General features: G+C 63.8%; 103 protein-coding genes (1 of these 103 only partly in view). 60 read left to right on the top strand and 43 right to left on the bottom strand.

Features of this window, described 5'->3' with window-relative positions; translation table 11 throughout:
- From HHL26_RS17230 to HHL26_RS17210, 5 genes are all read right to left on the bottom strand, one after another.
- Positions 1 to 323, bottom strand: the 5' portion of a protein-coding gene (locus HHL26_RS17230; RefSeq protein ID WP_066561098.1) for an outer membrane beta-barrel protein. It extends 898 nt beyond the left edge of the window; only the first 323 of its 1,221 coding nucleotides appear in the window; its start codon is at positions 321 to 323; the stop codon falls past the left edge of the window.
- Positions 323 to 898, bottom strand: a complete 576-nt coding sequence (locus HHL26_RS17225; RefSeq protein WP_066561101.1) for a polysaccharide biosynthesis/export family protein — start codon at positions 896 to 898, stop codon at positions 323 to 325. The genes HHL26_RS17230 and HHL26_RS17225 overlap by 1 nt, the downstream gene beginning before the upstream one ends.
- Before the next feature lie 150 nt (positions 899 to 1,048).
- On the bottom strand, positions 1,049 to 1,894 hold the full coding sequence (locus tag HHL26_RS17220) for a sulfotransferase (protein ID WP_237229856.1): 846 nt from the start codon (positions 1,892 to 1,894) through the stop codon (positions 1,049 to 1,051).
- Between the two features lie 11 nt (positions 1,895 to 1,905).
- On the bottom strand, positions 1,906 to 3,129 hold the full coding sequence (locus tag HHL26_RS17215) for a DegT/DnrJ/EryC1/StrS family aminotransferase (protein WP_066561104.1): 1,224 nt from the start codon (positions 3,127 to 3,129) through the stop codon (positions 1,906 to 1,908).
- 16 nt (positions 3,130 to 3,145) lie between these two features.
- Positions 3,146 to 5,269 (bottom strand): polysaccharide biosynthesis protein, encoded by a 2,124-nt coding sequence (locus HHL26_RS17210; RefSeq protein WP_066561111.1) that lies wholly within the window; start codon positions 5,267 to 5,269, stop codon positions 3,146 to 3,148.
- Between the two features lie 372 nt (positions 5,270 to 5,641).
- Between HHL26_RS17210 and HHL26_RS17205 the strand changes: the two genes are divergently transcribed.
- The 6 genes from HHL26_RS17205 (at position 5,642) to HHL26_RS17180 (ending at position 11,487) form a co-directional block, all read left to right on the top strand.
- Positions 5,642 to 6,826, top strand: coding sequence for a glycosyltransferase family 4 protein (locus HHL26_RS17205; RefSeq protein ID WP_066561113.1), 1,185 nt, complete (start codon positions 5,642 to 5,644; stop codon positions 6,824 to 6,826).
- Positions 6,823 to 7,419, top strand: a complete 597-nt coding sequence (locus tag HHL26_RS17200; RefSeq protein WP_066561115.1) for a sugar transferase — start codon at positions 6,823 to 6,825, stop codon at positions 7,417 to 7,419. The genes HHL26_RS17205 and HHL26_RS17200 overlap by 4 nt, the downstream gene beginning before the upstream one ends.
- Positions 7,382 to 8,296, top strand: coding sequence for a formyltransferase family protein (locus HHL26_RS17195; protein WP_066561116.1), 915 nt, complete (start codon positions 7,382 to 7,384; stop codon positions 8,294 to 8,296). The genes HHL26_RS17200 and HHL26_RS17195 overlap by 38 nt, the downstream gene beginning before the upstream one ends.
- A 4-nt stretch (positions 8,297 to 8,300) precedes the next feature.
- A complete protein-coding gene (locus HHL26_RS17190) occupies positions 8,301 to 8,984 on the top strand; it encodes a PIG-L deacetylase family protein (RefSeq protein ID WP_066561117.1) in 684 nt (227 codons plus the stop codon).
- A gap of 344 nt (positions 8,985 to 9,328) precedes the next feature.
- A complete protein-coding gene (locus tag HHL26_RS17185) occupies positions 9,329 to 10,081 on the top strand; it encodes a response regulator transcription factor (RefSeq protein WP_066561118.1) in 753 nt (250 codons plus the stop codon).
- Positions 10,082 to 10,107: 26 nt separating this feature from the next.
- Positions 10,108 to 11,487 (top strand): lipopolysaccharide biosynthesis protein, encoded by a 1,380-nt coding sequence (locus tag HHL26_RS17180; protein ID WP_066561120.1) that lies wholly within the window; start codon positions 10,108 to 10,110, stop codon positions 11,485 to 11,487.
- Positions 11,488 to 11,546: 59 nt separating this feature from the next.
- On the opposite strand, the gene HHL26_RS17175 is transcribed toward HHL26_RS17180, so the two are convergent.
- Positions 11,547 to 12,218, bottom strand: coding sequence for a response regulator transcription factor (locus tag HHL26_RS17175; protein WP_066562097.1), 672 nt, complete (start codon positions 12,216 to 12,218; stop codon positions 11,547 to 11,549).
- 56 nt (positions 12,219 to 12,274) lie between these two features.
- Positions 12,275 to 14,548, bottom strand: coding sequence for a polysaccharide biosynthesis tyrosine autokinase (locus HHL26_RS17170; protein ID WP_066562095.1), 2,274 nt, complete (start codon positions 14,546 to 14,548; stop codon positions 12,275 to 12,277).
- Positions 14,549 to 14,814: 266 nt separating this feature from the next.
- Between HHL26_RS17170 and HHL26_RS17165 the strand changes: the two genes are divergently transcribed.
- Positions 14,815 to 15,795, top strand: coding sequence for a 2OG-Fe(II) oxygenase family protein (locus tag HHL26_RS17165; protein WP_066561122.1), 981 nt, complete (start codon positions 14,815 to 14,817; stop codon positions 15,793 to 15,795).
- A 21-nt stretch (positions 15,796 to 15,816) separates the two neighbouring features.
- On the opposite strand, the gene HHL26_RS24615 is transcribed toward HHL26_RS17165, so the two are convergent.
- Positions 15,817 to 17,145: an O-antigen ligase family protein gene (locus HHL26_RS24615; RefSeq protein WP_066561125.1), complete on the bottom strand. Its 1,329-nt coding sequence runs from the start codon at positions 17,143 to 17,145 to the stop codon at positions 15,817 to 15,819.
- 202 nt (positions 17,146 to 17,347) lie between these two features.
- On the opposite strand from HHL26_RS24615, the gene HHL26_RS17155 reads away from it, so the two are divergent.
- The 4 genes from HHL26_RS17155 to HHL26_RS24525 all read left to right on the top strand — a co-directional run bounded on the left by HHL26_RS17155 (position 17,348) and on the right by HHL26_RS24525 (position 24,774).
- The gene (locus HHL26_RS17155; protein ID WP_066562099.1) at positions 17,348 to 18,352 is read left to right on the top strand and encodes a sulfotransferase; all 1,005 of its coding nucleotides are present in this window, start codon (positions 17,348 to 17,350) and stop codon (positions 18,350 to 18,352) included.
- On the top strand, positions 18,349 to 19,683 hold the full coding sequence (locus tag HHL26_RS17150; protein ID WP_066561126.1) for a pectate lyase: 1,335 nt from the start codon (positions 18,349 to 18,351) through the stop codon (positions 19,681 to 19,683). Before HHL26_RS17155 ends, HHL26_RS17150 begins: the two co-directional genes overlap by 4 nt.
- Positions 19,680 to 20,861: a glycosyltransferase family 4 protein gene (locus HHL26_RS17145; protein WP_066561128.1), complete on the top strand. Its 1,182-nt coding sequence runs from the start codon at positions 19,680 to 19,682 to the stop codon at positions 20,859 to 20,861. Before HHL26_RS17150 ends, HHL26_RS17145 begins: the two co-directional genes overlap by 4 nt.
- 175 nt (positions 20,862 to 21,036) lie before the next feature.
- Positions 21,037 to 24,774 carry a calcium-binding protein gene (locus tag HHL26_RS24525; protein ID WP_169576246.1) on the top strand — a complete coding sequence of 1,246 codons (3,738 nt, stop codon included), beginning with the start codon at positions 21,037 to 21,039 and terminating at the stop codon, positions 24,772 to 24,774.
- Positions 24,775 to 24,777: 3 nt separating this feature from the next.
- Here the strand turns inward: HHL26_RS24525 and HHL26_RS17135 are convergent, their stop codons facing one another.
- Positions 24,778 to 25,278, bottom strand: a complete 501-nt coding sequence (locus HHL26_RS17135; protein ID WP_066561136.1) for a flavin reductase family protein — start codon at positions 25,276 to 25,278, stop codon at positions 24,778 to 24,780.
- 166 nt (positions 25,279 to 25,444) lie between these two features.
- Here HHL26_RS17135 and cofE point away from each other — a divergent pair, with 166 nt between their 5' ends.
- The 3 genes from cofE to cofC are packed head-to-tail and all read left to right on the top strand — an operon-like array spanning position 25,445 to position 27,719.
- Positions 25,445 to 26,203, top strand: a complete 759-nt coding sequence (cofE, locus tag HHL26_RS17130) for a coenzyme F420-0:L-glutamate ligase (RefSeq protein WP_066561138.1) — start codon at positions 25,445 to 25,447, stop codon at positions 26,201 to 26,203.
- Complete coding sequence (cofD, locus tag HHL26_RS17125) at positions 26,200 to 27,135, top strand: 2-phospho-L-lactate transferase (RefSeq protein WP_066561140.1); 936 nt, start codon at positions 26,200 to 26,202, stop codon at positions 27,133 to 27,135. Before cofE ends, cofD begins: the two co-directional genes overlap by 4 nt.
- A gap of 5 nt (positions 27,136 to 27,140) precedes the next feature.
- On the top strand, positions 27,141 to 27,719 hold the full coding sequence (gene cofC, locus HHL26_RS17120; protein WP_066562100.1) for a 2-phospho-L-lactate guanylyltransferase: 579 nt from the start codon (positions 27,141 to 27,143) through the stop codon (positions 27,717 to 27,719).
- A 115-nt stretch (positions 27,720 to 27,834) separates the two neighbouring features.
- On the opposite strand, the gene HHL26_RS17115 is transcribed toward cofC, so the two are convergent.
- Positions 27,835 to 30,096 (bottom strand): NADP-dependent malic enzyme, encoded by a 2,262-nt coding sequence (locus tag HHL26_RS17115; protein WP_066561142.1) that lies wholly within the window; start codon positions 30,094 to 30,096, stop codon positions 27,835 to 27,837.
- 283 nt (positions 30,097 to 30,379) lie between these two features.
- On the opposite strand from HHL26_RS17115, the gene mutS reads away from it, so the two are divergent.
- Positions 30,380 to 33,031 carry a DNA mismatch repair protein MutS gene (mutS, locus tag HHL26_RS17110; protein WP_169576245.1) on the top strand — a complete coding sequence of 884 codons (2,652 nt, stop codon included), beginning with the start codon at positions 30,380 to 30,382 and terminating at the stop codon, positions 33,029 to 33,031.
- Between the two features lie 9 nt (positions 33,032 to 33,040).
- Positions 33,041 to 35,800, top strand: coding sequence for a [protein-PII] uridylyltransferase (locus HHL26_RS17105; protein ID WP_066561147.1), 2,760 nt, complete (start codon positions 33,041 to 33,043; stop codon positions 35,798 to 35,800).
- A gap of 42 nt (positions 35,801 to 35,842) precedes the next feature.
- Here HHL26_RS17105 and HHL26_RS17100 read toward each other — a convergent pair whose 3' ends face one another.
- From HHL26_RS17100 to HHL26_RS17045, 12 genes are all read right to left on the bottom strand, one after another.
- Positions 35,843 to 36,343: a L,D-transpeptidase family protein gene (locus HHL26_RS17100; RefSeq protein ID WP_066561149.1), complete on the bottom strand. Its 501-nt coding sequence runs from the start codon at positions 36,341 to 36,343 to the stop codon at positions 35,843 to 35,845.
- Entirely contained in the window at positions 36,340 to 37,398 is a 1,059-nt protein-coding gene (gene ribA / locus HHL26_RS17095) for a GTP cyclohydrolase II (RefSeq protein WP_066561151.1), read from the bottom strand. The genes HHL26_RS17100 and ribA overlap by 4 nt, the downstream gene beginning before the upstream one ends.
- Positions 37,398 to 38,195, bottom strand: coding sequence for an exodeoxyribonuclease III (xth, locus tag HHL26_RS17090; protein WP_066561153.1), 798 nt, complete (start codon positions 38,193 to 38,195; stop codon positions 37,398 to 37,400). Before xth ends, ribA begins: the two co-directional genes overlap by 1 nt.
- 396 nt (positions 38,196 to 38,591) lie before the next feature.
- Positions 38,592 to 39,245: an outer membrane lipoprotein carrier protein LolA gene (locus HHL26_RS17085; protein ID WP_066561156.1), complete on the bottom strand. Its 654-nt coding sequence runs from the start codon at positions 39,243 to 39,245 to the stop codon at positions 38,592 to 38,594.
- Between the two features lie 522 nt (positions 39,246 to 39,767).
- Entirely contained in the window at positions 39,768 to 42,092 is a 2,325-nt protein-coding gene (locus HHL26_RS17080) for a DNA translocase FtsK 4TM domain-containing protein (protein WP_066561159.1), read from the bottom strand.
- 232 nt (positions 42,093 to 42,324) lie between these two features.
- The gene (locus HHL26_RS17075) at positions 42,325 to 42,816 is read right to left on the bottom strand and encodes a GNAT family N-acetyltransferase (protein WP_066561162.1); all 492 of its coding nucleotides are present in this window, start codon (positions 42,814 to 42,816) and stop codon (positions 42,325 to 42,327) included.
- A gap of 10 nt (positions 42,817 to 42,826) precedes the next feature.
- Entirely contained in the window at positions 42,827 to 43,735 is a 909-nt protein-coding gene (locus HHL26_RS17070) for a DMT family transporter (protein WP_066561163.1), read from the bottom strand.
- A gap of 14 nt (positions 43,736 to 43,749) precedes the next feature.
- Positions 43,750 to 44,895: a flavodoxin-dependent (E)-4-hydroxy-3-methylbut-2-enyl-diphosphate synthase gene (gene ispG / locus HHL26_RS17065; protein WP_066561168.1), complete on the bottom strand. Its 1,146-nt coding sequence runs from the start codon at positions 44,893 to 44,895 to the stop codon at positions 43,750 to 43,752.
- A gap of 51 nt (positions 44,896 to 44,946) precedes the next feature.
- Positions 44,947 to 46,251, bottom strand: coding sequence for an outer membrane protein transport protein (locus HHL26_RS17060; protein WP_169576244.1), 1,305 nt, complete (start codon positions 46,249 to 46,251; stop codon positions 44,947 to 44,949).
- Positions 46,252 to 46,665: 414 nt separating this feature from the next.
- Complete coding sequence (locus HHL26_RS17055) at positions 46,666 to 48,045, bottom strand: phosphomannomutase/phosphoglucomutase (protein ID WP_066561177.1); 1,380 nt, start codon at positions 48,043 to 48,045, stop codon at positions 46,666 to 46,668.
- A gap of 19 nt (positions 48,046 to 48,064) precedes the next feature.
- Positions 48,065 to 48,493 (bottom strand): DnaJ domain-containing protein, encoded by a 429-nt coding sequence (locus HHL26_RS17050; protein ID WP_066561179.1) that lies wholly within the window; start codon positions 48,491 to 48,493, stop codon positions 48,065 to 48,067.
- Entirely contained in the window at positions 48,493 to 49,299 is an 807-nt protein-coding gene (locus HHL26_RS17045; RefSeq protein ID WP_066561181.1) for a division plane positioning ATPase MipZ, read from the bottom strand. The genes HHL26_RS17050 and HHL26_RS17045 overlap by 1 nt, the downstream gene beginning before the upstream one ends.
- Before the next feature lie 109 nt (positions 49,300 to 49,408).
- Here HHL26_RS17045 and panC point away from each other — a divergent pair, with 109 nt between their 5' ends.
- Positions 49,409 to 50,254, top strand: coding sequence for a pantoate--beta-alanine ligase (gene panC, locus HHL26_RS17040; protein WP_066561184.1), 846 nt, complete (start codon positions 49,409 to 49,411; stop codon positions 50,252 to 50,254).
- A 91-nt stretch (positions 50,255 to 50,345) separates the two neighbouring features.
- Here the strand turns inward: panC and HHL26_RS17035 are convergent, their stop codons facing one another.
- A complete protein-coding gene (locus tag HHL26_RS17035) occupies positions 50,346 to 50,786 on the bottom strand; it encodes a CopD family protein (RefSeq protein WP_066562102.1) in 441 nt (146 codons plus the stop codon).
- Positions 50,786 to 51,862, bottom strand: a complete 1,077-nt coding sequence (gene hemE / locus HHL26_RS17030) for a uroporphyrinogen decarboxylase (RefSeq protein ID WP_066561187.1) — start codon at positions 51,860 to 51,862, stop codon at positions 50,786 to 50,788. The genes HHL26_RS17035 and hemE overlap by 1 nt, the downstream gene beginning before the upstream one ends.
- Positions 51,863 to 52,169: 307 nt before the next feature.
- Here hemE and HHL26_RS17025 point away from each other — a divergent pair, with 307 nt between their 5' ends.
- From HHL26_RS17025 to HHL26_RS16975, 11 genes are all read left to right on the top strand, one after another.
- Entirely contained in the window at positions 52,170 to 52,991 is an 822-nt protein-coding gene (locus HHL26_RS17025) for a pyruvate, water dikinase regulatory protein (protein WP_066552696.1), read from the top strand.
- Positions 52,992 to 52,995: 4 nt separating this feature from the next.
- Positions 52,996 to 53,589, top strand: coding sequence for a nucleoside triphosphate pyrophosphatase (locus HHL26_RS17020; RefSeq protein WP_066552700.1), 594 nt, complete (start codon positions 52,996 to 52,998; stop codon positions 53,587 to 53,589).
- Positions 53,586 to 54,407: a shikimate dehydrogenase gene (gene aroE, locus HHL26_RS17015; protein ID WP_066552702.1), complete on the top strand. Its 822-nt coding sequence runs from the start codon at positions 53,586 to 53,588 to the stop codon at positions 54,405 to 54,407. Before HHL26_RS17020 ends, aroE begins: the two co-directional genes overlap by 4 nt.
- Positions 54,408 to 54,412: 5 nt before the next feature.
- Positions 54,413 to 55,006, top strand: a complete 594-nt coding sequence (gene coaE, locus HHL26_RS17010; protein WP_066552704.1) for a dephospho-CoA kinase — start codon at positions 54,413 to 54,415, stop codon at positions 55,004 to 55,006.
- Between the two features lie 45 nt (positions 55,007 to 55,051).
- Positions 55,052 to 55,744, top strand: coding sequence for a DNA polymerase III subunit epsilon (gene dnaQ, locus HHL26_RS17005; RefSeq protein ID WP_066552707.1), 693 nt, complete (start codon positions 55,052 to 55,054; stop codon positions 55,742 to 55,744).
- Positions 55,745 to 55,840: 96 nt separating this feature from the next.
- Positions 55,841 to 56,437 (top strand): ribosome-associated translation inhibitor RaiA, encoded by a 597-nt coding sequence (gene raiA / locus HHL26_RS17000; protein WP_066552710.1) that lies wholly within the window; start codon positions 55,841 to 55,843, stop codon positions 56,435 to 56,437.
- Positions 56,438 to 56,556: 119 nt separating this feature from the next.
- Positions 56,557 to 57,024 (top strand): PTS sugar transporter subunit IIA, encoded by a 468-nt coding sequence (locus HHL26_RS16995; protein ID WP_066552713.1) that lies wholly within the window; start codon positions 56,557 to 56,559, stop codon positions 57,022 to 57,024.
- A complete protein-coding gene (locus tag HHL26_RS16990; protein WP_066552715.1) occupies positions 56,984 to 57,493 on the top strand; it encodes a PaaI family thioesterase in 510 nt (169 codons plus the stop codon). Before HHL26_RS16995 ends, HHL26_RS16990 begins: the two co-directional genes overlap by 41 nt.
- Before the next feature lie 31 nt (positions 57,494 to 57,524).
- A complete protein-coding gene (locus HHL26_RS16985) occupies positions 57,525 to 57,836 on the top strand; it encodes a DUF1491 family protein (protein WP_087575998.1) in 312 nt (103 codons plus the stop codon).
- Between the two features lie 173 nt (positions 57,837 to 58,009).
- Positions 58,010 to 58,657, top strand: a complete 648-nt coding sequence (locus tag HHL26_RS16980; protein WP_066552725.1) for a cell wall hydrolase — start codon at positions 58,010 to 58,012, stop codon at positions 58,655 to 58,657.
- A gap of 101 nt (positions 58,658 to 58,758) precedes the next feature.
- Positions 58,759 to 59,253, top strand: coding sequence for an MmcB family DNA repair protein (locus HHL26_RS16975; RefSeq protein ID WP_066552727.1), 495 nt, complete (start codon positions 58,759 to 58,761; stop codon positions 59,251 to 59,253).
- Between the two features lie 152 nt (positions 59,254 to 59,405).
- Here the strand turns inward: HHL26_RS16975 and HHL26_RS16970 are convergent, their stop codons facing one another.
- Entirely contained in the window at positions 59,406 to 60,029 is a 624-nt protein-coding gene (locus HHL26_RS16970; RefSeq protein WP_237229858.1) for an ankyrin repeat domain-containing protein, read from the bottom strand.
- 47 nt (positions 60,030 to 60,076) lie between these two features.
- Here HHL26_RS16970 and HHL26_RS16965 point away from each other — a divergent pair, with 47 nt between their 5' ends.
- The 4 genes from HHL26_RS16965 to HHL26_RS16950 are packed head-to-tail and all read left to right on the top strand — an operon-like array spanning position 60,077 to position 62,121.
- On the top strand, positions 60,077 to 60,733 hold the full coding sequence (locus HHL26_RS16965; protein ID WP_197672735.1) for an SCO family protein: 657 nt from the start codon (positions 60,077 to 60,079) through the stop codon (positions 60,731 to 60,733).
- A gap of 3 nt (positions 60,734 to 60,736) precedes the next feature.
- Positions 60,737 to 61,162: a YcgN family cysteine cluster protein gene (locus HHL26_RS16960; RefSeq protein WP_066552733.1), complete on the top strand. Its 426-nt coding sequence runs from the start codon at positions 60,737 to 60,739 to the stop codon at positions 61,160 to 61,162.
- Positions 61,143 to 61,853 (top strand): SprT family zinc-dependent metalloprotease, encoded by a 711-nt coding sequence (locus tag HHL26_RS16955; RefSeq protein ID WP_066552736.1) that lies wholly within the window; start codon positions 61,143 to 61,145, stop codon positions 61,851 to 61,853. The genes HHL26_RS16960 and HHL26_RS16955 overlap by 20 nt, the downstream gene beginning before the upstream one ends.
- Before the next feature lie 7 nt (positions 61,854 to 61,860).
- Positions 61,861 to 62,121, top strand: coding sequence for a hypothetical protein (locus HHL26_RS16950; RefSeq protein ID WP_066552739.1), 261 nt, complete (start codon positions 61,861 to 61,863; stop codon positions 62,119 to 62,121).
- Here the strand turns inward: HHL26_RS16950 and HHL26_RS16945 are convergent.
- The gene (locus HHL26_RS16945; protein ID WP_066552748.1) at positions 62,118 to 62,966 is read right to left on the bottom strand and encodes a rhodanese-related sulfurtransferase; all 849 of its coding nucleotides are present in this window, start codon (positions 62,964 to 62,966) and stop codon (positions 62,118 to 62,120) included. The genes HHL26_RS16950 and HHL26_RS16945 overlap by 4 nt on opposite strands.
- Before the next feature lie 53 nt (positions 62,967 to 63,019).
- Here HHL26_RS16945 and pdeM point away from each other — a divergent pair, with 53 nt between their 5' ends.
- Entirely contained in the window at positions 63,020 to 63,679 is a 660-nt protein-coding gene (pdeM, locus tag HHL26_RS16940) for a ligase-associated DNA damage response endonuclease PdeM (protein ID WP_066552751.1), read from the top strand.
- Between the two features lie 190 nt (positions 63,680 to 63,869).
- Positions 63,870 to 66,626: a TonB-dependent receptor gene (locus HHL26_RS16935; RefSeq protein ID WP_066552754.1), complete on the top strand. Its 2,757-nt coding sequence runs from the start codon at positions 63,870 to 63,872 to the stop codon at positions 66,624 to 66,626.
- Here the strand turns inward: HHL26_RS16935 and HHL26_RS16930 are convergent.
- Positions 66,604 to 67,350 (bottom strand): YggS family pyridoxal phosphate-dependent enzyme, encoded by a 747-nt coding sequence (locus HHL26_RS16930; RefSeq protein WP_066552757.1) that lies wholly within the window; start codon positions 67,348 to 67,350, stop codon positions 66,604 to 66,606. The two genes, HHL26_RS16935 and HHL26_RS16930, sit on opposite strands and share 23 nt — an antisense overlap.
- Before the next feature lie 23 nt (positions 67,351 to 67,373).
- Here HHL26_RS16930 and HHL26_RS16925 point away from each other — a divergent pair, with 23 nt between their 5' ends.
- Positions 67,374 to 67,928, top strand: a complete 555-nt coding sequence (locus tag HHL26_RS16925) for a thiamine phosphate synthase (RefSeq protein WP_066552760.1) — start codon at positions 67,374 to 67,376, stop codon at positions 67,926 to 67,928.
- A gap of 188 nt (positions 67,929 to 68,116) precedes the next feature.
- On the opposite strand, the gene HHL26_RS16920 is transcribed toward HHL26_RS16925, so the two are convergent.
- The gene (locus tag HHL26_RS16920; RefSeq protein WP_066552762.1) at positions 68,117 to 68,848 is read right to left on the bottom strand and encodes a hypothetical protein; all 732 of its coding nucleotides are present in this window, start codon (positions 68,846 to 68,848) and stop codon (positions 68,117 to 68,119) included.
- Positions 68,849 to 69,078: 230 nt separating this feature from the next.
- Here HHL26_RS16920 and HHL26_RS16915 point away from each other — a divergent pair, with 230 nt between their 5' ends.
- From HHL26_RS16915 to HHL26_RS16890, 6 genes are all read left to right on the top strand, one after another.
- Positions 69,079 to 69,528, top strand: a complete 450-nt coding sequence (locus HHL26_RS16915; RefSeq protein ID WP_066561195.1) for a DUF3576 domain-containing protein — start codon at positions 69,079 to 69,081, stop codon at positions 69,526 to 69,528.
- An 80-nt stretch (positions 69,529 to 69,608) separates the two neighbouring features.
- Positions 69,609 to 72,125 carry a leucine--tRNA ligase gene (gene leuS / locus HHL26_RS16910; protein ID WP_066552765.1) on the top strand — a complete coding sequence of 839 codons (2,517 nt, stop codon included), beginning with the start codon at positions 69,609 to 69,611 and terminating at the stop codon, positions 72,123 to 72,125.
- Positions 72,126 to 72,248: 123 nt separating this feature from the next.
- A complete protein-coding gene (lptE, locus tag HHL26_RS16905; protein WP_066552767.1) occupies positions 72,249 to 72,755 on the top strand; it encodes an LPS assembly lipoprotein LptE in 507 nt (168 codons plus the stop codon).
- Positions 72,752 to 73,777, top strand: a complete 1,026-nt coding sequence (holA, locus tag HHL26_RS16900) for a DNA polymerase III subunit delta (RefSeq protein ID WP_066552769.1) — start codon at positions 72,752 to 72,754, stop codon at positions 73,775 to 73,777. The genes lptE and holA overlap by 4 nt, the downstream gene beginning before the upstream one ends.
- Before the next feature lie 76 nt (positions 73,778 to 73,853).
- Positions 73,854 to 74,258: a peptide-methionine (R)-S-oxide reductase MsrB gene (gene msrB, locus HHL26_RS16895; RefSeq protein WP_066561197.1), complete on the top strand. Its 405-nt coding sequence runs from the start codon at positions 73,854 to 73,856 to the stop codon at positions 74,256 to 74,258.
- Between the two features lie 110 nt (positions 74,259 to 74,368).
- Positions 74,369 to 76,444 carry a PBP1A family penicillin-binding protein gene (locus tag HHL26_RS16890; RefSeq protein ID WP_066552771.1) on the top strand — a complete coding sequence of 692 codons (2,076 nt, stop codon included), beginning with the start codon at positions 74,369 to 74,371 and terminating at the stop codon, positions 76,442 to 76,444.
- A gap of 46 nt (positions 76,445 to 76,490) precedes the next feature.
- On the opposite strand, the gene HHL26_RS16885 is transcribed toward HHL26_RS16890, so the two are convergent.
- Entirely contained in the window at positions 76,491 to 77,447 is a 957-nt protein-coding gene (locus HHL26_RS16885; RefSeq protein ID WP_066552774.1) for a retroviral-like aspartic protease family protein, read from the bottom strand.
- 260 nt (positions 77,448 to 77,707) lie between these two features.
- On the opposite strand from HHL26_RS16885, the gene rho reads away from it, so the two are divergent.
- Both rho and HHL26_RS16875 read left to right on the top strand, forming a co-directional pair.
- Entirely contained in the window at positions 77,708 to 78,964 is a 1,257-nt protein-coding gene (gene rho / locus HHL26_RS16880; RefSeq protein ID WP_066552776.1) for a transcription termination factor Rho, read from the top strand.
- 157 nt (positions 78,965 to 79,121) lie between these two features.
- Entirely contained in the window at positions 79,122 to 79,841 is a 720-nt protein-coding gene (locus HHL26_RS16875) for a YjbE family putative metal transport protein (protein WP_066552778.1), read from the top strand.
- Positions 79,842 to 80,064: 223 nt separating this feature from the next.
- On the opposite strand, the gene HHL26_RS16870 is transcribed toward HHL26_RS16875, so the two are convergent.
- Together HHL26_RS16870 and HHL26_RS16865 are read right to left on the bottom strand one after the other, a co-directional pair.
- Positions 80,065 to 81,015, bottom strand: coding sequence for a quinone oxidoreductase (locus HHL26_RS16870; RefSeq protein ID WP_066552782.1), 951 nt, complete (start codon positions 81,013 to 81,015; stop codon positions 80,065 to 80,067).
- Positions 81,016 to 81,049: 34 nt separating this feature from the next.
- Positions 81,050 to 81,748 (bottom strand): dienelactone hydrolase family protein, encoded by a 699-nt coding sequence (locus HHL26_RS16865; RefSeq protein ID WP_066552788.1) that lies wholly within the window; start codon positions 81,746 to 81,748, stop codon positions 81,050 to 81,052.
- A gap of 148 nt (positions 81,749 to 81,896) precedes the next feature.
- Here HHL26_RS16865 and HHL26_RS16860 point away from each other — a divergent pair, with 148 nt between their 5' ends.
- From HHL26_RS16860 to pepN, 7 genes are all read left to right on the top strand, one after another.
- Positions 81,897 to 82,151 (top strand): DUF6489 family protein, encoded by a 255-nt coding sequence (locus HHL26_RS16860; protein ID WP_066552790.1) that lies wholly within the window; start codon positions 81,897 to 81,899, stop codon positions 82,149 to 82,151.
- A 27-nt stretch (positions 82,152 to 82,178) separates the two neighbouring features.
- A complete protein-coding gene (gene mnmE / locus HHL26_RS16855; protein ID WP_066552791.1) occupies positions 82,179 to 83,462 on the top strand; it encodes a tRNA uridine-5-carboxymethylaminomethyl(34) synthesis GTPase MnmE in 1,284 nt (427 codons plus the stop codon).
- 58 nt (positions 83,463 to 83,520) lie between these two features.
- A complete protein-coding gene (gene mnmG, locus HHL26_RS16850) occupies positions 83,521 to 85,371 on the top strand; it encodes a tRNA uridine-5-carboxymethylaminomethyl(34) synthesis enzyme MnmG (protein ID WP_066552795.1) in 1,851 nt (616 codons plus the stop codon).
- Positions 85,368 to 86,009 (top strand): 16S rRNA (guanine(527)-N(7))-methyltransferase RsmG, encoded by a 642-nt coding sequence (gene rsmG, locus HHL26_RS16845; protein WP_169576242.1) that lies wholly within the window; start codon positions 85,368 to 85,370, stop codon positions 86,007 to 86,009. Before mnmG ends, rsmG begins: the two co-directional genes overlap by 4 nt.
- Positions 86,006 to 86,788: a ParA family protein gene (locus HHL26_RS16840; protein WP_066552800.1), complete on the top strand. Its 783-nt coding sequence runs from the start codon at positions 86,006 to 86,008 to the stop codon at positions 86,786 to 86,788. Before rsmG ends, HHL26_RS16840 begins: the two co-directional genes overlap by 4 nt.
- A 14-nt stretch (positions 86,789 to 86,802) precedes the next feature.
- On the top strand, positions 86,803 to 87,705 hold the full coding sequence (locus tag HHL26_RS16835) for a ParB/RepB/Spo0J family partition protein (RefSeq protein WP_066552807.1): 903 nt from the start codon (positions 86,803 to 86,805) through the stop codon (positions 87,703 to 87,705).
- 82 nt (positions 87,706 to 87,787) lie between these two features.
- Positions 87,788 to 90,385, top strand: coding sequence for an aminopeptidase N (gene pepN, locus HHL26_RS16830; protein ID WP_066552809.1), 2,598 nt, complete (start codon positions 87,788 to 87,790; stop codon positions 90,383 to 90,385).
- A gap of 88 nt (positions 90,386 to 90,473) precedes the next feature.
- Here the strand turns inward: pepN and HHL26_RS16825 are convergent, their stop codons facing one another.
- Genes HHL26_RS16825 through HHL26_RS16810 form a run of 4 tightly spaced genes read right to left on the bottom strand, consistent with a single transcriptional unit; the run spans position 90,474 to position 94,019 of the window.
- Positions 90,474 to 91,088 (bottom strand): ABC-type transport auxiliary lipoprotein family protein, encoded by a 615-nt coding sequence (locus HHL26_RS16825; RefSeq protein ID WP_082748333.1) that lies wholly within the window; start codon positions 91,086 to 91,088, stop codon positions 90,474 to 90,476.
- Between the two features lie 7 nt (positions 91,089 to 91,095).
- Complete coding sequence (locus HHL26_RS16820) at positions 91,096 to 92,058, bottom strand: MlaD family protein (protein ID WP_066552811.1); 963 nt, start codon at positions 92,056 to 92,058, stop codon at positions 91,096 to 91,098.
- Positions 92,059 to 92,061: 3 nt separating this feature from the next.
- Complete coding sequence (locus tag HHL26_RS16815) at positions 92,062 to 92,910, bottom strand: ABC transporter ATP-binding protein (protein ID WP_066552813.1); 849 nt, start codon at positions 92,908 to 92,910, stop codon at positions 92,062 to 92,064.
- A complete protein-coding gene (locus HHL26_RS16810; RefSeq protein ID WP_066561201.1) occupies positions 92,910 to 94,019 on the bottom strand; it encodes an MlaE family lipid ABC transporter permease subunit in 1,110 nt (369 codons plus the stop codon). Before HHL26_RS16810 ends, HHL26_RS16815 begins: the two co-directional genes overlap by 1 nt.
- Before the next feature lie 99 nt (positions 94,020 to 94,118).
- Here HHL26_RS16810 and HHL26_RS16805 point away from each other — a divergent pair, with 99 nt between their 5' ends.
- Entirely contained in the window at positions 94,119 to 94,793 is a 675-nt protein-coding gene (locus HHL26_RS16805) for an HAD-IB family hydrolase (RefSeq protein WP_066552821.1), read from the top strand.
- A 24-nt stretch (positions 94,794 to 94,817) separates the two neighbouring features.
- Here HHL26_RS16805 and HHL26_RS16800 read toward each other — a convergent pair whose 3' ends face one another.
- Together HHL26_RS16800 and HHL26_RS16795 are read right to left on the bottom strand one after the other, a co-directional pair.
- Positions 94,818 to 95,747: a 2-hydroxyacid dehydrogenase gene (locus HHL26_RS16800; protein ID WP_066552823.1), complete on the bottom strand. Its 930-nt coding sequence runs from the start codon at positions 95,745 to 95,747 to the stop codon at positions 94,818 to 94,820.
- The gene (locus tag HHL26_RS16795) at positions 95,744 to 97,069 is read right to left on the bottom strand and encodes a cystathionine gamma-synthase family protein (protein WP_066552825.1); all 1,326 of its coding nucleotides are present in this window, start codon (positions 97,067 to 97,069) and stop codon (positions 95,744 to 95,746) included. Before HHL26_RS16795 ends, HHL26_RS16800 begins: the two co-directional genes overlap by 4 nt.
- A gap of 197 nt (positions 97,070 to 97,266) precedes the next feature.
- On the opposite strand from HHL26_RS16795, the gene HHL26_RS16790 reads away from it, so the two are divergent.
- The gene (locus HHL26_RS16790) at positions 97,267 to 99,678 is read left to right on the top strand and encodes a ligase-associated DNA damage response DEXH box helicase (protein ID WP_066552827.1); all 2,412 of its coding nucleotides are present in this window, start codon (positions 97,267 to 97,269) and stop codon (positions 99,676 to 99,678) included.
- A 24-nt stretch (positions 99,679 to 99,702) separates the two neighbouring features.
- Here the strand turns inward: HHL26_RS16790 and HHL26_RS16785 are convergent, their stop codons facing one another.
- Positions 99,703 to 100,185 (bottom strand): hypothetical protein, encoded by a 483-nt coding sequence (locus HHL26_RS16785; RefSeq protein ID WP_066561204.1) that lies wholly within the window; start codon positions 100,183 to 100,185, stop codon positions 99,703 to 99,705.
- An 85-nt stretch (positions 100,186 to 100,270) separates the two neighbouring features.
- Between HHL26_RS16785 and gyrB the strand changes: the two genes are divergently transcribed.
- Genes gyrB through HHL26_RS16770 form a run of 3 tightly spaced genes read left to right on the top strand, consistent with a single transcriptional unit; the run spans position 100,271 to position 103,846 of the window.
- Positions 100,271 to 102,778, top strand: a complete 2,508-nt coding sequence (gene gyrB, locus HHL26_RS16780; RefSeq protein WP_087574014.1) for a DNA topoisomerase (ATP-hydrolyzing) subunit B — start codon at positions 100,271 to 100,273, stop codon at positions 102,776 to 102,778.
- A gap of 4 nt (positions 102,779 to 102,782) precedes the next feature.
- Entirely contained in the window at positions 102,783 to 103,346 is a 564-nt protein-coding gene (locus HHL26_RS16775; RefSeq protein WP_066552833.1) for a DNA-3-methyladenine glycosylase I, read from the top strand.
- Between the two features lie 29 nt (positions 103,347 to 103,375).
- A complete protein-coding gene (locus HHL26_RS16770) occupies positions 103,376 to 103,846 on the top strand; it encodes a membrane-like protein (RefSeq protein WP_145907450.1) in 471 nt (156 codons plus the stop codon).
- Positions 103,847 to 104,173: 327 nt separating this feature from the next.
- On the opposite strand, the gene ppa is transcribed toward HHL26_RS16770, so the two are convergent.
- Complete coding sequence (ppa, locus tag HHL26_RS16765; RefSeq protein ID WP_066552837.1) at positions 104,174 to 104,716, bottom strand: inorganic diphosphatase; 543 nt, start codon at positions 104,714 to 104,716, stop codon at positions 104,174 to 104,176.
- A gap of 40 nt (positions 104,717 to 104,756) precedes the next feature.
- Entirely contained in the window at positions 104,757 to 106,676 is a 1,920-nt protein-coding gene (locus HHL26_RS16760) for a M61 family metallopeptidase (RefSeq protein WP_066561207.1), read from the bottom strand.
- Between the two features lie 152 nt (positions 106,677 to 106,828).
- On the opposite strand from HHL26_RS16760, the gene hisS reads away from it, so the two are divergent.
- The 4 genes from hisS to HHL26_RS16740 all read left to right on the top strand — a co-directional run bounded on the left by hisS (position 106,829) and on the right by HHL26_RS16740 (position 111,136).
- Positions 106,829 to 108,091 carry a histidine--tRNA ligase gene (gene hisS / locus HHL26_RS16755; protein WP_066552847.1) on the top strand — a complete coding sequence of 421 codons (1,263 nt, stop codon included), beginning with the start codon at positions 106,829 to 106,831 and terminating at the stop codon, positions 108,089 to 108,091.
- Positions 108,088 to 109,182 carry a peptide chain release factor 1 gene (gene prfA / locus HHL26_RS16750; protein ID WP_206377505.1) on the top strand — a complete coding sequence of 365 codons (1,095 nt, stop codon included), beginning with the start codon at positions 108,088 to 108,090 and terminating at the stop codon, positions 109,180 to 109,182. Before hisS ends, prfA begins: the two co-directional genes overlap by 4 nt.
- Before the next feature lie 20 nt (positions 109,183 to 109,202).
- Complete coding sequence (gene prmC / locus HHL26_RS16745) at positions 109,203 to 110,024, top strand: peptide chain release factor N(5)-glutamine methyltransferase (RefSeq protein ID WP_066561210.1); 822 nt, start codon at positions 109,203 to 109,205, stop codon at positions 110,022 to 110,024.
- A 317-nt stretch (positions 110,025 to 110,341) separates the two neighbouring features.
- A complete protein-coding gene (locus tag HHL26_RS16740) occupies positions 110,342 to 111,136 on the top strand; it encodes a DUF4167 domain-containing protein (protein WP_066552860.1) in 795 nt (264 codons plus the stop codon).
- A gap of 97 nt (positions 111,137 to 111,233) precedes the next feature.
- Here HHL26_RS16740 and HHL26_RS16735 read toward each other — a convergent pair whose 3' ends face one another.
- A complete protein-coding gene (locus tag HHL26_RS16735; protein WP_066552866.1) occupies positions 111,234 to 111,611 on the bottom strand; it encodes an acyl-CoA thioesterase in 378 nt (125 codons plus the stop codon).
- Positions 111,604 to 111,903, bottom strand: a complete 300-nt coding sequence (locus HHL26_RS16730) for a hypothetical protein (protein WP_066552868.1) — start codon at positions 111,901 to 111,903, stop codon at positions 111,604 to 111,606. The genes HHL26_RS16735 and HHL26_RS16730 overlap by 8 nt, the downstream gene beginning before the upstream one ends.
- A 74-nt stretch (positions 111,904 to 111,977) precedes the next feature.
- Here HHL26_RS16730 and HHL26_RS16725 point away from each other — a divergent pair, with 74 nt between their 5' ends.
- The gene (locus tag HHL26_RS16725) at positions 111,978 to 112,406 is read left to right on the top strand and encodes a CBS domain-containing protein (protein ID WP_066552870.1); all 429 of its coding nucleotides are present in this window, start codon (positions 111,978 to 111,980) and stop codon (positions 112,404 to 112,406) included.
- 6 nt (positions 112,407 to 112,412) lie between these two features.
- On the opposite strand, the gene HHL26_RS16720 is transcribed toward HHL26_RS16725, so the two are convergent.
- Entirely contained in the window at positions 112,413 to 113,900 is a 1,488-nt protein-coding gene (locus tag HHL26_RS16720) for a lipopolysaccharide biosynthesis protein (protein WP_197672737.1), read from the bottom strand.
- Positions 113,901 to 114,363 lie beyond the last annotated feature (463 nt).

Below are 114,363 nucleotides of genomic sequence, written 5' to 3'. Positions count from 1 at the left end.
TATTGGAAATATTTGCGGAAATCCCCTTCGGCTCGGGCGTTGAGTTCGATCGCGCCGCCCTTGCGGTTGATCTCCACATAAGGGCGGAAGACGGCGCGGACATCATCCTTCTCGCCAAAGGCCTGGGCATAGATATTGCTGTCATATTCGATCCGCGCCGTGCCGCCGATCTCCACCGTCGCGCTGCCCAGCGTCAGGGGGGTGGGTATGAACAGCGCCTCGGGCGCATCGAGCGCCGTCGTGGGGGATTGCAGTTCCTGCGCCGAGACAGGCATGGCGAGGCCAAGCGCGAGAGCCGCGCCGCTCGAAACCAGACCGCGCATCAGAACCACTTCTCGTAGATGCGCACCGTGTCGCCCGGCTGGATCATGTCCCGCTCGCCCGCGCGGCCGACGACTTGTCGGCCATCGACCATGCGGGTGATGGCGACGCTGCCCTGCTCCGCCCGGAAGGTATAACCGCCCGCGACGGACACAGCCGCCAGCACCGACATGCCCGCGCGATATTGATATTCGCCGGGGCTCTTCACTTCGCCCAGCACATAGAAGGGGCGCAGCTTCACCGGCTGGACGCTGACCGTGGGCGCGTTGAGCAACTGGCGTTGCGTCAGTTGCTGAGCGATATTGGCCTGCAATTCCGGCACCGTCTTGCCGCCCGCGTCAACATCGCCCAGCACCGGCAGGGAAATCTGGCCGCGATCGTTGATCACATAGCTGCTGTTGCCCGGATCGGTGGCGCTGAGGCCCGGTATCGCCACCCGCACCTCATCGCCCGCGCCCAGCCGATAGGCGACGGTCGGTGCCGGCGGCAGGTTGGCGAGCCCGGAAAGCCCGCCCGAACAGGCCGTGGTCAGAGCAAAAAGGCCGAGGAAAAGACCATGATAAAGCCGTTTGCGCATCTGCGTCCCCTCTCAATTGGATGAGCGGAAGTTTAAGCCCCTCGGCTGATTCAGGGGTGGGCAATAACGGGTCGGCGCCAGGCAAAAAGGGCGAGCGAGGCGACGCTTTGGGAGTGGTTCAAAGGAGGCGTCCGAGAGATTTCGGTGCCGTTAAGCCGCCAGCTGATGATCCTGTTTCCAATGGCCGAGATCCCGCCCGATCAGATTCTCCAGATCGGCAATGTCCCGCGCATAATAGTCGACCATGCGCTGGCGCAATTCGGGGGGCAGCGGCGGATAGGCGATCTGCCGGGCGAACACCCCACGCACCCGTTCGAAAACCGCATGACCGCGCAGGGGACGAACCGCTTCCTTCAGCGGAGCGAGCGCGGTGCGCACCGGCAAGGGCAGGAAACGTTCGCTGCTGTCGTTTCGCGGATCGGACCCCACCTGCGTCGAATAATGGCAGGGCGCGCCGATATGGTCGCTGACGATGGCGACGGTGGCTTCGGGCGCGGCCTTCACATCCTCGAACAGAATCACCTTGATCTGTTCCGCGTTGAAATGGTCGAGCCAGCGGCGCAAATGCTTCGCATAAAGGCCGTCTTCCAGAAAGCGCGGCTGGCCGCTCGGGCGACCGTCCAGATAATGCTCCGGCCCCCTGGTCACGGTGCCCCGGCGAAACAACATCTTGTAATCGGAATAGGCGCGGTCGACCGGGTTGCGCACCTGCACAACCAGCCGCGCCTTGGGCAAGGCAACGGCAAGACGCTCCGCAGCGTCCGGATGGGCGAGATAGTCGGCGGACTTTTCCCCCAGCATCTGATCGGGCCGCGCCCCATCGAAGAAGCGCCGATAATGATCGAGGCCGAGATGATGATCCTGGCTGAAGAAATGCGGTTCCGGCGCGGGCAGGTAGATGGCGGGATTGTCCTGAAGCTGGTTGTGAATCCAGGTCGTCGCGCCCTTGACGGCGCCGATGATGACGAAGTGCGGCAGGCGGTCGTTGGTCATCATGGCTTGTCCCTTCACGATTCCAGCTCAACCATCGCGATTTCAAGGCAGTTGGCGAGGCGGTGCATGTCCTCATCGTCGAGCAGATGGTCTACGGGGAAGGCGATGCTGCGGCGCCCCAAATCCTGCGCCACGGGCAGCGAGCCGTCGCGGCGCACATCAAGTCCCACAAAGGCCGCCTCCCGCGTCATGTCGGAGCAGGAGCCGCTGCCGACCGGCATGCCCATACGCACCATCCGGTCGATGATCGGCGCTGCCTCGCTTTCGCCCAGCCGATCGGCGGCGATCGTGACATAGAGCCGGTAGAAGGCGTGGCCGACATGATCCGGAATCACCGGCACCTCCACGGCTGGATCGGCTTGCAGCAACCGCATCAGCAGTTCCGCATTGCGGCGACGGCGGGCCAGCCAACCGGGCAGCTTGGCGAGCTGCGCCCGGCCGATCGCGGCCTGCATTTCGGTCATCCGTCCGTTGCTGCCAAAGCTGTCGTGCAGATAGCGGAAGCCGCCGGTTGTGGCGGGGGCGAAGAATTTGTCCGGATTTTTGCCATGATCCTTATAGGCCCAGGCCCGCTTCCAATGCGCCTCATCGCGCAGCAGGAGCATGCCCCCTTCCCCGCCCGTCGACATGATCTTGTCGGTGCAGAAGGAAAAGGCGGCAGCATCACCGAAGCTGCCGGCCGGGCGGCCATGGAAGGTCGCCCCATGCGCCTGCGCGCAATCCTCGACCAGCCAAAGCCCTTTTTCGTCAGCCAAATCCCGCAACGCATGCAGTTCGCAGGGCCATCCCGCGAGATGCACACACAGAATCGCGCGAGTGCGGCTAGTGAGCATCCGGCGGACAGATTCCGGCGCGATCGTGTTGCTGACGGGATCGATGTCGGCAAAGACCGGCGTTGCGCCGACTGCCACGATGCAGGCCGCACTGGCGAAGAAACTGCGCGAGGGCAGGATCACTTCATCCCCCGGCCCGATGCCCAAGGCCCGCAGCGCCAGTTCCAGCGCGACCGTGCCATTGCTGACGGCGACGCCATGAGGCATGCCGCAGAAAGCAGCGAATTCCGCCTCGAACTGGCGGTTCTGTTCGCCATGGACCATCGAATTGACCCGGCCACTCTCCAGCACGTGCATGACCGCCGCAATCTCATCCGCCTCATGCTGCGGCCAGCGCAGCGCGGGATGGTCGAGCGGGCTGAGGCGCGGAGGGAGGGCGGCTGGGGCAGGTACGGCTTGCATCATGATTCCCTCAAAAAAGTCAGGCGACGTCGCGCGGCAAATGGGTCTGCAAGGCAGCGGGAATCTCGGCGGGGTGCGGCATCATGAACAGCGTGTCGGCGCTTTCGGCCGCCAGACGCCGCAATATCTCCGCCCAGCGTGAGCTGGCCGAGGCAGCAACCATCTCATGGGCCAGCCGGATCAGCTCGTCCGAATCGCCCGCCGCGATCAGCCGGGCGAGCTGACCGAAGCCCTCCACCAGCATTTCCAGCGGAATGGGCGAGGGCATGGCCTCGAAAATGCCGGGAATGGCGCTTTCGATCTTGTCCTCACTGCTGTCGAACAGCTCCTCGAACAGCTTTTCGCCGGGGCGCAGGCCGATGAACCTGATCGGCACGTCGATGTCCGGGCGCAGCCCCGCCATGCGGATGACCCGGCGGGCGATCTCCACGATCTTCACCGGCTCGCCCATGTCGAGGACGAAGATGGTGCCGCGTTCCGAATCCGTCTCCAGCGCGCGGGCGCTGCTTTGGAGGATCAGCAGCACCGCCTCCTGCACCGTCATGAAGAAGCGTTCGATATCCGGATGGGTGACGGTCAGCGGTTTGCCGTTCGCCAGTTGCTGCTGGAACAGCGGGATCAGCGATCCGCTCGACCCCAGCACATTGCCGAAGCGCACGGTCAAGAAACGCGGGCTGTCCGGATCGCAACTGCCGATCAGGTCGAGCGCCTGACAATAGAGTTCGCCCAGCCGCTTGGTCGCGCCCATCAGGCCAACGGGGTTCACCGCCTTGTCGGTGGAGATCTGGATCATCGCCCGCGCCTCAAACTCGCAGACGGCATCGGCCACATTGCGGGTGCCCAACACGTTCGTATGCACCCCGGCACAGGGATTGGCCTCCACCATCGGCACATGCTTGAGCGCGGCGGCGTGGAACACGATCTCCGGCCGCCGCCGCTCGAACACCTGCCAGAGCGCGGGACGCTGGCGGATCGAGCAGAGTTCGGCGTGGAAGCGGACATGGGGGAATTTCTCCCGCGCCTCCATTTCGATCGCGTAGAGATTAAATTCGCTGTGATCGAGCAGCACAATCTCGACCGGCGCATAATAAGCGAGCTGGCGCACCAGTTCGCCGCCGATCGTCCCCCCCGCCCCTGTCACCATGATCCGCGCGCCGGTGACGACGCGCTCCAGATAGCTGTGCTGGACCGTGATTTCCGGCCGCCCGAGCAGTTCGGCCAGCGGCATCTTCTCGATCGCCATGCGGTCGCCGTCCAGAGACTGAGCGCTGGTCCAGGGATTGCGGAAACGCGAGACGACCAGATTTTCCTGCTCCGCCAGGCTGGCGATGCGCAATATCTGCTGCCGGTCGAGCCGCTCGCTGCTTTCCTGCACCACCAGGCTGACCGGGCGCTTTCCCGCCCGGTCGAGGTCCGCGACGATCCGGGGCAGCATCTCCGGCGATCCCAATATCGGCAGGCCGCCGACCTGCAACCGCCGATCATGCCCATCGAAGGAAATGACGCCGACGATTTCCAGTCCCGAACCGGCATCGGTGGGGACTAGGTCCGCCATAACCCGCGCCCAGTCGAGCTCGCCCAACAGCAATATGCGGCGGCGGGCCTGCACGGTCCGGCGCAGGCGGGCGGAGCGGACATGTTTGAAGAACAGCCGGCGGAGCGCGCGCGCCGCCAGCAGCGCCGCGACGGTCAGCGGCACGTCAACCGTCAGGAAGACGGTCATCACGCCGCGCATCATCTTCTGCGGCGCGATCAGCCCGGCGGTCATCATCCAGATGAGCCAACTGCTGGCGAGCAGGCTGACCGCCAGCGACAGCGCGTCCCCGATCGACAGGAAACGCCAGCTCTGCCGATAGGTGCCGATGACGAACAGCACGGTCAGGTTGGCGCCGACGAACAGGCCCATGAACCATGGGTCGAACAGCGTCTGCGGCATGGGCAGGTCGGACAGGATCAGGCGCGAGAGCATGAAGCTGCCCAGCATGATCAGCGCGTCCAGCAACAGGATGATGGCCAGCCTGATCGCCTGGAATCGCGTCGCCCCCCCCGCCGCGAAAGCGCGGACGGCGGCATCCAGTCGCAGGAGCGACGTCTGCGCGATGGCTTGCGTTCCGTCCTGCCCGGCTGGTGCGATATTCGGCATCCGCTTGTCTCCGATCCCTTGGTCCGCCGGTTGCGGGGAAGAGGGTTGCCTGGAGGCGTCACCCCGCAGTCCCGCCGCAACCGACGGTAGGGATAAGGCTATCGAAACAGGTGCTTCCCGGTAATCGGTCGACCGGACACTATCCTTTATCCCATGCGCGACCCGTCCGGCGCGGCTGCGCGCCCATTGGGGCTAGATGCGGGCGCGATGGTGCCCGGGAGCGTGCCAGGGCGGCGGTTCTGCCTCAAAGGGGTAATCTACCGATGCACCGCCAGGGCGCGGCGCTGCCTGTGATACCTCCGGTCCAGGACTTGGTGCGATGAAGGCGCGATCAAATCAATCGGGACAGAGCAACAGGGAAAGCAGTGCACAATGAAAGTCGTGATCCTTTCCAGCCTGTCCTGGTCGCTGATCAATTTCCGCGGGGCGCTGATCGCCCGGATGATCGAAGAAGGGCATGAGGTCGTCGCCTGCGCCCCCGACGAAGAGCCGGAGGTGCTGGCAAGGCTGGCGGATATGGGGGTGCGCTTCTGTCGGACGCCGATGGCGCGGGCGGGCACCAACCCGCTGCACGACGCCCGCACCCTGCTCCATTACCGCCGCCTGATGCGCAGCGAACGACCCGATGTGGTCGTTGCTTATACGCAAAAGCCGATCATCTATGGCGGCCTGGCGGCGCGGCTTTGGAGCCAGGCGCGCTATTTCGCGATCATGAGCGGCCTTGGCTATGTCTTCAGTGAGGAGGCAGACAGCCGCCGCTGGCTGCGGACCATCGTGTCGCGGCTCTACCGGACCGGCATCGCCAGGGCGCGGTGCATCTTCGTGTTCAATGGCGACGATCATCGCCTCATGCGCGACAGCGGGATCGTCTCAGCCGGACAGAGAGTGATGCAGGTGCCCGGCTCAGGGATCGACGTCCGGCACTTTGCCGAGCAGGCGCTGCCCCAAGGTTCTTTCACCTTCCTGATGATGGGCCGCCTGATGCGCGACAAGGGCGTGGGCGAATATGTGGAGGCGGCGCGGATCATCCGCACGCGATACCCGGACGTGCGCTTCCTGCTGCTGACCCGGCCCGAGACCGAGAATCCGACCGGCTATACCGCCGCCGATCTGGAGCAATGGCGCGAGGCCGGGCTGATCGAGTTCCTGCCCGAAACCCGCGACGTGCGGCCCTTCATCGCGTCGACCCATGCCTTCGTGTTGCCTTCCTTCTATCGCGAGGGGCTGCCGCGTACGATATTGGAGGCGCTGGCGATCGGGCGGCCGGTGATCACCACCGACATGCCGGGCTGCCGCGAGCCGATTCGCGACGGGGTCAACGGCCTGCTGGTGCCGCCGCGCGACGGGCCTGCGCTGGCCGCCGCGATGGAGCGGTTGATCACCGATCCGCTGCGCCTGACCGCCATGGCCAAAGCAGCGCGGCAAATAGCGGTCGACATCTATGACGTCGACAAGGTGAACGCAATGATGCTGGATGTCATGCAATTGCGCGGCACCGCCATGCCGACCTCCATTGCGGCGCCTTCGCCCGCCCTGCTGGTGGCGGAGCGCGCATGATCGCCTGTCTCCGCCCGGCGGGTTTGCTGGCGATCGGCCTCCTCGCCCTGCTCTCCCCCCTTTTGCTGCTGCTGTCGGCGTTGGTGCTGCTCGGCCTGGGACGGCCGGTGCTGTTCCGCCAGGTCCGAAGCGGCCTGGGAGGGTCGCCCTTTGCCATGATCAAGTTCCGCAGCATGCGAGAGCTGCACGACGCTCAGGGGGGCTTGCTGCCCGACGCGCACAGGATCACGGCGCTGGGACAGTTCCTTCGCCGGTCGCGGCTGGATGAGCTGCCCGAACTGATCAACATCGCGCGCGGCGACATGGATTTCGTCGGCCCCCGCCCGCTATTGCCGCATAGCATCAGCGCCATGGGACGCGACGGCGTGGAACGGGGGCGAGTGCGTCCCGGCCTCACCGGCTTGGCCCAGGTCAGCGGCAACACGCTGCTGACGGTGGAGGAAAAGCTGCGCTTTGACCTCTGGTATGTGCGCCATCGCAGCCACCGCTTAGACGCGCAGATCATCGCCCGCACGCTGCTGGTCGTAACCAGGGGCGAAAAAAGGATCGACTGGCATGCCGACGAAGCGCGCCCTCCTCATTGGGGCAGTTGAAACCACCCGGATCGCTCTCGACGCGATCGCCCGGCATCCCGGATGGGAGATCGCCGCCGTCGTCACGCTCGATCCCGCCCTGGCCGACCGGCATTCGGATTTTGTCGACCTGGAGCCGGCGGCGCGGGAACAAGGCTGCCCGGTCATCCATGTGGACAATATCAACCGGGAGGAAACCCTGTCCGCCATCGGAGACATGGGCGCCGACATCGCCTTCGTCATGGGCTGGTCGCAGATTTGCGGGCAGGCCTTTCGTGATCTCTTCCTTGACCGGGTCGTTGGCTATCATCCCGCCGCCCTGCCCCGGCTGCGCGGACGCGCCGCCATTCCCTGGACGATCCTGCAACAGGAGCCGATCACGGCCGGGACGCTGTTCTGGATCGATGCGGGCACGGATACGGGCGCCATACTCGACCAGCAATATTTCCATGTCGCGCCGATGGAAACGGCGGCGACGCTCTATGCCAAGCATATGCGGGCACTGGCGATCATGCTCGACCGATCGCTGGGGCGGATCGCGGCGGGGGAGATGCCGCGCATGGTCCAGGACGAAAGCTGTGCGACCTGGGCGGCGCGGCGGACGCCGATGGACGGGCTGATCGACTGGCGGCAATCCGCTGCGGACGTGCTGCGGCTGATCCGGGCGACGGGCCATCCCTATCCGGGAGCCTTTACCCGGTCGAGCGGTGCGGATCTCCACATCTGGGAGGCGGCGTTGTCGGACGTCGGAGAACGCCATGCCGCCTCCGCCGGGCAGGTGATCGCGCGGACGGCGGAGAGCTTCACCCTATATTGCGGCCAGGCGACCGCGCTGACCGTCACCCAATGGAGCGGCCTCGACAAGCCGCCGAAACTCCACGCCATTTTAGGGGACTAAGCCCATGCCACTGCCTTTCAACGCCCGCCGAATCGCGGTGGTCGCCCCCCATCCAGACGACGAGATATTGGGATGCGGCGGCACCATGGCGCGGGCCGCGGCGGCGGGCGCGGAGGTGCATGTGGTCGTCGTCACCCGCGGCCAACCGCCCCTTTTCGAGGAAGAACTGGTGGGGCGGATTCGCGCGGAAACCTTGCGTGCCCATGGCATTATCGGCGTGGCCGACACGCAATTCCTGGATTTCCCCGCCGCCGGGCTGGACCAGATCAGGCGGAGCGACCTCAATCAAGCCTTGTCATCGGCTCTGTCGCGGATCGAGCCCGACCTGCTGCTGATCCCCTTCATTGGTGACATTCATCTGGACCACCAGATCGTCTTCAATGCCGCATTAGTCTATGCGCGGCCCCGCGGCAGCGGCGGTCCCGGCTGCGTCCTGGCCTATGAGACGCTGTCGGAAACCAACTGGCTGGCGCCCGGCGTGACCCCGGCGTTCATTCCCAACATGTTCGTGGACATCAGCGAAACCCTGGAACGGAAGGTCGCCGCCTTCCAGGCCTTCCAGAGCCAGGTGAAGCCCCAGCCCGACGAACGATCGGTCGAGGCCATCCGCGCCCTGGCGACGCTGAGGGGCGCGACGGCCTATCGTTACGCTGCCGAAGCCTTTGTTCTGGTTCGACAAATTCATTAACCTGTGTTAACTCGCCAGCGAATCGCCTGGGCGATGAATCAGCGCGATTCTGCCATGACTACACCGTTTGAAATACCACCAAAGTTGTAATTTTGGCTGTTGCAACCGCAGCATCTCCCATCAGACCCAAGAAAAATTCGGAAAATTAACAGTGCGTTAACGCGCTATTGCGTGCACTCAAAATTTCCATTGTACATTCCGGGACTCTCGCGGCAAAAATATGGTACTGATAAGTTGTTGAAAGAAAAAGAAAGGGTCGCACTACAGGCATTTGATTACTGGTCTTCTACATTCCGTTTGGGGCCTGCTTACGGAGGTGGAAGAGATCATGAGGGGACCACCCAATGTCTTACCCAGTTAATGTGCGTCTGTTGTGCGGTAATGCGATCGTTCGGGAGGGGCTTAGCCGCATCCTGATGGAAAGGGATTTCCGCGTAACCCAATATCCGAATGTCACTACGGTGCTTCAGCAAGTAGAGGTGCCGGAAGAGGATACGGGACCATCCCTGTTGTTGATCGACGATGGAACCGAAGCGATCGACGTCGAGACGCTCTCGATTCTGCAAAAACGTTTTCCCTGTTCCTATCTTGTCCTGCTGTCGGACAGATTTGATTTCCAGATCATGTTGAAGGCGTTCCGGCTGGGAGCGCTAGCTTATATCGTCAAGGAAATTTCCTGCGACAGGCTGGTGGCGACTCTGCGGCTGGTGGCCATGGGCGAACGCGTACTTCCGCCGCAACTGGCGGACGAACTGCAATCGCGGCCAAGCCTGACCGACGCGATGGAAGTCGAACGCCCGGTCGATGCGGCCTGCCTGTCCGACCGGGAACTGGAAATCCTGCGCTGGCTGATCATGGGATGCCCGAACAAGGTCATTTCCAAGCGGATGGACATCAGCGAGGCGACCGTGAAGGTCCATGTGAAGGCCGTGCTGCGCAAGCTGCGCGTCAAGAACCGGACCCAGGCGGCGATCTGGGCGGCCAATCACGGTATGCGCGGACGCGTGGCGGAGGTCGAACCCGAACTGCCCGTCGCCATCCCCCACCCGGCGCGATTGCCGGTTCTGGAATTGGCCGGCGTCGCAAGCCGCGTCTGATCTTCACGTCCCCAGGGGGGATCGTCATGGCATATGATATCAAGGGCGTGCTGACCGCACGTGCCTTGCCGATGCTGCGCGGCCGGTTCGGGGATTTCCTGATCAAGGGAACCCGCGGCCGGCTGATCGCGGTGGGACATTTGCTGTCGGGCAATTTCCTCAATGCGCTGATCATGCTGGTCAGCGTGGCGATGGCGGCCCGATCCCTGGGACCGGCGACCTATGGCGTCATGGTGCTGGTCCTGTCCTATAATCGCGTCGTCGAGCGAATCCTGCGCTTCGAATCCTGGCAGCCGCTGATCCGGTTCGCCGTGGAGGAAGAAGCGAAGGGTTCGCCCCGGCGCTTGCAACGACTTTACTGCTACGGCCTGATGCTGGATATCGGCGCGGCGGCGCTGGCCGCCGTCAGCGCGATCGGCCTGGCATTGCTGTTCGGACCGCTCTTTGGCCTGAAGCCCCTTCATGTGGAACTGGTGGCGATCTATTCGGTCGCGACCTTGTTCAACATCGCGGGCGTGCCGACCGCCGCGCTGCGCCTGTCCGGCCAGTTCAAGATGCTGGCCTATGCGCAGGTCGCGGGCAATGTGTTGCGCATCCTGCTCGCCTTCCTCTGCATGGTCACTCATGCGGGGGTGATCGGCTTCATGCTCGCCTGGACGGCATCGCAGGCGCTGGGGTCCGTGCTGGTCTTCTGGGTCGGCTTCCGCGCCCTGCGGCAGATGGGGATACCCAATCCGTTTCATGCCCGGCTGAAGGGGCTGGTGAAGGATTTCCCCGGCTTTTTCGGCTTCGCCTGCTCGACCAACCTGTCGCTGACCCTGCGCGTCATCACGACGGAAGCGGACTCGCTGTTCGTCGGCGCGGTGGCGGGGAGTTCGGCGGCGGGGGTCTATTATCTCGCCAAGCGCATCGCCAAGGTCGCGACACAGGTCGGCGCGCAGGTGCAGGCCGTGGTCTATCCCGACGTCGCGCGGATGTGGGCGAACGGCAATATCCGCAATTTCCGGACGGCCACGCTGCAGGTGCAGATAGCGCTGGCGGGGGTGGGCTTTGCGATGCTGGCGGGCGCCTGGTTGTTCGGGCCGCTGCTCATTCGGGTGGGACCGGGCGTGGCCTATTCGGAAACCTATGTCCTGCTGCTGACCCAATTGGTGGCGGTGATCCTGATGCTGCATGCCGCGCCGTCGCGATCGGCCATGCTGGCAATGAACCAGAGCTGGAAGGTGCTTACGATCTCCGGCTTCGGCACGGCGCTGTTCGTGGCGGTCGCAGCCTATGCCGTGCCGCGCTACGGACCTATCGGCGGGAATATCGCTCATGTCGTGTTGGGCGTGGTGACGGCGGTGCTGCTGGATGTGAGCTGGTTACGGCGGGCCAGGGTTCGGCCGGTGGTGGCGCGCGTATAAGACGGGATGGAAATGGACCATTTGCAGATGCCAAATTTGAATGGCAGTTCCCCGCTCCGCTAATCCTCGCTGCCGCCTTTCAACAGATGCGCGACGATCTGGGTACGGTTGGACGCGCCGTTCACCGCCATGATCGCCCGGACATGGACCTTCACCGTGCTTTCGCTGATGTTCAGCCCCTGGGCGATGTCCTTGTTCGAGGCGCCCTGAGCGAGCAGGCGCAGCACATCGCGTTGCCGTTTGGTCAGCAGCTTGGACTTGTCCACCGCCAGCGCGATCCGTTCGCTGAGGCCATCCGGGGCACCTTGCAGGCGCGCGCGCAAGGCTGCGGCGAGGGGAGCGGGATAGACCGCCAACCCCTCCCTGAGCAGGAAAAGCACGCGCTGCATGGTGGCGATATCGGTGCTGGAGCGCAGCAGAGCCTGCGCCCCGGCCGCGATGGCGGTCTGCATCAGCGCTTCATTGCCATGGTCGGCAACCACAAGGACCGAGGCGGTGGGCCATAGCCGCTTCGCCTGAGCGATGTGCAACGGCAGGGCAGCGCTTTCCAGTTCGGAATCGCCGGTCTGGAACAGGATGATGTCGGGCGGAACGCCCCCTTCGGGCTGGTCGAGGCTGGATTGCTGCAATATCCGGGTGCCCGCCGTCTCCAGCGCGACGGCGATGCAGGCACGGCGAAGCGGGCTTCCGTCGAGAATCAACAAATTGAGACGGGGCGCATCCTCTTTCACTATTGCGCTTTCGAAACGAACAGAAGGCGAAACCGCCTGCTGCAAAGGCGGCGGGCTCACGCGGCTTTGCGCGTGAAGGCGTGGCGGACCCGGTTCACCCAGCTCTGCCGGACCGGGAAGCTGTCGGAATAATAAGCGGCCGACCCCATGTAGAACTGGACGGCATCGCCATAGCCGCGACGGGCATGGTCCTCATAATCGACCTGATTGAACACGGCTCCGACCACCTGATTGTTCACCATCTGGAGCGAGGCGCGCAATTGTTCGACCGTCGTATGCCCCCAACGCACGACCATCAGGGTCGAGTCTGCCAATGTCGAAAGCGTCCGCGCATCGCGCACGGCGAGAATGGCGGGCGCGTTGATGACGATCAGATCGAAGCGGTCGCGCAGATCGTCGAGCAACCGGCCGACCTGCCAGCCCTGCACCACGGCGGCCGGATTGCGGATCTGTTCGCGGGTGCTGAGCACGACGGGCATCAAAGCGGTCGGCGCCGCGCCCTCAGCCGCGTCATGCTCCACATGACGTTCGGCCTGGGGAATGAGCCTGCGGCTTTCGCCTGCATGGGTCAGCACTTCGATGAGGTCAGGCGTGTCGGAACTGTCCTGGATCGAACGCAATATGCTGGGGCCGGGGCGGCGCAGGTCCAGATCGACCACGATGGCGCGGCGGCCCATGGAGGCGGCGGCGGCGGCCAGAGTCAGCGCGACGCTGGACTTGCCGTCGCCCGGCAGCGGCGATGTGACCAGCACCCGCTGGCTGGTGCCCTGATGCGGCAGTTCCCCGATCTCGCTGGCGAGGTTGCGGGCGACTTCGGTGAAGAGCGACTGCGGCTGAGTGGTCACCGGATTGTCCTCGATCGTGGTGCCGATCGACTCCTCCAGCTTCGGCAGCATCGCCAGCGTCCGCAGGCCGAAGAGGCGGCGGAGCTGGTCCCCGCTGCGCAGCCGGTTGTCGAACATCTCGATTCCCAGCACGATCAGGAAGGCCAGCACCGAGGAGCCGACAAAGGCGGCCAGCGCCATTTTCTTGGGCGCGGGCGCCACCGGTTGCAGCGGCACGGCGGCAGCCGACACCATGGAGGAGTTGACACCGGTGGTCTGCAGTTCGGACTGCACCGTCTGGGCGCGCTGCGCCGTGGTGAGATAGGCCTGGCGCGCCACCTCCGCCCGGCGATCGAGGATCGAGAGATCGACCAGATTGGCATTGTTGCGGAAGGCCGCGCCGGTCATGGCGTTGAGCTTCGACTGAAGTTGCCCTGCCCGGGCCGAGGCCGCGCTCGCCTCCGCCAGCGCCATTGCCCGCTCACGCCCGGCATCGGTGTCGTTTTTCGTCTGCTGGGTCGTGACGACCGCGCCGCGTTCCTGGATGAGCGCCTTGCTCACCTGCGCGATCTGCGCGGAGAGCGCCTGCATTTGCGGATGGTTGGCGCCCATCTGGACGGAGATTTCGGAACGCTGGCGGATCAGGTCGTCATATTGCTTCTGCAGATTGTCGAGCGCGGGTGAAGTCGCGCCCGCCACCGTCCGCAGGGTGGCGGCCCGGCTGACGCCGGCGGCCTGCGCCTGCATCGCGCTGCTCATCGCGGCGGTGGACGCGGCTTCCACGGCGATGCGATTCATCTGCTGATAATCCTCCGCACTGCCCGCGCCTATCGGCATCAGGTGCTGGCGGCGGAAATCAGCGACGGCGCGCTCGGCCAGTTCAACCTCATGGGCGAGACGGGCGGTTTCCTTGTCCAGCGCGGTGCTGAGGCCGTTGCGCCAGCTCTGGCGCCGCTGCGAGCGCATCTTCTGCAGGCTGTCGACGAAACGGTTGGCGATGCGCGATGCCAGTTCCGCCTTGCGCGACTGGACGGTGATGTCGATGAAGTCGGAATCGGTCGAACTGGCGACGCGGGTGGTCTTGGCAAGTTGCGCGGCGGCCTGTTGCACCGTCATCGGCACATTATGGGTGAAGGCCGGATTGCGGTTGAGATTGAGGTCGCGCACCACTTGCTCGGCCAGCGCCTGCGAGCGGTATATGCGCGCTTCATTGGCGACGCGCTGCTGATTGCGGGTGGCGTCGGCCTGGTTAGATCCAGTCGAATCGTTGAGCTCCACCTGCACCGTCGCGGTCGCCTCATAACGGTTGGGCAGTTGCAACTGGACGATCAGCACGACCACCACGCAAGCGATGACGATGCTTGCCACCAGCTTCATGTGCCGGCGCAGCAGGAACCATATCTGGCGCGCCGACATTTGCTGCAATTCGAAGGACAGATCGCGCGGCTTTTCCCCGCCGCCGCCAGCCGCGGCGCCATCGATCAGAGTGAGCTGTGCAGACGCCATGATAGTCTCCCAGTCGCATCCGGCGTGCGCGCCCGCCCCGCCGTGAGGGCTGCCCTCATCGCGGGGATAGTGCGGGTTGTGGCGGGAGAGAGCAAAAGCGCATCGGGGCTTGCCGATGCGCATAGGTGCTAACCCTTCGGATCAAGGGGAGACCTCTGCTCTGGCTAGACATTTCTGATGTGTGTCTGACTATTCCGGGTCGCCCATTCCGCGCCATTGTGCCGAACTTGATCGAGGATAAGAACGCTCCGCACAGGGGAGCGCCGATGATCGCGGAACTGGCATATCAGGATCTGGAGCCGGGTTCGCTGGCCCGGCTGTTCGGCGCGGGCCATGCGGCGGTGCTGGTGCGCTGTCCGGAGATCGTGGCCGAACTGTGGCGCGGGCTGCTGGAGGATTCGGCCGAACAGATGCCGTGGGAAGCGCCGCTGATCGACATTGCGCGCAACTATCATGGCAGCGGCGACATCACCGCCAGCCTGGGCGACCTCTTCTATTTCCAGCCGGGACGGCACGGTTATATTGCGCGGAAAATGGCGTTGTCGCGGGACGATCGGAAGAATCAAGTCACCGTTTGCCCCGCCTATTTCGTGCAGGGGGGGCACCATTATACCCCCCGTCAGGCGGTGCTGGACCAATGCTGGGCCATCGGCCGGCGGCTGATGGCGGCGCTGGCGCCCGAAGGCGCGCCATCCAGAGATTTCCAGATCGTGGTGCAGCGGCTGAAATATCAGGAGAGCATGCGCGATTTCGACCGGCTGGACGCTTTGGCCCGCAATTCGCTGGGGCGATGGGGACGAACGGGCTGTGCGCTGGACGAAAGGCGGTGGCAGGCGGCGGGGATGCTCAGCCCGCGCGGGCTGTCCGATCTTTACGGGCTGCTCGCTGACATGCCCCTCATCGGACGGCTGCTCCGGGGCATCAACCGCATGGCGCTGCGCCGCGACCGCAGCCGGGACATCGCGCCGGGGCAAAGGCTGATCGAAGGGGCGCATTTCGACTATCGCTATTTTTCGGCGCTCTGTGGTCAGCGGGACCAGATACTGACCCAGGTCTTTGCCAATGGGCGGTGGGTCGACCTGCCGATCGACCGCGCGACACTGGCGGTCTTTCCGGGCAGCATGGCGACGCAGGCTTATGGCGTGCGGCATGTGCTGCATCGCGTGCTGCATGTGGAAAGGGACGGGCAGAGCCGGGCGGGCAATCCGCGCACGGACAATGTGACGTTGCTGATCGGGTCGGTTTGACCGAGGATTATCGGATCGTCCCTAAAATTCCGGCAAAGGCTGCGGCCCCACGGGCCGGGCGTAGATCAGCCGGGCGGCGTCGGACTGGACCGGGCGGCGCTGCGCATAGGTGGCGGCGAGCGCGACCATGACCGGCATCACCCACATGCGCGAATACATGTGCGGATAGGACAGGGTGTAGATCAGGAACACCAGCACCACCGCCGCCGCCATCGCGCCCTTGTCACGGCTGATGCGCAGGCCGTTCGCCGCCAGCAGGATGATGAGCGCCAGCAGGATGATGAGGCCACAAAAGGCGATCGCCCCGCCCTCGTTCCAGATCAGCAGGAAGAGATTGTGCACCGGATTGTCATAGGCGGACAGTTCGCGATAGCGGTCGACGCCCATGCCGATGATCGTGTTGTCCTCGGCAAAGCCCCAGGCTTCCTCGATAAGCTGGGACCGGTTGATGAAGGTGCCGGCCTGCCCGATATCGCCGCTTTCCACCGCATTGCCGACGCGTTCCTGAAAAGCCTTGGGCAAGGGGGCGCCGCTGGCGAGGAACAGGCCGGCGGCCACGCCCGCGACAAGCCCAAGACGGAATATATAGCGCACGCCCATCAGCATCAGCGTCGTGGAGATCGCCAGCAGCGAAGCGGCGAAGCCAGTGAAGGAGGCGCTGAGCATCAGACCCCAGAGCAGCAGGATCAGGCAGGCGAAACCGCCAAGGCTGCCGATCAGCCGGTGGCGCATCGAATAGAGCAGCATGGGCAGCGAAAAGGCGACGACCGCGCCGTTGGGATTGGGCTGGCCCGCCATGGATCCGAGGCGGCCATTGCCGGTGATGAAGCCGTCGCCCAGCCAATGCAGCGTATCGTGGAAGGTGAGGAAGAAGCTGGCGGCGATGCCGATGACTTCGGAACAGGTGATGCCCAGCATGAAGATCAGCGGGGCGATGCGGACCGTCTTTTCCTCCTGCTGCATCAGCAGGATCGGGATGAAGAGGAAAGCCACCGTATATTGCAGGGCTATGTTCACCCAGCGCAGGGGATCGCCGTTGAACACCGATCCAACGAACAGCCCGCCCAGCATCATGACCAGGCCCGTAAGCCAGAAGGGGGTGAGCGAGCGGAACGGCGTGACGCTGAGCCGCCCGCGCAGGCCGGAAATGGCGAAGCTGATCAGGAAGAAGAAATCGGAAAAGGTGAGGTTGATCTGCCCAACCCGCAACAGACCCCAGCCGCTGAGGAAAATCGCGATAAGCAGGCAGTAGCGGGCGATCCTGTCCCAGATCTGCTCATGGGCCAGGATATCGGGCCAAATGGCCGTCGCTGAAGGGGCATGGGGGGCAGGGCTGGCGAGAGTCGTCACGGGGCGAAAGGCTGCGCCCGGCGCGGGCGGCGCGCAAACGCCCTTCGGGGCAGGGCGAAAGACGATTTCAGCCAGCCGGACTATCCGAATTTGCCGGCGGATCAGCCTTGTGATCCGTTGAAATGCGTGGGGGACTGACGGGATAAGTGCGCCTGAGCGCCGCCGGACCGGCAGGGCGCTTCGTGCGACAAGGATGACCTTGGTGACGGATGCGATCCTGCCCCTGCGCGATGCCGAAACGCCCTTGAGGACGGAGCCGACCGTCAAAGCCGCATCCCGCACCGCGGAACGGGCCACGGTCAAGCTGATCTATGTCGCGGGCTATGGGCGGAGCGGCACGACGCTGATCGACATCGCGCTGGGCGAGCATCCGGCGATCATGGGCGCGGGCGAGGTGACGACTCTGGCGCGGCATGTGTGGGACAAGGACGAATATTGCGCCTGCGGAGCGCGGGTGCGGGACTGCCCGGAGTGGAAAGCAATCGTGACGCGCTGGACGCAGGGCGAGCCGGAGGGCTTTCTGGCGGGCTATCGCCGGACGCAGAAATGGACCGAGGCGCTGGTCGCGCCGGGGCGGCTGTTCAGGCTGCCGGGATGGCAGGATCACAGGCGCCGGACGGTGAAATTGCTGCGCGGCATGGCGATGGTGTCGGGGCGGCCGATCCTAGTGGATTCGTCAAAACTGCCGGGGCGGGCCTTTGCGTTGGCGGCGATGCCGGGGATCGACCTGCATGTCGTGCATGTGGTGCGCGACGGGCGCGGCGTCGCCTGGTCGCTGATGAAGGGGCACAGACAGAGCGTCGAGAAGGGCGTGCAGCGGGAATTGCGGCCCAAACCGCTGCTCTACACGGCGCTGCGATGGTCGATGGTGAATCTGGCGGCGGAATGGCTGTGCCGCCGGGTCGGGCCGGGGCGCAGCATTCGCGTGCGCTACGAGGATTTCGTGGACGATCCGCGTGGGGAGATCGGGCGGATCGTGGCGCTGGTCGGGGAAACGCCGCATCTGCCCGCCGCCGACCTTGCCCCCTTCGAACCGCAGCATCAGGTCGCGGGCAGCCGTCACCGGATGCAGAAATCGCTCACCATCCGGGGCGACGACAAGTGGAAGCGGGAAATGCCGGGTTGGAAGCAGCGGCTTTTCGCCTTTTTGTGCGGGCCTTTGCTGCGGCGCTACGGCTATGCGCTGCGCAGCGGGGACGCGTCATGAGGCGGCTTTTGATAGGAGTCCTGCTGCCCGTCGTGATGGCGGGCTGTTCGGGCGCGGGCAGCGAATCGCGGGCGCAGCCGGTGAAGGGCGAGCCGGCCTTTGCGGGCGCGGTCGGCTATGGCGCGGCGGCGAAGGGCGGGCGCGGCGGGCGGGTCATCGCCGTCGATACGCTGGCGGACAGCGGGCCGGGCTCCTTGCGCGCCTGCATCGACGCTTCAGGGCCGCGTGTGTGCGTGTTTCGGGTGAGCGGGGTGATTCGCTTCGCCACCCGGCCGCCGGTGATCGCCAACCCCTATCTCACCATAGCCGGGCAGACGGCGCCGGGCGGCGGCATCGTCATCGCCCATGCGGGGGGCGAAGTAGGGCGCACGCCAATCCTGATCAAGAACAGCCACGACATCGTCATCCGCCATATCCGCGTGCGCAACGACCGCACCGGCACCCATCGCGGCTCGGAGGACAGCTTCACCATCGAAAACAGCCGCCAGGTCATCATCGATCATGTGAGCGCAAGCTGGGCGCGGGACGAACTGATCAACGGCTATGGCGACAATGACTGGATCACCATCAGCAACAGCATCTTTGCCGAAGGGATTCCGCGCCACGACAAATGCGCGCTGCTGGCGAGCGATCCCAAGGGGCCGCAGCATCTGAGCTTCATCGGCAATATCTGCGCCCATAATGGCGACCGCAATCCGGACCTGAATTTCCCGCCCGGCTCCTGCGCGGAGGTGATCAACAACATCCTCTATAACGGCCAGTCGGAATTTGCCGAGATCTGGGAGAGTTTCGGCGGCGTGCCCGTCTCGCTGATCGGCAACAGCTTCATTGCGGGGAAGAACACCCGGCCCGACACGGTCGGCGTGGCGCGCAACGTCATGGGATCGAAGGGGGTCGCCAGGGTCTATCTGGCCGACAACCGCTTCGACGGGGATTTCGTGCATCTCTCCCCGCTGCTCAAGGAGGCGGAGGTGGATAAGCCCCCCTGCCCCGCCACCATCGCGGCGGAACCGGCGGACGCAGCCTATGAGGCGGTGCTGAGCGACGCCGGCGCCTTCCCCCGCGATCCGTTCGACCGGCGGATCGCCCATCAGGTGCGCGAACGCAAGGGCCATATCGTCAAGCAGCCCGGCATCATCGACGAGCCCGCGCCCGGAACGCCCTATCCTGACGCGGATGGCGACGGCATGGACGACCTTTGGGAAGCGCAGCATGGCGCCGATCCGCGCAAGGCCGATCCCTGGGGCGATGGGGATAGGGACGGCGTGGCCAATCTCGGCCAGTTCCTCGACCAGCGCTCCCGCGATCTGATGGACGGGAGGGCGGGATGAACGCGCCTTTGCCCCGGCTTACCTCTGCCGACGCGGCGGGGGACAAGCGCCTGCGCATCTGCTTTCCCTTCTCCGGGGACAGTATCGGCGGCAGCCATATTTCGGTGCGCGGGCTGATGGAGCATCTCGACCCGGCGCTCTACCGGCCGATCGTCGTCACCGAAGTCCTCGGCGGCATGATCGCCAATTTCTTCGCTGGGTATGAGCAGTTGGACGATCCCGCTGCCCACGGCCTGTTCGTGCCGGGCGAGGCCTTCACCCTGCGCAAGTTCGGGCGGACGCTGGCCGGGTTGCTGCCACGGGCGCGCTTCCTGCGGCGCAACCGGATCGACATCGTCCATGTCAATGACGGGCGGAGCAGCGCCAATTGGGCGCTGGCGGCGCGGATGGCGGGCGCGAAACTGGTCTGGCATCATCGCGGCGATCCCGGAGCGCTGGGTCTGCGCCTCCTCGCGCCCGCGCTCGCCAGTCGCGTTCTGGCGGTGTCATCCTTTGCGCTGCCGCCCAAGGGTCTCTGGTCGGCGCGGGACCGGGCGTCGGTGGTGCACAGCCCGTTCGACACCAGCCTGGAGGTCGATCGGGCCAAGGCCCGCGACGCGCTGATCCGCGAATTGGGGGTAGCGCCCGACACGCTGCTGCTGGGCTATTTCGGCGCCTTCGTTCCCCGGAAGCGGCCCTTGCTGTTCGTCGATATGATCGCGCGGCTGAAGGGGTTGAGTGGGCGTCCCGTCATGGGCCTGATGTTCGGGGAGGCGCGCCTGCCCGTCATGGATGTCGCCCTGCGCAGGCGGATTGCGGAAAAAGGCGTCGGGGATCGGGTGAAGTTGATGGGCTATCGCACGCCCGGCCCCTTCTGGATCGCCGCCTGCGACCAACTCGTCGTGCCCGCCGTGGGGGAACCGTTCGGGCGGACGCTGGTGGAGGCGATGCTGGTCGGCACGCCCATCGTTGCGGCACGCTCCGGCGGCAATATCGAAGCGCTGGAGGGAGGCGTCGGGATATTGGTCGAACCCGACGACGCGGAAGCTCTGGCGCGGGCCTGCGAAGGTCTGGGTGACGCCCGTCCGATGGCGCTGGCGGCGCAGGCCGATGCGCGCAGCCGCTTCAGCGAAGCTGCCCATGCTACGAAGGTCAGCGCGATCTACGAAGCGTTGCGGCTGTGTGCTAAGGAGCAATAAAGTGTCGCCGTGTTCCTGCGAAGGCAGGAACACGATTCAAAACCGGATGAACGCCCCTACACCCATCGGCGCACTCCCGATGGAGTAAGCCTTATCCCTATGCCCCCACCGCGCCCGCGCCATTTGAAGCTACAGCTTTGCGACCTTTCATGAGGACGCTGGATAGGGGGCGAGCATGGCGAATTTTTTCAATGTGGTGGGCAGCCAGACCATCATGGCGGGCAGCGAAAAGGATCAGTTCTTCGCTTTCACCCGACTCGCCAATCTGGACATGGTGCGCCCCGACGCGGTGCTGACGCAGCTCGTCTGGAACTCCGCGATCCTCACCGGCAGCGGCACGGCCTATCAATTGACCGCGACGAATATCCAGATTTCCATGGACATGCTGATGGGCGGCAGCGGCACGGACGTCATCTACGGGTCCAACCTGTCCGACGCGATCTTCTACAATAATGGCGTGATTTCCGGCGGCTTCGGCAGCTTCGACAATATCGAGCAGTTCTGGCTGGGCGACGGCGACGACATCATCGACCTGACGGCGCACGGCGCGGGCGGCATCGATTATGCCAAGGACGTGCTGATCCAGGCAGGACTGGGCAACGACGTCATCATCGGTGGCGCGGGCAAGGACAATCTGCAGGGCGATGGCGGCAACGACATCATCTTCGGCTGGCGCGGCAGCGACACCGTCTCCGGCGGGGCGGGCGACGACCTGCTCTATGGTGACGATCTGGGCTTCAACGGCATCGCCGGGGACGACAATATCGACGGCGGCGCGGGCAACGACATCCTCTATGGCGGCCGCGGCAGCGACAAGATGACCGGCGGCGATGATGACGACATCCTCTACGGTCAGGCCGGGGGCGACAATCTGTCGGGCGGGACCGGCAATGACACGCTCTATGGCGACGATGCCGACACCAACAGCAACGACATGCTGAACGGCGATGCCGGCAACGATGCGCTCTATGGCGGCGCGGGCAATGACGAGCTCTACGGCGGCACGGGCGACGATCTGCTCCATGGAGGCGACGGCAACGACTATATGCATGGCGGCGCGGGCAACGACACGATCCTCGCGGGCGCGGGCAACGACGTGATCGACGGCAGCGCCGATATCGACACCATCGTCTTTTCCGGCAACCGGATCGACTATGCCTTCACGCTGCAGACCGACGGCAGCTTCATCGCGGTCGACCAGCGCGCCGGATCGCCCGAGGGCAGCAAGACGATCCGCAATGTCGAATATTTCCAGTTCGCGGACATGACGAGCCCATCGGCGGCATTGAACGCCCCGCCGGTCATAACCTCCAATGGCGGCGGCGCGAGCGCGGCGCTGGCCATCGATGAGAATGGCACGGCGGTCACCATCGTCACCGCGACCGATCCCGATGCGGGGCAGACGGTCGGATTCTCCATCGTCGGCGGCGACGATGCCGCCCTGTTCGCCATCGATGCCGTGACGGGCGAGCTGCGCTTCATCGCCCCGCCCAATTTCGAAAGTCCCGCCGATGCCGATGGCGACAATGTCTATCAACTGATCGTTGCCGCCAATGACGGCAATGGCGGGGTCGACACGCAGACGCTGTCCGTGACCGTGCGCGACGTGCCGGACGGCTTTGCGCCGATCATCACCTCCAATGGCGGCGGGGCTTCAGCGGCAATTGCGGTCAATGAGAATGCGATCGCCGTTACCAGCGTGACGGCGACGGACGCGGACGGGCCGTCGATCAGCTATGCCATAATCGGCGGAGCGGATGCCGCGCTGTTCACCATCGATGCGGCAACCGGCGCTCTCGTCTTCAAGACAGCGCCCGATTATGAATCGCCCGCCGACGCCGATCACAATAATGTCTATGACCTGATCGTACAGGCCAGCGACGGCACCAACAGCGACCAGCAGGCGCTGGCCGTCACGGTCGCCAATCTCAACGACAATGCGCCGGTGCTGACGTCCTTTGGCGGGGCGGCTTCGGCGGCCTTGTCGGTGGCGGAAAACAGCCTGCTTGCCGCCACGGTGCAGGCCAGCGATGCCGATGGAACCGCACTCAGCTACAGCATCAGCGGCGGAGTGGACGCGGCGCTTTTCACCATCGACGCGGCGACCGGCGCGCTGAGCTTCAAGACCGCGCCCGATTATGAAGCGCCCGATGACGGCGATGGCGACCGCATCTACAATGTCATCGTCAGCGCCAGCGACGGCGCCAACAGCGTCGCGCAGACGCTGGCGATCACCGTCACCAACCTCAATGACAATGCGCCGGTCATCACCTCCAATGGCGGCGGCGCTTCGGCGGCGATCAGCATGGCGGAAAATGCCGGTGCCGTGACGGTCGTGGCCGCCACCGACGCCGACGGCACGATGCCCGGCTTTGCCATATCGGGCGGAGCGGACGCGGCGCTGTTCGCCATAGACGCGGTGACGGGTGCGCTGTCCTTCATCAATCCGCCCGATTATGAAAACCGGCTCGATGCCGATGGCGACGGCGTCTATCAGGTGACGGTGCGCGCGACCGACGGCAGCCATGTCGACGACCAGTCGCTCTCCATCATCATCACCGACGTCGCGGAAGGCGGCAAGACGATCACCGGCTCCTCGGGCAACAACCTCATCAGCCCGACGACGACCGTGCTCGCCTATCAGACGACCGCGCTCAACGACACGATCTACGGCCTTGCCGGCAACGACACGATCGATGGCGGCGCGGGCGCCGATTATATGGACGGCGGCGCGGGCAACGACATTTTCACCGTCGACATCTTTTCGGACGACGGCTTTGCCGGGAATGACGATCAGGTGATCGAGCTGGCGGGCGGCGGCAGCGATCTTGTCTATGCCTCGGTCAGCTATCGCCTGGCCGCCAATGTCGAGAAGCTGACGCTGACCGGCGCGGCGGCGATCAACGGCTTTGGCAATGAACTGGCCAACAGCATCACCGGCAATGACGCGGCGAACCTGCTTTCAGGCGGGCTGGGCGCGGACATCCTCTATGGCATGGGCGGCGCCGACATGCTGGACGGCGGGGACGACAATGACAACCTGTTCGGCGGCGACGGCAATGATGCGCTGGTCGGCGGCCTGGGCGACGATTATCTGGACGGCGGTGCGGGCGCCGACAGCATGACCGGGGGGCTGGGCAATGACAGCTATATCATCGACAGCTGGTCCGACGACGGCAACAGCGCCAATGACGACATGATCTTCGAACTGGCGGGCGAAGGCACCGATCAGGTCAACGCCTCCGTCAGCTACAAGCTGGCGGCCGAGATCGAGAAGCTGGTGCTGACCGGCGCCGACAATATCGACGGCATCGGCAATGAGCTGGCCAACAGCATCACCGGCAATGGCGGCCATAACGGCCTTTGGGGCGGCCTGGGCAACGACACCATGCTGGGCAATGGCGGCGACGACCGGCTGTATGGCGAGGATGGGCAGGACAGCCTGGACGGCGGATCAGGCAACGACCTGCTGGACGGCGGCGCAGCAGGCGACACGCTGAAGGGCGGCGCGGGCAGCGACATGCTGATCGGCGGCGCGGGCAAAGATACGCTCACCGGCGGGACCGAGGCGGATATGTTCATCTTCAACCGCGGCGACACGACGCTCAACAGCGCGAGCTATGACCGCATCACCGACTTCAGAGCCAGCGAGGGCGACCGCATCGACCTCGATTTCCTGAACGGCAGCCTGCCCGCCGCCGACTATGCCGAAAGAACGATCCTCACCAATAATTTCAGCGATGCGCTGGCGGCCGCCAACCCGACCGCCGGGGTCAATCATGTGACCTTCGTCGCGGGGACGACCGACGGCTGGATCTTCTACGACGCCAATGGCGACGGGGCGTTCGAACAGAGCGTTCTGCTGGTCGGGGTCAACACATTGGCGGGGGTGGATTCGATCAGCTTCTTCTGACCGTCAGCCCAGATGGGCGAACTCGCCATAGCCGCCCTGGAAGAAGAGCAGCGGCTTGCCGGGCGTTTCCACCTCCAGCGCGATCACCCGGCCCAGCACGATATAATGGTCGCCCGCCTCATGCACGGCTTCGAGCTGGCAATCGATCCAGGCCACCACCCCGTCCAGGATCGGGGAGCCATTGGCCGAGACGCGATGCGTCACGCCTGCGAATTTGTCCTCCCCGCCCTTGACCGAAAATTGCTGGCAGAGCGGTTTCTGATCGCTGGCGAGGATGTTGACGCAGAATTTCCCCACTTTTTCGATCCGGGGCCAGCTCTGCGAATTTTTCGCTGGGAAAAAGGCCACAAGGGGCGGATCGAGCGAAACCGAGGTGAAGGAGCCGACTACCATGCCGGTCGGCGTCTGACTGTCCTCGACCGCCGTCACCACGCACACTCCGGTGGGATAATGGCCCAGCACGCGGCGGAAGGTGCCGCTGTCAAAAGTGCCCGCCTCGCTCATGCGCGCGCGCCTTGAAGGGGAAAGGCATAGTCTCTGGTCTTCATCATTGTCCCTTTTCTCGACTTCGCGCGCTATGGCAAGCAAATCCCGCTGATAAGCTCATGAGTTTCCCTTTCCGGGAAATCGGGGTGCTACCTTAACAGGCCATTGCACGCTACAGCACGGCATGATTGCGATTCATCCCCTGGGCGACATTCCTGAAATTCGAGCCGGCGACGATCTGGCGGCGTTGCTGCGCGAGAGTCTGACAAGGGCGGGCCTGTGGCCGCTGAAGACCGGCGACGTGCTGGTCGTGACGCAAAAGATCCTGTCCAAGGCGGAAGGGAGGATGGTCGATCTGGCCACCATCGAGCCGGGGCAGGAAGCGCTGAAACTGGCCGCGACAACGCACAAGGATCCCCGGTTGGTCGAACTGGTGCTGCGCGAAAGCAGTACGGTGGTGCGGGCGGTGCCCCATGTGCTGATCACCCGTCATCGGCTGGGCCATGTGATGGCGAACAGCGGCATCGACCGGTCGAATATCGGGCCGGGCGAGGAGGAGCGGGCGCTGCTGCTGCCGGTCGATCCGGACCGGTCGGCGCGCAGCCTGCTGAATGTGCTGGCGGGGTCTGAGGCGGCTGGGATCGGCATCGTCATTTCGGACAGTTTCGGGCGGCCCTGGCGCCATGGCGTGGTGGGCGTCGCGATCGGCGCGGCAGGATTGCCTGCGCTGGTGGACCGACGCGGTGAAGAGGATCGCGACGGGCGGCGGCTGGAGGTGACTCAGATCGCGCTGGCCGATCAGATCGCCACCGCCGCGACTCTGGTGACGGGCGAAGGCGCGGAAAGCGTGCCGGCGGCATTGCTGCGCGGTTTGGCTCTGCCCACCGGCGATGCAGGCGCGGGCGCACTGGTCCGCCCGCTGGAAGAGGATTTGTTCCGGTGAGCGGCCGTATTGTCGTCCTGACCGGAGGCGTGGGCGGCGCCAAGCTCGTGCTGGGGCTGATGCAGGTCTGCCCACCGCAGGACATCACCGCCATCGTCAACACCGCGGACGATTTCCGGCATCTGGGCCTGGCGATCTCTCCCGATATCGACACGCTGCTCTACACCCTGTCGGGCAAGGCCAATGCCGCGCAGGGCTGGGGCAGGGAGGGCGAGACGTGGAGCTTCATGGACGCGCTCAAGTCGCTGGGCGGGGAAGACTGGTTCCTGCTGGGCGATGGCGACATGGCGCTGCACGTGCTGCGATCGCATATGCTGGCGTCGGGCGAGACGTTGAGCCGGGTGACGGCGCATTTCGCGGCGGCCTGGAGCCTCAGCCTCAAGATACTGCCGATGAGCGACGATTCCGTCGCCACTCATGTCTCGACCGACGCGGGCGATCTTCCATTCCAGCGCTATTTCGTCGAGCAGCGCTGTGCGCCTGCGGTTCAGGCGATCCGCTTCGAGGGTGCGGAGCGCGCGCGCCCTGCCCCCGGCGTGATCGAGGCGATCAATGATCCCGAAACGCGCGCCATCCTGATCGCCCCGTCCAATCCCTGGCTGAGCGTCGACCCGATATTGGCGGTGCCGGGCATCAGCGAGGCGCTGGCGGCGGCGAGCGCGCCCGTCGTCGCCGTTTCCCCGATCGTCGGCGGACAGGCGGTCAAGGGACCGACGGCCAAGCTGATGGGCGAGTTGGGGCTGGCCGTCACCAACCGGGCCATTGCCGCCCATTATGACGGAATCATCGACGGGTTGCTGGTTGACGTCCGCGACGGGGGCGAAGGCCTGGACATTCCCCATGCCATTACCGATACGCTGATGAAGACGCTGGACGACCGCGCCAAGGTGGCGCAGGCGGCGCTGGATCTGGCGGCGCGGATCGCCGGTTGAAGACGATGAACTGCTGGATCGTCATTCCGGTCAAGGCGCCCGCCGCCTGCAAGACGCGGCTGACGCCTGTGCTCGATGAAGCGGGGCGGCGCGATCTGGTGGCGGAGATGCTGCACCGGACGGTGGAAGCTGCGGCGGAGCTGGTCGGGATGGAGCGGCTGCGGCTGCTTGGGCCTTCGCGCCATGGATTGCCTGAGACGGTCGGCCTGCTCGATGATCCGGGCGGCGGCCTCAACCCCGCTCTCGCGAGCGCCCGCGATGCGGCGCTGGCCGCGGGCGTCGAACGGCTGCTGTTCCTCTCGGCCGATTTGCCGCTGGTGGAGGCTGAAGATGTCGCCGCGCTGCTGGATGTTTCCGGCATTGCGGCCGCGCCCGATCTCCACGGGCAAGGGACCAACGCATTGTCAATGCCGCTGCCCAAAGCGGCCGACTTCCGGTTCCATTATGGCGAAGGCAGCTTCGCGGCGCATCGGGCAGAAGCGGAACGGCTTGATCTGCCTTTCTCGGCAATCGTCCGGCAGGGTCTGGGTTTCGACATCGACCAGCCGGGCGATCTGGCTGACTGGAAATGGCGTGCGACTTAGGGTGGAAGGCGGACGCTTCCTGTTTGTCATTCCCGCGAAGGCGGGGATGACGAACTTCGAAAATGTCCGGAAATGGCCACCTCCGGCCAAAGCCGCACAGCCTGACGCACGCGCGTCAGACCGCGACGCCCGCCGAAGCCAGCACCGCCAGCGTCAGCAATTCCGACGCATTGGATGCCATGGTGGCGATCTGCACCGACTTGTCCATGCCGACGAGCATCGGCCCGATCATCGTCGCGCCACCCACTTCGCGCAGCAGCTTGGCCGAGATATTGGCCGACTGCAGCCCCGGCATCACCAGCACATTGGCCGGGCCGGACAGGCGGCTGAAGGGATAATTCTTCATCACCGTCGGGTTGAGTGCCGCATCGACGGTCATTTCGCCTTCATATTCGAAATCGACGTCGCGTTCGTCCAGCACCTTCACCGCGTCGCGCACATTTTCGAGAAAGCCGCCCGGGGGATTGCCGAAGTTGGAATAGGACAGGAAGGCGACGCGCGGGTCATGGCCCATGCGGCGGGCGACCGCCACAGTCCCCTCTGCAATATCCGCCAGTTCATGCGCCGAGGGACGCTCATTGACCGTGGTGTCGGCCAGGAACACCGTCTTGTCCTTGGTCACCAGCACATGGATGCCGAAAGGAGTGCGGCCCGCCGCCGGGTCCATCACCCGCTTCACCTCGCGCAGGGTCTGGGCGAAGGGCCGGGTCATGCCCGTGATCATCGCATCGGCATGACCCATCGTCACCAGCAGCGATCCGAAGATGTTGCGGTCGCGATTGACCATCCGCTCGCAATCGCGGCGCAGATAGCCGCGGCGCTGCAACCGCTTGTAGAGCGTGTCGACCATTTCCGGCACCAGCGGCGAGTTGACGCTGTTGTGCAGTTCGAAGCTCTCCGGATCCTGCACGCCCAGTTCCTTGAGCTTGTCATAGACATGGGCGCGGCCCACCAGCACGGGAATGCCATAGCCAAGGGTACGGAACTGGATCGCGGCGCGCAGCACCACTTCCTCTTCCGCTTCGGCGAAGACGACGCGCTTCGGGTTCGCCTTGGCCACCTCATAGGCGGTGGTGAGGACCGAGGTGGTCGGGTTGAGCCGGGCTTTGAGCGACTGGCGATAGGCGGCCATGTCCGCGATCGGCTTTTGCGCGACGCCGGTTTCCATCGCCGCCTGCGCCACGGCGGAGGGCACGACTTCCATCAGGCGCGGGTCGAAGGGCGCGGGGATGATGTAATCCGGCCCGAAGCTGTGCGAGCGGCCATAGGCCTTGGCCACTTCCTCCGGCACCTGCTCGCGCGCGAGGTTAGCGATCGCCTTGGCGGCGGCGAGCTTCATCGGCTCGTTGATCCCGGTCGCCCGCACGTCGAGCGCGCCGCGGAAGATGAAGGGGAAACCCAAGACATTGTTGACCTGGTTGGGATAGTCCGACCGGCCGGTGGCGACGATGGCGTCGGGGCGCACCGCATGCGCTTCGGGCGGCGAGATTTCCGGGTCGGGATTGGCCATGGCGAAGATGATCGGCTTGTCGGCCATCGACTTCACCATGTCCTGGCTCATGGCGCCCGCGACGGACAGACCCAGGAACACATCGGCGCCCTTCACCGCTTCGGCCAAAGTGCGGGCGTCGGTCTTCACCGCATGGGCCGACTTCCACTGGTTCATGCCCTCGGTGCGACCCTGGTAGATCACGCCCTTGCTGTCGCACATGGTGACATTGCCGTGCGGCACGCCCAGCGCCTTGATCAGTTCGGTGCAGGAAATCGACGCCGCGCCCGCGCCGTTCACCACCACCTTCATGTCCTTCATCTCGCGGCCGGTCAGCATCGCCGCGTTGATGACGCCCGCCGCCGCGATGATCGCGGTGCCGTGCTGGTCGTCATGGAAGACCGGAATGTTCATCCGCTCTTTCAGCGTCTGTTCGATGATGAAGCATTCGGGCGCCTTGATATCCTCAAGGTTGATGCCGCCGAAGGTCGGCTCCATCAGCTCGACCGCGTCGATGAACTTGTCGACATCCTCGGTCTTGAGCTCGATGTCGATGCTGTCGACGTCGGCGAAGCGCTTGAACAGCACCGCCTTGCCCTCCATCACCGGCTTGGATGCCAACGCACCCAGATTGCCCATGCCAAGGATCGCCGTGCCGTTGGTGATTACCGCGACCAGATTGCCCTTTGCGGTATAGTCATAGGCGGTCGCCGGGTCATCCGCGATGGCGCGCACCGGCACCGCGACGCCGGGCGAATAGGCGAGGCTGAGGTCGCGCTGGGTCGCCATCGGCTTCGACGCGATGATCTCGATCTTGCCGGGGCGTCCCGTCGAGTGGAAGAACAGCGCCTCGCGCTCGGAAAATTCCACATTCGACTTATCGGTCATGGCTGCACCCACCCCTTGTTTGAAACAATAAGCTCGCCCTTAGGGCGGTCCGACATTCAGTTCAGGCGAAGCCGAAAAGGGTGATTTTCGAGCATCGGAGCGCAGCGTACTCAAGTACGTGAGCACCGAAGCGCAGGAAATCGCGCTTTGCAGGCCCGCATGGGCTGAATGTCGGACCGCCCTAGCGGCAAGAATATCTTGTGGGCAAGTGCGAGAAGCGCAATTTTCCCGCTGTTTCTTGCAGCACTGGCATGACGCCGGGCTTCACGCTATCCGCTGTGCCATGGCGCGAACGATCGACACATCCACGCAACAAGCCACGCCTATGATGACGCAATATCTTGCGCTCAAGGCGGAGGCGCAGGACTGTCTGCTTTTTTACCGCATGGGCGACTTTTTCGAGCTGTTCTTCGAGGATGCGAAGGCGGCGGCGGCGACGCTCGACATTGCGCTCACCAGCCGGGGCGAGCATGGCGGCGTGCCGATCCCGATGTGCGGCGTGCCAGTGCACAGTGCGGAAACTTATCTTGCACGTCTGATCAAGGCGGGCCACCGCGTCGCCATTGCGGAGCAGACCGAGACACCTGCGCAGGCCAAGGCACGGGGCAGCAAATCCCTCGTGGCCCGCGCCATCGTCCGCTATGTGACGGCGGGCACGCTGACCGAAGAGACGCTGCTCGACAGCCGACGCGACAATATGCTGGTGGCGCTGGCGCAGGTCGGGGGCGAGGATAGGCAGGAATATGGCCTTGCCGCCGCCGATATCTCGACCGGGCGGTTCGAAACACTGACGTTGCGGGCCAGCGATCTGGCGGCAGAACTGGCGCGCCTGCGGCCGAGCGAGATCGTGTTGCCGGACGGGCTGGAACTGGATCTGCCCGATTCCCATCCCTTCGATCGCGCCGCCTTTTCCAGCAGCCGGGCCGAGGCGGCGCTGAAGCGCGTCTTCGGCGTCGCCACGCTCGACGGATTCGGCCAGTTCAGCCGCGCCGAATTGGCGGCCATGGGCGGATTGCTGAGCTATCTCGATCATGCGGGCAAGGGCACCCTGCCCTTCCTTGCCCCGCCGATGCGCAAGACCAGCAGCGCGCATGTCGCCATCGATGCGGCGACGCGCGAGAGCCTGGAGATCACCGCTACCATGAACGGCACGCGGGCGGGCAGCCTGCTGGGCGCGGTCGACCGGACCGTGACGGGCGCCGGGGCGCGATTGCTGGGGCAGGATCTGTCCGCACCCTTGATGGATCAGGCGGCCATCGAAGCGCGGCTGGGCCTGGTGCAACTATTCCATGACGACGGCATGCTGCGCGACCAGTTGCGCGTGGCTTTGCGCGCCCTGCCGGATATCGGGCGCGCTCTGGGTCGCCTTGCCATCAGCAGGGGCAGTCCGCGTGATCTGGGTCAGTTGCGGGACGGGCTTGGCGAAGCGCGGCTGCTGCGCGAACGGTTGGGACGCCTGCCCGACCAGCCGTTGCTGCTGGCGCAATTGCTCCCCTCGCTCGACGGACATGGCGCGCTGGTCGACAGCCTGTCCCGCGCCCTCGTCCCCAGCCCGCCGACCGAAACCGCCAATGGCGGCTATATCGCGGACGGCTATGACCCGGCGCTGGATGAGCTGCGCCGCCTCGCCGGAGACGGCCGCCGCGCCATCGCCGCGCTGGAGGCGAAATATCGCGAGCAGACCGGCATCGCCTCACTCAAGATCCGGCATAATGGCGTACTGGGCTATCATGTCGAGGTGCCCGCCCGCGCCGCCGACCGGTTGATGCAGCCCGACAGCGGCTTCACCCATCGCCAGACGCTGGCCGGGGTGGTTCGCTTCAATTCGGTCGACCTGCATGAGCAGGCGAGCCGCGTCGCGCAGGCGGGCGACCATGCGCTGGTCGCCGAAGCCGCGCATCTGGAAGAGCTGATCGAAGCCACCCTCGCCCGCAAGGCGGAGATCGCCCGCGCCGCCGATGCCCTCGCCCGGCTCGACGTGGCGGCGGCGCTGGCCGAACGGGCGGCCGAAGGCGGCTGGCAACGGCCCCATTTCCTGCCCGAAGATGGCGAAGGACCGAGCCTCGAAATCACCGGCGGACGCCATCCGGTGGTCGAGGATGCGCTGCGTCGCGAAGGCCAACCCTTTGTCGCCAATGATTGCCGGTTGGTGGCCAGTGACCGGCTCTGGCTGGTCACGGGTCCGAACATGGGCGGTAAATCCACCTTCCTGCGACAGAACGCGATCATCGTCATTCTCGCCCAAGCAGGCGCCTATGTGCCCGCGCAGTCCGCGACCCTCACACTGGTCGACCGCCTGTTCAGCCGCGTCGGCGCATCGGACAATCTGGCGAAGGGCCGTTCGACCTTCATGGTCGAGATGGTGGAAACCGCAGCCATTCTCGCGCAAGCGACCGAACGCAGTTTCGTCATCCTCGATGAAGTCGGACGCGGCACGTCCACCTATGACGGGCTGGCGCTGGCTTGGGCGGTGGTCGAGGCGGTACATGAGGTCAATCGCTGCCGCTGCCTGTTCGCCACCCATTATCATGAGCTGACGCGGCTGGCGGAAACCCTATCCTCGCTCTCGCTCCACCATGTCCGGGCGCGGGAGTGGAAGGGCGATCTGGTGCTGCTGCACGAGGTGGCGGAGGGTCCGGCGGATCGCAGCTATGGTCTGGCCGTGGCGCGGCTGGCGGGACTGCCGCCTGCCGTTCTCAAGCGGGCGAAGGACGTTCTGGCGCGCCTCGAAGCGGGCAAGGCCAAGACCGGCGGCATCGCGGCGGGGCTGGACGACCTGCCTCTGTTCGCCGCCGCCACCGCGCAGGTCGAGGAGAAGGTCGATCCTCTTCGCGCCGCGCTGGTGGCGATCGACGCCGACGCGCTGTCCCCCCGCGAGGCGCTCGATCAACTCTATCGCCTCAAGCAACTGGCGGCAGCCGGTCAGGAAGACTAGGTTAGCTTTATGGTCATGCAATTTCCAAAATTGGGGTCCAGGCGGGCGATCATCGACCGGCGCGCCATTTCCGACCGCATCAATACGCTGGCGCAGGAGCATCGGGGCGATCAGATCAAACTGCGCGGCCTGATCGTGAAGCTATTGAAGGACGCTCTGGATGCGGGGCGCGAGGATGTCGCCCACCGCCTCAACCAGAAACCGACGCGCGGGCGGGAAGCGGTGACCGCCTTCGCCTTCCTGGTCGATCAGATATTGCGGCTGCTCTACGACGCCACCACGCACCATCTCTATCCGGCAGGCAATCGCAGCACCGGCGAGCGGATCGTGCTGATCGCGGTGGGCGGCTATGGCCGGGGCGAGATGGCGCCGCACAGCGATGTCGACATCGGCTTCATCACCCCCTGGAAACCCACCGGCTGGACCGAGCAGGTCATCGAATCCATGCTCTATTCGCTGTGGGACTTGGGGCTGAAAGTTGGCCATAGCAGCCGGTCGATCGATGAAACCGTGCGCATGGCGAAGGCGGACCTCACCGTCCGCACGGCTTTGCTGGAGGCGCGTTACATCTGGGGCGACCGCGCCCTTTATGAGGAAGTCAGCACCCGTTTCGACGCCGATGTGATGCAGGGCACCGCCCGCGCCTTTGTGACCGAAAAGCTGGTGGAGCGCGACGAACGGCACAAACGCATGGGCGACAGCCGCTATGTCGTCGAACCTAATGTGAAGGAAGGCAAGGGCGGGCTGCGCGACCTGCATACGCTGTTCTGGATCGGCAAATATGTGAACCGGGTGAAGTCAGTCGCGGAACTGGTCGATGTCGGCCTGCTGACCGAAAGCGAGCTGCGGCAGTTCCAGAAAGCGGAGGATTTCCTCTGGGCGGTGCGCTGCCACCTGCACATGATCACGGGCCGCGCCGAGGATCGGCTGACCTTCGACCTCCAGCTCGAAACCGCCACCCGCATGCACTTTATCGGGCGCGCCGGGCGGTCGGGTGTCGAGCGGTTCATGCGCTATTATTTCCTGAACGCGAAGACCGTGGGCGACCTGACCGCCGTGTTCCTCGCCCATCTGGACGACCAGATGGCCGAGCGTGGACGGCGCTATATCCCCAGCTTCTTCCGGCGCCCGAAGAAACTGGACGGCTTCGTGCTGGATCGCGGGCGGCTGGCCTTGCCCAATGACCAGTTTTTCCAGGATGATCCGGTCCGGCTGCTGGAGATCTTCGCGCTGGCCGACAAGCATGGCCTGGCCATCCATCCCAGCGCCATGCGCGCCGCCAGCCGCGACGCGAGCCTGATCACCGCCAAGGTGCGCCGCGATCCGCGCGCCAACGCCGCCTTCATGGAGGTGCTGACCTCTCCGCGCGATCCCGAAACGGTGCTGCGCTGGATGAACGAGTCGACCGTCTTCGGCCGCTTCATCCCCGATTTCCGCCGCGTCGTGGCGCAGATGCAGTTCGACATGTATCACCACTATACGGTGGACGAACATACGATCCGCGCCGTCGGTCTGCTGGCGCGGATCGAAAAGGGCGAGCTGAATCAGGATCATCCGCTGGCGGCGGACCTGATGGGCAAGCTGCTGTCGCGCCGCGTCCTCTATGTCGCGGTGCTGCTGCACGACATCGCCAAGGGACGCGGCGGCGACCACAGCATATTGGGCGCGGAAGTGGCGGAGCATCTCTGCCCGCGCCTGGGCCTGACCCCGGCGGAGACGGAAACCGTGTCCTGGCTGGTGCTGCATCACCTGCTGATGTCGGCCACCGCCTTCAAGCGCGATCTGGCCGATTACAAGACCATCCTCGATTTCGTCGAGGTGGTGCAGAGTCCGGAGCGGTTGAGGCTGCTGCTATGCCTGACCGTGGTCGACATCCGCGCCGTGGGCCCCGGCGTCTGGAATAGCTGGAAACGCCAGTTGCTGGGCGATCTTTATGAGTCCGCCGAAGAGCTGCTGCGCCTTGGCCACAAGCAGAAGGGCCGAAGCGAGCGGGTTACGGTCAAGCAGCAGGCGCTGCGCCAGGCACTCGGCCTCTCCGAAGCGGATTTCGAGAAACTGCGCAAGCGTCTGCCCGAAAGCTACTGGATCGCGGAACCCGACGATATCCTGTTCCACAATGCCCAGCATATATTGGAGGCGGGCGACTCCCCCCTCTCCATCGCCGCGCAATATTATCCGCAGCGCGGCGCGACGCTGGTGACGGTCTATGCCGCCGACCATCCGGGACTGTTCTACCGGATCGCGGGCGCCATTCATCTGGCGGGCGGCAACATCATCGACGCGCGCATCCACACCACGCGCGACGGCGTCGCGATCGACAATTTCCTGGTGCAGGATCCGCTGGGCGGCGCGTTCCACAGCCCCGAGCAACTTGTGCGCATCCGCAAGGCGATCGAGGATTCGCTCGCCAACCGGCACCGCATGATCACCAAGCTGGAAGCGCGCCCCCTGCCCCGCACCCGCGCCGAGGCCTTTCGCATCGAGCCCAATGTGCTGATCGACAACAAGGCGTCGAACCGCTTCACTGTGATCGAAGTGAATGCGCGGGACCGCCCGGCGCTGCTGTTCAGCCTGGCCAATGCGCTGTTCCAGTCGAAGGTGACGGTACACAGCGCCCATGTCGCCACCTATGGCGAGCGCGCCGTCGACACCTTCTACGTCACCGACCTCCTGGCCGGGAAGATCGAGAGCAAGGCGCGGCTGCAAACGCTGGAGCGGCGGCTGCTGGAAGCGGCAGGTGGCGAAGTGACGGAGCTGGAGAAAGCATAAAATCGTCATTCCCGCGAAGGGGGGAATGACGAAAATTCAACTTCAAACGATTTCCATCAAATCGCCCGGCACCAACAACGGCAGCAAACGCAGCATATCCGCCCGCTCCACCGCCACGCACCCGGCGGTGGGACGGCCTTCGGACAGGTGGAAGAAGATCGCGCTCCCCTGCCCCGGCACCGGCGGCGCATCATTGTGCCCCAGCACCACGATCACATCATAGGCATCGTCGTCGCGCAGCAGATTTTCAGCCGAAAAGGGACGCGGCAGGTGCACGGGCCGATTATAGGCCGGATCGGCCACATCATCGGACCAGCCATCCCCTTCCCGTACCCAGCGCCAAGGCAGGCGGATGCCCGTCGCATCCCCCTTGCCCGGCCGCAGCAACACGCCCCGGATTGGCCAGACTCCCAGCGGCGTGCAGCCATCCCCTTCCCGCTTGTCCGCCGCCGCGCAAGCGCCGCCGCGCCCGATGGTGCAGGGAATGTCGATCGCGCCGAAGGACAGGCGACCCGCGCCCGTATCGACGCGGGCGACGCTCATAGCTGGTGCCCGGTCCGGTCGCGCTTGGTGGCAAGATAGCGCTCATTATGCGGATTGGTGGGCAGGATGATCGGCAACCGTTCCGCCACCTTGATTCCCGCCTTTTCCAGCCCCGTCACCTTGTTCGGATTGTTGGTGAGCAACCTGACTTCACCCACGCCCAGCAAGTCCAGCATCCGCGCCGCGACCGAAAAATCGCGCGCGTCTATGGCGAAACCCAGCCGCACATTGGCGTCGACCGTGTCGAAACCCTGATCCTGCAAGGCATAGGCGCGCAGCTTGTTGACCAGACCGATGCCCCGCCCTTCCTGCCGCAGATAAAGCAGGATGCCCCAGTTCGAATCCGCGATCCGGTGCAGCGCCTCATGCAATTGCGGGCCACAGTCGCATTTCAGCGACCCCAGCACGTCGCCGGTCAGGCATTCGCTGTGCAGCCGGATCACCGGCGGCGAGGCATCCCGCTGGCCGACGATCAGCGCCACATGCTCGCGTGGTTCGTCGGGGCTGCGGAAAGCGACGATCTCGGCGGTTTCGCTGGCCGATACCGGCAGTCTTGCCCGGGTCGCGATATCCAGATGCACCGCATCGTCATAGGCGTCCACATCGGCGGCGCTGACCTCCGCCTCCGCTTCGCCTTCCACCGTGGCGAAATAGGCCGGCAATATCCCTGCAAGCCGCGCCAGCCGCAGCGCTGCCTTGGCCGCCACCGGCGCCGCCAGCGGCTTCGCCATGAACGGACCCTTGAGCGGCGAGGCGAGATCGAGAACCGGATCGGAAATCGCCGTCGCCACGTCGACATCGATCCACGGCGCCCGCGCCACCAGCACCGGCATGTCGGGATCAGCCGCCGCCAACTGGTTGGCGAGCTTCAGCGTCTGCGCCCGTGCGGCAGAAATCAGGATGTCGGCTTCAGCGCCCGGATCGAATCCGGCGAGCGTCACCGCGTCGGCGCCCTCAATGGCCATCAGCCGCAATGCGCCATCGGCGGCCTGCACCCGCACCGGCCAGCCCCGGCGTAGCGCGTCGATGGCGCGGGCGGCGGCGCGCGCGCCCATCAGAACGCGAATTCCGTGATGATCGGGATATGGTCGGACGGCTTGCCCCAGTTGCGCGCCGGTTCGACCACGCGATGGCTGAGCGCCTTGCCCGCCACGTCTCTGGTCATCCACATATGGTCGAGCCGCCGCCCGCGATCCGATTCCGCCCAGTCCTTCGCGCGATAGCTCCACCAGGTGTAGAGCCGCTGCGGCGCGGGATGGAAATGGCGGCCGATATCGACCCAGTCGTTCGACGCCTGCAACCGCGCCAATATCTCGCACTCGACTGGCGTATGGCTGACCACATTCAGCAATTGCTTGTGGCTCCAAACATCGCATTCCATCGGCGCGATGTTGAAATCACCGGTCAATATGGTCGGCTTGTCCTCCAACCCAGAGGACCATTCGATCATCCGCTCCAGAAAATCGAGCTTCTGCCCGAATTTCGGATTCACCTCCCGATCTGCCACATCGCCACCGGCAGGCACATAGACATTCTCGATCCTGACGCCATTGTCGAGCCGCACGCCGACATGGCGCGCTTCGCCGTTGGCCTGCCAGTCGAACCGGTCGTCCTCATGGATCGGCACCTTGGACATGATCGCCACGCCATGGTGCATCCGCTGGCCGTTCAGCACCTGATAGACATAGCCCAGTTGCCGGAACATCGCGGTGGGGAAAATCTCGTTCACCACCTTGGTTTCCTGAAGACACAGAATGTCGGGCGCTTCCTCTGTCAGAAAGCGCTCCACGATATCGAGCCGGGCACGAACGCTGTTGATGTTCCAGGAAGCGATACTGAGTGTCTGAGGCATGGTGATCCACTAAGACCCTCCGCCGTCCTGCGCAAGGGCGACAAGGACGGCACCGTTTGGGCCGGGATTTGGCTCGGGGTGGAGCGAAAATAGTGGATTTCGAGAACCGGCGCGCAGCGACCTTAAAGGTCGTGAGCACCGGAAGCGCAGAAAGCCGCTATTTGCAGCCCTCCCTGGGCCAAATCCCGGCCCAAACAAAAAGACCCCCGCTCCGGGGGCATGGAACGGGGGTCTCGATCGCGCCCTTGAAGCGCTTTGCGACGGGAGCGGAGTGCCGGGTAACAGGGGGGAAATCCCGGTTTCGTCTCTCGCCGTGGAGTTCTTTTTAGGAGGCGGGATATGAGCGTCAGATGAACGATTCTGAAAAGTTTTCGGCCCGTCGCGCCTGTGGCCCGCTTAACCGCCCGCTGCGCGTCCCTTGGGCCGCGGATCGGTCCAGCGGAAGGCGGAATCGGCCACCGGCACGCCATAACGCTGGTTGCTGAGCTTCACCGCCGTCCGGTTATTCTGCGAATCCAGCGCCACCCAGCCGTAAAGCTGCAAGCCCGCGGGGCTCACCGCGTCCCGTTTGAAGATCATGGTGATGGTGCCATATTCCGGCCGCTTGGGATCGCGTGCCTGGACGGACAATATGGTCGGATCGCCAGTCTGGATCACCTTGCCGAATTTCGACAGATCCTTGTTGGGGTCGATGAGCGCGCCCAGCGGCGAATTGCCGATCGGCCAGCGCTGCACCTGCCGCACTTCATAGTCGATCATCGTCAGCGCCCTGCCGTCGCCCACGATCAGCAGCGGTACGCCCTTTTGATATTGGAAACGGATCTTGCCCGGCTGCTTGATGATGAGCTGGCCGGTCAGCGTCTGCCCATTGCGGTCGGTCTGGGAGAAATTGGCGGTCATGGTGGTGACGGCGCGAATATAGGCGTTGACCTTCGACAGGTCCGATTGGTCCTCCTGCGCCGCCGCCGGCATCATCGGCACCGCGAAAGGCGCAATAGCCAGCGTCAGGGCAGCCAGCGTCAGGGTGGGGGACGCAAGGATGCGCTTCATGCAATCATCTCCGGTTGTTCAGGGTGAGGAGTGTAGGGGGCAGGGCTTGAACCCGTTGTGAACCCATTCGTTCCATGAGCGCAATGGATCGGATCGCTGGAACGGGAAGGGGGAGAGCGGCATGGCCACTCAATCCCCCTCTGCTCCCGCTTCGCCAGTGCCGGTTTTTCCGGCGGCCCCTCTCCCAATTATTTTTTAGGCGCTGCGGTGAGCGGCCTCTGCTTAGACCGGCGCGATGACAAAAAAAAGGCTGATCCGAAGACCAGCCTGAAAGTTTTTAGGAGAGGATGCCTGAAAGGCAGGCTCCTCTTCGGCCAAATCGCGTTTCGCTGCAAATGCGAAGAACCAAAGGACGATTGCACAAAACGCAATCATGCCCGGAAATCAGGGATTTCTGCGGATCGGATCATGCTTTACAAGCCCGCAACAGCCGAAACAGCCACGCAAAATCCCGTTTCAGAGCGAAATGGGCAGTGACTTTTTCGCATCAGGCCAAATGAAAATTTTTCACGGCCGACAGGATCAGAGCGGATTGCCGCCCTCGTCGCGCAGCACTTCGCGGCGGCCGACATGGTTGGGCGGACCCACCAATCCCTGTTCCTCCATCTGCTCGATCAGGCGGGCCGCGCTGTTGTAGCCGATGCGCAATTGCCGCTGGAGCCAACTGGTCGAGGCCTTCTGATTTTCGAAGACAAGCTGGCAAGCCTTGCGGAAGAGCTGCGCGTCGGGGCTGTCGTCGCCCAGGTCGACGCCGTCGAGCGCGAAGCTGCCTTCCTCCGGCTCCTCGGTAACGGCGGCGATATAGTCGGGCTGGCCCTGGGCGCGCCAGTGATCCGCCACCACGCGCACTTCGTCGTCCGACACGAAGGGACCATGGACACGCATCAGCCCCTTGCCGCCATGCATGTAGAGCATGTCGCCCTTGCCCAATAGCTGCTCGGCGCCCTGTTCGCCCAGGATCGTGCGGCTGTCGATCTTCGAGGTCACGAAGAAGCTGATGCGGGTCGGCAGGTTCGCCTTGATGACGCCGGTAATGACGTCGACCGACGGACGCTGCGTGGCGAGGATCAAGTGGATGCCCGCCGCACGGGCTTTCTGGGCAAGGCGCTGGATCAGGAATTCGACTTCCTTGCCCGCCGTCATCATCAGGTCGGCCAGCTCGTCGACCACTACCACGATCTGCGGCAGCGGCTGGAAATCGAGCTGCTCCTCCTCATAGATCGGCTTGCCATTTTCGGGGTCGTAGCCGGTCTGGACGCGGCGGCCCAAGGGCTTGCCCTTGGCCTTCGCGGCGCGGACCTTCTCGTTGTAATTGGCGAGGTTGCGAACGGAGATCGACGCCATCATGCGATAGCGGTCCTCCATCTGCTCCACCGCCCATTTGAGCGCGCGGATCGCCTTGCTCGGCTCGGTGACAACCGGGGAAAGGAGATGCGGGATGTCGTCATAGGTCGACAGTTCCAGCATCTTGGGATCGATCATGATCAGGCGCAACTGATCCGGCGTCATGCGGTAGAGCAGCGACAGGATCATGGCGTTGAGGCCCACCGACTTACCCGAACCCGTCGTACCCGCGATCAGCAGATGCGGCATGGGCGCCAGGTCAGCGATGATCGGCTCGCCCGAGATATTCTTGCCCAGGATGATCGGCAGCGTCGCTTCCTGCATGAACTGCTCGGAGGTGATGAGTTCGCGGAAGGACACGCCCTCGCGATTGGCGTTGGGCAGTTCGATGCCGATCACCGTGCGCCCCGGTATCGTCGCCACGCGGGCGGAGAGCGCCGACATGTTGCGCGCAATATCGTCGGCCAGTGCGATCACGCGGCTCGCCTTGATGCCCGGCGCGGGTTCCAGCTCATACATGGTGACGACCGGACCGGGTCGAACCTCAACGATATTGCCCTTCACATGGAAGTCGTCGAGCACCGATTCCAGCAGCCGCGCATTGCGTTCCAGCGCGGCCTTGTCGATCTTCGCGCCCTGACTGGCGGGAATCGGATTCAGCAGGTCGGGCGAGGGCAGGGAACTATTGCCGAACAGGTCGTCTTGGCTGACCGGCGCCATGGGGCGCTGCACCGGGGCGGGCTTGGGCGTCTGGATGTTGATCGGCGGCTTGGGTTCGTTGGTGACGGTCTTGCGCGGCGCGGCGATGCGCTCGACGACCTCATCCTCATCATCGAAGGGATCGGCCACGGCTCCCCCGCCGGGCAGCGCGAAAGCGGGCTTGGGCAGGCTGAGCCGCGGCAGCGATGGCCGACGCAGCGCGATGATCGGCTTTTCCAGCGCCAGACTGCGATACCAGAGGATAGCGCCCGCGATCAGCGTCAGCACGATCAGGATTCCAGTGATCCAGCCCTGCGCAACGGGAGCCTGCGCGGTCAGGCTCAGGACGCCTCGCGCCGTCACCAGCGCGATGATGCCGCCCCATCCGGCGGGCAGGCCGACCAGCGGATTGGTCTGGAACAGCGCCAGCGCTATGCCGAGCAACACGATCCCGGCGAAGCATTTGCCGAACTGCGCCTTCCACCCGCTCATGTCCTGATCGCCCCACAGGCGCCGGGCGGTGATTGCCATCAGCGGCAGCACCAGCGCCACCGGCACGCCGAACAACCAGAGCAGGAAATCGGCAATCCAGGCGCCGGGCGCCTGCATGATATTCTGCACATGATCGCCCGCCACCGTATTCATCGACGGGTCGCTCGGTTGATAGCTGAGCAGCGCCAGAGCGAGGAACAGGGTCGCCAGGATCAACGCGATCGATCCGATCAGCGCGCCGCTGCGGATCAGGCTGCGTTTCAGCATTTCGCGCCACTCTGGCGTGCGCTTGGCTCCGCGGCTAACAGCCATGGTAAGTCCTTGTCCCCTAAATGTTCCGTCCGGCACAATGCGCCGGGCGGGGAGTCCCCGTCAAGAGTCCGGCCCCTCGGCTCGTCTCGTGGACTCCGTAACAATCCTTATGTCGGCGGCGAGCGGGGCAGCGCAAAAAGCCTCCCGAAAGGAGACTTTGCCATGATCGCCACCTTCTATCCCGTCCTTGTCGTCGTCGCCTTGGGCGCCTTCACCGCCGTCCTGCTGGGCGTCAGCGTGCAGGATGCGCTGACGCGAGGGCGCTGAGCGCTTCGCCGTCGACGCGCTGCACCGTCCATTCGTCCATCGCCCGCGCACCGAGCGAGCGGTAGAAGGCGATGGACGGTTCGTTCCAGTCCAGCACCCACCATTCCAGCCGCGCGCAATCCCGCTCCAGCGCCAGTTGCGCGAGGCGGGAGAGCAGCGCTTTGCCCGCGCCCAGACCCCGCGCTTCGGGGATGACGAACAGATCCTCCAGATAGAGGCCCGGTCGCCCCTCGAAGGTCGAGAAATTGTGGAAGAAGAGCGCGAAGCCGATGGCCCGCCCCTCATTTTCCGCGATCAGCACTTCGGCCATGGGGCGCTGACCGAAGAGATATTTCTCCAGGCTGGCGCGGTCGGCCCTCACCTCATGCGACAGTTTTTCATAGTCGGCCAGAGCTAGGATGAAGTCGTGAATCGCCCCGATGTCGGAAGGAACGGCCTCGCGGACGGTGACGGACATGCTTTTCCTTTCAGGCGATGGACGATTCGACATGCGGCGGCTCGGCCGATCCCGTGCGAGACGCGATCAGGCAGCCGACCACGATCAGCAGCGCGCCGACCACCGTCGTCAGGGTCAGCCGATCGCCAAAGGCCAGCCATCCAATGATCGCCGCCCAGACGAAGGCGGTATATTCCACCGGAATCAGAACCTGCGCCTCCGCCCGCGCATAGGCCCAGGCGAGCGCGGCCAGCGACGTGAAGGCAAGGGTCGCGGCAAGGACGACCAGCGCCCAGGACGGCGCCGTTGGCAGGACCGGCATCCATCGGGCAGCCAAGGCAAAGAGAGCGAATAGGCCGAACATCACGATATGTTGGAAGAAGGCGACTTCGATGGGCGAAGCCAACTGCGCCTGTTGCCGCTGGAGGATGAGATTCCAGGCGAACAGCACCGCCGAAATCAGGACCGCGCCCGCGCCCAGCAGCGCATTCGCGTCATAATCGCCCCGCAACCGCCCGGACAGGATGACCGCAACCCCGACCAGCCCCAGCAGCGACGCGCCGATGGCCTGCCGCCCGATCTTTTCCTTCAGCAGCAACGCGGCGAGATAAAGCGCGACCAGCGGCGCGATGAAGGACAGGGCGATGGCTTCAGCCAGCGGCAACCGCATGATCGCCCAGAAGAACAGGCTGGCCATCACCGCCACGACCGCGCCACGCAGCAGGTGCAGCCGCAGCACGGCCCGGTTCGGCCAGCGCTGCCGCGTCAGCAGCATCAGCGCCAGCCCCAGCAGGCTGCCCGTCAGCGCGCGCCAAAACAGCGCGTTGAACAGGCCGATGGAGAGGCTGAGCCCCTTCATCGCCGCATCCATCACGGAAAACAGCGCAACCCCCACGCAGCAGACCGCAAAGGGGAGGGCAAGGGAATGGCGCGCATTCATGGACGGAAGTCGGCTTATTCCGCCGCTTCCGCCTTGCCGGCGTCGGTGGTGGCCGCCTCGATCTCCGCCGCCTTGGCTTCGACAAGGTTCACGATATGGTCGATCATGCCTTCATCCTGAATCGTGTGATCGGTGAGGCCGGAGAGATAGACCATATGCTTGCCCGCGCCGCCGCCGGTCAGGCCGATGTCGGTTTCCCGCGCTTCGCCGGGGCCGTTCACCACGCAGCCGAGTACAGAGAGCGAGAGCGGCGTGTGGATATGCTGGAGCCGTTCCTCCAGCGCCTGCACCGTGCGGATCACGTCAAAGCCCTGACGGGCGCAACTCGGGCAGGAAATAACCTTCACGCCGCGGGTGCGGATGCCGAGCGACTTCAATATCTCATAGCCGACGCGCACTTCCTCTTCCGGTTCGGCGGAGAGCGAGACGCGGATCGTGTCGCCAATCCCGGCCCAGAGCAGGTTGCCGATGCCGATGGCGCTCTTCACCGTGCCGCCGATCAGGCCGCCCGCCTCGGTAATGCCCAGGTGCAGCGGGCAATCCACCGCTTCGGCCAGTTGCATATAGGCGGCGACCGCCAGGAAGACGTCGCTGGCCTTCACCGCCACCTTATAGTCGTGGAAATCCTGGTCCTGGAGCAGCTTGATATGATCGAGCGCGCTTTCGACCAGCGCTTCGGGACAAGGCTCGCCATATTTTTCGAGCAAGTCCTTTTCGAGCGACCCGGCATTGACGCCGATGCGGATCGAGCAGCCATTGGCCTTGGCCGCGTCGACCACTTCCTTCACCCGCGCCTCGCTGCCGATATTGCCCGGATTGATGCGCAGACAGGCCGCACCCGCATCGGCGGCTTCCAGCGCCCGCTTATAGTGGAAATGAATGTCCGCTACGATCGGCACGCGGGCGGCGCGGACGATCTGCTTGAGCGCGGCGGTCGATGCCTCGTCGGGGCAGGAGACGCGGATAATGTCCACGCCCACTTCCTCGCAGCGGCGGATCTGGTCGACGGTCGCCTTGACGTCATGGGTCGGCGTGTTGGTCATGGTCTGCACCGTGACCGGGGCGCCGCCGCCGACGGGAACATTGCCGACCATGATCTGGCGACACTCTCGACGAGCGATGTCGCGCCAGGGGCGCAGGCCGGGATTATGGTCGGACATGAAAAAGGGGCTCCGTGGTGATGGAGCCCCTATAGGGATTTATTGCGTCGGTTAGAAGCGCGCCGTCAGCGAAGCGCCGATCTGGTCCGCATTGCCGCTGGTTTGCGACAGGGTGGTCGCCGTCACCGTCGCGGGCGCGGGATAATAGCTGTCCGGGCGGATGATATTCGCCTTTTCCACGAAATTATGGGCGTAGCTGAGGTTCAGCGCGAAGGCGGGCGAGAAATTGTAGGTCGCGCCGGCCGACAACCAGGTGCGGTCGCCATCGGGCACGCGGGTCGTCAGATGCTGCGGATTGGTGGGCGAGCGGTCGAACATCGTGCCAGCGCGCAGGGTCAGAGCCGGGCTGACGTCAACTTCGCCGCCCAGGCTGACGCTGTAGCTGTCCTTGTAATCCAGTTCCTTGTTGCTGGTGCCGGCAGCGGAGGTGATGGCGATGCCCCTGAACTTCGACCAATTGTACCAGCGGGCGCTGATCATGGCGCGCAGCTTCGGCGTCAGGCGATGCATGAAGCCGACCGTCACGATGTCGGGCAGGTTGAGCGGCGCGGACGCGTCCAGCTCGCCATTGGCGGCGGCGATCGGACCCAGAAGGCCGGAAATGGTCTGCGTGCCGGTCAGCTTGTGCTTGATGCCCGAACGGTAGGAAACGCCGACATTGGTGGCGCCATTGGTATAGAACAGGCCCGCATTCCAGCCGACGGTCCAATCGTCGCCCTTCAGTCGCGCAAAACCATCGGTCGGGATCAAGGGCGAAAGCTGCGGCAGCGCGTTGGTCAGCGTCGCCTTCACATATTGCACGTCGACACCGCCGCCGATCGAGAAATTGTCGTTCAGCTTATAGGCGGCGCTTGGCTGGATATTATAGGTTTTGAGATTGGTGTAGAGCGAGTCATAGCGGCCGAAAAAGCCGTCATCATAATCCAGCTTCAACCCGAACGGCGCGTTGACGCCCAGACCCAGCCACAGCCGGTCCGTAGCCTGCGCCGTCACATAGAAGCTGGGGATGGGAATGACCTTTTCGAACGGCTGGCCGCCATCATTGCCCGTCACCGGCACCCGAGCGCCGGGCAGGGTGGGAACGGTGCGATAGGTGCCGCGATTGGCCTGATGCGCCGACGCCATCAGCGCGATGCCGCCGATCGAGGTTTGAACGCCCGACAATTCCGTCATGGCGGCAGGATTGAAATAGATGGTGGACGGATCGTCCGCCGCCGCACCCGCCCCGGCGAGCGCGCGGCCGGTTTCCTTGGGCGACTGTTCCTGCAGGTAAAATCCACCCGCAAAAGCCGGAACTGGCATTGCCAATACGCCTGACAGCAAGAGACTGGCGATAATGGGGCGGCGCAAAGACATATGATTCCTCTCCTGAAACTCGACCAAGGCAAAATGGCTTTCGCCAGAGAATGATCCCCTGTGAGCCATGCTGTTATAAGCATTATGGTTAAATAATCGTTCGAAAAGCCCTAATTTGCACGGATTTCCGCCGCTATCTCCTCGGATTGCGCAACGACGCTACGGCAAGAGGCGAAAATCGCGCTCCGCGACAGGGCAAAAAAAAAGCCGCCCCGAAGGACGGCTTGAAAGTTTTAGGAGAGGATGCCTGAAAGGCCCGTTCCTTTTGCGGTGCAGCGACATTTTCCGCAAATGCGAAAAGCTGATGCTCGATTGCGTTTCATGCAATCGTCATGTTTTTTCCTGATTTCCGTAAAGGAAATCTGCACAAGACCATGTCAATTTTTCCCTGTTAGGCCGGTCATAATCGGCTGTTCAAGGCCGAATCACATCCGAATCGGCCAATTGCGCGTCGATATCCGCGATCAGACGCGCCAGTCCCTCCGCATCCTTCGCTTCGGCCCGCGTAACCAGCGAATCCTGTGTGTTGGAGGCCCGCAACAACCACCAGCCATCGGCCGTATTGACCCTAAGACCATCGGTTTCATCGACGCTCGCACCTGCGGCCAGCAGCCGGGCGCGCACCTCCTCCACCACGGCGAATTTGCGGCTCTCCTCAACCGGAAAGCGGATTTCCGGCGTGTTGGCCATGTCGGGCATCTCGTCGCGCAGGGCCGTGACGCTGCGGCGGAGCCGAGTCAGGCTCCGGATAAGCCGCACCGCGGCATAAAGCCCGTCATCGAAACCATAATAATCGTCCGCAAAGAAGATGTGGCCGGTCATCTCCCCGCCCAGCGGAGCAGCAATCTCCTTCATTTTGGACTTGATGAGGCTGTGGCCGGTCTTCCACATCAGCGGCTGGCCGCCCAAGGCCGAGATGCGGTCGAACAGGGTCTGGCTGGCTTTCACATCCGCGACGATCGTGGCGTTCGGGCGGTCTTTCAACACCAGTTCGGCAAAGATGCCGAGCAACTGATCGCCCCAGATCACCCGGCCCTTGCCGTCGATCACGCCGATCCGGTCGCCATCCCCGTCGAAAGCCACTCCGAAATCGAGCTTCTTCGAGCGGACAAGCGCTTTCAGGTCCGCCAGATTCGCCTCGACAGTAGGATCGGGGTGATGATGGGGAAAATGTCCGTCTATCTGGGTGAACAGCACATGATGCTCACCTGGCAGGAGCTTGACGAGCTTGTCCACCACCGGGCCGGCGGCGCCATTGCCCGCATCCCAGCCAATGCGCCAGGCGGCGCCGTCGAACCCCTCCATGAGACGCGCGACATAGCGGTCCATAATGGCGATGGTCTCGACCCCGCCGCCACTTTCGCTCCTGGCCTCGCTCCAGTCGCCCGCCGCGGCCATGGCCCCCAGATTCGCGATGTCCGACCCAAAAAAGGCGTTATGCGCAAGCACCAGCTTGAAGCCATTATGATCGGTGGGATTATGGCTGCCGGTTATCTGAATGCCGCCGTCCACATCGAGAACCGCTTCGGCATAATAGAGCATGGGCGTCGGGCCGAGGCCTATGCGGACGACATCCGTGCCCGAGTCCTGAAGACCGTGGACGACCGCCTGTTCCAGCGCCGGGGAACTCAGCCGCCCGTCATAGCCGACCGCGACTCTTGATCCGCCCGCCCGTTTGATGATCGTGCCGAAGCTGCGACCTACCGCATAGCCATCCGCCTCGCTGAGCGTCTGGCCGACCACCCCACGAATGTCATATTCGCGCAGGAGCGTGGGATGAATGCGATGGGCCATGGCATGCTCTCCCTTGGTTTCAGTCGCGCTGGGCCATGTCCCTGATCAGAAGGTCGCGCGCCGCGTTGATCTGGGCAGCGAGCGCTTCCGTGCCACCCTTGTCCGGATGAACCGAGGCGATGAGGCGGCGATGTGCCGAGCGAATGGCGCGGGCGTCGGCATCCGGCCCGATGCCCAGCAGCTTGCGTGCATCGATCACCGCCTGAGGCGAAGCGGGTTGCGGGGCGGGCGTGCCCTTCGTCTTGCCCGGCCGGCTCCTGGCGAAGAAGAACAGGGTCGCGCCGACCAGCAGCGGCGCGCCGATCAACGGCTTACCCTTCGCCGCCATCACCGCGCCGACCAGAGCGGCACCCAATGCCATGCCATCCTTCGCGCTCATGCTTTGCAGTCGTCCCGTCCAGATCAGCCAGGCCGCAAGCCCGATCAAAAGCAGGGCAAGCAGACCCATCAGGCCGCGCCGAGCAGATCCAGCGGAGCGACCTCATCGCGTGAGGGAAGGGCAAGGCCGGACACCATCTCGCGCAGTTCCTGCCGCGCGGCGATATGGCTGACGCCCAGTTCGCCCAGATGCCCCTTGTCGAGCAAGGTAAGCCCCGAGGGGAAGAGTTCGCGGAAGACCACACGTTCGGAAAGACCCGGAATCACGCGGAATCCGACGCGGCGGGAGAGTTCCATCAGCGCATCGCCCACACGCTTCTTGTTGCGGGCGTCATGATGCTGGACGCGGTTGCGCAGCACCACCCAGTCGATGGTCACGCCATCGGCCTTGGCGCGGGTCTTGCGTGCCTCGAAAATCAGTTCGGAATAGAAGGAGAGCCGCTTCACCTTGAAGGTTTCGGCGTCCACCTGACCAATCAGGTCGAAATCGACGAAGCTGTCGTTCATCGGCGTCACCAGCGTATTGGCGCGAGCGGCCATGTGGCGGGCATAATCATCGTCGCGGCCGGGGGTATCGATGACCAGGAAATCCTTGCCCTCGGCCATGGCGGCGGCTTGTTCCTCCAGCGCCTGGACATTGTCGCCCTTGAACACGGCAAAGTCCGGAGTCGGCAGGTCGATGCCGCGACGGCGCGCGGTATCGGCGCGGTTTTCCATATAGCGGGTGATGGTGCGCTGGCGCGGATCGAGGTCGATCATGCCGACGCGATGACCCAATACCGTCAGCGCGATGGCCGTATGCACGGCTGTCGTGGACTTGCCGGTTCCGCCTTTCTCATTGGCGAAGACGATATGGTGCGTTTGGGCGTTCGCCATCGGACCTTGATAACCCCGTTGATTGTCGCATTGTCGGTTGACCGTTTGAACCGGCCATGCCTTAGCAGGATGTACCCCTGTTGATGCCCTTATCGGAGCCACTCCCGTCGTGCAAATCCTCCGTGATCTCGCTTCGCTCAGAACCGCCATCGAAGCGCTGAAAAGCGACGGAAAACCGTTGGCGCTGGTGCCCACCATGGGCGCGCTGCATGACGGGCATATGGCGCTGGTGGAGGAAGCGCGGCGCCATGCCGGGCATGTAGTCGTGTCGATCTTCGTCAACCCGCGCCAATTCGGCGTGAACGAGGATCTGGACGCCTATCCACGGCGCGAAGCCAAGGACGCGCAGATGTTGCAGGCGGCCGGAGTCGATATGCTCTGGGCGCCGACGGTCGATGTCATGTATCCGGCGGGCTATGCCACCAACATCTCCGTGTCGGGCGTGACCGAAGGGCTGGATGGCGCGGCGCGGCCGGGGCATTTCGACGGCGTGGCGACGGTGGTGACGAAGCTGTTCAATCAAGTCCGGCCGGATGTCGCGCTGTTTGGAGAGAAGGATTATCAGCAGCTCGCCGTGATCCGGCAGATGGTGCGCGATCTGGATGTGCCGATCGAGATTATCGGCGTGCCGACCCAGCGGGCCGAGGATGGATTGGCGCTCTCTTCCCGTAATGCCTATCTGACCGAGGAGGAGCGCAAGGACGCGCTCGCTCTGCCCCGCGCTTTGGGTGAAGCGGCGCGGCAGATGGAAAAGGGCGCGACCGTCGAGGCTGCCATCGCCAAGGCGATCGCGATGCTGGCCACGCACGGCTTTGATCCGATCGACTATGTGACGCTGTGCGATGCGGTGACGCTGGAGCCAATGACCGTGCTGGACCGCCCAGCGCGGCTGCTGGGCGCGGCGAAGCTCGGAAAGACGCGGCTGATCGATAATATCGCGGTCGATCCGATTTAAATTCCGTCATCCCAGCGAAAGCTGGGATCTCGTGAGGCTATTCTGTGCCCCATCGCCTGAGATCCCAGCTTTCGCTGGGATGACGGCTTTATCAAAACGGCTTCACGATCACCGCAATCACGATCACTGCGGCAGCGATTCCCGGAACCTCGTTCAGCAACCGCAATTGCTTCTCCGTCAACGGGCGCAGCCCCCTGGCGAGCTTCTTCGTATAGCCCGCGATCCAGCCATGATAGCCCGACAGGCCCAGCACGAAGAGCAGCTTCAGGTGGAACCAGCCAAAATGCCAGGCGCCGATCTCCACCATCAGCATGAGACCGAAGACCCAGACCAGAACCAGCGACGGGTTGAGGATGATCTTGAGCAGCCGCCGTTCCCGGTCGATCCACTTCCTGTCCTCTTCGGACCCCACCGGGCATTGCTGGTGATAGACGAAGAAACGCGGCATCATGAACAGCCCCGCCATCAGGAAGATGACGAAGATGACATGCGCGGCTTTGACCCACAAATAGGCTGCTCCCAGATAAGGCATCATCGACTCTCCGGCTGCGTCCGATTCTGGCGCACATGGCGGATCAGCGCTTCGACATGATCAATAGGCGTATCGGGGAGAATCCCATGGCCCAGGTTGAAGATATGTGGCCGCCCGGCAAAGGCTGCGCGGATATTGTCGACCGCCTCTTCCACTGCCTTGCCGCCGGCGATCAGCGCCAGCGGATCGAGATTCCCCTGCACCGGCAGTCCCTCCGGCAGTTCACGATCGGCCCAATGCGGATCGACCGTTTCATCGACGCCGATTGCATCGACTCCGGTCCCGACCGCATAATCGACCAGCTTCGCGCCTGCGCCCTTGGGAAAGCCGATGACCGGAATCTCTGGGTGGATCGCCTTCAACTTCTCCATGATCCTCTTATTTGGCTGAATCACCCAGCGCTCGAACTCCAGCGGGGCAAGGCTGCCCGCCCAACTGTCAAAAAGCTGGACCGCCTCCACCCCGGCCTCGATCTGGCCGGAGAGATAGATAACCGTCGCATCGATGAGCGCATCGATGAGCGCACCGAATTTTTCGGGCTGCTGATAGGCAAGACGGCGGGCCGCGCCCTGATCCTTGCTGCCCTGACCCGCGACCATATAGGTGGCGATGGTCCAGGGGCTGCCTGCGAAGCCCAGGAAGGTCACTTCTGGGTCCAGCGCGGCCCTGACCTGCCGGACCGTCTCATAGACCGCCTCATAACGGCTGAAATCGGGTTTGAGGGCCGACAACTCCGTCTCGGCCAGGATGGGCGCCAGACGCGGGCCTTCCCCGGCCTCGAACCAAAGATCCTGCCCCATGGCATAGGGCACGATCAAAATGTCGGAAAACAGGATCGCGCCGTCGAAAGCGAAACGGCGCAAGGGCTGCAGGGTCACTTCCGCCGCCGCCCCGCTATCATAGACCAGTTCGAGGAATCCGCCCTTTTCCGCCCGCAATGCACGATATTCGGGGAGATAACGGCCCGCCTGCCGCATCAGCCACATGGGCGGCACATCAGGGCACGCCCCTTTCAGGACCGAAAGCAATGGCTTGGCGGATGGCCTGTTCGAAAGGCCGGCATCAGATCCCGTCATATACTCTCTTATATTTAGATTCAAAAAGGATGATGGAGATAGTTGGGCGGTTGGCAGCGGGGTTTATGCGCTGTGCCCGGATTTGCCAACAACTTGACTCCTGGGTGCCGCCGATTCCGGTCCGAGTCAGTCCGCTTATCCCCGTTATCCACAGGCTGTGGGTATAAATTTCAATCTGTTGGCGGGCTGTGGACAAGATTTCCGGAATCGAGGAGGGCGATAAGCGCCTGATTTTGCCCGCAACCTATCCCTTGCTTTATCCACAGCCTGCCCACAGAGATATTCGCGCCCCAAAGAGAAACCAGAAATGTCGCGCATTCATCTCCATCTGCTTTCGGACTCGACCGGCGAAACGCTGGAAAACATCGCCAAGGCGGCGATCGGCGCGTTCGAAAATGTCGAGGCGGTGCGCCATTTCTGGCCGATGGTGCGCTCCGATGTCCATCTTGATCGGATCATGGAGGAGATCGCCGCTAATCCCGGCCTGGTGCTATTCACCCTGTCCAACCACCAGCTTCGTCGGCGGCTGGAGACGCGCTGCCGGGCGCTCGGCCTGCCGCATGTGGCCGCGCTTGACAGCGTGACCGATGCGCTGTCCAACATATTGGGGCAGGAAACCCGCAACCGGCCGGGCCGCAAACATATTCTCGACGAAGCCTATTTCGCGCGGATCGAGGCGATCCAATTCACCATCGCCCATGATGACGGCGTCGGCCATGAAAATTGGGAGGAGGCCGATATCGTCCTCGCCGGTGTTTCCCGCGCCTCCAAGACGCCGACCTCCATCTATCTTGCCAATCGCGGGTATAAAACCGCCAATATTCCTCTGGTAATCCAGTCGCCGCCACCGCGCACCCTCTATTCGCTGAAGCATCCGATGGTGGTGGGGCTGACCGTCAGTCCGGAGCGGCTGGTGCAGATCCGCCGCAACCGGCTGCTTTCCTTGAACCAGGCGCCGGAAACCAGCTATGTCAATCTGGAAAAGGTGCAGGAGGAACTGGCCTTCGCCCGGCGCATGTTCGCGGATAATGGCTGGCCGGTGATCGATATGACCCGCCGGTCGATCGAGGAAGCGGCAGCCGCCATCATCAACCTGTTCAACGACCGCGTGCTGGCGGAAGGAGCATGAGACCATGATCGTGCTGGCATCGCAAAGCGCGAGCCGCCGGGCGCTGCTGGAAGCGGCGCAGGTGCCGTTCGAGGCGCTGTCGCCCGGCGTCGACGAGGAAGCGGCCAAAGAAGCCCTGCGCGCCGACGGTCTGGATGCCCGGCAACTGGCCGATGCGCTGGCGGAGCTGAAGGCGCTCCGCGTGTCGCGGCGGGTGCCGGGCGGGCTGGTGCTGGGCTGCGACCAGACCCTGAGCCTGGACGAGGGCACGATGATCGACAAGGCGCTCGACCGTACCGATGCCGAGCGCATATTGAAGTTGTTCTCTGGCCGGGTGCATCATCTGCACAGCGCGGCGGTGATCGCGCTTAATGGCGAGCCGATCTGGCGGCATATCGAGCGGGTGCGGATGACTGTGCGGCCCTTGTCGGAGGCTTTCATCACCTCCTATCTCGACGGCGATTGGGAGCATTGCCGTTGGTGCGTCGGCTGCTATCGGATCGAGGGTCCGGGCGCACAGCTTTTTGCGAAGGTCGAAGGCAGCCAATTCGCGATTCAAGGCCTGCCCCTGCTGCCTTTGCTTGACTTTCTGCGCGTCCGGGGCGTTCTGGCGTCATGACCGACAAGCTCCCTTATGCCGAAGTGATCGGTGATCCGATCGCGCACAGCAAATCACCGCTGATCCATAATTTCTGGCTCGATGCGTTGGGTATCGAGGCGGAATATAAGAAGACCCATGTGACCAGCGAGGGGCTGTCCGCCTATTTCCTGGCGCGGCGGGCCGATCCCGATTGGCTGGGTTGCAATGTCACGATTCCGCACAAGATCGCGGTGATGGACTATACCGACGATCCGGGCGGCGTACGCGAACGGATCGGGGCGATGAACACCATCGCCAGCGAAACGGGCGGACCGTTGATCGGCACCAATACCGATGCGGGCGGATTCCTCCAGCCGCTGCTGCGCGACAAGTGGAAGGGGCAGAGCGCGGTGCTGGTCGGCGCGGGGGGTGCGGCGCGGGCGATATTGTTCGCGCTGACGAGTCTGGGCGTGCCCGACATCACGGTCATGGCGCGTGATGCGGGGCGAGGGCAGGCGTTGCTCGACCGCGCAGGGGTCAAGGGCCGGGTAATCGGCATGGCGGATGCGCTACCCAGGGCCGACCTGCTGGTCAACACCAGCTCGCTTGGCATGGTGGGGCAACCGCTGCTGGATCTGGACCTCAAACCCCTGGCTGACGACGCGACCGTTTATGATATCGTCTATGCGCCGCTGGAGACGCAATTGCTCAAGACGGCGCGGGCGAGGGGTCTCAAGACCCTCGATGGGCTGGAAATGCTGATCGGGCAGGCGGCACTGGCCTTCGACATCTTCTTCGATGCCGAGGCGCCGCGCGAGCGGGACGAGGAATTGCGCGCCTTGCTGCTCGCTGCCTGACGTCCATGAAGATCTACGGCCTCACCGGCTCCATCGGCATGGGCAAATCGGCCGTGGCCGCCATGTTGCGGCGCGAGGGCGTGCCTTTGTTCGATGCCGATGCCGAGGTGCACCGCTTGCAAGGGCCGGGCGGGGCGCTGCTGCCCGCGATAGAGGCGCGTTTTCCCGGCACGACGGGCTCCAAGGGCGTCGACCGGGCGAAACTGGGCGCGGCAGTCTTTGGCCATGCTCATGAGCTGAAGGCGTTGGAAGCGATCGTTCATCCTGCCGTGCAACAGAGCCGTAAGGCCTTTCTGCGTCGGCATCGGTCGCGAAAATTCGTCGTGCTGGATATTCCGCTGCTGTTCGAGACCCATGGCTATCGCAGGCTGGCAGGCGTCATCGTGGTCACTGCCCCCGCCTGGAAGCAGCGCAAGCGAGTCCTGGCCCGGCCCGGCATGACCGCTGCAAAATTCCGCCGGATTGTCCATCTGCAAACACCCGATGCTGAAAAGCGGCGGCGGGCTGACTATATCATTCACACAGGGACGACCTTCGCTGAGACACGTTTTCAGGTACGCCGCTTGGTCGCTTGCCTTGGTGCGAAGACAGGCCGATAAGAGGGGTCCGGTGAGATTGGCCGGCCAGAGTCGTTGAAGAGGGCGATGCGCGAGATTATTTTCGACACCGAAACGACTGGCTTCGACCCTGCCTCAGGCGATCGTCTGGTCGAAATCGGATGTATTGAGCTCTTCAATCGGGTGCCCACGGGCCGTACCTTCCATGCTTATTATAATCCGCAGCGGTCTATGCCCGCAGCGGCGGAGGCCGTGCACGGGCTGTCGGACGGTTTTCTGAGGGACAAGCCGGTGTTTTCGCACGGTGTCCAGGAATTGCTGGCCTTTCTGGAGGACAGCCATCTGGTCGCGCATAATGCGCGCTTCGACTTCGGCTTCCTCAATCATGAACTCAAGCTTTGCGGCCTGCCCGAAGTGTCGATGGAGCGGATGATCGACACCGTCGCCATCGCCCGCCAACTCCACCCCGGCGCCAAGCACAGCCTGGACGCGCTCTGCACCCGCTACGGTATCGACCGCAGCCATCGCATCAAGCATGGCGCCTTGCTCGACGCCGAATTGCTGGCCCAGCTTTACATCGAACTGACCGGCGGCCGTCAGATCGGCCTTGGTCTTGCACAGGAGGAAGAGAAACTCGTTGTAAATATGGAACTTGCGGCGAAAGTAGCGGTTCGCCCTGTACGCCCCGCGCGCGTCTTTGCGGCCAGCGCGGAGGAGCTGGAGAGGCATGCAGCGTTCGTCGCGACGCTGGACAAGCCGCTCTGGCTTGAGGAGGCCTGATTACAGCCGTCCCTCTTCCGGGATGCACTGCCTTCAAGCCTCCATGCCAACCGGATCGCCATCCCGGGCGGTTCGGCAAGAATAAGGAGAAGGCATATGGATATTCGTGTTTCCGGGCATCAGGTCGATACGGGTGACGCGCTCAAGGAGCATGTCTGGACCCGTCTGGAGGCCATGGCCGAGAAATATTTTTCCCGCGCGCTTTCCGCCCAGGTGACATTCCGGCCGGCTCCGCACGGCGCCTTCCATTGCGACATCGTCTGCCATGTCATGACCGGCCTGATCCTGAAAGGAGCGGGCGAGGCGCAGGAGGCACATCCGGCCTTCGAACAGGCCGCCGAGCGGATCGAAAAGCAGTTGCGCCGCTATCTGCGCCGCCTGAAGGACCGCAGCGCGCAGGCCGCCGCCGCCGAAGCCAGCCGGACCAACGGTTTTGGTCCCGATGGACTGGACGGGGCGGGCTATACGATTTTCGCTTCCTTGGCCGATGAAGAGGAACCGGCCGAAGCTCCACTGATCGTGGCGGAAACTCGCGTCGACATTCCCGAAGCCAGCGTGTCCGACGCAGTCATGATGCTGGACCTGCGCAATACGAACGCCCTGCTGTTCGTCAATGCCGGGACGGCCGCCTATAACATGGTCTATCGCCGGCATGACGGGACCATCGGCTGGGTGGAACCGCGCCTGGGCTGATATCGTTCCCTTGGCCGCCGGTTGACCTTGATCGGCTGGCGGCCTATGGGGCCGGACTTTAAAGATCCGGGCATTGCGTCATTTTTCCGAAGCTGGGCGCGGCTCGGCTGGGATTCGGCATGGTTCATTTCAACGATATCGTCGCACCGGATGCATTGGGCACAGGCCTTTCGGTGAATGGCAAGAAGCAGTTGTTTCAGAAGATCGCCGTGTTGGCGGCAGCGGCCTATGGCTTGAACGCCGATCTGGTGGCCGAGGCGCTGCTGGAGCGCGAAAAGCTCGGGTCCACCGGTTTTGGTGGCGGCGTCGCAATTCCCCATGCCAAGATTCCCGACCTGCAGAAGATGTGCGGCGTGGTCGTCCTGCTCGATCCGGCGGTGTCGTTCGACGCGGTGGACGAAGCGCCGGTGGACATCGTCTTCGCGCTGCTCTCGCCGGTCGATTCCGGGGCCGAGCATCTGAAGACCCTAGCCCGCGTTTCGCGCTATCTGCGCGATGAGGGGCAGGTCGCCCGCCTGCGCGGCGCCAAGTCGACCGCGGCGCTCCATGCCCTGCTCGCCGGTGGCGAGGCGCGTGACGCTGCCTGATTCCGGGCCTGGTACTGGCGTGTCGCCCAGCGGAGAGGCGGCGCATTTCCGGGCGTTGGAGAATCTCTATCGCTCCGCGCCGATCAACCGGTTGTTCCAGTCGGAACTGACGATCCCGGAAGAAGGCCGGTCGGTCATCCATTTCGATGTGGATGAGAGCCAGTTTCATGCAGCCGGCGCGATACATGGCACGGTCTATTTCAAGATGCTGGACGATGCGGCCTTTTACGCCGCGAACAGTCTGGTCAGCGACCGTTTTCTGCTGACGACCAGCTTCAACCTGTTGTTCACCCGACCGATCGGACCCGGCCGCATCCGCGCCGAAGGGCGGTGGATCAGCGGCAAGCGGCGCGTCTATGTTGCCGAAGCGAGCCTGATCGATACGGAGGGTGAGGAGGTTGGGCGCGGCACCGGCACCTTCATGCGGTCGCAATTCCCGCTGTCTTCGCTGCCGGGCTATGCCGCCTGATCGACCCACCGACGCCCGGCTGACCAGCGCGATGCTGGTCGGCGTTCTGGTGCGGCGCAGCGCAGCGGCGGGCGGCTTTGCCACGATATTGGTCAAGGGCGATGCGATCAGCGGCGTGATTCTGATTCAAGCGCTTGAAAAAGGGCGGGAACTAGGCTTGTTCGAGCGCGTTTCTGACTTTGCGGGCGGCTATAGCCTGACCCGATGTGGCCCGGACCCGGAAAAGGGCGCCGAGGCTATGGCGCAATATTTGGAGCGTCGCCTGAGGTCGGACCCCGATCTGTGGGTTGTGGAGCTTGATATCGCGGATGTGGAACGGTTCGCCGCTGAAACGATCTGTTGATCGTTGACTCATTTCCCGTGCGCGGGCACAGGCCTCCGACGCTTCAACGCGCAGGTTGCCGGTTTTCGTCCATGGGGGGCGGATGCGGTAAACACGCAGACGGGGGGCGGCCGGACGTCGGTGTTTTGGGGTTTTGACGTCCTCGGCCAAGAACCGCACGATTTTGAGCTGTAATGAGTTTTCGTCTAAGGGCTGCGATCGTCGCGGCATTTTCCCTGTCCGCCACTGCGGCGTTGACCACAGCCGACATGTCGAGCGCTTCCGAAGCGGCTCCGTCGGTTCTCTCCCTTCCGGGGAGCAATGAGCTCAATGCAGCTCCGGCCGGCGTGAAGCCCGCCGTCACTTTTGCCGCGCCGCGCGAAGTCGCGCAGTCGCTGGCTCCTCTTTCCGACAGCGACGATGTGAAGGCAGACAATCTCGCCGCCCTCGTGAACGCGCAAGGCGTGGCCGAGGATGTTGCAGGCGATATGAAGTGCCTGGCCGGCGCCGTTTATTTCGAATCCAAGGGCGAAAGCCTGGAAGGCCAGTTGGCCGTTGCCCGCGTCATCATCAACCGCGCCAAGTCCGGCCGCTTTGCCGACAGCCTGTGCGGCGTCGTCTACCAGCCGGGCCAGTTCAGCTTTGTGCGCGGCCGCGGCATGCCGTCGATCCGCATGGGCAGCGAAAGCTGGCGCGAAGCGGTCGCCATCGCCCAGATCGCGATGGACGATAGCTGGGACAGCAAGGCCGAGGGCGCGCTGTTTTTCCATGCCCGCCGCGTTTCGCCGGGCTGGGGCAAGCGCCAGCTCGCCGCGATCGACAATCATATCTTCTATCGCTGACACGCTTTCGCGCCGGGCGCGAAGGGGGTGAAGAGGGCCGGTTCGGGCGATGCCTGAATCGGTCCTTTCTTTTTGTTCCCGTCCTGTTCTAAAAGGGGTGCATGGAATCCGACTTTTCCGACAGTTGCTCGCCCCTGACTGACGGCACGGCGCTGGCCGTGGCGCGGGGCACGTTGCGCCTGTTCTTCCGGCACGATATGAGCGGCATATTGGAAGTACCGCTGCCCAATGGCCGTCGCGCCGATATCATGGCGCTGGATGGGGCGGGGCGGATCACCATCGTGGAGATCAAATGCAGTCGCGCCGACCTGTTGGGCGACATGAAATGGCCGGATTATTTCGACTATTGCGACCGCTATTTCTGGGCGGTGCCGTCGGGATTCGACCTGTCGTTGTTCGAGAGTGAGGCGCTGTGGCCCGGACGGACCGGACTGATCGTCGCGGATCAATATGATGCCGAACTGGTCCGCCCGGCGCCGATGGAACCGCTGGCGGCGGCGCGGCGCAAGGCGGAGACTCTGCGCTTCGCCCGGCGGGCAGCGCGACGGCTGACAGCGCTGGCCGACCCGGACCATGCGGCGGAACTGGGATGGTAGTATGACTTGGGCGGAGATGGATGGGAAGGCGGACATCATTTCCGTCATCCCAGCGAAAGCTGGGATCTCGTGAGGCCAGGTCGTGCACTATCGCCTGAGATCCCAGCTTTCGCTGGAATGACGATATTATCAACGTTCCCTATTAGCCAAAATCAGAATACCGGCCCCTGAACCGGCCCCTTGGGCGCAGCCGTCGTCTTCGCCGCGTTCAGCGCTTCCACCAGCCCCGGTGTGCGGCCATCGCGCTGCGCATAGTCCCGCGCCGACATGCCGGCGATCGTATCGCGCTTGTCGGGATTGGCCCCCTGCGCCACCAGCAACCGGACCAGCCCGAGATCGCGCAGTTGCACCGCCCGGATCAGCGGCGTTTCACCGCTGCCATTGGCCTTGTCCACCAGCGCATTATAGGTGAGCAGGCTGCGCGCGCCTTCCTCGAACCGGGCCTGCACCGCGTCCATCAGCGGCGTGTTGCCGTTGTTGTCGGTCAGGTTCGGGTTCGCACCCTTGGCGAGCAGGAAAGTCAGCCATGTATTGTCGCGCCGGGCGACGACCAGATGCAGCGCGGTGTCGCCCGTGGTCACGTCCCGGCTGTTGATGACGGTGGAGCCGGGCTTCTGGATCAGGTCGGTCACCTTCTGCCCATCGGCATCCTTGACCGCCTTCAGAAAGTTGTAATTGTCCGAAAACTGCGCCTGCGCCGCGACCGGCGACAGCAGCGCCAAGGCCAGAGCGGCGGCACGGCCAACGCCCATCCAAGCCGGAAAACGTCCTGTCATTTTGTCCATAGCCCCGTTGGGATTTGCAAATCGGGCCATAGCAGGGCATGGCTGGCGGCGCCATGAACAAAGCGCTGATTTCGCTCGCCCTGCCGCTGACCGCCCTGCTGGCAGCCTGTAATATGGGGACAGGAGGCAATGCATCAAGCGGTGAGGAGAGCGCCCAGGGCGATCTGCATGGGGCGAGCATCGGCGCGCCCTTCACCCTGACCGACCAGGATGGGAAAAAAGTCCGCTGGGAGGATTTCAAGGGCAAATACCGGCTGGTCTATTTCGGCTACACCTATTGCCCCGATGTCTGTCCCATCGACCTGCAACGGATCATGCAGGGCTTTGCCAAGTTCGAGAAGGACCAACCGGCCCTTGCCGCGAAGCTCCAGCCGATCTTCATCAGCGTCGATCCGGAACGGGATACGCCTCCGGTCCTCAAAACCTATGTCGCGGCCTTCCACCCCCGGCTGATCGGCCTGACCGGCACGCCGGACGAGATCGCCAAGGTGGCCAAGGATTTCGTTGTGCTCTACAATAAGGAAGAGGCGAAGGGCGCGAGCGGCTATCTGGTCAGCCACAGCCGGACGCCCTATCTTTTCGGGACCGATGGCGCGCCGGTCGCTTTGGTGCCGGTGGACGATCCGGGGACGCCGGACGCTGATGAGGGCGATCCCGGCAAGGTGATCGCCTTCCTCGAAAAATGGGTGAAGTGACGGTTGGACTTCTGGGAAAAGCCCCTCGACAAGCTGGACCGCGCCGAATGGGAAGCCCTGTGCGACGGTTGCGGCAAATGCTGCCTGCACAAGGCTGAGGATGAAGATACGGGGCGAATCTACCCCACCAATGTCGCTTGCCGGTTGCTCGACCGGCACAGCGGACAATGCACCAATTACAAGGAACGGCGCCGCTTCGTGCCCGATTGCGTGCGTCTGACGCCTGCGAAGGTGAAGACGATCGGCTGGCTGCCGCGCACCTGCGCCTATCGGCTGCGCGGCGAAGGCAAGCCGCTGCCGGAATGGCATTATCTGATCTGCGGCGATCGGGAAGCGGTGCATAAGGCGAAGGAGTCCGTGCGCGGCTGGACGATTGCCGAGGCCGATGCGGGCGATTGGGAAAACCATCTTGTCGACAGAGAGCTCTGACGCCGTCCTTGTCGTCGACGGTGTCGCCGTTCCGGTGCGGATACGCCGGTCGGCGCGGGCCAAGGCCTATCGGCTGTCGCTGGACCATGCGCGGGGGGAGTTGCGGCTCTCGCTGCCTACACGCGCCAATCTGAAGCAAGCTCTCGGCTGGGCGCAGGAGCATGAGGGCTGGGTCCGGTCGCAAATGGCGCGGCAACCGGCGCAAGTGACGCTTTGCGACGGCGCCGTCTTTCCGCTGGAGGGGCGGGAGGTGCGCATCTGTTGGGTCGAAGGCGCCCCCCGCACGATCCGGCTGGAGGGCGAACGGTTGCTGCTCGGCGGGGCGGCGGAATCGGTGGGGCCGCGCGTGCTGCGCTGGCTGAAGACGCGGGCGAAGACGGTGCTGGAAACCGAAAGCCATGCAATGGCGCGGGATAATGGACTGATCGTGGCGTCGGTCGGCATTGGCGATCCGCGCAGCCGCTGGGCGAGTTGCGCCTCCAGCGGTGCGATCCGCTATAGCTGGCGGCTGATCCTCTGCCCGCCCGAGGTGCGCCGGGCGACCGTGGCGCATGAACTGGCGCATCTGCTGCACATGGACCACAGCCCGGCCTTCCATGCGGCGCACAAGCGGATTTTGGGGGAAGATCCCCGACCGGCGCGGGCGTGGTTACGCGCCTATGGAACGGCGCTGCATCGCTTCATGGGCTGAAGGACGCATGGGCAGGAAGAAGCGCTATCTGACAGCCACGATGCCGGACGGCTATGTGAAGACCATCGGGCCGACGGCGGACGCCTTCACCCATTATTGGCGGATCGTCGCGATACTGGAAAATGGCAGGACGGAGGTGTTCTGGGGTCATGCGCGCTCGCTGGCCGAGGCGAAGAAGAAGCGGACGGCGGTGGAAGAAGGTGCCCGGATGCGCGGCTGGAAAAGCTATGCGTTCGAGATAGCGGAACTGGTCGAAACGCCCGCTTAACCCTGCTTTCTGTGCGGCCATGCGCCCGAAGAATCCGCCGGACAATCATGCGCGGCAGTGCGGTTATAGGGCAATCCGCAGTCGCGGCAGGTGACATAATCGCCCTGTTTCAGCCCATGGCCCACGGCCACCCGCTCGTCGAAGACATAGCAATCGCCCTGCCAGCGGCTGTCCGCTTCGGGTATTTCCTCCAGATAGCGCAAGATGCCGCCGCGCAGATGATAGACCTCGTCAAAGCCGCGGGCGCGGACCAGCGCGGTCGATTTCTCGCATCGGATGCCGCCGGTGCAGAACATGGCGATGCGGGGTTCACGGCCCTCTTCGCGCAGCTTTTCGGCAAAATCGTCGAACCAGGCGGGGAAATCGCGGAAGGAGCGTGTACCCGGATCGATCGCGCCTTCGAAGCTGCCGACCGCCACCTCATAGGCGTTGCGCGTGTCGATGATCACCGTGTCGGGATCAGCGATCAGCGCGTTCCAGTCCGCCGGATCGAGATAGGCGCCCGCCTGGTTCGCCGGATCGAGATCGCCCGCGCCCAAGGTGACGATCTCCGTCTTCACCTTCACCTTCATCCGGGCGAAGGGGGCTTCATCGCTATGGGCATATTTGACGTCGAGATCGGCGCAGCCGGGCAGGGCGCGGATATGCGCCACCAGCGCCTTAATCGCCGCCTCGCTCCCCGCGACCGTACCGTTAATCCCCTCGCCCGCCACGATCAGCGTGCCGCATGTCTCCAGATCCGCACAAAGCAGGCGCAAATCGCGGGCGATCGCGTCCGGATCGGGGAAGGATGCGAAGCGGTAAAGCGCGGCGATGGTGAAAACGGACTCCATGGCAGCGCCCATAGCCGCTTCGCCGCCCTCTTGAAAGCCGGAGGGCAAGGGCGCATAGCCGGCCTATGGTTCCCCTTTCGTTCGCGGGTCACGAATTTCTGGCATTGCCGGAAGCGGCGCTGTTCTGGCCGGCGCGCTCGGCTTTGCTGGTGGCCGATCTGCATTTCGAAAAGGCGAGTTGGTTTGCGCGCTTCGGACAGTTCCTGCCTCCGCATGACAGCCGGGCGACGCTGGATATGATCGAGATGCTGGTCGAACGGACGGGCGCGCGGGCTGTCTGGTCCCTGGGCGACAGTTTTCACGATGCCGATGGCGCGGCACGGCTCGATCAGGGGACGCGGGCGCGGTTGACGGCGCTGACGGACCGGCTCGACTGGGTCTGGATCACCGGCAATCACGATGTCGGCATGGCCGACACGCCGGGCGGAGAACCGCGCGTTGACATGCAGGTCGATGGCATCTGGCTGCGGCATGAGGCTGATCCTGCGGATCTCCAACCGGAAATATCGGGGCATTTTCACCCCAAATTCCGTCTTTCGGTGCGGGGACGACACGTGTCGCGGCGCTGCTTCGTGGGATCGCGCACCAAATTGATTCTGCCCGCATTGGGGGCGCTGACAGGGGGTCTCGATGCCGGTCATGGCGAAATCCGGCGCGTAATGGGCGAGGGCGCGACCGCATTGGTGCCGGTTGCGGGTCGGCTGCTGCGATTTCCCATAGCATAAAGGACGTAACGGAAACCGGAATTTAAGCTGTCGCCGTTAAGCAACAGTGGATGAGAATCCGGTTGCGACGAGCGGTCAAGAGCCTAGAAAATCACGGCTATTCTTGCCTTCGTCCTGCCGTGTCAGCATAGTTGGACGATAATATCGACGCGGCACCCAAGTCGCGCGGATGACGAGAGGGAGCATCATCATGAACAAGAGCCTTTGGCTGATTTCTGCCGGTGTCGTCGCATTGGGCAGCAGTGTTCCGGTCGCATGGGCGCAGGAAGGTGGCGCGGCGGTCGATCAGGACAGCGTCAACATCATCGTCACGGCCACGCGGCGCGCCAGCCCGCTGTCCGACGTGCCGATCGCCGTGTCCGCCGTCACAGCGCAGGCGATGCAGAATAGCGGCGCCACCGATATCCGCGCTCTCAACCAGTTGGCGCCCTCGCTGCTGCTGTCCTCCACGGGGACGGAGGCCAATGCGTCGGCGCGCATTCGCGGCATCGGCACGGTGGGCGACAATCCGGGGCTGGAAAGTTCGGTCGCGGTGTTCATCGACGGAGTTTATCGCTCGCGCACCGGCGCGGGCCTCAACGAACTGGGCGAGATCGAGCGGGTCGAGGTGCTGCGCGGGCCGCAGGGCACGTTGTTCGGGCGCAACGCTTCGGCGGGCCTGATCAACATCATCAGCAAGGCGCCGGAGTCCAAGCTCGCGGGCAAAGCTGAAGTCACCTACGGCAATTATGATTATTGGCGTCTGGCGGGCCGCATCACCGGACCGGTCACCGATCAGTTGGCGCTCAGCCTGGACGGCGTCTGGTCGAAGCGCGACGGCTTCTACGATCTGGTGAACGTCAGCGGCGGCAAGGTCGGGGAGACCAATGACCGCGACCGCTATTTCCTGCGCGGGCAGGCGTTGTTCGAACCCAATGACGCGCTCTCCATCCGCCTGATCGGGGATTATACCAACCGCGACGAAAGCTGCTGCGGCGCGGCCTATATCGAGACGCGCGAGCGGCTGCCGCTGGCGGGCGGGGGCTACCGCACCGCGTCGTCCAACCGCATAGCAACGCTTCTGGCGCGGCAGGGCAGCGTCTTCGCCGCCGATCCCTATGACCGCAACCTCACCATCACGCCCGGCCGCAATTATGTCAGCAAGCTCAAGGATTGGGGCGTCTCAGGTGAGATAAATTATGATCTGGGCGGCGCCAAGCTGACCAGCATCACCGCCTATCGCGACTATAAGAGCCAGGATTATGGCGATTACGACTATAGCGGGGCCGATCTGCTCTATCGTGATCCCAACACCTATCGCCAGTTCAGAACCTTCACCCAGGAGCTGCGGGCGCAGGGGTCGGCCTTCAATGATGTTCTGGACTGGCTGGTGGGCGGCTATTACGCGCATGAAAAGCTGACGTTAGAGGATAATATCCGTTTCGGCGCGGATTATGGCGCCTTTGCGACCTGTCGGCTTTTGCTCGGTGCCGGGGCAAATCCCAGTGGACTTGCTCCCTTCATCGATCCATCACAGCAGCGCTGCCTCACGCCGACCGGTCGGGCTGCGGCGACCGCTTCGTTCGGACCGCTGGCGCCGCTCGTCAATGGTGCGCTCGATCGGCTGTATGGCATCGGCAATGTGGGTGACGTCAGCTCCCGCTATTTTCAGACTAGCGAGAATTGGGCACTTTTCACCCACAACATTGTCCATCTGACCAAGCAGCTCGATCTGACGCTGGGGCTGCGCTACACGCATGAGACCAAGCGCTTTTCGGCTGATCTCAATAATGACAATGCCACCTGCGCAGCGCTTCAGACGCGCAATCCGGGACCATTCAATGATCTTTACGAATTGGCGACCGGGCAGATTCCCGGTGCGCCTGTCGGATCGAACGGGGCCACATTGGCGGGTGGAATCCTGACGCTGGGCTGCCTTGGCAACGGCTCGACGGGTCTCAACGCGCTCAACCTCAATGACAAGATCAGCGATGGCCAGTTTTCCGGCACCGCCGTCCTGTCATGGAAGCCGGTCAACGAACTGCTGGTCTATGGCAGCTATTCGAAGGGCTATAAGGCGGGCGGCTATAATCTCGATCGCTTCCAGCTCGGATCGACGGGTTTGAACCCGGTTCCGGCGGTGTTCGCGCCGCGCAGCGATGCCGACGTGACCAGTCTGCGCTTTGCGGCGGAGAAGGTGGACGCGTTCGAAATCGGCCTGAAATATACCCGGTCCAAATGGAGCGCGAATGTCGCTGTCTTCCGGCAGGAGTTCAAGAATTTCCAGTTGAACACCTTCAACGGCACCAGCTTCGTCGTCCAGAACATCAATGGTTGCGACAGCGCGCTGACGACGGCGCGGACCTGCGCCAGCGGGGATGTGGGACCGGGCCTGATCAGCCAGGGCGTGGAGCTGGAACTGTCGGCAACGCCGGTGCGCAACGTCCGTTTTGCCGGGGGCTTCACCTATGCGCGCGCCAAATTCGCCAACCGGCTGGTCGGCAGTGGCAATGGGGCGGTGCCGCTCGATCCGGCGCTGTTCCTGCTCCCGGGGTCGATCAACTCGCAAGCGCCGGAGCTGGTGACGACGGTCAGCGCCTCCTGGACGCCCAGCCTGGGCACTGGCGGGCTGTCGGCGCTCTTCTATGTCGACGGGCGGATGAGCAGCGACTTCAACACCGGGTCCGACCTGTTCCCGGAAAAGCGGCAGGATGGCTATGCGGTGTTCAACGCCCGCGTCGGCATCCGTGGGCCGCAGCAGCGTTGGGCGGTGGAATTCTGGGGCCAAAATATCTTCAACCAGGACTATACCCAGGTCGCTTTCAGCAGCCCGCTTCAGTCAAGCAGCCCCGATCAGTCCACCATCGGTCAGTTCGGGCGGCCGGGCAATGTGATGGCGAACCAGTTGATCTCGGCCTATCTGGGCGACCCCCGCACCTATGGGATCACCCTGCGCGGGAGTTTCTGATCATGCCCCTGCCGCTCCCCGGTATCGGGCGAGCGGCAGGGCGCTCGCCAAATAGCGCCGTGCCGACGCGAATATCGGTGGCGCCCAGCATGATCGCCGTTTCAAAATCCCCCGACATGCCCATGGAGAGCCGTTCCAGCCCTTCTTCCCGCACCATTTTCGCCAGCAGCGCGAAGAAGGGGGCAGGCTCGACATCGGCGGGTGGCACGCACATCAGGCCGAGCAGCGGAATATCGGCGTCTCGCGCCGAACGAATGAGCGCGGGAACATCGGCGATCGGACATCCGCCCTTTTGCGGTTCCGCGCCGATATTGACCTGAAGGAAGCAGGGCACGCGCTTGTCCGCCGCGTCCATCGCCTTGGCCAGCGTGGTCAGCAGCGATAGGCGGTCGAGCGAATGGATGACGTCGAACAGCGCAACCGCATCGCCTGCCTTGTTCGACTGAAGCTGGCCAACCAGATGCAGGATGAGATCGGGATGCTCTTCCCGCAGGACCGGCCATTTGCTTTCCGCTTCTTGCACGCGATTTTCACCGAAGACGCGCTGGCCTGCTTCTATCAGTGGGCGGATGGCGTCGGAGCCTTGCGTCTTGGACACGGCGATCAGGGTGATGTCGTCGGCGGTGCGGCCGGTGAGGCGGGCGGCGCGGCCTATGGCTTCGCGCACATGGGCCAATCGGTCTTGGGCCAGCCGGTTTGCGGCTTCGATGCTGTCGATCGTCATGGCGGCTGCTATAGGCTAGGGTCATGCAGCGCCGCCACCGCAAAAAACTGCCGACGATCTGGCTGATGACCGACGAACGGGTTGGGGAGGCGGCCTTGCTGGCCGCTGTCGCGCGACTGCCGATGGGGGAAGCGGGCGTCATATTTCGGCACTATCGCACGCCCAAGGCGGAGCGCCGGACCTTGTTCGACCGGGTGGCGCGGATTGCGCGATCGCGGCGGCTAGTGCTGATGCTGGGCGGAACGGCGCGCCAGGCGCGGGGCTGGGGTGCCGATGGCTGGCATGGGCGCGATCGGCTGGGCGGGGGAAGGGCGCTGCTTCATAGCATGCCGGCGCATGACGAGCCGGAAATGGTTGCGGCGTTGCGTGCTAGGGCCGATTTGGTCTTTCTCTCTACGCTTTTCCCGACGCGCTCGCATGTCGGTGCGCGGGCATTGGGGCGGGTGCGATTCGCGGCTCTGGCGCGGTTGGGCAATGGTCCGGTAATCGCCTTGGGTGGGGTGCGCGCGGCGCATTGGCCTATGCTGAGGGGAATCGGTGCGGCCGGCTGGGCGGCGATCGACGGCCTGTCGGTTTAGGGGTGATGATGACGGCTTTGGGTGGAGAGTGGACGGTCTGCGTCGCGCTGCTTTCCTTGAAGCGCATCGTGCTCCTGCCTTCGCAGGAACACATATCCGCTCAATGGCTTGCATTGGTCAAAAACAGGCAATATCTGACCCAGGCAAACCACCTAGCCAATATGCAGTCGCCCTTTAAAGGCCGCGTTTTAGAATTTGAAGATCGTGCCCAGATAGACGGCCTGCGCATCCTGGCGGTCGTCGGTCATCGGCGTCAGGCGGCCGGCGAAGCTGTTATTATAGCGCACGCCTGCCGTAACGTTCAGATTGCGCGTCAGCGAATAGGAACTCGCCAGATCGAGCGAATAATCCTTTTCCGCGCTGGGATTGCGGATCGTCGCGACCGGCTCGCGGCGGCTTTCGATCAGCACCTTCGTGCTGAAGCGATCCTTGCGACCCTGATCCAGCGAGAAATTCCTGGCGCCCGCGATCGGTTCGACCGAAACCGGGTCCAGTTCCTTGCGGCCCACCGCTTCGGGCAGGGCGAACTTGCGCCAATTATGCGCGCTGTTCAGGCTGAACGCGACGGGCGCGATATTCACCGGATCGAGCGTCCGGCTGACGGCGACCCGGTCATTCAGGTCGGCGGCGCGCACCATGACCGTGACCGAACGCTGGCCGCTCAGCGAACCGCTGGTGGGCGTGAAACGGAAATTCTGGCGACTCGCGGACGCGGCGATCTTCGCATAGGCTGCGGCCAGGCGGCTATCCTTGGTCGTCGGGGTGAAGGAGGAAATGCTGCCCAGCGCGCCCAACGATACCGGCGTCTCGGCACGCATGCGGACGAGATCGGTCGCCGCGCCGATGGCAGGAGACAGCATGAAGCCGGCCACGGCGATTGCCGAGCCTGCCAATGCGATATGTCCCCTTTTCAGGCGCATGTTACGAATCTCTTCCCCACCGACTACTTTTCTGCCTTCTCTCATATACGCAAGGCTCTGGAATTGGTAGAGCGCTACCGGTTTTTTGTCCGAGCTGTTGCACGGAACACACAGGACTCCTGCCGGCCGCGCGATGGGCTGTTGCCATGCGGTGCCCCGGTCCCCCTTGCCCATTGGCGCGGCTTCTCTATAGAAGCGGGGCGTTTTTCTTGTTTGATGGGACAGTAATGATGGTCCGCCGCCTTTCTTCGCGCCTTTCCGCCGGTCTGCTGCTGGCCGCACTTCTGCCGCTCGCCGCCTGCGGAGGCGGGGCCAAGGACCGCCCCAAGGCCGACCTTGCCGCGTCGAAGGTGACGACCATCGGCGTCAACGCCTATCTGTGGCGGGCGACGCTGGACACGTTGTCCTTCATGCCGATGGTGCAGACGGATTCCAACGGGGGCGTCATCGTCACCGACTGGTACGCCAATCCGAACAGCCCCAATGAGCGGATGAAGCTGACCGTCTCGATCCTTGATCAGGATCTGCGCGCCGATGCGCTGCGCGTCGCCGCCAGCCGTCAGATCAGCCAGAATGGGCAGTGGGTCGACGCCCCGGTGCAGGCCGCGACCGTTCAGAAGTTGGAAGAGATCATCCTGACCAAGGCCCGCGACCTGCGTCGCATGGCGATCGCAGGCTAAAGCCCTTTATCCGTCTATTATTTCAACAACGGGGCTGGGCTTGCAAAAGCTCGGCCCGAACGCATTTTGAGGACTAACCCATGCAAAGGCGCTTCAACCCGCTTGAGGCCGATGCCCGCTGGCAGGCCGTCTGGGATGAGAAGCAGACGTTCAAGGCGTCGGACAGCAGCGACAAGCCGCGCAGCTACGTGCTGGAGATGTTCCCCTATCCCTCCGGGCGCATCCATATCGGCCATGTGCGCAATTATTCGATGGGCGACGTGCTGGCGCGCTTCCGCCGGATGACCGGGCATGAGGTGTTGCACCCGATGGGCTGGGACGCCTTCGGCATGCCCGCCGAAAATGCCGCGATGGAAAAGAAGGTGCATCCGGGTAGCTGGACGCGCGAGAACATCGCGACGATGCGGGCGCAGCTCAAGAAGCTCGGTTTCGCGCTCGACTGGAGCCGCGAGCTCGCTACCTGCGAGCCGGATTATTACGGCCATGAACAGGCGCTGTTCCTCGACATGCTGCAAGCGGGCCTGGTCTATCGCAAGGAATCGGCGGTCAACTGGGATCCGGTCGACATGACCGTGCTGGCGAACGAGCAGGTGATCGACGGCAAGGGCTGGCGCTCCGGCGCGCTGGTCGAGAAGCGCAAGCTCTCCCAATGGTTCCTCAAGATCACCCAGTTCGCGGACGATCTGCTGAGCGGGCTCAAGACGCTCGACCAGTGGCCCGAAAAGGTGCGGTTGATGCAGGAAAACTGGATCGGCAAGTCGGTCGGCCTGCAATTCCGCTTCAAGCTGGACGCGCCGGTGGGCGAGATCAGCGATCTGGAGGTCTTCTCCACTCGTCCCGACACGATTTTCGGGGCCAGCTTCGCGGCGATCGCGGCGGATCATCCGATCGCGCTGGCGCTGGCCGAAAAGGATGGGGCGCTCGCGGCCTTTGCCGAGGAATGCCGCCAGACCGGCACCGCCGCAGCCGAGATCGAGACGCAGGAAAAGAAGGGCTATGATACCGGCCTGTCGGTGATCCATCCCTTCACGGACCGCAAGCTGCCGCTGTTCGTGGCGAATTTCGTGCTGATGGATTATGGCACCGGTGCCGTCATGGCGGTTCCGGGCCATGATCAGCGCGACCTCGACTTCGCGCGCAAATATATGCTGCCGGTCGAGCGCGTCGTCGCCGCGCAGGGCGATGAGCAAAAGGGGATCGGGGACGAGGCCTATGTCGGCCCCGGCAAGCTGGTGAATTCCGACTTCCTCGACGGCCTCAGCGTCGATGATGCCAAGGGCGAGGTGATCCGCCGCGCCGAACAGGGCGGCTGGGGCACCGGCACCACCGTGTTCCGCCTGCGCGACTGGGGCGTTTCGCGCCAGCGCTATTGGGGCACGCCGATCCCGGTCATCCATTGCGAGGATTGCGGGGTCGTGGGCGTGCCCAAGGATCAGCTTCCCTTGGTGCTGCCGGAGGATGTCAGCTTCGACATTCCCGGCAATCCGCTGGACCGGCATCCGAGCTGGAAGCATGTCGATTGCCCGAAATGCGGCAAGGCGGCGCGGCGCGAAACCGACACGCTGGACACTTTCGCGGATTCGAGCTGGTATTTCATCCGTTTCGCCAGCCAGCCCAAGGACAAGCCTTTCGACCGCGAGACGGTCGAGAAATGGCTGCCCGTCGGCCAATATATCGGCGGCGTGGAACATGCGATCCTGCACCTGCTTTATGCGCGCTTCTGGACCCGCGCACTCCAGCATATGGGGCAGATCGGCTTTGCCGAGCCGTTCACTGGCCTCTTCACCCAGGGCATGGTGACGCACGAAACCTATAAATCGCCCGAAGGCGCCTGGCTCGCCCCGCAGGATGTGGAACGGCAGGGCGACAAGGTGGTGATGCTCGACGGTGGCGCGCCGGTCACGATCGGCCGCGTCGAGAAAATGTCCAAGTCCAAGAAGAATGTCGTCGATCCCGATGACATCATCGCCCAATATGGCGCGGACGCGGTGCGCTGGTTCATGCTGTCCGACAGCCCGCCGGAGCGCGACCTGCCCTGGACCGAGGCGGGGATCGAAGGCTCGTGGCGCTTCGTCAATCGCCTGTGGAGGCTGTTCGGGGAAGCCGACAAGGCCGCAGAGGGCCAGGACAAGGCTCTCGACCGCAAGCTGCACCAGACCATCGACGGCGTGGCCAAGGACATCGAAGCTTTGTCTTTCAACAAGGCGGTGGCGAAGATCTACGAACTCACCAATGCGGTCGAAAAGGCCAAGCCTTCCGCCAGCCGCAGCGCGGCGATCCGGGCGCTGGCGCTGCTGGTCGCGCCGATGATCCCGCATCTGGCCGAAGAGGCTTGGGCGGACATGGGCGAACAGGGTCTGATTGCGGAAGCCGCCTGGCCGCCGGTCGATCCGGCGCTGCTGGTCGAGGATGAAGTCACCATCGCCTGCCAGGTCATGGGCAAGCTGCGCGACACCATCACCGTTCCCAAGGGCACGCCGAAGGATGAGCTGGAAAAGCTGGCTCTCGCCGCGCCCAATGTGGTGCGGACGCTGGATGGTGCCACGCCGAAGAAGGTGATCGTGGTGCCGGACCGTCTGGTGAATCTGGTGGTTTGAAAACGCCGTTCGGGCTGAGCCCTTCGTCTGCCTGCCAAGGCAGGCGCTCAGGATAAACTTGCCTTCGGCAAGTCGAAGCCTTGCCCTTCGACAAGCTCAGGGCGAACGGATATAGGATTGCTCATGAAGCCCTTATTGTCGCTGCTCCTCCTCGCTTCCCTCTCCGCCTGCGGCCTCCGCCCCGTCTATAGCGGGGGCAGCCAAGGCGTAGTCGCGCAGGCGCTGGGGCGTGTCGAGGTGCAGCCGATCGAGGGCAAGGGCGGCTGGCTGGTGCGCAATGCGCTGAACGACCGGCTGGCGGCGATGAGCGGCACTGGCCCCGGCTACAAGCTGGTGGTGAAGCTGGACGACAATATCAGCGGCTTCGGTCTGCGATCCGACGCTGCCGTCACCCGCGAGCGGCGGACCCTGCGCGCCCGCTATCAGCTTATCGACGACGCCACCGGCGCACAGATATTGGACGACACCGCCGGGTCGGATGTCGGCATCGACGTGGTTTCCAGCGAATATGCGACCATCGCGGCGGAAGACACGGCGCTCGAACGCCTGTCGCAGACCATTGCCGACCAGATCGTCGCCCGGCTCGCCCGCTTTGCGACGCGGGATGGTTCGCAGGACAAGCCGCGTTGAAGGCCAATCGCGGCCAGATCGAAAAGGCGCTCGACGCGCCGCCTGCCGACTGCCGCTTCTTCCTGCTCTACGGCCCCGATGAAGCGGGCAGCGCTACGCTCGCCAAGCGGCTGGAGCGCGCCATGGGGCCGGAGGCGGAGCGGATCGACCTCGACGGATCCACGCTGCGCGACGATCCGGCGCGGCTGGCGGATGAGGCGGCGTCCTTCTCCATGTTCGGGGACAAGCGCTGGATTCGCATCAACGGCATGGGGGAGGAATCGCTCCCCGCGCTGACCGCGCTGCTGGAGGCGGAGGTGGCGGGCAATCCCGTCATCGCCATCGCCGGCGCGCTCAAACCCGCCTCCAAGCTGCTCAAGCTCGCCCTCGACCATAAGCAGACGATGGCCTTCGTCTCCTACCAGCCCGACGCGCGCGAGGCGGAGCAGATCGCCATCGGCATTGCGCGGGAGGGGGGGCTGCGCCTTTCCTCTGATCTGGGCCGCCGCATTGCCGACCTCACCAATGGCGACCGCACGCTGATGGCGGGGGAGGTGGAGAAGCTGATCCTCTATCTCGACGCCGCGCCCGATCGCCCGCGCGAGGCGACCGAGGAAGCGCTGGATGCCCTTTCCGCCGACAATCCCGATAGCGACGCCGCACCTTTGGTCAATGCCGTGCTGGGCGGCGACCTGCGCGGCATGCACCGGGAATTGGGGCGCCTGGCCGAGGCCGGGACGGCGATGGCGGCGGTGCTGCGTCCGCTGCTCACCCGCGCCATGCTGCTCGCCAATATCCGCGCCGATTTCGATGATAGCGGAAGGCTGGAGGGCGCGGTCGAGATGGCGGGCAAGGCGGTTTTCTGGAAGGAAAAGGGTGTCGTCACCCGCCAGGTCCGCATCTGGGACGCGCCCGGCATCGCCCGCGTCATCCAGCGCCTGGCCCAGGCCGAGCGCGCCAGCCGGTCGGGCAGGGGTCTGGGCGACCTGATGGTCCGCCACGAACTGCTCGCCATCGCCCGGCAGGCGGCGCGGGAACGATAGGCTCTACATTGCTCCAATGGCCAGCGCGCATCCTAAGCGCTTGATCGTACGTCCCGCCATCGCCATATTGCTGCGCATGGACAAGCTCAACCTGACCGACGCCGAATGGCGCGAGCGCCTTTCCCCCGAACAATATCATATCCTGCGGGAGGGTGGCACGGAGCGGGCGTTCACCGGCAAATATAACAGCAACAAGACCGATGGCCGTTATTTCTGCGCGGGCTGCGGCACGGAGCTGTTCGACGCGGAAGAAAAATATGACAGCGGATCGGGATGGCCCAGCTTCACCGCGCCGGTCGATATCGACGCGGTCGATGAAATTCGCGACACGAGCCATGGCATGATCCGCACCGAAGTCCGCTGTTCGAATTGCGGCGGGCATCTGGGCCATGTTTTCCCCGACGGGCCGGGGGTCAACGGCCTGCGCTATTGCATGAACAGCGCGTCGCTCGATTTCAAGCCGCGCGACGAAGCCGAATGATGGTTCATCGCCTGTAAATCGTCCCTACTCTTGAGAATTCCCGATTTTTGTGCGGCCTGCATGGGTTTTCCACTGGCCGCTGCATTACATAGCGCATATCCGGGCGAACCATGGCACGATCAGGCAAGAGCAGCGAACCGCGGGGCAGAGTGAAGAAATGGCTGATGCGGGGTCTGAAGATCGGCCTCGTCGGCACGTTCAGCGCGCTCGTCGCGATCGTCGTCGCGGTGGTCATCGCCTATCAGTCGCTGCCCGATTATGAATCGCTCAAATCCTCGCCCAATGGGCAGATGATCCGCGTCCATGCGGCGGACGGCAGCGTCATCGTCTCGCTGGGGCCAAGTTTCGGCCGCTGGCTGAGCTATGACCAGATCCCGGCCGTCATGGTCGACGCGATGGTCTCGACCGAGGACAAGCGCTTTTATCTGCACCCCGGCGTCGACCCCATCGGCATGGCCCGCGCGGCCTGGGTGGCGATGGAGCGGCGCGGCAGCGGTCGCCGTTGGCAGGGCGCCTCCACCATCACCCAGCAGGTGACGCGCAACATCTTCCTCAACAACAGCTATAGCTGGGGCCGCAAGGTCCGCGAAATGGTGCTGGCGCTGGCGCTGGAGCGCAAATTCTCCAAGCGGCAGATTCTCGAACTCTATTTGAACAAGGTCTATTTCGGCGGCGGCGCCTATGGCATCGACGCTGCGAGCCGGAAATTCTTCGGCCATCCCGCGACCGGCCTGAACCTCCCCGAGGCCGCGATCGTCGCGGGGTTGGTCAAGGCGCCTTCCAGCTATTCCCCGACCGCCGATGCCGATGCCGCCATCGGCCGCGCGGGCGTGGTGCTGGAACTCATGCAGGAAAATGGCAAGATCAGCGCTGCCGAGCGTGCCAATGCCCATCTTCAGGATGTGAAGATGGCGCCTGAGCCGCCGCAGAACAGCGTGCGCTACTTCACCGACTGGGCGCTGCCGCAGCTCGATACGCTGATCGATGAGCCCAATGAGCCGCTGGAGGTCTATACCACCATCGACCTTGGCATGCAGAAGGCGGCGACCGCGGCGATCCAGGCCAATGTGCCCAATGGGACGCAGGGCGCGCTGGTGTCGCTCGACCGCGACGGCGCGGTGCGGGCGATGGTCGGCGGGCTGGATTATGTGAGTTCCAATTACAACCGCGCCACCACCGCGACGCGTCAGCCGGGCTCTTCCTGGAAGATCTTCGTCTATATGGCGGCGCTGGAGGCGGGCTATACCCCCGATACCGGCGTCACGGACAGCGCGGTCGACATCAACGGATGGAAGCCGCGCAACAGCAATGGCCGCTTCTCCGGCGACATCGACATCCGCACCGCCTTTGCCTATTCGGTCAATACCGTGGCGGCGAAGCTGGGGGTGGAGGTCGGCTTCCCGACGGTCGCGGACATGGCGCGGCGTTTCGGCATCACCACGCCGATCAACACCCATCCCTCGATGGTGCTGGGCACATCCGACGTGCGGCTGATCGACATGACCCGCGCCTTCGCCTCGATCGCGCGCAAGGGCGTGGCGGTGACGCCCTATGGCATCACCAAGGTGACGACCGCCGAAGGCCGGGTTCTCTATGAGCATCAGGACGACACCAGTCGCGTGCTGGTTGCGCCCTGGGTTGCGGCAGGCATGACCGACCTCATGCAGACCGCCGTCAGCACCGGCACCGGCAGGGCGGCGCAGATCGACCGCCCGGTCGCGGGCAAGACCGGCACCACCAGCAGCAACAAGGACGGCTGGTTTCTGGGTTTCTCCAGCGGCATCACCACCGGCGTCTGGATGGGGCGTGACGACGCCCGCGCCGTGGGCGTGTTGCAGGGTGGCCGGGCGCCGGCCCATGCCTTTGCCGACTATATGAAGGTCGCCGTCGCCAAACGCCCGGTCGAGCAGTTCGAGACGCAGGTGACTCTGCCCGAATGGCAGCTCGAACCCGATGACGAAGCCTATTACGGCCAGCCCGACAACGGAACGGACGGGGGCATGATGGTCGATGAAAATGGCTTGCCCATCGAGCGGGGCCAGCAGGCGTCGGAGGAGCGGCAGCAGCCGGACGACAGCGAACAGGCGGCGCCCAATCCCGTCGACCGGCCGCAGCCGCCACGCCTCGACCAGCAGTGGATCGACAATGTGCTGGGTCGGAACCGGCAGCAGCAGGCGCCGCGATAGAATTGTGACTTGGCGTATTCCTGCCCGAGCAGGAGCACGCCAAGAATCAACCCGCCGCCCTCCGCGTCGCCGCAAAGCGCGTCCGATCAAGCAACCCGGTATCGGGCAGCAGGAAATCCACTTTCCCCCGCCCGAAATCAATCGCCACCCGGTCGAAAACCTTGAGCGCGTCGATGCCGAGCAGCAGCGCCGGTTTATCCTGAAGGTCCAGTTCCGCGAAGGGCTGGGCGTCGGCAAACATGACTGGCGTGTCCTTCAGCGTCACCTGACCCATCCGCACCCGGTCGATCAGCCCCAACTGACCGACCAGCGTATCGCCCGTCACGCTGGTCAACGTCACGAGGTTCAGCGCCGGAGCCTTCTTCTTGCGCACCAGCTTGCTCATCAGCGCCATATTGCCCACGCTGATCGACGTGCCGGTGTCGAGGATGATGCTGACCTTCATTCCGTTCACGTCGGAATCGAGCAGGATCAATTGGCCCTTGCGCCGCCGCGCTTCGACGATGATGACGTTGGGATCGCGCCAGCTCTGCTTGCTGTTGCTGATCTCCATCCGCCCGGTGCGGAAATTGAGCAGCAGCCGCTTGGCATGCAATCCATCCAGTCCCAACAGCCCCGGCGCGCCGATATTCTCGCCCTCCAGCACCGGCGCCTCGATATCGTCCACCACCGTCTTGCCGAAGCCCAGGCGCGGCACAGCCACGGTATTCACCTCCGCCCGGCCCGTCATGCTGATCACCGTCACCCGCTCGCGCATCGGCAGCGCGAGCCGTTCGGCCAGATCACGCGAAATGACCGTCCGCTGCGATCCGGTGTCGATTACGAAGTTCCACGGCCCCTTGCCGTCGATCTGGATGGGAATGGTGATGCGGGTGTCGGGACCGGGAACCGTGCGGACGACTGCGGGCGGTTCGTCGGGGACGAGTGCCGGGCGATCCTGCGCGGCGAACGAAGGGCTGGCGATCGCGATGGCGATGCCCAGAGCGGCGCGCAGGCGTCCCATCTCCTCGATCCTCCTTATTATATTCTCGTATAGCATGAGCGGCCCCGTTCCGCCCATCCCATTTCATTCGCGGCAGGACGCATATCGGCAATTTTCTGTCGGTCCGAATGGCTCTGCCACCTTGACTTGGGCTAGGACAGATCGCTAAACGCCAAACATTCTATCCCGCCCGTCCGGCGCGGGTTCTCCCGAGTCATTGCCGGGTCAGCCTTCCCCCATCTTTCCTTTTCTCGTCTCTCATTCCATCGGACTTCACGCGAATGCATCTCAAGGATCTCAAGAAAAAAGCGCCCGCCGAACTCGTGACCATGGCGGAGGAACTGGGCGTCGAAGGCGCATCGACCCTGCGCAAACAGGATCTGATGTTCGCGATCCTCAAGGTCGAGGCTGAAAATGGCGAGCAGATCATGGGCGAGGGCACGATCGAGGTGCTGCCCGACGGCTTCGGCTTCCTGCGCAGCCCGGAAGCGAACTTCCTCGCCGGTCCGGATGACATCTACGTCTCGCCCAACCAGGTCCGCAAATTCGGCCTGCGCACCGGCGACACGGTGGAAGGCGAAATCCGCGCGCCCAAGGATGGCGAACGCTATTTCGCCCTGACCAAGCTGATCTCGGTCAATTTCGACGATCCCGAAGTCGTCCGCCATCGCGTCAATTTCGACAATCTGACGCCGCTCTACCCGACGCAGAAGCTGACGCTCGACGCGGTCGACCCGACGGTCAAGGACAAGTCGGCCCGCGTCATCGACATCGTCTCGCCGCAGGGCAAGGGCCAACGCGCGCTGATCGTCGCGCCGCCGCGCACCGGCAAGACGGTTCTGCTTCAGAATATCGCCAAGTCGATCACCGACAATCACCCCGAAGTCTTCCTGATCGTCCTGCTGATCGACGAGCGTCCGGAAGAAGTCACCGACATGCAGCGCAGCGTGAAGGGCGAGGTCGTCTCCTCGACCTTCGACGAACCGGCGCAGCGCCACGTCCAGGTCGCTGAAATGGTGATCGAAAAGGCCAAGCGCCTCGTGGAACATAAGAAGGACGTGGTGATCCTGCTCGACTCGATCACGCGTCTGGGCCGCGCCTACAACACCGTGGTGCCTTCGTCGGGCAAGGTGCTGACCGGCGGTGTCGACGCCAATGCGCTCCAGCGGCCGAAGCGCTTCTTTGGCGCCGCGCGTAATATCGAGGAGGGCGGTTCGCTCTCGATCATCGCGACTGCGCTGATCGACACGGGCAGCCGCATGGACGAAGTCATCTTCGAAGAGTTCAAGGGCACCGGCAACTCGGAAATCGTGCTGGACCGCAAGGTGGCGGACAAGCGCATCTTCCCGGCGCTGGACGTCGGCAAGTCGGGCACCCGTAAGGAAGAGCTGCTGGTCGACAAGGCCAAGCTGTCGAAGATGTGGGTGCTGCGCCGTATCCTGATGCAGATGGGCACGGTCGATGCGATGGAATTCCTGCTCGACAAGATGAAGGATTCCAAGACCAACGAGGATTTCTTCGATTCGATGAACCAGTAACCGGCCGGGCGGTTTGCGGTTCGGCAGGTCCGGAGGCGCAAACATATTGCCTGGCCAAGCGTTGCGATTTTTCGGGCCGTCAGACTCCGGTCTGGCGGCCGCTATTTTTTAAGGCCAATATTTCAGGGCCAGTAATTTCAGGGGACATCAGGCCGCCATGCTCGACCTTTTCGCCACAGCCGCCGCGGCCGCCCAAGGGATGGGTTCGCCCGCCGATATCTGGGCGCATATCGTCAATGATTTCAGCAATATCGGATCACCCGCCGCCTTGGCCGCCTTCGGCCAGGTGCTGATGATCGACGTGCTGCTGGCCGGGGACAATGCCATTGTCGTCGGCGCGCTGGCGGCGGGCCTGCCCGCGGAACAGCGCAAGAAGGTGATCCTGATCGGCATCATCGCCGCGCTGGTGCTGCGCATCGGTTTTGCGCTGGTGGTGACGCAGTTGATGCAGATCGTCGGCCTGATCCTGGCGGGCGGACTGCTGCTGCTCTGGGTCGCCTTCAAGATGTGGCGCGAACTGCATCCCAAGCGGGGGGGGGACACGCTGGACCCGAGCGACGACGACATATCCGGCCTGCGCCCAGCCAAGAGCTTTGCAGGCGCGGCCTGGGCGGTTGCGGTCGCGGACGTCTCCATGAGCCTGGACAATGTGCTGGCGGTGGCCGGTGCGGCGCGGGACCATCCTGGAATCCTGATCATCGGGCTTGTTCTTTCCGTGGCCCTGATGGGCATCGCCGCGAACATCATCGCCAAATATATCGAGCGCTTCCGCTGGATCGCCTATCTGGGCCTGGCCGTCATCATCTATGTCGCGATCAAGATGATCTATGACGGCATCGTCGATCATCAGGTCGGCATATTGACGCTCTTTATCTGAATCGTGTGGCGGACGGATCAGCCGTCCGCCGCGCCTTTGAGACCGAGGGTTGCCATGGCTGCTTGCTCCCAGCCACCAGCGCGGCAGAATGCGCCGCTTGGCTATGCGGGGCAGGCTCCAGACGTCCTATCCTTTGGCCGACCGGAATGGGTTGCGGCGGCCATAGGCCTAGATTTCCACTGCCGACCGCCGATACAAGCCCTGCGCGCTTCCACACGCCCCATCAGGGGATCAATAATGTGCTACCCGTGGTTTTCCGTGCTTCCAGCGCCCGATGCGCTTCAGCGGCGTCGGCCAGGGCGAAGCTTTGGCCGACGACGGCCTTTACCACGCCTCGCGCCATGCGGTCGAACAGTCTTTCGGCGGTCGATGCCAACTCTTCGGGCGTAGCAATATAGTCGTATAGGGTGGGACGGGTGACATAAAGCGATCCGCCCCGGCTGAGGTCGAGCAGGTTGACCGGCGGCACCGGACCCGAGGCATTGCCATAGCTGACCATCAGCCCGCGCCGTTTGAGCGAAGCCAGCGACGCGCTCCAGCTATCCTTGCCGACTCCATCATAGACAACGTCCACGCCACGGCCCGCCGTGATTTCCCGCACGGCTGCGGCAAGACTGTCGAAGGCGCCATGCAGGCTATGCTCGGCGTTTACCCGCGCCGCCTTCTCCGCCGATCCGCAATGGGCGATCACGATTACGCCCTTGTCGCGCAGCCAGGGCACCAGCACGGAGCCGACACCCCCAGCCGCCGCATGGACAAGCGCGAACTGACCGGCTTGCAAGGTGACGATGTCCTCCGCCAGATAGCAGGCGGTCATGCCCTTCAGCATCATGGCCGCGGCATCCTGCGTACTGATGGCGTCGGGAATCTTCACGGCCTGTTCCGCCCGCAGGAGGCGATGGGTGGCATAGGCTCCAAACCCCGTTGCGCAGCCCACCTTGTCGCCCACGGCAAAGCCGGTCACGCCGGGGCCGATAGCAGCGACGTGGCCCGCGCTCTCCGCCCCGAGCGGGGTCGGCAGCGGCGCTGGATAGAGGCCGGTACGATAATAAGTGTCGATGAAGTTGAGGCCGACGGCATCCTGCGCGATCAGAAGCTCGCCTTCCCCCGGCAGGCCGGGATCGAAATCCTCCCGCGCAATCACTTCGGGCCCGCCATGGCTGCGGGCCACCATCCGCCATGCCTGTGTCAATGCCGTCGCCTTCCTGTCAGAGATGAGCCGCGAAGAAATCGGCGGTGCGGCTGTCCGCGAGCTGTGCAGCCGCTTCATCGCGGCGGGCGCCCATTTCCGCGGCAAAGCCATGATCGAGTCCCACATAATCTTTCAGGGTCACATGGCGGTTGTCCTTCAACCCCTCATGCATTTTCTGCTGCGCTTCGGGCGGGACGAAACCGTCCGCGGTCGGAATATGCAGCAGCACCGGCTTGCCGATCGCATGCTGCTCGTTCAGCAGGCCGTCGATGCCGACGCCATAATAGGCGACGAAAGCATCGCCATCGGTGCGGCAGGCCGACATGAACACCAGCCGCCCGCCCAGGCAATAGCCGACCAGCCCCACCTTACCGTCTTGCCCCAGTTCGGCGCGGGCAGCCTTGATCGTGGCTTCGATATCGCGAATGCCCTGATCCTGATTGAATTTCTGCATATGGCCGATAGCTGCCTGAAAATCCTCGGCTATGTCGGCGTCCAGTTCGACATGCGGCTTTTCCCGCCAGAACAGGTCGGGCGCCAGAGCGAGATAGCCCGCCGCCGCCCAGCTATCGCATTTGCGGCGGATACCCTCATTCACCCCAAAGATTTCCTGGATCACCACAATGGCGGCCTTTGGCGTCCCTTCCGGCCGGGCAACATAGACATCGAATTGGGCGTCGCCCTCCAGCGTGGAGATGGATGTGAATGCTGCCATGGGATATCCTTTCCTTGCTTGTAGACTTCTATAATGGCGCTTGCCGGGCTCAGCGCAACCGTCCTTGCCGTCAAAAAATTTGCCTTGCCTGCCCATGTTGCGGCATGAGGCTTTATTAATGGGAGCCCGCAGCAAAAGGTAGCGAGATATGAAGGTAAGCGTGGACGTCGACTGCACTCCTGCGGAGGCTCGGGCTTTCCTTGGCCTGCCGGATGTCACCCCCATTCACGATAAATATGTGAAGACGATGCTCGACAGTTTCGATGGCGTTGCCAATGTCGAGCAGATGGAAACGCTGTTCAAAAGCTTTTCGCCGCTCGGAGACGCGGGCATGCGGCTGTTCAAGCAGATGATGGATATCGGCCTGGCGGGGATGCCGAGCAAGAATGGCGACAAGAGCTAGGGCTGACCCTTTTACGAAGACGCCGCCGTGACGGATACTATCTTCGCGCTGTCGAGCGGCGCGCCCCCGGCTGGCATCGGCGTGATCCGCATCAGCGGGCCGTTGGCTGGACCGGCTCTTGCGGCTTTGGCGGGGAGCTTGCCGCCGCCGCGCCGGGCGCGGCTTTCGTCCTTGACCGATCCGCGCGACGGCACTTTGCTCGACCGGGCGCTGATCCTGTGGTTTCCCGGTCCTGATACGGCGACCGGCGAAGACCTGGCAGAATTGCATTGCCATGGCGCGCGCGCGGTGATTGCCGCGCTGGAGGATGCGCTTGGTACGCAGCCCGGATTGCGCCGGGCGGAAGCGGGGGAGTTTACCCGCCGCGCTTTCGACAATGGCCGCATGGACCTCAACGCGGTGGAGGGTCTGTCCGATCTTCTCGCCGCCGAAACGCAGCAGCAGCGTCGCGCCGCGCTGTTGATGGCGGAGGGGCATTTCTCCCGCCGGGTGGAGGGGTGGCGCCGGACACTGCTTGATCTTTCCGCCATGACCGAGGCGGCCCTGGATTTTTCCGATGAGGATGATGTGCCCGATGAGGGGATTGAAGTCCGGATCGGGCAGGGCATCCGGACCTTGGCGCAGGACATCGAAACGGTGCTCGCCGCCCCCTCGGCCGAACGGCTGCGAGATGGGGTGCGCGTGGTTTTGGCGGGTCCGCCCAATGCGGGCAAGTCCACGTTGCTCAACTACCTCGTCGGGCGGGAAGCGGCCATTGTGTCGGATATTGCGGGGACGACTCGAGACCGGATCGAGGTGCCCGCCGCGCTGGGTGGGGTCGCTTTCCTGTTCACCGATACAGCGGGCCTGCGTGCCGAGACGGGCGATGTGATCGAGGCGATCGGCATGGAGCGGGCGCGAAGTGCGCTTGATGCGGCAGATATCATTCTTTGGCTCGGTCTGGCGGGAGAGGCGCCCCGTGGCGATGCCGTCCTGATCGCTGCGCAATGCGATCGGGGCGGAGAGGGGGAGCGACCTGGTCTTCAGCTCTCTGCGGTGACGGGGGAAGGGATGGCTGATTTGGTCGCGATCCTGCTCGACCGGGCGGCTGGCCTGCTGCCGGGGGAGGGGGACTACGCCCTGCACAAGCGGCAGCGGGATGCGGCGACCCTTTTGCGCTCCCATTTGATCTTGGCGGATGCGAGCCATGATTTGTTGATCGTAGCAGAGGAATTGCGGCAGTCGCGTAATGCCATCGATCAACTGACGGGGCGGGCGAGTACCGAAGATATGCTCGACCATCTGTTCGCCGGATTCTGTATCGGCAAATAGCATTGTTCCACGTGGAACAGTTTTGACCGGGGCGCCCGACATCTGTTAAGGGGCGCGCATGCGAACAAGCTATGATGTGATCGTGGTCGGCGGTGGCCATGCGGGCTGCGAGGCGGCATCTGCTGCGGCGCGCAAGGGCGCGTCGGTGGCGTTGCTGACCTTTGAGAAGGCGACTGTCGGCGCCATGTCCTGCAACCCCGCCATTGGCGGACTTGGCAAGGGCCATCTGGTGCGGGAGGTCGACGCGCTGGACGGATTGATCGGACGCGCCGCCGATGCCGCGGCGATCCATTACCGCATGCTCAACAGCAGCAAGGGTGCGGCTGTTCAGGGACCGCGCATCCAGGCCGACCGCAAGCGCTATCGCGCCGAGATTCATCATCTGCTCGATGCCCAATCGGGGTTGGACATCATCGAGGGCGAAGCGGTTGGCTTGCTTCTTTCTGAAGGCAAGGTGGCGGGGCTGGCGCTGGCTGATGGGCGGAATCTCGATGCGCCGGCGGTGGTGCTGGCGACCGGCACATTCCTGGGCGGCAAGCTTTTCAGGGGTGAGGAAACCACCATTGGTGGCCGGACCGGCGAACGGGCGGCAACGGCCCTGGGTGTTCAGCTTCGTGCGCTCGATCTGCCGATCGGCCGACTCAAGACGGGCACGCCGCCGCGTATCGATGGCCGCACCATCGACTGGGCACGGTTGGAGGAGCAGCCATCGGACGATGGGAGCTGGACGATGTCGGCTCTCTCGCCGGGTCGTGTCCTGCCGCAGCTCAGTTGCGCGATCACCCGGACCAATGATCGGACCCACGCCATCATTCGTGAAGGGCTGGGACGTTCACCGTTGTTCAGCGGGGCGATCGAAGGGCGCGGTCCGCGCTATTGCCCCTCGATCGAGGATAAGGTGATCCGATTCGGGGATCGCGACGGGCATCAGATTTTCCTGGAGCCGGAAGGACTGGACAATCATCTTGTCTATCCCAACGGGATCAGCACCTCGCTTCCCGCCGATGTTCAACTGTCGATGATCAGGTCGATGACGGGCCTGGAAAGGGCCGAGATTGTCGTGCCGGGCTATGCGGTCGAATATGACCATATCGATCCGCGCGCGCTGGAAGCGACATTGGAGGTGCGTGCAATTCCCGGCCTCTTTTGCGCGGGGCAGATCAACGGCACCACCGGCTATGAAGAAGCGGCGGCTCAAGGCCTGGTTGCGGGCGTCAACGCGGCCGCCTGCGCGAAAGGGGAAGAGCCGCTCATCCTGGATCGCGCCAGCAGCTATATCGGCGTGATGATCGACGATCTGGTGTTGCAAGGCGTGACTGAGCCTTATCGCATGCTGACGGCGCGTGCCGAATATCGCCTGAGGCTGAGAGCCGACAATGCGGGAAGCAGACTTGCGCCGATTGGCCGCCATCACGGCATTTTGGGTGCGCAACGCGCCGCACATTATGCCTTGCGCGATGCGGATCGGCGGACGGTGGAAAGCGAGCTGGGCCGTTCCTTGTCCGCAACCGAGATGGCCAGAGCGGGAGCTGCGGTTCGACAGGACGGCGCACGCCGTTCGCTGTTCGAATGGGCGCGCTTCCCCGAAGTGGGGCGCAATCTTCTGTTCGAGCTTGCGCCTGCCCTCTCTCAAATATCGGCGGATGTGCGTGACGAGATTTTGGAGGACGCGCATTACGCCCCTTATCTCGAGCGGCAAGAGGCGGAGATTTCCGAAATGCGGCGGAATGAGCGGGTGACTATCCCCGCCGATTTCGATTTCGCTTCGATTGGCGGCTTGTCGACGGAGATGATCGAGCGCCTCAATATGGCGCGCCCGGATACGCTGTCGGCGGCGGGACGGATTCGGGGAATCACGCCTGCTGCGCTGGCGGCTGTCCTTGTGCATATCCGGCGGCGCGCGGCGTGACGGAGGATGAAGCGCGGGAATGGCTCGCTCAACGGTTCGATATTCCACGTGGAACATGGGATAGGCTTGAACGCTATGTCGCCATTCTCCTGACGGAGATGGAGCAGCAAAATCTCATCGCGGAATCGACCCGTCCGCATATTTGGGCGCGGCATATCGTGGACTCCGCTCAGCTTATTCCCTTGGCGGAAGACGCCGGGGAGGGGCAGTGGATCGATCTGGGATCGGGCGCCGGGCTGCCCGGCATCGTCGTCGCGATCCTGACCGACCGGCCCGTCCAGATGGTCGAATCGCGCCGCAAGCGGATCGACTTTTTGAACGGCGTGATCTCTGAACTTGGCCTTGCCGGGGCCAGCGTTTTCGGTGGGCGGGTTGAGACTGTGCCTTCAACGCGGGCGGCCATCATCAGCGCCCGCGCTTATGCGCCCCTTCCGAAGCTATTCGAATCGGCGGTGCATTTGTCCGATGAAAAAACCATCTGGGTGCTGCCAAAAGGACGAAATGCGCAGAATGAACTGGAGGCGGCGAGTCGATCATGGCAAGGTGCGTTTCACGTGGAACGCAGTGTGACTGACGCCGACAGCGCCATCATCGTCGCACAGGCGGTCCGATCCGTCAGGAGGAAAGCCCGAGGATGATCAGTATTGCCATCGCCAATCAGAAAGGCGGCGTCGGGAAAACCACCACCGCTATCAATCTGGCAACCGGTCTGGCTGCCACGGGGTTGCGGGTGCTGCTGGTCGATCTCGATCCCCAGGGCAATGCCTCGACGGGTTTGGGCGTTGCCCAATCGGACCGGGCGCAATCGAGCTATGATCTTCTCGTCGGCAATTGCGCCCTTGAAGATGCAATCATCACCACCCGCGTTCCCAAGCTCGACATCGTGCCCGCCACCCAGGATCTGTCGGGCGCGGAGATCGAGCTGATCGAATATGAGGAGCGCACGCATCGGCTCGAGCGCGTGCTGGCGGAGGCGCAGCCCGGCCGCTGGGATATCTGCCTGATCGATTGCCCACCCTCGCTCGGCTTGCTGACCATCAATGCCATGGTTGCGGCACAATCGCTACTGGTGCCGCTGCAATGCGAGTTTTTCGCGTTGGAAGGTCTGTCGCAACTCCTCCAGACGGTTGAGCGCATTCGCGGACGGTTCAATCCTGGCCTCTCGATCATGGGCGTGGCGCTCACCATGTACGACCGGCGCAACCGTCTGACCGATCAAGTGGCGGACGATGTGCGCGCCTGTCTGGGCGATCTCGTTTTCTCCACTGTCATTCCCCGCAATGTGCGCCTGTCGGAAGCGCCCAGCCATGGCGTTCCGGCCTTGATCTATGATTTCCGCTGTTCTGGGTCGGAAGCCTATATGCGTCTGGCGCGTGAATTGATTGCGCGTCTGCCCCGCCAGGAGGTCGCTGCTTGAGTAACGAGAATGTGATGAAGTCCCCCAAGCGTCCTCACGGGCTTGGGCGGGGTCTCTCGGCTTTGTTGGGGGATGTTGCGCGGGAAGAGCCGGTGGCGTCGACGGCTGCCATCCCGCCCTCGACCAAGGCGATCCAGAGTATTGAAGTTGCCCTGATTCAGCCGCATCCCGAACAGCCCCGCCGGCATTTCGATGAAGGCGCCTTGCAGGAACTGGCCGACAGCATCGCCAAGCGCGGCGTCATCCAGCCGATCATCGTCCGTCCCCATGGCGGCGGGTTCCAGATCGTTGCGGGCGAGCGCCGCTGGCGCGCCGCTCAGCGTGCCCAGCTTCACCGCATTCCCGCCATCGTGCGGGATTTCGACGAAGCGGAAACGCTGGAAATCGCGCTGATCGAGAATATCCAGCGCGAAGACCTCAATCCGATCGAAGAAGCCGAAGCCTATCGGAAGCTGATCGCGGAATTCCAGCACAGCCAGGAAGCGCTCGGCCGCCTCGTCGGCAAGTCGCGAAGCCATGTTGCGAATCTGATGCGCCTGCTCGATCTTCCCGCGCCGGTGCAGCAGCAGGTGGTCGAACAGAAGCTCAGCATGGGTCACGCCCGCGCCCTGATCGGCGCGCCCGACTGCGAAACCCTCGCCCGGACTGTCGAAGCCAAGGGTCTGTCCGTTCGCGATACCGAGCAACTCGTCCGCCGCGCCAAAAAGGGGGATGACGCGCCCAGCCGAAAGCGCGCGGCTGCGTCCCGGGAGAATGATCCCGACATCGCGGCTCTGGAGCAGCATCTGGCCGACATATTGGGCGTGAAGGTCAATATCGACTATGGTCAGGGCGGTGGCGGCGTCCTGTCGCTGCATTATTCGACGCTGGACCAGCTCGATATGCTCTGTCAGCGCTTGTCGGGCGAACGTATCTAACCGCCAGAAAAAGCCAGTGGCCGCCCGCATTTCGGTGAGGCGGCCACTGGCCTTTTCTGCGTCGACTCCTTAGCCTGTGCGCATGGCAGATATTTCATCCTCCCCCCTCGCGCCCCATATCGTCCGTCGCGAAGAGTATCGCCCGCCCGATTGGCTGGTACCCGACATCGCCCTGGATTTCGATCTGGATGCAGCGGCGACGCAGGTGCGGGCGACATTGTCCGTTACCCGCAACGGCGATCATGACAGGCCGCTGAAGCTGGACGGAGACGGGCTTCTGCCGCTGGAAATCAAGGTCGATGGCGAGCCGCTGACGCCCGGCCAATGGTCGCTCGAAGCGGGAGAGCTGATCATCCCGCTTTCTGGCCCCGCGCACCAGGTCGAAACGAAGGTGGAAATCAGCCCTCAAGGCAACAGCAAGCTGATGGGGCTATATGCCAGCGGTGGCTTGCTCTGCACCCAATGCGAGGCCGAAGGGTTTCGCCGCATTACCTTCTTCCCCGACCGTCCCGACATATTGTCGCGCTATTCCGTTCGGATGGCGGCCGACAAGGCGCTTTATCCCGTGCTGCTCGCCAATGGCGATCCGGTCGAGCAGGGCGACCTGCCCGATGGCCGCCATTGGGCGCGCTGGAACGATCCCTTTCCCAAACCCTGCTACCTGTTCGCGCTGGTCGCGGGCGACCTTGCCTGCAATGCCGACCGTTTCGTGACGGTCAGCGGGCGTGAGGTGCAACTGGGGATCTGGGTCAAGGAAGCCGATCTTCCGCGCACCGCTCATGCCATGCAGGCGCTCAAGAACAGCATGGCGTGGGACGAGCGAGTCTATGGCCGCGAATATGATCTGGACGTGTTCAACATCGTCGCCGTAGCCGACTTCAACTTTGGTGCGATGGAGAATAAAGGCCTCAACATCTTCAATTCGCGCTATATATTGGCCGACCCGGAAACCGCCACCGACATCGATTATGACGGCGTGGAAGGCGTGGTGGCGCATGAATATTTCCACAATTGGTCGGGCAACCGGGTCACCTGCCGCGACTGGTTCCAATTGAGCCTGAAGGAAGGCTTCACCGTCTTCCGCGACCAGAATTTCTCCGCCGACATGGGGTCGCATGCGGTGAAGCGGATCGAGGATGTCCGCATCCTGCGCGCTGCCCAGTTCCAGGAGGATAGCGGGCCGCTCGCCCATCCGGTGCGGCCGGAATCCTATATGGAAATCAGTAACTTCTACACCGCGACGATCTACAACAAGGGCGCCGAGCTCATCCGCATGATGGCGCTGATGTTGGGCCCGGAGCGCTTCCGCGCAGGAACGGACCTCTATTTCGACCGGCATGATGGCGAGGCAGCGACCTGCGAGGATTTCGTCCGCGCCATGGAAGAGGGCGGGGAGATCGACCTCAGCCAGTTCCGCCGCTGGTATGAACAGGCCGGAACGCCCCATGTCCGGGCGTTGCTGACGCATGATCCGGCGACGCAGACCGCCACGTTGCTGCTGGAGCAGGCTGTTCCGCCGACACCCGGCCAACCGGAAAAGCAGCCCATGGCCATCCCATTGCGCACTGCCCTGTTCGATCGGGAAACGGGCAAGGATCGCGGCGACGAACTGCTGATGCTGACGGAGGCCAAGCAGAGCTTTACCTTCGATGACTGGGCAACGGCGCCGATCCTTTCGATCAACCGCGGCTTTTCCGCGCCGGTGATCGTGGAAACCAATCGCAGCCAGGCCGACCTCGCCTTCCTGTCCGCCCATGATGACGACCCCTTTGCCCGCTATGAGGCGATGCAGCAGCTCATGGTCAATGTGCTGGTCGGTCGCATCGGCGGGCAGGCGGTCGATGAAGATGCGGTGATCGCCGCGATCCGCAACACCGCCACCGATCCGCTGCTCGACCCCGCCTTTGTTGCGGAAACGATCCGTTTGCCGAGCGAAGCCTATTTGGGCGATCAGATGGCGGTGGTCGATCCCGATGCGATCCACGCGGCTCGCGATGCCCTGCAACGGCGGATCGGGGCTGAACTGGAGCCGTTGTGGCGCGACATCCATGGCAAGACCAAGGCCAACGCCTTTGCGCTGTCGCCGGCCGCCAAGGGCGCGCGCAAGCTGCGCAACACCGCCTTGCTCTTTCTCGCCGCATCAGGCGCGGGCGATGGCGCGGCTGTCGCCTTTGGCCAGTTCAGCGAGGCGGACAATATGACCGAGCGTCAGGCGGCGCTCGCCACATTGGCGAACGGCACCAGCGCGGAGCGGGAAGCGGCGCTCGACATCTTCTACAATCGTTACCGGGATGATGCGCTGACGCTGGATAAATGGTTCCAGACCCAGGCCTTCGCCTTCCATCCCGACACGGTCGATCTGGTCGAGGATCTGAGCCAGCACAAGGATTTCACCCTGGCCAATCCCAATCGGGTGCGGGCGCTTTACGGCGCCTTTGCGGGCAATCAATGGGCGTTCCATCATCGCTCGGGCAAGGGCTATCGCCTGGTCGCGGACTGCATCATCGCGCTCGACAAGCTAAACCCCCAGACTGCCGCCCGGCTGGTGCCGCCACTGGGCCGCTGGAAGCGTTTCGATGAGGGGCGCGCGGCGCTGATGCGGGCGGAGTTGCAGCGTATCCTGGGCGTGCCGGGGCTGTCGAAGGACGTCACCGAACAGGTGAGCAAGAGTCTGGAATGACTTAGATTGTGCTTCTGCGAAGGCAGGAGCCTAGTTCAGAGGGCAGAACTGGGCTCCTGCCTTCGCAGGAGCACGGGGTACAAGATTTCTAACGCCCCGAGGCCGCCAGCCAGGCGGCGACATCCGCCGCCACCTTGTTCGCCGCGGCGTTGAGCGGACCGCCCACGTTGTTCGCGTCGATCTTGCCACCGATCGGCGCGGTGGCGGTGAAGCGCTGCTTGGCGATCGCCGTGCCGCCCGGTCCGGCCAGCAGCGCGTCATAGGTCACGACCGCGCTGTTGCTTGCCTCGTCCACGCCGAAATCGACCAGCTCGCCCATCAGCCGCTGACCCGAATCGGCCGAATATTGGCCGGGATCGAGCACGATGCGGTTGCTGGTGGCGGCGATGGTTTCGGCCAGCAGCTTCTGGAACAGATGGCGCGGCGTGTCGGCCCACTGCACCTTGGTGACATAGGCCACCGAAGTGGGGGAGGTGATCACCGGCACCCGCACCGTGTCGAGCATCTTGGGCGCCTCCGGATCGGCCACCGTGATGGCCGTGCCCGCCGAAGCGCTGCGCAGCGTGCCCGGCGCGACCTTCTGCGTGGCGTTCAGCGACAGCAGCCGTTCGGGCGGCTTGCCCCCGAAGGACACGCAACCGGCCAGCATCAATGCGCCGAGGGCCACCGGCATCAGGCCCAGTTTCCTGTGAAACATCATCATGTCCCTCTTATCGCTTATAATCGGGCAGCTTGGGCGATCCGACGATCGACCCCGCGCCCTGCTGATCGAGTTTTTCGGCCACGCCGCGGAAGGAGCGCGACATTTCGCGCAGGTCGCGGACGAGCTGGTTGACCTCCGGCATGGTCTGGTTGCTGAAGGCGTGGACGCCCGGCTGCGCTTCCGCAATGGTCTTGTCGAGCGTGTCGATGCTGCGGGTGGCCGACTGGATGCTCTTGCGCAGGTCGGCCAGCAGCGGACGGCCCTCATCATTCACCATGGCGTCGGTGGACGCGGCCAGCTTGCCGATCTGCTCGGCGGCGATGCCGGTGCGCTGCACGGCGATGCGCGCCTCGGCCAGCGTGGCGGCGATTTCCGGGCTGCGGTCGGCCAATGAGCCGGAAATGCGCTCCACATTGGCGAGGATACTCGCGATCGACTGCTGATTCTTGTCGTTGAGCAGCTCGGTCAGCCGTTCGGTCAAGGTGGACAGCCGTTCCAGCAATTGCGGCGCATTGTTGAGCAACTCGCCCAGCGCGCCCGGCTTGGTCGGGATCACCGGCACGCCGTCCGGGCATGCGGCCAGGGGGTTTTCCGCCGGGCAGGCAATCGGCGGCGCGCCCTTGACCGCGCCATCCAGCACGATTTCCGACACGCCGGTAAAGCCCACACCCGCAATGGTCGCGGTCGTCCCCAGCAGGACGGGCGTGCCTTCCTTCACTGAAATGCGCACCTTCACGAAGCCGGGATCGCGCTTCCACAGCTCGATCTTCTCGACCTGGCCGGAAGGGACGCCCGAATAATTGACGCTCGACCCTTTGGCGAGGCCGTTCACCGACTGTTTGAAGAAGATGTCATATTCCATATTGTCGCCCTGGGAGAGGCGCGAGAACCAGAAAGCCGCGATCATGATCGCCGCGAGCAACAGCAGCGTGACCGTGCCCACCAGCACATGGTTGGAGCGGGTTTCCATATCCTATCGCCTCTTATTCTTTTCGCGATCGACCGCCGCCGTCGCGGCGCGCCCGCGCGGGCCGTTGAAATATTCCTGAATCCACGGATGGTCGGTCGCCAGCAGCTCATCGATCGTGCCGACCGCCGTCACCTTCCTGTCCGCCAGCACCGCCACCCGGTCGCAAATCGAATAGAGCGTGTCGAGATCATGGGTGATGAGGAAGACGGTCAGCCCCAGCGTCTGCTGCAATTTGCGCGTCTGATCGTCGAAGGCCGCCGCGCCGATCGGGTCGAGCCCCGCCGTGGGTTCGTCGAGGAACAGCAGGTCCGGATCGAGCGCCAAGGCCCGCGCGAGCCCCGCGCGCTTCTTCATGCCGCCCGACAGTTCGGCGGGATATTTGGGGCCGGCTTCGGCAGGCAGGCCGGTCATGCGAATCTTGTAGGCGGCGATCTCGTCACGAAGTTTTGGACCGATATTGGGGTAATATTCGCGGATCGGCACTTCGACATTCTCGGCCACGGTCAGCGTCGAAAACAGCGCGCCGCCCTGAAACAGCACGCCCCAGCGCTTGCGGATCGCCAGCGCCTCGTCATCCAGCCGACCGATCATCGATTCACCGAAGACGTGGATCTCGCCCTCATCCGGAGTTTGAAGGCCGATGATCGAGCGCATCAGCACCGACTTGCCGGTGCCCGATCCGCCGACCACGCCCAAAATCTCGCCCTTGCGCACGTCGAGGTTCAACCCCTCATGCACCACCTGCTCACCGAAGCTGTTCCGCAGGTTGCGGACCGATATGGCGATGCCATCCCGCTCCACGGCCTTTTCGACCCGCGCTTCCTCCGCGGTCATTTCTTCTTCGGGCTCCATCAGTTCCAGCCCACCCAGGTGAACAGAACCGCGAACATGGCGTCGAGCACGATGACGAGGAAGATCGCCTGCACGACCGCGGCTGTCGTGCGCAGGCCGACTTCCTCGGCATTGCCCTTGACCTGCATGCCCTGAAAGCAGCCCGCCAATGCGATGATGACACCGAAGACGGGCGCCTTGATCAGGCCCACCCACAGATCATGAATCGGCACCACTTCCCGCAATCGCTGGACGAAGGTGATCGGCGGGATGTCGAGCGACACGGCGCAGAGAAATCCGCCGCCGATGATCGCAACGACGGAGGAATAGAAGCCCAGCAGCGGCATCATCACCACGACAGCCAGTGTGCGCGGCAGCACCAGCGCCTCCATCGGCGACACGCCGATGGTGCGCATGGCGTCGACCTCTTCGGTCAGCTTCATCGTGCCCAATTGCGCGGCAAAGGCGGAACCGGAGCGGCCCGCGACCATGATCGCGGTCATCAGCACGCCCAGTTCCCGAAACGTCAGCCGGCCGACGAGGTTGATGGTCAGCATCTCCATGCCGAACTGACGGAGCTGTACCGAACCCTGCTGCGCGATGACGATGCCGATCAGGAAGCTCATCAGGCCGATGATGCCGAGAGCGGACACACCGACCACCTCGAACCGCTGGACCACGGCATTGATGCGGAAGCGGCCGGGGTGACGGATGACATTCCACGTCGCGACCAGCGTGCCGCCGAAAAAACCAAGCAGGCCGAGCAAGGTGCTGCCCGCATTGAGCACGGCCTCCCCGATCTGGCCGACCACGCGCTGCCAGGGCGGCACATAGTCGGGGCGGATGTTGACCGGCTCATCGACCCGGCCGACCGCCGCGATCAACCGCTCCGCGTCGCACTTGTCGCCTGTGATCCTGCAGTCCCAACGCTTGATCGTGCGATGCAGCACCCAGGCGCCGATCGTGTCCATATGATCCACGTCCGACAGGTCGATCGTATGAATCGGGCCTTCTATGGCGTCCAGCCGGTCGGGCAGCTGGTTGAGGCAAGCTATGGAAAGATTGCCAGAAAGCCGAATGACCGTCTCGCCGTCGCGGACTTCCTGAGCAAGATCAGCGGCTTTGTTCATCAAGGCGGAGATGTGGTCCATTATCGGTTGCACGGCAAGCCGAAACGGCCCATCCGCACGATCAAACGAAGGGACGCCCCAAAAAGTTTCGGACACGGCATGACGCACAGGCTCGCAATCTACGATATGGACCGCACGGTGACGTTCAGCGGCACCTATACCGGCTTTCTGCTGCACGTGGCGAAACGCATGGCGCCGTGGCGTCTGGCGCTGTTTCCCGGCGTGATCCTGCTGATGCTGGCCTATGTGCTGAAACTCATCACCCGGCAGCGGCTGAAGGAGCTGAACCAGGCGCTGATGATCGGTCATAATGTCGAACGCGCCCGGCTGATGCCGCATGTGGAAAGCTATGCGGCCAGGGTGGTGGCGAAAAATGTCCGCTCAGGCGCGCTCGACCAGATCGCGAAGGACAAGGCGGACGGCTATAGGCTGGTGCTCGCCACCGCCTCCTACCGCCTTTATGTCGAGCCGATCGCCCGGCGGCTGGGCTTCGACGCGGTGATCGCGACCGACCATCTGTCGCAGGATCTGCGTTATGTTCGCGCCAAGATCGCGGGCGAAAATTGCTACGACACCGGCAAGCTGCGGATGATCAAGGCGTGGATGGCGGCCGAAGCTATCGACCGGACGCAGGCGCATATCCGGGCCTATTCGGATCATGTTTCGGACGCGCCGATGCTGGAGTTCGCGGATGTTCCCTTCGCTTCGAACCCGCACAAGCCGCTGGCGAAGCTGGCGGCTGAACGCGGATGGAAGCGGGTGGATTGGAACTGAGGGGAAGGGCAGAGGACGATATGTTCACCTGACCGGCGAAACCAGCGGCTCCCCTGCGAAAAAGGCGGACAGGTTCGCCAACAGCATATCCCTCATCCGCCCGACCGCCTCATAGGTCGCGCCGCCCGTATGCGGCGTCAGCACCACATTTGGTACATCCGCCCAGCGCGCCGCAGGCGTGGGCTCGCTTTCGAACACATCCAGCGCAGCGCCGCCGAGCCGTCCTTCTCGCAAAGCCGCGATCAGCGCATCCTCATCCACCAACTGCCCCCGCGCGACATTCACCAGCAGCCCCTCGGGACCCAGCGCATCGCAGATCACCGCCGAGATCATCCCGCGATTTTCCTCATTAGCCTTGGCCGCGACCACCATGACGTCGTTGTCCCGCGCCAGCGCCTCCAGGCTTTCCGCCCTTGGCCAGCGCAATTCCGGCTTCTCCCGAGGGCTCCACCAGCCGATCCGCATGCGCATCGCCTCCGCCCGCTCGGCCAGCGCAACGCCGATGCTGCCCATGCCGACGATCCCGATCCGCGCGCCCGTCATCGACCGGGTGAGCATCTTCGCTCCGGCCGTCCATTCGCCCGAACGCACCTGCCGGTCGCCCATGAGAATCTGCCGGCGATGGGCGAGGATCATCCCGAGCGCATGATCCGCCGCATCCTCCGCATTGGCGTCCCCCGCATGGGTCACGGCCACGCCCCGCGCCCGCGCCCAGTCGAGATCGACGCCATCATAACCCACGGTGAAGCAGGCGATCAGCCGCAGCGCCGCCATCCGATCCAGCATCGCCGGATCGAGCCGGAACTCGCCCGCCGTCACCAATATCTCGGCCTCCGCCAGCCGCGCCCGCCCGCTCTCCTCCCACAGAGCCATGACGTCATATCGGGAGGAGAGCACGTCCAGCAGCGGCGCCAGATGCGGCTGCGCCACCAGGATCAGCGGGCGAGCCTTCATCCCACCGCCCGCAACGCCTGAGCGAAGTCCGCGATCAGATCCTCCGCATCCTCGCAGCCGATCGAGATGCGCACCATATTGTCGCTGATCGCCAGCGCCTTCTTGCGTTCGGCGGGCACGGAAAGATGCGTCATCGCCGCGGGATGGCTCGCCAGCGTTTCGGTGCCGCCCAGGCTGACGGCAAGTTTCGCGATCTTGAGCGCGTCCAGAAAGGCGAAGGCCTCCGCCTCGCCACCCTTCAGATAAAGCGAAAAGGTCGATCCCGCGCCGGTGCAATGCCGGCGGTAGATATCCGCCTGCCGCTCCGTTTCCGGAAAGCCGAGATAGACGACCTTCTCCACCTGCGGCTGGTCCTTCAGCCAAGTGCAGACCTTGGCCGCATTCTCGCCCGCCCTGCTCATGCGCAGTTCAAGCGTCTCCAGCGACCGCAGCAGCATCCAGGCCGAATGCGGGTCCAGGATCGTCCCGATCGTGTTCCGCATCAGCCGGATGGTGTTGATCAGCGCATTGGACCCCAGTACGCCGCCCGCAACCAGATCGCTATGCCCGCCCGCATATTTGGTGAGGCTGTAGATGACGAGATCGGCCCCATGGCTGAGCGGATGAAGCCAGAGCGGGCCAAGGAAGGTATTGTCGATGGCGATCGGCGGCCGATATTCTTCGCCTGCGAACAAAAAGTCGCGCCGCGCAACTACCGCCTCCAGATCGACCAGCACATTGGTCGGATTGGCCGGGCTTTCCAGGAAGATCAGCGCCACGCGGCCCAAGCCCTTGGCCTTTTCGATCACCGCGCCGATTTCCTCCTCGGTCGCGCCCGCCGGGAAATCCAGCCACTGCACCCCGAACTTGCCGAGAATGCGCCCGATCAGCGCTTCGGTCGCGGCATAGAGCGGCGCCGAATGCACGATCACGTCGCCCGGCTGCACGAGCGCCAGCAGGGTGGTCGCAATGGCCGACATGCCGCTGGAAAAGAGCAGCGCGTCTTCCGCTTCTTCCCAGACCGACAGCCGGTCCTCGGCAATCTCTTGATTGGGGCCGTTGAAGCGCGAATAGACCAGCCCTTCGGCGCCGCCGGGGCGGATGCCGGTCACGCCTTCGAAATGCCGCTTGCCCGCCGCCGCGCTTTCGAAGGCGAAGGTGGAGGTCAGGAAGATCGGTGGCTTCAGCGACCCTTCGGACAAAGTGGGGTCATAGCCATGCCCCATCATCAGCGTCGCGGGTTTCAGCTTGCGGCCCTCGATCTCCATGATCGGTTGCTTGGGGCGGCGGCGGTTGCGCGTGGGTTCCGCGCCCGTGAGGTCGGCTTCGGTTTCGCCGGTCATGTGATTCTCCTGCATGTCTGCGGTGTCTGTTGCGCCGCTCTATGGCAGGGAGTGTAACGCTTTTCGGGGGGAGGGGGCCAGAGCGGATTTGTTAGATTATTTCATGGAACCAAACTTAAATTACTAGGCGCTCCGTTTTGAGGTGAGGCCGCGTTGAACAGGATGACGTTTAAATGTTCTCATCCTACATCCCTCCCATGAACCAACGCCTACCCGAACCCTTGGAGCAATGGTTCACCTTGCGCGGCTGGACGCCCCGCCGCCACCAGCTCGACATGCTGACCGCCGCCCGATCGGGCAGCCATGCGCTGCTCGTCGCTCCCACCGGGGCGGGCAAGACGCTCGCCGGTTTTCTTCCGACCCTGACCGATCTGATCGAAAAGCCGGGCGAGGGTCTCCACACCCTCTATGTCTCGCCGCTCAAGGCTCTCGCCGTCGACGTCCGTCGCAACCTGCTGACGCCGATCGAGGAAATGGGCCTGCCGATCCGCGTCGAAACCCGCACCGGCGACACGCCTTCCGATCGCAAGGCCCGTCAGCGCGCCCGCCCGCCGCAGATCCTGCTCACCACTCCGGAATCGCTCTCCTTATTGCTAAGCTATTCCGACAGTTTCCTGATGTTCGCGGACCTCAAGACGGTCATCATCGATGAAGTCCACGCCTTCGCCACCCAGAAGCGCGGCGACATTCTCAATCTCTCGCTCTCCCGCCTCCAGAGCATCAACCCCGGCCTCCGTCGGGTCGCCCTGTCCGCCACCGTCGCGGATGTCGACGCCTATCGCGCCTGGCTCGCGCCGGATGGGGACATCAACGCCGTCACCCCGGTCATCGGTGAGGCGGGCGCCGACCCCCATGTCGCGATCCTCATCCCCGAAGGCCGCATCCCCTGGTCCGGGCATTCCGGCAAATATGCCGCGCGGCAGGTCATGGAGGAAATTGAGCGCCGCGCCACGACGCTGGTCTTCTGCAACACGCGGGGTCTGGCCGAACTCATCTTCCAGTCGCTTTGGTCGGTGAACGAAGCGAACCTGCCCATCGCCATCCATCATGGTAGCCTCTCCATCGAAGCCCGGCGCAAGGTCGAGGCGGCGATGGCGGCGGGAAAATTGCGCGCCCTCGTCGCCACCGCCTCGCTTGACCTGGGCGTCGACTGGGGCAATGTCGATTGCGTGATCCAGATGGGGGCGCCCAAGGGCAGCTCCCGCCTGCTCCAGCGCATCGGCCGCGCCAATCACCGGCTCGATACGCCCAGCGAAGCCATTCTCATCCCCGGCAACAGGTTCGAATATCTCGAAGCCCGCGCTGCACTCGACGCCGTTGAGGCGGGTGAGCGCGATGCCGACGATTTCCGCCCCGGCAGCCTCGACGTGCTGGCCCAGCATGTCATGGGTCTCGCCTGCGCTGCGCCCTTTCGCGAAGAGGAATTGCTGGCCGAAATCCGCTCCGCCACGCCTTATGGCGCGCTGACGGAAGAGGCCTTCGCCAACGTCCTCCACTTCATAGAGGGCGGCGGCTATGCCCTGCGCGCCTATGACCGCTTCAAGCGCCTGACCCGTGACGCGGATGGCACATGGCGCGTCTCCCACCCGCGCTTCATCCAGCAGCATCGCCTGAACGCGGGCATCATCGTCGATCAGCCCGCGCTTGCCGTCCGCTTCGCCAATGGCCGTAAGTTGGGCACGGTGGAGGAGGGGTTCGCCGCGACCCTAAGCCCCGGCGACTGCTTCTTCTTCTCCGGCGCCGCGCTGGAGGTGGTGCGGATGGACACCACCGACCTGATCGTCCGCGCCACCTCCAAAAGCGCGCGCATCCCAAGCTGGGGCGGCACTCGCATGGCGATGTCCACGCGCCTGGCTGATCGTGTTCGCCACTTCCTGGCCGAACCCGGCCAATGGTCCCGCTTCCCCGACGATGTGCGCGAGTGGCTGGAGGTGCAGAAATATCGTTCGGCTTTGCCCGAACCGGGGCAACTGCTCATCGAAACCTTTCCGCATGAAGGGCGCCATTATCTGGTCTGCTACAGTTTCGAAGGCTGGAACGCGCATCAATCCCTGGGCATGCTTCTCACTCGCCGCATGAATGCGCAGGGGCTGATGCCGATGGGCTTCGTGTCCAACGACTATGCGCTCGCCGTCTATGGCTTGAAGCCTATCACGGACCCGCAAAGCCTCTTCTCCGCCGACATTCTCGACCATGAATTCGTCGAATGGGTCGAACAGTCGAGCCTGCTCAAGCGCGCCTTCCGCGACGTGGCGGTGATTTCCGGCCTGATCGAGCGCCAACATCCCGGCAAGCGCAAGACCGGGCGGCAGGTCACTTTTTCGACCGACCTCATCTATGATGTGCTGCGCAAATATCAGCCCGATCATCTGCTGTTGAAGGCCGCATGGGCCGACGCCCGCGCCCGCATGACCGATGTGGGGCGTCTGGGCGACCTGATCGACCGCGCTTCGGCCACCATGCTGCATATCGAACTCGATCGGGTGAGTCCGCTCGCCGTTCCCGTGCTGATCCTCATCGGCCGCGAGCAGGTTGCCCAGCATGACGTGGAGGACGCCCTGCTGATCGAGGCCGAAGCCCTGGTGACGGAGGCCATGCGGACGGATTGAATCCGCCCTGTGGTGGACTCCGGCTTAACCCGCGATCAGGCGGATCGCGGCGCTCGAAACCCAGCCGCTGAGGCAGGGGCCGTCATAGGGTTGCTTGCGGTCCACCGGGTCGGAGACGCCGCAATCGGCGGGAGCCGCCGCATTGTCCGCCGCGGGTTTGGGGGCCAGCACGACCCCCAGCCATTTCTGGTCGATGCTGCGGGTACAGACCCAGGCGCGGCTCCCCTCCACTATCCGGGCGATTTCCTTCGCTTCGGCAAAGGGCGCGGCGCGCACGGCCAGACCCTTGGCGCCAACACGGACCACCTGTCCCATGGCGCCGCAGGCGTCGAGGCGCTGGCCGTCCTCCCCGATCATCACCGGGCGAGTCAGCGTCGATTCCAGGCGGGTTTCCGGCACATCCTCACGCGGCGCGCCGGCCAGCGAGCTGTTGGGCAAATCCTCCAGCACGTCGCTGCTTTTGGAACAGGCGGCCAGCATCAGGGCCAGGGCAAGGACGACACGCATAGCTGCCTGATAGACCTTGCTTCCCATGGGCGAAAGGCGGCATGTTTCGCTTTAGTTTCTTGGGCCTTTTCCCTATATGCTCGATATGAGCGAGGAAAGTCAGAACAGCCCCAACAGCAACGCCTATGGCGCCGACAGCATCAAGGTCCTGAAAGGTCTGGATGCCGTGCGCAAACGGCCCGGCATGTATATCGGGGACACCGATGACGGCTCCGGCCTGCATCATATGGTGTTCGAAGTCAGCGACAACGCGATCGACGAGGCGCTGGCCGGTCATTGCGACCGCATCCTCATAACGCTGAACCCGGACGGCTCGGTGAGCGTCGAGGATAATGGCCGCGGCATCCCCACCGGCATCCACAAGGAAGAAGGCGTGTCGGCGGCAGAGGTCATCATGACCCAGCTCCACGCCGGGGGTAAGTTCGAGAATACCAGCGACGACAATGCCTATAAGGTGTCGGGCGGCCTGCACGGCGTGGGCGTGTCGGTGGTGAACGCGCTCAGCGAGTTTCTGGACCTTCATATCTGGCGGGACGGTAAGGAGCATTATATGCGCTTTGCCTATGGCGACGCCGTGGCGCCGCTCAAAGTCACGGGCGATGCGCCTGCGGGCAAGAAGGGCACCCGCGTCACCTTCCTCCCCTCGACCGAGAAAGTGCCCGGCGACGGCGGCACCTTCAAGAATCACACCGAATTCGATTTCGAGAAGCTGGAGCATCGCTATCGCGAGCTGGCGTTCCTGAACTCCGGCGTGCGGCTGTTCCTGGCCGATGCGCGGCATGAGGAAAGGAAGGAAGTCGAGCTGTTCTATGAGGGCGGCATCGCGGCCTTCGTGAAATATCTCGACCGCAACAAGCAGCCGCTGATGCCCGATCCGATCGCGATTTCGGGCAGCCGCGACGATGTGACCATCGACGTCGCGCTGGAGTGGAACGATTCTTATTATGAGAACGTCCTCTGTTTCACGAACAACATCCCGCAGCGGGACGGCGGCACGCACCTTGCCGCCTTCCGTGCGGCGCTGACTCGGACGCTCAACAATTATGCCGACAAGTCCGGCATGTTGAAGAAGGAGAAGGTGTCGCTGACCGGCGAGGATATGCGCGAAGGCCTGACCGCCATCGTGTCGGTCAAGCTGCCCGATCCCAAATTCTCGTCGCAGACCAAGGACAAGCTGGTCAGTTCCGAAGTCCGCCAGCCGCTGGAAAGCCTGATGGCCGACAAGATGGCGGAGTGGCTGGAGGAGAATCCCGGCCACGGCAAGATGATCATCCAGAAGGTGATCGACGCCGCCGCCGCCCGCGAGGCCGCGAAGAAGGCGCGTGAACTGACCCGGCGCAAGGGGGTGATGGACATCGCCTCGCTGCCCGGCAAGCTGGCCGACTGTCAGGAACGCGACCCGGCCAAGTCCGAACTCTTCCTGGTCGAGGGTGACTCGGCAGGCGGTTCGGCCAAGCAGGGCCGCAACCGGCATAATCAGGCGATCCTGCCCTTGAAGGGCAAGATCCTGAACGTCGAGCGCGCCCGCTTCGACCGGATGTTGTCGTCCAAGGAAGTCGGCACGCTGATCCAGGCGATGGGCACCGGCATTCGCGACGATTTCAATCTGGAAAAGCTGCGCTACCACAAGATCGTCATCATGACCGACGCCGACGTCGACGGCGCGCATATCCGCACGTTGCTGCTGACCTTCTTCTATCGCCAGATGCCGCAGATCATCGAGGCGGGGCATCTCTATATCGCCCAGCCGCCGCTCTACAAGGCAACGCGGGGCCGGTCCGAGGTCTACCTCAAGAACGAAGCCGCGCTGGAGCAATATCTGGTCGACAATGGCGTCGAATCGATGGCGCTGGAAACGACCGGCGGGATGCGCTCTGGCGACGATCTGCGTTCGCTGATCGAGCATGGGCGGCGGATGCGCGCCGTGATGCGCTATGTGCCGCGCCGCTACAATCCCGCGATCATCGAAGCGTTGGCGATCAACGGCGCGCTCGATCCGGAACTCAGCCATGAGGCGCAGGCCGAACGGCTGGCGAACACCGTCCGCTGGATGCACGCGCAGGATGAGGAAGGGAGCTGGAGCGGCCGCATCGCTGAGGAAGGCGGCTTCCATTTCGAACGGCTGTGGCGCGGCGTCACCGATCACCACATGATCGAGGCAGGATTCATCGGATCGGCCGAGGCGCGCAAGCTGCACAGTTTCGCGGCGGAGGAAGCGGATAGCTATCGGACTACCAGCCGTCTGGTGACGGCCAAGGCTGCCGCCGCCGCCGAGGAAGCCGGGGACGACGATCTGCCGGTCGCTTCCAAGCGTTCAGTGGCCGTCACGCGGCCGAGCGAATTGCTGGAAGCGATCCTGGCGTCCGGGCGCAAGGGGCTGGCGATCCAGCGCTATAAAGGCCTTGGCGAGATGAATGCCGAGCAATTGTGGGAAACCACGCTGGACCCGGACAATCGATCCATGCTGCGGGTCGAGGTCGAGCAGGCGGATGTCGCTGACGAAATCTTCACCCGCCTGATGGGCGATGTGGTCGAGCCGCGGCGCGAGTTCATCCAGGACAATGCGCTGAACGTCGCCAATCTGGACGTCTGATCTCATGGAGCGGGTCCGTTGCGGCTGGGCCGGGACCGACCCGCTTTATTGCGCCTATCATGACGAGGAATGGGGCGTACCGGAACGCGATTCGCGGATGCTCTGGGAAACGCTGATGCTGGAGGGATTCCAGGCCGGGCTTAGCTGGATCACCGTCCTGCGCAAGCGGGAGACGTTCCGGTCCGCCTTTGCCGGTTTCGATCCGGACAGGGTAGCCGCCTTTGACGAGGCCGATATCGAGCGGCTGATGGGCGATCCCGGCATCATCCGGGCGCGGGCGAAGATCGAGGCGACGATTCGGGGCGCGCAGATCTTTTGCGCCATGCGCGACCGGCGCGAGGATTTTTCCGCCTATGCCTGGGGCTTTGTCGATGGCGGGCCGATCCGCAATGACGGCGTGACCTTTCCGGCGAAGACCGAGCTGTCCGAAGCGATCTCCAAAGACCTCAAGAAACGCGGCTTCAAATTTGTGGGGCCGACCATCGTCTATGCCTGGATGCAGGCTGTGGGGATGGTGAACGACCATGCCGCGACCTGTTTCCGGCGGGATCAAGTCGCAAAAGCATGAGACGGCTCTGGCCCTTGGCCTTCGCTCTTATGGTGGCGGGCTGTGATGGCGAGAAGGAAGCGCCCGCCGTCAATATGCAGTCTCAGGCTTCCGCACCGATCGTCGTTCAGAACGAGGCGGTGAACCAAGCCGACCAAAATGGCGCGGAAAGGGTTTCACGTGAAACGGACGTGGAACCGGCCCTCGTGCCTCCAGCCTCCGGTCGCCCTGCCAAGGATTATAGGGCGATCGGCACCGAGCCCTTCTGGGCGGTGACGGTGAAGGGATCGACCGCGACATTGGAGCGGCCGGACAGGGCGCCGCTCCGCTACGCGGTTTCGCGCAACGACGACAAGCGGGCGATCCGGTATCTGGGGGATGGCTTTTCAATGACCGTCACTGAAGGACCGTGCAGCGATGGGATGAGCGATGCCGTCTGGTCCGAACGGGTTGCGGTCGCCTTTGGCGAGGGGACGCTGAACGGCTGCGGCGGTTTGCGGGATGATCAAGGTCGGCCTTGAGATGGGCTTGATCCTTCGCCCGCATGGCACGGGGAGGAGGAAGATGTCCGCAAATGGCCAATGCAAGCCATTGAGCGCATCCGTGTTCCTGCGAAGGCAGGAACCCAGTTCTGCCGCTTGTGGATCATCGCACCGTAGGAACTGGGCTCCTGCCTTCGCAGGAGCACGATGCGCTTCAAGAAAAAGCGCTAAGCAGACCGTCCGCCTTCCACCCATTCCGCTCTACGGCGGGCATATCCAGCACGGCATTTCGACAGACGCATATGCAAAAAAAGGGCCGCGTAAAATCATCCACGCAGCCCCTTTTATCCACTATAATCGTTTGCTTTAAGCGGCCTGCTTGCCAGCCTTGTAACGCTCGATCGCTTCCAGCGTGATGCGGCGGGCGTCTTCCGCGCCGCCCCAGGTGCCGATCCGCACCCACTTGGTCTTTTCCAGATCCTTATAGTGGGTGAAGAAATGTTCGATCTGCTCCATCACGATGCCGGGCAGATCGTCCTTTTCATCGACGTCGCTGTAATAAGGGAAGGTCTTGTTGTCGGGCACGCAGACCAGCTTTTCGTCGCCACCGGCTTCATCTTCCAGATTCAGCACGGCGATGGGACGGGCGCGCACGACCGATCCGGGCACGAAGGGCGAGCGGGCGATGACCAGCGCGTCCAGCGGATCGCCATCGGGCGACAGGGTGTGCGGCACGAAGCCGTAATTCGCCGGATAGCGCATCGGCGTATGCAGGATGCGGTCCACGAACAGAGCGCCCGATGCCTTGTCGAACTCATATTTGACAGGTTCCCCGCCGACCGGAACCTCGATGATGACATTCAGGCTGTTGGGTGGATCATCCCCGACCGGGATCAGTTCGATATTCATGGGACTTCAAGCCTTTGTAAACGCGTTGGTCTTCGGGCGATTATGTTTTCGGTTTCAGCAGCCGGTCCAGGCTGCCTTCACCCTCTCCTGTCTTTTCGAGGCGCGGATAGCGCAGGCCGCCGGAATATGCGAGGGTCAAAGTGCGGTAATATTTATCTTGGCGTAGGATGATCTGGAGCGGCTTTCCGGACCTGATCGCGGCCTTGAACACATCGCCCGAATATTCGTCGCCGTTGATCGCGACGATTTTGGAGCCGATGGCGAGGCCCGCCTTGAAGGCTGGGCTGTCCCAGACGACGTTGGAAATCTCGCCGTCATTCTTGACGATCATGCCGATGCCGAAGCTCTGATCGGTGAATTTGCCCGACCCCTCGGCCGCCTTGGTGATGGCGCCCGGCGTGTCGCCATAAACCAGCTTGTAGCCGCCCAGCGCGAAGCCGCCCTTGGGCGTTTCCTTTGTCGTGCTGTCGACATATTTCTGGAAGAAGCCCGCCCAGTCATAGGGCGCGACGCCGTTCAGCGTCTTGATCACGTCGCCGCGATTATAGACGACCTGACCCCAGTCGCCCGGATTGATCCCGAAGAAAGCCTGGGCGAAATCATCCAGCCCCTTGGCGCCCTTGGTCTGCTGACGGATGATCGCATCCGCCTCCAGCCAGATCATCAGGCCTTCGTTGTAATAATCCTCCGACCGCTGCCAGCTCGACCAGCCTTTGGGCCGACGGGCGGAGATGATGGGATCATGGGTGGTGTCCTCCATCGGCCGCCATTCGCGGCCCTTGGCGGTGTCCAGCTTCGCCGCGATATGGGCATAGGCGTCCAGCGTTTCCTGCTTGTTGAACAGGCCTGACCGCGCACCCAGCACATAGCCCCAGAATTGCGTCTGCCCTTCATAGACCCAGAGCAGATTGTCCTGCATCGGCACGTTGAAATCGGGCGTCCACAAAAGGTCCGGGCGGCGGAACTTGCCGTCCCAGCTATGGGTGAATTCGTGCGGCAGCAGGTTGCGGTCCAGCAGCGCGTCGCCATCGCCCCATTTCTTGAAATAGCCCGGCTCGACCTGATTTTCGGAACTGCGGTGATGCTCCAGCCCGATGCCGCCCATCTCGTCGGTGATGGCGAACAGGAAGTCATAATGGTTGAAATGATAGGTGCCGAACAGCGCGCCTGCTTCGTCCACCAGCTTCTTGTGTTTGGCGATCTGGTCGGGCTTGGCATCCAGCTCGTCGGCATCGTCCGCAACGATGTTCAGCGTCACATTATGGCCAAGGTCGACGGGCTTGAAATACCGTCCCGCGAAGACCGGCGAATCCTGCAAGGCTTCATAATCGATCACGTCATAGGCGACCGTCGATCCGGTCTTCTTGCCCCGCAACGCCGTCGCCGCCTGCCAGCCTTCGGGATAGGTCACGGTCGCCTGCACCGGAATCTGGCGCGTATAATAGCCCGCCGGATAGAGCGACACCGACTCCCACTGGATGTTCAGCATCTTGGGCGTCACGACGACCCGGCCCTGATTGGGCTGGGTGGCGGACAGGAACTGGAAGCTTGCGACGACCTGCTTCGTCCCCTGCGGCACGTCGATCACAAAGCCGTAGACGTTGAGCGGATCGCGCTTCCACGCCAGCGGCTTGCCGTCGGCGGTGAAGCTGATGCCGTTGACCTTTTCAATGGCTCCGCGCGGCGCATGATTGCCCGGCAGCCATTGCGGCACCAGCAGCGTCATCGGGCCGGCGGCGGCGACGGGGATCGTCTCCTTGACGCGGAAGATGCGCTGCACCGTGTCGGTGGCGTCGACCTCCAGCTTGATCGTGCCGCCGGGATAGGGAATGTCCTTGGGCGTGGGCGCGGCATTGTCGACCGGCAGCGCCGTCGGCTTGGAGCGGATTGCATCCTGCGCGACCAATGGTCCTGCGATAGCCGTAGAAAGGAAAAGGGCGGCAGCAAGGCTGCGGATCATGAACATCTCCGAAAAAGCTTGTGGTCGAACGACCGTATAACAACAGAATGGCGAGCCAATCCGCTCTCGTCCACCCTGAACAATGCTCGCGACATATTGGGACAAAAAAGCGCGTTTCCTTGAAGCATCTTTATCGTTAAAGGCGCTCCCCCATGGCCAAGATTGAAACGCCGCGTCCGGTGCGCGGCACGCAGGACATGCTGGGCGGCACCACCGAAGCGTTCCAGGAACGTTTCGCGCACGTAGTCGCCACCTTTGAGCGGGTGCGAAAGCTCTATGGATTCCAGCGGGTGGAAGTGCCCGTCTTTGAATCGACGGCGGTGTTTGCCCGGTCGCTGGGCGAAAGCACGGACGTCGTTTCGAAGGAAATGTACACGTTCGAGGATCGCGGCGGCGACAGCATCACCCTGCGCCCCGAATTCACGGCGGGCATTTCACGCGCCTATATCACCGAGGGGTGGCAGCAATATGCGCCGCTGAAAGTCGCGACCCATGGCCCGCTGTTCCGTTACGAGCGCCCGCAAAAGGGCCGCTTCCGCCAGTTCCACCAGCTCGACGCCGAGATCATCGGCGCGGGCGAGCCGGGTGCGGATGTGGAACTGCTGGTTCTGGCGGATCAGTTGCTGCGCGAACTGGGCGTGTCGGAAGGCGTGACGCTCAATCTCAACACGCTGGGCGACGGGCCGAGCCGCGACGCCTGGCGGGCGGCGCTTATCGCGCATTTCGAGGCGCATCGCGACCAGCTTTCCGAAGAGAGCCTGGATCGTTTGCAGCGCAATCCGCTTCGCATCCTCGACAGCAAGGATCCGCGGGATCGCCCGGTGGCCGACAGCGCGCCAGACATCGACGCCTATCTGACCGACGAAGCCCGGACCTTCTTCGAAAAGGTGACGGCGGGCCTCGATGCGGCGGGCGTAGCGTGGGAGCGCAATGCCCGGCTGGTGCGCGGCCTCGATTATTATCGCCACACGGCTTTCGAGTTCATCACCGATCGCCTGGGCGCACAGGGCACTGTGCTCGGCGGCGGGCGTTATGACGGGCTGATCGAAAATCTCGGCGGTCCCTCGACCCCGGCGGTCGGCTGGGCGGCGGGGATCGAGCGGTTGGCGATGCTGGTGGATATGCCGGAGATTGCCGGACCCGCTGTAGCCGTCATTCCCATGGGTGAAGCGGCTGAAATCAAGGCCACCGGCATCGTAGCCGATCTGCGCCGCGCCGGCGTCGCCTGCGACATGGGCTATCGCGGCAATATGAAGAAGCGGATGCAGCGGGCCAATGCCTCGGGTGCGGCCTGGGCGGTGATCCTGGGCGACGACGAGCTGGCGCGGGGCGAGGCGGCTGTCCGCAATCTGGGTACGGGTGAGCAGCAGGCCGTTGCATTGGATGCACTGATCGAGAAGTTCGCGACACTCTGATGCACATTTCCGCCGAACGCATCGCGCAGATCGAGGCGCGCCGGGACGAGGTGCAGGCGTCGATGACGCGCGCCGACCTCGCGCCGGAAGAATTTGTGCGGCTGTCCAAGGAATATGCCGAGATCGAGCCGGTGGCCAAGGCCGCCCATGAGGTCCGCCGCCTGCGCCAGGAACTGAGCGCCCTCGAATATATGGCGGGCGGGGAGGATGCGGATGCCGATCCGCTGATGCGCGAAATGGCGCAGGAGGAGATGCGGCTCATCAAGGCCCAGTTGCCGGACGCCGAACGCGCCCTCGCGCTCCAGCTTCTGCCCAAGGATGCCGCCGATGCGCGCCCCGCCATGCTGGAAATCCGGGCGGGCACAGGCGGCGACGAAGCTGCTCTGTTCGCGGGAGACCTTTTCCGCATGTACCAGCGCTATGCCGATACCCAGGGCTGGAAGATGGAGATGCTCTCCGCCAATGCCTCGGAAGTCGGCGGTTTCAAGGAAGTGGTCGCCAGCGTCACGGGCACCGGCGTCTTCGCCAAGTTGAAGTTCGAAAGCGGCGTCCATCGCGTCCAGCGTGTTCCGGCCACTGAAAGCGGCGGACGCATCCATACTTCGGCGGCGACTGTCGCTGTGCTGCCGGAACCCGAAGAGGTCGACGTCCAGATTGCCGATGGCGACCTCAAGATCGACATCTACCGCGCTTCGGGCGCGGGCGGCCAGCATGTGAACACCACGGACTCCGCCGTGCGCATCACCCACTTGCCGTCCGGTATCGTGGTGACGCAGCAGGACGAACGCTCGCAGCACAAGAACAAGGCCAAGGCCATGCAGGTGCTGCGCGCCCGCATCTATGAAGTGGAACGCGAGCGCGCCCAGAGCGAACAGGCCGGCGCGCGCAAGGCGATGGTCGGTTCGGGCGACCGTTCGGAGCGCATCCGCACCTATAATTTCCCGCAGGGCCGGGTGACGGATCATCGCATCAACCTGACGCTGCACCGCTTGCCCGAAATCCTCGAAGGGCCGGGCCTGTCCGAAGTCATCGACGCGCTGATGGCGGAGGATGAAGCCGCCCGCCTCGCCCAATTGGATGGAGTGGCGTGAGCGTATCCGGCTCCGTCCATATTCCCGAAACCCTCCGCGCCACTAGCGCTCGCCTTGCCCCCATCAGCGGCACGCCGCGTCTGGACGCCGAACTGCTTCTCGCCCATGCGCTCGGGATCGACCGCAACGAGCTGCTGATGCGCCAGCGCGACCTTAGCGTCCCGCCCTGCTTCGAAGCCCTCATCGAACGCCGCCTCACCGGCGAACCCATCGCCTATATCATCGGCATGCGCGATTTCTGGACGATCAGCCTGCATGTGACGCCTGACGTTCTGATTCCCCGCCCGGACACCGAAACGCTGATCGAGGCCGCCGTCGACCATTTCGGCAGGAGGACGCCTGCCCGTATCCTCGACCTCGGCACCGGCTCCGGCGCGCTGCTGCTCGCCGCGCTCAGCCAATGGCCGCAGGCGAGGGGGACCGGGGTAGACATTTCGCCTGCCGCGCTGGCGGTGGCGCAGGGCAATGCCGATTGCCTGGGTCTTGGCGCGCGTGCCGACTTCCGGCTGGGCAACTGGGCGGAGGGGCTGGACGGCCCGTTCGACCTGATCCTCATCAACCCCCCCTATATCGCGCGCGACGTCGTGCTTGCGGGCGATGTCCTTCACGAACCCGAAGGCGCGCTTTTCGCCGGAACGGAGGGGCTGGACGATTATCGCCGGATCGCGCCGATGCTGCCGCGCCTGCTGGCATCGGACGGCATGGCCGCGATCGAGATCGGTTATGACCAGCGGACCAGCGTCTCGGCCTTGCTTGCCGATCAAGGACTTAGCGTTTCGGCGCGCCGCGATCTGGCCGGGCACGACCGCTGTCTGGTCGCGACGCCGGCACCCCTGGCGTGACCGGGTGAAGGATTTGCGCCGACACAAGCTAAAATTGCTTGGTTTATGGCCTGGAAGCCACTACATGGGGCTTAGGGACGGCACTATCCTGAGGATCTGCCCTGTGGGGCTGCGACAAGAAAAGGCCGTTTTCCCGCTCCTTCAAAGTCACGACGGCGCTGCTGCGCAAGCGCCTCTGGCAGGTCAAGGGCATGGGCCGATCGCTCGGCCCCTGTCCGGCGGAGCCTTACCCGGCCTGATGGTCAGGCCGTGCTGAAGGATGGCGACTGAACAGTGTTTTCAGTGAATGATGGCAAAGTGAACGCAAGGATCAGCTCTTGATCAACAACAGGCAGGCCGGCCGCCGCAATCGCGGCCGGAACAACAATAATGGTCGTCCCAATGGTGGCAATCGGGGCGGTGGTGACAACGGCAACCGGATCGACAACCGCGCGCGCGGCAATGCGGCCCAGCTTCTTGAAAAATACAGGAATATGGCTCGCGACGCCCAGATGGCGGGCGATCGGGTGAATGCGGAATATTATCTGCAATTTGCCGACCATTATTTCCGCGTCCTTGCCGATAACCGCGCCCGGCAGGAGGAGCAGCAACAGCGCTTCCGGCCCCGCGATGAAAGCTTCGACGAGAATTTCGACGATTTCGACGGTGGCTATGAAGGCGGCGAGGAAGTGCGCGCCGATCAGGTTCCCGATCGCGGCCAGGACTTTGATCGTCGCCGTGACGAGCCGCGCGACTATCGTGAAGGCCGGAACGACCGCAATCGGCGGGATCGCAATGACCGCAATGATCGCAACGAGCACCGCCGTGAGCGCCCGCCGGTTGAGGAAAGCGTCGTCGAGGAAGCCGTGAAGCAACCCCGGCCTAAGGTTGCTCCCGAACCGGTTGCCGCCGCGCAGCCGGCCCCGGCCCCGGAACCGCAGCCCGAAGCGGAGGCTCCCCGCGCGCGCCGCGGCCGTCCGCGCAAGGCGGCGAAGGAAGAGGGACAGGGCGGTCTGGATCTCGCCGTGCTGCCGCCCTCGATCGCTCGCGCCGACAATGATGCCGAACCCGTCGAGGAAGCGCCGCGCAAGCGCACTCGCCGCGCCCGGCCCGCGGCTGAAGCGGCCGAATAAATCCCGATCCCTGCCCGATGGCGGGATGATGAAAAAAAGGGGACAGTGCTGATGCGCTGTCCCCTTTTTTGTTGTCCTCCGGCACGGCTTTGACGGATCAGGCGACCGGCAACGGACGCGGCCGGTGATTTTCGTCCAGCGCGACGAAGGTGAACAGGCCGCTTGTCAGCTCGACCTTCGTCTCTTGCGGGCCTCGCGTCGCGATGACATCGATCCGGATGGCGACGGACGTGCGCCCCCGCCGTTCCTCATGGGCATAGACCGACACGATATCGCCCAGCAGGATCGGGGCAATGAACGTCATGCTCTCGATCGCCACCGTCGCCACGGCGCCCTGAGCGATCCGCGTGGCTACGATGCCGCCCGCAATATCCATCTGGCTCAGCACCCAGCCGCCAAAGATATGCCCGTTGGCGTTGATGTCCGTGATGTGCGGAACCACGCGCAACACCACTTCGCCCCTTTGTTCAGTCATCACTGGAAACCTCGTCTTTCATCCGGTCGATGACCTGTTCGTCATGCCCCGTTCCGCTCGACAGAAATGCCAATGCCATCAAACCCGTCCCCAGCATGAAGGTCAACCAGACGCCCAATATCGTCGCGATGATCATGTGGATCGGCATGGGCCCCGCCCATAGCCGCAGAAACAGCAAGGCGACCCCCACGCACAGCGCGCCGGCCAGCGCCATCCACCCCATGATCCGACGGAATCGCCGCCAGGCGACCCTTGCAATCTCCGGATCATCAAGGCCTTGTTTGTGCGTCATCCCTTTCCTTTGGGGTGTGAAAGTGGGATCATCAAGGGACTGAGGCATTTAGTCGACAGGGAGGGAGATGGATCATGACGATCGCGGCGATTTTGCAACGCAAGGGACAGGATGTCGTCCAGGCGCAATCGAGCGACACGGTCCTTTCCGTGGTGCAGTTGCTCGCCCAGCGGCGGATCGGCTGCGTGCCGGTGGTGGATGACGGCAAGGTGGTGGGCATCTTTTCCGAGCGCGACCTGGTCTATCGCGTGGCGCAGGAAGGAGCGGCGGTGCTGGAACGCCCCGTGGGCGAGATCATGACCGCCCCGCCGATCACGACCGATGATCGGACTCCCGTCATCCACTGCCTGTCGTTGATGACGAAGCGGCGCATCCGGCACCTGCCCGTCGTGGTCGACGGCGCGCTTGTCGGGCTGGTGTCGATCGGGGATCTTGTGAAGTTCCGCATCGACAGCATCGAATCGGAAGCGGCTTCCCTGCGCGACTATATCCAGACGGCCTGATTCGTTTCAGGCGGGCGCCTGCACCGGCGGCGCCCGCCGCACGACCAGCGCGACCAATTCCAGCAGAGTGCCCCGCGCGCACAGCATCAATGCGGCCAGAAAGGCGAGCCCGCCCGCCGGCACCAATATCCCCAGCCGAATCGGCGCGGCGAGTGGCGGCAATATCCGGTCGACCGCCATCACCGCCGCAGCCATCAAGAGGGAGCAGCCAAGCCCCGGCGCCGCCGCGCGCATCAGGTCGATCAGCCGCAGCCCCATCGGCGCACCCGCCAGCCGGGCGGTGATGAGCGTGAGAATCGGGAAGGCGCAAAGCCATGCCCAGGCCAGGCCGATGGCGCCGAATCGAATCCCGATGAAAAAGGCGGCCGGCATCAGCACCGCGCCCACCGCCGCCACCCGCGCGGTCGTCCCCGGCCTTCCCAGGGCATTGCTGACCGGCGCGAACATCACCTGCAACGTCATGAACGGCATGGCGAGAGCGAGAATCGCGACGAAGGGCGCCATATCCCGCCACTTCGCGCCGAACAGGGTTTCGACCAGCGGCCCGGCCGTCGCCGCCATGCCCAGATAGACCGGGCAGGAAATCAGCAGCAGCAACCGCACCGCCTTGCAGAAGGACCATGCGATTCGCGCCGGGTCCTTCTGCATCCGCGCATAGGCTGGAAAGGCGACGTCATTGAGCGGCGGGATGAATTTGCTGACGAAAATCTGCGTCAGGAACAGCGCTTCGGCATAAAGGCCCAATTGATGCGGCTCCAGCACCCGCCCGCCGATGAAGATATCGGCCTGGCTCTGCACGATCCAGAAAAGCTGGCCGCCCAGCAGCGACGCGCCATAGGCGACCATCGCCCCGGTCCCGCGAAAATCGAAGCTGGGAATCGGCCTGAACCTGGTCGCCAGCACATAGCCTATGCCCTTGACCCAAAACCCCGCAATGGGCGCGAATACCAAGGTCCACACGCCCCAACCCGACAGCGCCCCCGTCAGCGCCACAGCCGCCGAAGCGATGGCCGCGATCAGGTTGACCAGCGCGGGCCGCCGAAAATCCATCGCCCGGCCCATGATCGCCTCGGGAATCGAGATGAAGGGCGTGGATAGATATAGCAGCGCCTGCACGCGCAAGAGCTGCGCGACCATGGGCTGGTCATAATAGCTCGCAGCCAGCGGAGCGACCGCGAGCTGCGCCAGGGCAAGCCCGCCGTTCAGCAACAGCATGATCCCGAACGCCTGCCGCAGCTTATGCGTCTCGATCGTCTCGGACTGCACCAGGGCGCTCACCAGCCCATAGCCATTGAGGAAGGTCGCAAAGTTCAGAATCACCTGAGTCATCGCAAACAGGCCGTAATCGGCCGGATCGAGCAGCCGGATCACCGCCAGAGTCACGATCCAGCTCAGCATTTGCGCCACGATCTGGCTGCCCGATCGCCAGAGAATCGCGCTTCTTATCCTTGTGCCAAAACCGGCGTCGTCCGCGTCGGCGTCCTGCAAACCCATTGTCATTCCCAATTTCTGGAGCGTTGTGTCTCGTGAAACCGCTCTATCGGCCAAGTTCCAAAAAATTCTGAAACAAAAGTGCAAAAAGGGTTTGACGGTTCAGGAAGCCCTCCATATATGCCCGTCTCACCGGACGGGACAGCGCCACTGAGGCACTGGAATGGACGGTCGCCAACATAGACGGACGCCAAGTCCCTCGCACGAAAGTTCGAGGAAGATTGGTTGTCCGCTTCTGATTTTGGTGTGTTCTTTGACATTGTTGATTGATGAAGGGACATGTGGGCGGCGGCTCCGGGTCTTGGCGGCTTTCAGGCGCTGGGTACTCGGTTAAATTTAGCCAGACCTCACAATGTCCTTACGTAACCATGTAAGAAATTTGTGCAGGAATGGCTCCTGAAAATGAGCGGTTCATGTTTGGGCTTATTCCGCCTGGATATGGATCGGACATCAAACTTGAGAGTTT

The organism is Sphingobium sp. TB-6 (assembly GCF_012927365.1).
GTDB lineage: Bacteria > Pseudomonadota > Alphaproteobacteria > Sphingomonadales > Sphingomonadaceae > Sphingobium.
The sequence above is the reverse complement of the archived record's forward strand: the minus strand, read 5'-3'. Positions and strand labels throughout refer to the sequence as shown.

Excerpts from the sequence above, each read along its gene's own strand:
- HHL26_RS17225 (WP_066561101.1), bottom strand. The coding sequence starts at position 898 with ATGCGCAAACGGCTTTATCATGGTCTTTTCCTCGGCCTTTTTGCTCTG.
- HHL26_RS17220 (WP_237229856.1), bottom strand. The coding sequence starts at position 1,894 with ATGATGACCAACGACCGCCTGCCGCACTTCGTCATCATCGGCGCCGTC.
- HHL26_RS17215 (WP_066561104.1), bottom strand. The coding sequence starts at position 3,129 with ATGATGCAAGCCGTACCTGCCCCAGCCGCCCTCCCTCCGCGCCTCAGC.
- HHL26_RS17210 (WP_066561111.1), bottom strand. The coding sequence starts at position 5,269 with ATGCCGAATATCGCACCAGCCGGGCAGGACGGAACGCAAGCCATCGCG.
- HHL26_RS17205 (WP_066561113.1), top strand. The coding sequence starts at position 5,642 with ATGAAAGTCGTGATCCTTTCCAGCCTGTCCTGGTCGCTGATCAATTTC.
- HHL26_RS17200 (WP_066561115.1), top strand. The coding sequence starts at position 6,823 with ATGATCGCCTGTCTCCGCCCGGCGGGTTTGCTGGCGATCGGCCTCCTC.
- HHL26_RS17195 (WP_066561116.1), top strand. The coding sequence starts at position 7,382 with ATGCCGACGAAGCGCGCCCTCCTCATTGGGGCAGTTGAAACCACCCGG.
- HHL26_RS17190 (WP_066561117.1), top strand. The coding sequence starts at position 8,301 with ATGCCACTGCCTTTCAACGCCCGCCGAATCGCGGTGGTCGCCCCCCAT.
- HHL26_RS17185 (WP_066561118.1), top strand. The coding sequence starts at position 9,329 with ATGTCTTACCCAGTTAATGTGCGTCTGTTGTGCGGTAATGCGATCGTT.
- HHL26_RS17180 (WP_066561120.1), top strand. The coding sequence starts at position 10,108 with ATGGCATATGATATCAAGGGCGTGCTGACCGCACGTGCCTTGCCGATG.
- HHL26_RS17170 (WP_066562095.1), bottom strand. The coding sequence starts at position 14,548 with ATGGCGTCTGCACAGCTCACTCTGATCGATGGCGCCGCGGCTGGCGGC.
- HHL26_RS17165 (WP_066561122.1), top strand. The coding sequence starts at position 14,815 with ATGATCGCGGAACTGGCATATCAGGATCTGGAGCCGGGTTCGCTGGCC.
- HHL26_RS17150 (WP_066561126.1), top strand. The coding sequence starts at position 18,349 with ATGAGGCGGCTTTTGATAGGAGTCCTGCTGCCCGTCGTGATGGCGGGC.
- HHL26_RS17145 (WP_066561128.1), top strand. The coding sequence starts at position 19,680 with ATGAACGCGCCTTTGCCCCGGCTTACCTCTGCCGACGCGGCGGGGGAC.
- HHL26_RS24525 (WP_169576246.1), top strand. The coding sequence starts at position 21,037 with ATGGCGAATTTTTTCAATGTGGTGGGCAGCCAGACCATCATGGCGGGC.
- HHL26_RS17135 (WP_066561136.1), bottom strand. The coding sequence starts at position 25,278 with ATGAGCGAGGCGGGCACTTTTGACAGCGGCACCTTCCGCCGCGTGCTG.
- cofE (WP_066561138.1), top strand. The coding sequence starts at position 25,445 with ATGATTGCGATTCATCCCCTGGGCGACATTCCTGAAATTCGAGCCGGC.
- cofC (WP_066562100.1), top strand. The coding sequence starts at position 27,141 with ATGAACTGCTGGATCGTCATTCCGGTCAAGGCGCCCGCCGCCTGCAAG.
- HHL26_RS17115 (WP_066561142.1), bottom strand. The coding sequence starts at position 30,096 with ATGACCGATAAGTCGAATGTGGAATTTTCCGAGCGCGAGGCGCTGTTC.
- mutS (WP_169576245.1), top strand. The coding sequence starts at position 30,380 with ATGGCGCGAACGATCGACACATCCACGCAACAAGCCACGCCTATGATG.
- HHL26_RS17105 (WP_066561147.1), top strand. The coding sequence starts at position 33,041 with ATGGTCATGCAATTTCCAAAATTGGGGTCCAGGCGGGCGATCATCGAC.
- HHL26_RS17100 (WP_066561149.1), bottom strand. The coding sequence starts at position 36,343 with ATGAGCGTCGCCCGCGTCGATACGGGCGCGGGTCGCCTGTCCTTCGGC.
- ribA (WP_066561151.1), bottom strand. The coding sequence starts at position 37,398 with ATGGGCGCGCGCGCCGCCGCCCGCGCCATCGACGCGCTACGCCGGGGC.
- xth (WP_066561153.1), bottom strand. The coding sequence starts at position 38,195 with ATGCCTCAGACACTCAGTATCGCTTCCTGGAACATCAACAGCGTTCGT.
- HHL26_RS17085 (WP_066561156.1), bottom strand. The coding sequence starts at position 39,245 with ATGAAGCGCATCCTTGCGTCCCCCACCCTGACGCTGGCTGCCCTGACG.
- HHL26_RS17080 (WP_066561159.1), bottom strand. The coding sequence starts at position 42,092 with ATGGCTGTTAGCCGCGGAGCCAAGCGCACGCCAGAGTGGCGCGAAATG.
- HHL26_RS17075 (WP_066561162.1), bottom strand. The coding sequence starts at position 42,816 with ATGTCCGTCACCGTCCGCGAGGCCGTTCCTTCCGACATCGGGGCGATT.
- HHL26_RS17070 (WP_066561163.1), bottom strand. The coding sequence starts at position 43,735 with ATGAATGCGCGCCATTCCCTTGCCCTCCCCTTTGCGGTCTGCTGCGTG.
- ispG (WP_066561168.1), bottom strand. The coding sequence starts at position 44,895 with ATGTCCGACCATAATCCCGGCCTGCGCCCCTGGCGCGACATCGCTCGT.
- HHL26_RS17060 (WP_169576244.1), bottom strand. The coding sequence starts at position 46,251 with ATGTCTTTGCGCCGCCCCATTATCGCCAGTCTCTTGCTGTCAGGCGTA.
- HHL26_RS17055 (WP_066561177.1), bottom strand. The coding sequence starts at position 48,045 with ATGGCCCATCGCATTCATCCCACGCTCCTGCGCGAATATGACATTCGT.
- HHL26_RS17050 (WP_066561179.1), bottom strand. The coding sequence starts at position 48,493 with ATGGGTCTGCTTGCCCTGCTTTTGATCGGGCTTGCGGCCTGGCTGATC.
- HHL26_RS17045 (WP_066561181.1), bottom strand. The coding sequence starts at position 49,299 with ATGGCGAACGCCCAAACGCACCATATCGTCTTCGCCAATGAGAAAGGC.
- HHL26_RS17035 (WP_066562102.1), bottom strand. The coding sequence starts at position 50,786 with ATGCCTTATCTGGGAGCAGCCTATTTGTGGGTCAAAGCCGCGCATGTC.
- hemE (WP_066561187.1), bottom strand. The coding sequence starts at position 51,862 with ATGACGGGATCTGATGCCGGCCTTTCGAACAGGCCATCCGCCAAGCCA.
- HHL26_RS17025 (WP_066552696.1), top strand. The coding sequence starts at position 52,170 with ATGTCGCGCATTCATCTCCATCTGCTTTCGGACTCGACCGGCGAAACG.
- HHL26_RS17020 (WP_066552700.1), top strand. The coding sequence starts at position 52,996 with ATGATCGTGCTGGCATCGCAAAGCGCGAGCCGCCGGGCGCTGCTGGAA.
- aroE (WP_066552702.1), top strand. The coding sequence starts at position 53,586 with ATGACCGACAAGCTCCCTTATGCCGAAGTGATCGGTGATCCGATCGCG.
- coaE (WP_066552704.1), top strand. The coding sequence starts at position 54,413 with ATGAAGATCTACGGCCTCACCGGCTCCATCGGCATGGGCAAATCGGCC.
- dnaQ (WP_066552707.1), top strand. The coding sequence starts at position 55,052 with ATGCGCGAGATTATTTTCGACACCGAAACGACTGGCTTCGACCCTGCC.
- raiA (WP_066552710.1), top strand. The coding sequence starts at position 55,841 with ATGGATATTCGTGTTTCCGGGCATCAGGTCGATACGGGTGACGCGCTC.
- HHL26_RS16995 (WP_066552713.1), top strand. The coding sequence starts at position 56,557 with ATGGTTCATTTCAACGATATCGTCGCACCGGATGCATTGGGCACAGGC.
- HHL26_RS16990 (WP_066552715.1), top strand. The coding sequence starts at position 56,984 with ATGCCCTGCTCGCCGGTGGCGAGGCGCGTGACGCTGCCTGATTCCGGG.
- HHL26_RS16985 (WP_087575998.1), top strand. The coding sequence starts at position 57,525 with ATGCTGGTCGGCGTTCTGGTGCGGCGCAGCGCAGCGGCGGGCGGCTTT.
- HHL26_RS16980 (WP_066552725.1), top strand. The coding sequence starts at position 58,010 with ATGAGTTTTCGTCTAAGGGCTGCGATCGTCGCGGCATTTTCCCTGTCC.
- HHL26_RS16975 (WP_066552727.1), top strand. The coding sequence starts at position 58,759 with ATGGAATCCGACTTTTCCGACAGTTGCTCGCCCCTGACTGACGGCACG.
- HHL26_RS16970 (WP_237229858.1), bottom strand. The coding sequence starts at position 60,029 with ATGACAGGACGTTTTCCGGCTTGGATGGGCGTTGGCCGTGCCGCCGCT.
- HHL26_RS16965 (WP_197672735.1), top strand. The coding sequence starts at position 60,077 with ATGGCTGGCGGCGCCATGAACAAAGCGCTGATTTCGCTCGCCCTGCCG.
- HHL26_RS16950 (WP_066552739.1), top strand. The coding sequence starts at position 61,861 with ATGGGCAGGAAGAAGCGCTATCTGACAGCCACGATGCCGGACGGCTAT.
- HHL26_RS16945 (WP_066552748.1), bottom strand. The coding sequence starts at position 62,966 with ATGGGCGCTGCCATGGAGTCCGTTTTCACCATCGCCGCGCTTTACCGC.
- pdeM (WP_066552751.1), top strand. The coding sequence starts at position 63,020 with ATGGTTCCCCTTTCGTTCGCGGGTCACGAATTTCTGGCATTGCCGGAA.
- HHL26_RS16935 (WP_066552754.1), top strand. The coding sequence starts at position 63,870 with ATGAACAAGAGCCTTTGGCTGATTTCTGCCGGTGTCGTCGCATTGGGC.
- HHL26_RS16930 (WP_066552757.1), bottom strand. The coding sequence starts at position 67,350 with ATGACGATCGACAGCATCGAAGCCGCAAACCGGCTGGCCCAAGACCGA.
- HHL26_RS16925 (WP_066552760.1), top strand. The coding sequence starts at position 67,374 with ATGCAGCGCCGCCACCGCAAAAAACTGCCGACGATCTGGCTGATGACC.
- HHL26_RS16920 (WP_066552762.1), bottom strand. The coding sequence starts at position 68,848 with ATGCGCCTGAAAAGGGGACATATCGCATTGGCAGGCTCGGCAATCGCC.
- HHL26_RS16915 (WP_066561195.1), top strand. The coding sequence starts at position 69,079 with ATGGTCCGCCGCCTTTCTTCGCGCCTTTCCGCCGGTCTGCTGCTGGCC.
- leuS (WP_066552765.1), top strand. The coding sequence starts at position 69,609 with ATGCAAAGGCGCTTCAACCCGCTTGAGGCCGATGCCCGCTGGCAGGCC.
- lptE (WP_066552767.1), top strand. The coding sequence starts at position 72,249 with ATGAAGCCCTTATTGTCGCTGCTCCTCCTCGCTTCCCTCTCCGCCTGC.
- msrB (WP_066561197.1), top strand. The coding sequence starts at position 73,854 with ATGGACAAGCTCAACCTGACCGACGCCGAATGGCGCGAGCGCCTTTCC.
- HHL26_RS16890 (WP_066552771.1), top strand. The coding sequence starts at position 74,369 with ATGGCACGATCAGGCAAGAGCAGCGAACCGCGGGGCAGAGTGAAGAAA.
- HHL26_RS16885 (WP_066552774.1), bottom strand. The coding sequence starts at position 77,447 with ATGGGACGCCTGCGCGCCGCTCTGGGCATCGCCATCGCGATCGCCAGC.
- rho (WP_066552776.1), top strand. The coding sequence starts at position 77,708 with ATGCATCTCAAGGATCTCAAGAAAAAAGCGCCCGCCGAACTCGTGACC.
- HHL26_RS16875 (WP_066552778.1), top strand. The coding sequence starts at position 79,122 with ATGCTCGACCTTTTCGCCACAGCCGCCGCGGCCGCCCAAGGGATGGGT.
- HHL26_RS16870 (WP_066552782.1), bottom strand. The coding sequence starts at position 81,015 with ATGGTGGCCCGCAGCCATGGCGGGCCCGAAGTGATTGCGCGGGAGGAT.
- HHL26_RS16865 (WP_066552788.1), bottom strand. The coding sequence starts at position 81,748 with ATGGCAGCATTCACATCCATCTCCACGCTGGAGGGCGACGCCCAATTC.
- HHL26_RS16860 (WP_066552790.1), top strand. The coding sequence starts at position 81,897 with ATGAAGGTAAGCGTGGACGTCGACTGCACTCCTGCGGAGGCTCGGGCT.
- mnmG (WP_066552795.1), top strand. The coding sequence starts at position 83,521 with ATGCGAACAAGCTATGATGTGATCGTGGTCGGCGGTGGCCATGCGGGC.
- HHL26_RS16840 (WP_066552800.1), top strand. The coding sequence starts at position 86,006 with ATGATCAGTATTGCCATCGCCAATCAGAAAGGCGGCGTCGGGAAAACC.
- HHL26_RS16835 (WP_066552807.1), top strand. The coding sequence starts at position 86,803 with ATGAAGTCCCCCAAGCGTCCTCACGGGCTTGGGCGGGGTCTCTCGGCT.
- pepN (WP_066552809.1), top strand. The coding sequence starts at position 87,788 with ATGGCAGATATTTCATCCTCCCCCCTCGCGCCCCATATCGTCCGTCGC.
- HHL26_RS16825 (WP_082748333.1), bottom strand. The coding sequence starts at position 91,088 with ATGATGATGTTTCACAGGAAACTGGGCCTGATGCCGGTGGCCCTCGGC.
- HHL26_RS16820 (WP_066552811.1), bottom strand. The coding sequence starts at position 92,058 with ATGGAAACCCGCTCCAACCATGTGCTGGTGGGCACGGTCACGCTGCTG.
- HHL26_RS16815 (WP_066552813.1), bottom strand. The coding sequence starts at position 92,910 with ATGGAGCCCGAAGAAGAAATGACCGCGGAGGAAGCGCGGGTCGAAAAG.
- HHL26_RS16810 (WP_066561201.1), bottom strand. The coding sequence starts at position 94,019 with ATGAACAAAGCCGCTGATCTTGCTCAGGAAGTCCGCGACGGCGAGACG.
- HHL26_RS16805 (WP_066552821.1), top strand. The coding sequence starts at position 94,119 with ATGACGCACAGGCTCGCAATCTACGATATGGACCGCACGGTGACGTTC.
- HHL26_RS16800 (WP_066552823.1), bottom strand. The coding sequence starts at position 95,747 with ATGAAGGCTCGCCCGCTGATCCTGGTGGCGCAGCCGCATCTGGCGCCG.
- HHL26_RS16795 (WP_066552825.1), bottom strand. The coding sequence starts at position 97,069 with ATGACCGGCGAAACCGAAGCCGACCTCACGGGCGCGGAACCCACGCGC.
- HHL26_RS16790 (WP_066552827.1), top strand. The coding sequence starts at position 97,267 with ATGAACCAACGCCTACCCGAACCCTTGGAGCAATGGTTCACCTTGCGC.
- HHL26_RS16785 (WP_066561204.1), bottom strand. The coding sequence starts at position 100,185 with ATGCGTGTCGTCCTTGCCCTGGCCCTGATGCTGGCCGCCTGTTCCAAA.
- gyrB (WP_087574014.1), top strand. The coding sequence starts at position 100,271 with ATGAGCGAGGAAAGTCAGAACAGCCCCAACAGCAACGCCTATGGCGCC.
- HHL26_RS16775 (WP_066552833.1), top strand. The coding sequence starts at position 102,783 with ATGGAGCGGGTCCGTTGCGGCTGGGCCGGGACCGACCCGCTTTATTGC.
- HHL26_RS16770 (WP_145907450.1), top strand. The coding sequence starts at position 103,376 with ATGGTGGCGGGCTGTGATGGCGAGAAGGAAGCGCCCGCCGTCAATATG.
- ppa (WP_066552837.1), bottom strand. The coding sequence starts at position 104,716 with ATGAATATCGAACTGATCCCGGTCGGGGATGATCCACCCAACAGCCTG.
- HHL26_RS16760 (WP_066561207.1), bottom strand. The coding sequence starts at position 106,676 with ATGATCCGCAGCCTTGCTGCCGCCCTTTTCCTTTCTACGGCTATCGCA.
- hisS (WP_066552847.1), top strand. The coding sequence starts at position 106,829 with ATGGCCAAGATTGAAACGCCGCGTCCGGTGCGCGGCACGCAGGACATG.
- HHL26_RS16735 (WP_066552866.1), bottom strand. The coding sequence starts at position 111,611 with ATGACTGAACAAAGGGGCGAAGTGGTGTTGCGCGTGGTTCCGCACATC.
- HHL26_RS16730 (WP_066552868.1), bottom strand. The coding sequence starts at position 111,903 with ATGACGCACAAACAAGGCCTTGATGATCCGGAGATTGCAAGGGTCGCC.
- HHL26_RS16725 (WP_066552870.1), top strand. The coding sequence starts at position 111,978 with ATGACGATCGCGGCGATTTTGCAACGCAAGGGACAGGATGTCGTCCAG.
- HHL26_RS16720 (WP_197672737.1), bottom strand. The coding sequence starts at position 113,900 with ATGGGTTTGCAGGACGCCGACGCGGACGACGCCGGTTTTGGCACAAGG.